Source organism: Kitasatospora sp. NPDC088742 (genome assembly GCF_055584905.1).
The window spans coordinates 160,001-271,652 of record NZ_JBVJLD010000002.1; the positions used below are offsets into that span (position 1 = coordinate 160,001).

The 111,652-nt window shown below is 73.8% G+C and carries 98 protein-coding genes (1 of these 98 only partly in view); 43 read left to right on the forward strand and 55 right to left on the reverse strand.

What is annotated here, in order from left to right:
- Positions 1-56: 56 nt before the first annotated feature.
- Positions 57-1,397, reverse strand: a complete 1,341-nt coding sequence (locus tag ACZ6ZR_RS02910; RefSeq protein ID WP_465638718.1) for a glycoside hydrolase family 18 protein — start codon at positions 1,395-1,397, stop codon at positions 57-59.
- Positions 1,398-1,628: 231 nt separating this feature from the next.
- Between ACZ6ZR_RS02910 and lnt the strand changes: the two genes are divergently transcribed.
- Complete coding sequence (lnt, locus tag ACZ6ZR_RS02915; protein ID WP_465638720.1) at positions 1,629-3,251, forward strand: apolipoprotein N-acyltransferase; 1,623 nt, start codon at positions 1,629-1,631, stop codon at positions 3,249-3,251.
- 43 nt (positions 3,252-3,294) lie between these two features.
- Here the strand turns inward: lnt and ACZ6ZR_RS02920 are convergent, their stop codons facing one another.
- Both ACZ6ZR_RS02920 and ACZ6ZR_RS02925 read right to left on the reverse strand, forming a co-directional pair.
- Complete coding sequence (locus tag ACZ6ZR_RS02920; protein ID WP_465638722.1) at positions 3,295-4,056, reverse strand: VOC family protein; 762 nt, start codon at positions 4,054-4,056, stop codon at positions 3,295-3,297.
- A gap of 9 nt (positions 4,057-4,065) precedes the next feature.
- The gene (locus tag ACZ6ZR_RS02925; RefSeq protein WP_465638723.1) at positions 4,066-4,977 is read right to left on the reverse strand and encodes an NADP-dependent oxidoreductase; all 912 of its coding nucleotides are present in this window, start codon (positions 4,975-4,977) and stop codon (positions 4,066-4,068) included.
- 202 nt (positions 4,978-5,179) lie between these two features.
- On the opposite strand from ACZ6ZR_RS02925, the gene ACZ6ZR_RS02930 reads away from it, so the two are divergent.
- Entirely contained in the window at positions 5,180-5,821 is a 642-nt protein-coding gene (locus tag ACZ6ZR_RS02930) for a GTP cyclohydrolase II (RefSeq protein WP_465638725.1), read from the forward strand.
- A gap of 7 nt (positions 5,822-5,828) precedes the next feature.
- Here the strand turns inward: ACZ6ZR_RS02930 and ACZ6ZR_RS02935 are convergent, their stop codons facing one another.
- Both ACZ6ZR_RS02935 and ACZ6ZR_RS02940 read right to left on the reverse strand, forming a co-directional pair.
- Positions 5,829-8,039 (reverse strand): transglycosylase domain-containing protein, encoded by a 2,211-nt coding sequence (locus ACZ6ZR_RS02935; protein WP_465638727.1) that lies wholly within the window; start codon positions 8,037-8,039, stop codon positions 5,829-5,831.
- Between the two features lie 122 nt (positions 8,040-8,161).
- Positions 8,162-9,364: a carboxylate--amine ligase gene (locus ACZ6ZR_RS02940; protein WP_465638729.1), complete on the reverse strand. Its 1,203-nt coding sequence runs from the start codon at positions 9,362-9,364 to the stop codon at positions 8,162-8,164.
- 188 nt (positions 9,365-9,552) lie between these two features.
- Here ACZ6ZR_RS02940 and ACZ6ZR_RS02945 point away from each other — a divergent pair, with 188 nt between their 5' ends.
- The 3 genes from ACZ6ZR_RS02945 to ACZ6ZR_RS02955 are packed head-to-tail and all read left to right on the forward strand — an operon-like array spanning position 9,553 to position 13,704.
- Complete coding sequence (locus ACZ6ZR_RS02945; RefSeq protein ID WP_465638731.1) at positions 9,553-10,752, forward strand: FAD-dependent oxidoreductase; 1,200 nt, start codon at positions 9,553-9,555, stop codon at positions 10,750-10,752.
- Positions 10,749-12,497 (forward strand): glycosyltransferase, encoded by a 1,749-nt coding sequence (locus ACZ6ZR_RS02950; protein ID WP_465638732.1) that lies wholly within the window; start codon positions 10,749-10,751, stop codon positions 12,495-12,497. The genes ACZ6ZR_RS02945 and ACZ6ZR_RS02950 overlap by 4 nt, the downstream gene beginning before the upstream one ends.
- Positions 12,498-12,528: 31 nt before the next feature.
- Complete coding sequence (locus tag ACZ6ZR_RS02955) at positions 12,529-13,704, forward strand: glycoside hydrolase family 16 protein (protein WP_465638734.1); 1,176 nt, start codon at positions 12,529-12,531, stop codon at positions 13,702-13,704.
- A gap of 37 nt (positions 13,705-13,741) precedes the next feature.
- On the opposite strand, the gene ACZ6ZR_RS02960 is transcribed toward ACZ6ZR_RS02955, so the two are convergent.
- The 7 genes from ACZ6ZR_RS02960 to ACZ6ZR_RS02990 form a co-directional block, all read right to left on the reverse strand.
- The gene (locus tag ACZ6ZR_RS02960; protein ID WP_465638736.1) at positions 13,742-14,554 is read right to left on the reverse strand and encodes a polysaccharide deacetylase family protein; all 813 of its coding nucleotides are present in this window, start codon (positions 14,552-14,554) and stop codon (positions 13,742-13,744) included.
- Positions 14,551-15,570, reverse strand: a complete 1,020-nt coding sequence (locus tag ACZ6ZR_RS02965) for a glycosyltransferase family 2 protein (RefSeq protein ID WP_465638738.1) — start codon at positions 15,568-15,570, stop codon at positions 14,551-14,553. The genes ACZ6ZR_RS02960 and ACZ6ZR_RS02965 overlap by 4 nt, the downstream gene beginning before the upstream one ends.
- 5 nt (positions 15,571-15,575) lie before the next feature.
- Complete coding sequence (locus ACZ6ZR_RS02970) at positions 15,576-16,925, reverse strand: lipopolysaccharide biosynthesis protein (protein WP_465638740.1); 1,350 nt, start codon at positions 16,923-16,925, stop codon at positions 15,576-15,578.
- A gap of 5 nt (positions 16,926-16,930) precedes the next feature.
- The gene (locus ACZ6ZR_RS02975) at positions 16,931-18,331 is read right to left on the reverse strand and encodes a glycosyltransferase family 2 protein (RefSeq protein WP_465638742.1); all 1,401 of its coding nucleotides are present in this window, start codon (positions 18,329-18,331) and stop codon (positions 16,931-16,933) included.
- Entirely contained in the window at positions 18,328-19,158 is an 831-nt protein-coding gene (locus tag ACZ6ZR_RS02980) for a glycosyltransferase family 2 protein (protein ID WP_465638744.1), read from the reverse strand. The genes ACZ6ZR_RS02975 and ACZ6ZR_RS02980 overlap by 4 nt, the downstream gene beginning before the upstream one ends.
- Before the next feature lie 300 nt (positions 19,159-19,458).
- On the reverse strand, positions 19,459-21,603 hold the full coding sequence (locus tag ACZ6ZR_RS02985) for a putative bifunctional diguanylate cyclase/phosphodiesterase (RefSeq protein WP_465638746.1): 2,145 nt from the start codon (positions 21,601-21,603) through the stop codon (positions 19,459-19,461).
- Positions 21,600-22,406: an SAM-dependent methyltransferase gene (locus ACZ6ZR_RS02990; RefSeq protein ID WP_465638748.1), complete on the reverse strand. Its 807-nt coding sequence runs from the start codon at positions 22,404-22,406 to the stop codon at positions 21,600-21,602. Before ACZ6ZR_RS02990 ends, ACZ6ZR_RS02985 begins: the two co-directional genes overlap by 4 nt.
- Before the next feature lie 172 nt (positions 22,407-22,578).
- Here ACZ6ZR_RS02990 and ACZ6ZR_RS02995 point away from each other — a divergent pair, with 172 nt between their 5' ends.
- Positions 22,579-24,399 carry a glycoside hydrolase family 15 protein gene (locus ACZ6ZR_RS02995; protein ID WP_465638750.1) on the forward strand — a complete coding sequence of 607 codons (1,821 nt, stop codon included), beginning with the start codon at positions 22,579-22,581 and terminating at the stop codon, positions 24,397-24,399.
- A 31-nt stretch (positions 24,400-24,430) separates the two neighbouring features.
- On the opposite strand, the gene ACZ6ZR_RS03000 is transcribed toward ACZ6ZR_RS02995, so the two are convergent.
- Positions 24,431-26,347, reverse strand: a complete 1,917-nt coding sequence (locus ACZ6ZR_RS03000; protein WP_465639187.1) for a glycoside hydrolase family 6 protein — start codon at positions 26,345-26,347, stop codon at positions 24,431-24,433.
- 303 nt (positions 26,348-26,650) lie between these two features.
- On the reverse strand, positions 26,651-26,926 hold the full coding sequence (locus ACZ6ZR_RS03005; RefSeq protein ID WP_465638752.1) for a hypothetical protein: 276 nt from the start codon (positions 26,924-26,926) through the stop codon (positions 26,651-26,653).
- Positions 26,927-27,565: 639 nt separating this feature from the next.
- Between ACZ6ZR_RS03005 and ACZ6ZR_RS03010 the strand changes: the two genes are divergently transcribed.
- Positions 27,566-36,442 carry a polymorphic toxin-type HINT domain-containing protein gene (locus ACZ6ZR_RS03010; RefSeq protein WP_465638754.1) on the forward strand — a complete coding sequence of 2,959 codons (8,877 nt, stop codon included), beginning with the start codon at positions 27,566-27,568 and terminating at the stop codon, positions 36,440-36,442.
- A gap of 9 nt (positions 36,443-36,451) precedes the next feature.
- A complete protein-coding gene (locus ACZ6ZR_RS03015) occupies positions 36,452-36,910 on the forward strand; it encodes a hypothetical protein (RefSeq protein WP_465638756.1) in 459 nt (152 codons plus the stop codon).
- Positions 36,911-36,969: 59 nt separating this feature from the next.
- Here the strand turns inward: ACZ6ZR_RS03015 and ACZ6ZR_RS03020 are convergent, their stop codons facing one another.
- On the reverse strand, positions 36,970-37,548 hold the full coding sequence (locus ACZ6ZR_RS03020; protein ID WP_465638758.1) for an antibiotic biosynthesis monooxygenase: 579 nt from the start codon (positions 37,546-37,548) through the stop codon (positions 36,970-36,972).
- 487 nt (positions 37,549-38,035) lie between these two features.
- On the opposite strand from ACZ6ZR_RS03020, the gene egtA reads away from it, so the two are divergent.
- The 8 genes from egtA (at position 38,036) to ACZ6ZR_RS03060 (ending at position 46,717) form a co-directional block, all read left to right on the forward strand.
- On the forward strand, positions 38,036-39,400 hold the full coding sequence (egtA, locus tag ACZ6ZR_RS03025) for an ergothioneine biosynthesis glutamate--cysteine ligase EgtA (protein ID WP_465638760.1): 1,365 nt from the start codon (positions 38,036-38,038) through the stop codon (positions 39,398-39,400).
- A complete protein-coding gene (gene egtB / locus ACZ6ZR_RS03030; RefSeq protein ID WP_465638762.1) occupies positions 39,394-40,815 on the forward strand; it encodes an ergothioneine biosynthesis protein EgtB in 1,422 nt (473 codons plus the stop codon). Before egtA ends, egtB begins: the two co-directional genes overlap by 7 nt.
- Positions 40,815-41,564 (forward strand): ergothioneine biosynthesis protein EgtC, encoded by a 750-nt coding sequence (gene egtC, locus ACZ6ZR_RS03035; protein ID WP_465638763.1) that lies wholly within the window; start codon positions 40,815-40,817, stop codon positions 41,562-41,564. Before egtB ends, egtC begins: the two co-directional genes overlap by 1 nt.
- Before the next feature lie 55 nt (positions 41,565-41,619).
- On the forward strand, positions 41,620-42,594 hold the full coding sequence (gene egtD / locus ACZ6ZR_RS03040; RefSeq protein ID WP_465638765.1) for an L-histidine N(alpha)-methyltransferase: 975 nt from the start codon (positions 41,620-41,622) through the stop codon (positions 42,592-42,594).
- Positions 42,595-42,768: 174 nt separating this feature from the next.
- Positions 42,769-43,911, forward strand: a complete 1,143-nt coding sequence (locus ACZ6ZR_RS03045) for a nitric oxide synthase oxygenase (protein WP_465638767.1) — start codon at positions 42,769-42,771, stop codon at positions 43,909-43,911.
- Between the two features lie 121 nt (positions 43,912-44,032).
- The gene (locus tag ACZ6ZR_RS03050; RefSeq protein WP_465638769.1) at positions 44,033-45,100 is read left to right on the forward strand and encodes an RNA ligase (ATP); all 1,068 of its coding nucleotides are present in this window, start codon (positions 44,033-44,035) and stop codon (positions 45,098-45,100) included.
- 91 nt (positions 45,101-45,191) lie between these two features.
- Positions 45,192-45,518 carry a DUF6191 domain-containing protein gene (locus ACZ6ZR_RS03055; RefSeq protein WP_465638770.1) on the forward strand — a complete coding sequence of 109 codons (327 nt, stop codon included), beginning with the start codon at positions 45,192-45,194 and terminating at the stop codon, positions 45,516-45,518.
- 41 nt (positions 45,519-45,559) lie between these two features.
- Positions 45,560-46,717: a phosphotransferase gene (locus tag ACZ6ZR_RS03060; RefSeq protein ID WP_465638772.1), complete on the forward strand. Its 1,158-nt coding sequence runs from the start codon at positions 45,560-45,562 to the stop codon at positions 46,715-46,717.
- A gap of 1 nt (position 46,718) precedes the next feature.
- Here the strand turns inward: ACZ6ZR_RS03060 and ACZ6ZR_RS03065 are convergent, their stop codons facing one another.
- Positions 46,719-47,369, reverse strand: coding sequence for a TetR/AcrR family transcriptional regulator (locus ACZ6ZR_RS03065; RefSeq protein ID WP_465638774.1), 651 nt, complete (start codon positions 47,367-47,369; stop codon positions 46,719-46,721).
- Positions 47,370-47,515: 146 nt separating this feature from the next.
- On the opposite strand from ACZ6ZR_RS03065, the gene ACZ6ZR_RS03070 reads away from it, so the two are divergent.
- The 4 genes from ACZ6ZR_RS03070 to ACZ6ZR_RS03085 all read left to right on the forward strand — a co-directional run bounded on the left by ACZ6ZR_RS03070 (position 47,516) and on the right by ACZ6ZR_RS03085 (position 51,501).
- Positions 47,516-48,682 (forward strand): acyl-CoA dehydrogenase family protein, encoded by a 1,167-nt coding sequence (locus ACZ6ZR_RS03070; RefSeq protein ID WP_465638776.1) that lies wholly within the window; start codon positions 47,516-47,518, stop codon positions 48,680-48,682.
- 37 nt (positions 48,683-48,719) lie between these two features.
- Positions 48,720-49,907: a thiolase family protein gene (locus ACZ6ZR_RS03075; protein ID WP_465638778.1), complete on the forward strand. Its 1,188-nt coding sequence runs from the start codon at positions 48,720-48,722 to the stop codon at positions 49,905-49,907.
- A gap of 40 nt (positions 49,908-49,947) precedes the next feature.
- Positions 49,948-50,706 (forward strand): 3-oxoacyl-ACP reductase FabG, encoded by a 759-nt coding sequence (fabG, locus tag ACZ6ZR_RS03080; protein ID WP_465638780.1) that lies wholly within the window; start codon positions 49,948-49,950, stop codon positions 50,704-50,706.
- Positions 50,707-50,862: 156 nt separating this feature from the next.
- Complete coding sequence (locus tag ACZ6ZR_RS03085) at positions 50,863-51,501, forward strand: dihydrofolate reductase family protein (RefSeq protein ID WP_465638782.1); 639 nt, start codon at positions 50,863-50,865, stop codon at positions 51,499-51,501.
- 7 nt (positions 51,502-51,508) lie between these two features.
- Here the strand turns inward: ACZ6ZR_RS03085 and ACZ6ZR_RS03090 are convergent, their stop codons facing one another.
- From ACZ6ZR_RS03090 to ACZ6ZR_RS03100, 3 genes are all read right to left on the reverse strand, one after another.
- Positions 51,509-53,107 (reverse strand): hypothetical protein, encoded by a 1,599-nt coding sequence (locus ACZ6ZR_RS03090; RefSeq protein WP_465638784.1) that lies wholly within the window; start codon positions 53,105-53,107, stop codon positions 51,509-51,511.
- Between the two features lie 207 nt (positions 53,108-53,314).
- Positions 53,315-54,106: an MBL fold metallo-hydrolase gene (locus ACZ6ZR_RS03095; RefSeq protein WP_465638785.1), complete on the reverse strand. Its 792-nt coding sequence runs from the start codon at positions 54,104-54,106 to the stop codon at positions 53,315-53,317.
- Positions 54,106-54,630 carry a GNAT family N-acetyltransferase gene (locus ACZ6ZR_RS03100; RefSeq protein ID WP_465638787.1) on the reverse strand — a complete coding sequence of 175 codons (525 nt, stop codon included), beginning with the start codon at positions 54,628-54,630 and terminating at the stop codon, positions 54,106-54,108. The genes ACZ6ZR_RS03095 and ACZ6ZR_RS03100 overlap by 1 nt, the downstream gene beginning before the upstream one ends.
- Positions 54,631-54,727: 97 nt before the next feature.
- Here ACZ6ZR_RS03100 and ACZ6ZR_RS03105 point away from each other — a divergent pair, with 97 nt between their 5' ends.
- The 3 genes from ACZ6ZR_RS03105 (at position 54,728) to ACZ6ZR_RS03115 (ending at position 56,033) form a co-directional block, all read left to right on the forward strand.
- Positions 54,728-55,216 carry a MarR family winged helix-turn-helix transcriptional regulator gene (locus ACZ6ZR_RS03105; RefSeq protein ID WP_465638788.1) on the forward strand — a complete coding sequence of 163 codons (489 nt, stop codon included), beginning with the start codon at positions 54,728-54,730 and terminating at the stop codon, positions 55,214-55,216.
- Positions 55,213-55,668, forward strand: coding sequence for a MarR family transcriptional regulator (locus tag ACZ6ZR_RS03110; RefSeq protein WP_465638790.1), 456 nt, complete (start codon positions 55,213-55,215; stop codon positions 55,666-55,668). The genes ACZ6ZR_RS03105 and ACZ6ZR_RS03110 overlap by 4 nt, the downstream gene beginning before the upstream one ends.
- A gap of 161 nt (positions 55,669-55,829) precedes the next feature.
- On the forward strand, positions 55,830-56,033 hold the full coding sequence (locus tag ACZ6ZR_RS03115) for a hypothetical protein (RefSeq protein ID WP_465638792.1): 204 nt from the start codon (positions 55,830-55,832) through the stop codon (positions 56,031-56,033).
- Between the two features lie 81 nt (positions 56,034-56,114).
- Here ACZ6ZR_RS03115 and ACZ6ZR_RS03120 read toward each other — a convergent pair whose 3' ends face one another.
- The 13 genes from ACZ6ZR_RS03120 to ACZ6ZR_RS03180 form a co-directional block, all read right to left on the reverse strand.
- Positions 56,115-60,182 carry a LysM peptidoglycan-binding domain-containing protein gene (locus ACZ6ZR_RS03120; RefSeq protein WP_465638793.1) on the reverse strand — a complete coding sequence of 1,356 codons (4,068 nt, stop codon included), beginning with the start codon at positions 60,180-60,182 and terminating at the stop codon, positions 56,115-56,117.
- 97 nt (positions 60,183-60,279) lie between these two features.
- Positions 60,280-60,726 (reverse strand): hypothetical protein, encoded by a 447-nt coding sequence (locus tag ACZ6ZR_RS03125; RefSeq protein WP_465638795.1) that lies wholly within the window; start codon positions 60,724-60,726, stop codon positions 60,280-60,282.
- A 13-nt stretch (positions 60,727-60,739) separates the two neighbouring features.
- Positions 60,740-61,207, reverse strand: a complete 468-nt coding sequence (locus ACZ6ZR_RS03130; RefSeq protein ID WP_465638797.1) for a TadE/TadG family type IV pilus assembly protein — start codon at positions 61,205-61,207, stop codon at positions 60,740-60,742.
- Positions 61,204-61,569, reverse strand: coding sequence for a TadE family protein (locus ACZ6ZR_RS03135; RefSeq protein ID WP_465638799.1), 366 nt, complete (start codon positions 61,567-61,569; stop codon positions 61,204-61,206). The genes ACZ6ZR_RS03130 and ACZ6ZR_RS03135 overlap by 4 nt, the downstream gene beginning before the upstream one ends.
- Positions 61,570-61,622: 53 nt before the next feature.
- Entirely contained in the window at positions 61,623-61,874 is a 252-nt protein-coding gene (locus tag ACZ6ZR_RS03140; RefSeq protein WP_465638801.1) for a hypothetical protein, read from the reverse strand.
- 31 nt (positions 61,875-61,905) lie between these two features.
- Positions 61,906-62,787: a type II secretion system F family protein gene (locus ACZ6ZR_RS03145; protein WP_465638803.1), complete on the reverse strand. Its 882-nt coding sequence runs from the start codon at positions 62,785-62,787 to the stop codon at positions 61,906-61,908.
- Positions 62,784-63,758 carry a type II secretion system F family protein gene (locus ACZ6ZR_RS03150; protein WP_465638805.1) on the reverse strand — a complete coding sequence of 325 codons (975 nt, stop codon included), beginning with the start codon at positions 63,756-63,758 and terminating at the stop codon, positions 62,784-62,786. The genes ACZ6ZR_RS03145 and ACZ6ZR_RS03150 overlap by 4 nt, the downstream gene beginning before the upstream one ends.
- Positions 63,758-65,326: a CpaF family protein gene (locus ACZ6ZR_RS03155; RefSeq protein WP_465638806.1), complete on the reverse strand. Its 1,569-nt coding sequence runs from the start codon at positions 65,324-65,326 to the stop codon at positions 63,758-63,760. The genes ACZ6ZR_RS03150 and ACZ6ZR_RS03155 overlap by 1 nt, the downstream gene beginning before the upstream one ends.
- The gene (locus tag ACZ6ZR_RS03160; protein ID WP_465638808.1) at positions 65,316-66,563 is read right to left on the reverse strand and encodes a hypothetical protein; all 1,248 of its coding nucleotides are present in this window, start codon (positions 66,561-66,563) and stop codon (positions 65,316-65,318) included. The genes ACZ6ZR_RS03155 and ACZ6ZR_RS03160 overlap by 11 nt, the downstream gene beginning before the upstream one ends.
- Positions 66,564-66,618: 55 nt before the next feature.
- Complete coding sequence (locus ACZ6ZR_RS03165) at positions 66,619-67,356, reverse strand: SAF domain-containing protein (RefSeq protein ID WP_465638810.1); 738 nt, start codon at positions 67,354-67,356, stop codon at positions 66,619-66,621.
- Positions 67,357-67,429: 73 nt separating this feature from the next.
- Complete coding sequence (locus ACZ6ZR_RS03170; protein WP_465638812.1) at positions 67,430-68,380, reverse strand: hypothetical protein; 951 nt, start codon at positions 68,378-68,380, stop codon at positions 67,430-67,432.
- Positions 68,374-68,802 (reverse strand): hypothetical protein, encoded by a 429-nt coding sequence (locus tag ACZ6ZR_RS03175; RefSeq protein WP_465638814.1) that lies wholly within the window; start codon positions 68,800-68,802, stop codon positions 68,374-68,376. Before ACZ6ZR_RS03175 ends, ACZ6ZR_RS03170 begins: the two co-directional genes overlap by 7 nt.
- Positions 68,803-69,112: 310 nt before the next feature.
- On the reverse strand, positions 69,113-69,955 hold the full coding sequence (locus tag ACZ6ZR_RS03180; RefSeq protein ID WP_465638816.1) for a hypothetical protein: 843 nt from the start codon (positions 69,953-69,955) through the stop codon (positions 69,113-69,115).
- Positions 69,956-70,110: 155 nt separating this feature from the next.
- Between ACZ6ZR_RS03180 and ACZ6ZR_RS03185 the strand changes: the two genes are divergently transcribed.
- From ACZ6ZR_RS03185 to ACZ6ZR_RS03195, 3 genes are all read left to right on the forward strand, one after another.
- A complete protein-coding gene (locus ACZ6ZR_RS03185) occupies positions 70,111-70,542 on the forward strand; it encodes a pyridoxamine 5'-phosphate oxidase family protein (RefSeq protein ID WP_465638818.1) in 432 nt (143 codons plus the stop codon).
- 103 nt (positions 70,543-70,645) lie between these two features.
- Positions 70,646-71,101 carry a MaoC family dehydratase gene (locus ACZ6ZR_RS03190; protein ID WP_465638819.1) on the forward strand — a complete coding sequence of 152 codons (456 nt, stop codon included), beginning with the start codon at positions 70,646-70,648 and terminating at the stop codon, positions 71,099-71,101.
- Positions 71,102-71,301: 200 nt separating this feature from the next.
- The gene (locus ACZ6ZR_RS03195) at positions 71,302-72,480 is read left to right on the forward strand and encodes an MBL fold metallo-hydrolase (RefSeq protein WP_465639189.1); all 1,179 of its coding nucleotides are present in this window, start codon (positions 71,302-71,304) and stop codon (positions 72,478-72,480) included.
- Positions 72,481-72,514: 34 nt separating this feature from the next.
- Here the strand turns inward: ACZ6ZR_RS03195 and ACZ6ZR_RS03200 are convergent, their stop codons facing one another.
- From ACZ6ZR_RS03200 to ACZ6ZR_RS03210, 3 genes are all read right to left on the reverse strand, one after another.
- Complete coding sequence (locus ACZ6ZR_RS03200; protein WP_465638821.1) at positions 72,515-73,450, reverse strand: DUF389 domain-containing protein; 936 nt, start codon at positions 73,448-73,450, stop codon at positions 72,515-72,517.
- Between the two features lie 103 nt (positions 73,451-73,553).
- Positions 73,554-73,910, reverse strand: coding sequence for a hypothetical protein (locus tag ACZ6ZR_RS03205; protein ID WP_465638822.1), 357 nt, complete (start codon positions 73,908-73,910; stop codon positions 73,554-73,556).
- A gap of 13 nt (positions 73,911-73,923) precedes the next feature.
- Complete coding sequence (locus tag ACZ6ZR_RS03210) at positions 73,924-74,445, reverse strand: TetR/AcrR family transcriptional regulator (RefSeq protein WP_465638824.1); 522 nt, start codon at positions 74,443-74,445, stop codon at positions 73,924-73,926.
- 69 nt (positions 74,446-74,514) lie between these two features.
- Here ACZ6ZR_RS03210 and ACZ6ZR_RS03215 point away from each other — a divergent pair, with 69 nt between their 5' ends.
- Positions 74,515-75,432 carry an acyl-CoA thioesterase gene (locus ACZ6ZR_RS03215; protein ID WP_465638826.1) on the forward strand — a complete coding sequence of 306 codons (918 nt, stop codon included), beginning with the start codon at positions 74,515-74,517 and terminating at the stop codon, positions 75,430-75,432.
- Between the two features lie 107 nt (positions 75,433-75,539).
- Complete coding sequence (locus ACZ6ZR_RS03220; RefSeq protein ID WP_465638828.1) at positions 75,540-76,157, forward strand: TetR/AcrR family transcriptional regulator; 618 nt, start codon at positions 75,540-75,542, stop codon at positions 76,155-76,157.
- Here ACZ6ZR_RS03220 and ACZ6ZR_RS03225 read toward each other — a convergent pair.
- Positions 76,142-77,428 (reverse strand): sulfite oxidase, encoded by a 1,287-nt coding sequence (locus tag ACZ6ZR_RS03225; RefSeq protein WP_465638830.1) that lies wholly within the window; start codon positions 77,426-77,428, stop codon positions 76,142-76,144. The genes ACZ6ZR_RS03220 and ACZ6ZR_RS03225 overlap by 16 nt on opposite strands.
- A gap of 202 nt (positions 77,429-77,630) precedes the next feature.
- Here ACZ6ZR_RS03225 and ACZ6ZR_RS03230 point away from each other — a divergent pair, with 202 nt between their 5' ends.
- From ACZ6ZR_RS03230 to ACZ6ZR_RS03240, 3 genes are all read left to right on the forward strand, one after another.
- The gene (locus tag ACZ6ZR_RS03230) at positions 77,631-79,289 is read left to right on the forward strand and encodes a BCCT family transporter (protein WP_465638832.1); all 1,659 of its coding nucleotides are present in this window, start codon (positions 77,631-77,633) and stop codon (positions 79,287-79,289) included.
- A 146-nt stretch (positions 79,290-79,435) separates the two neighbouring features.
- Entirely contained in the window at positions 79,436-79,618 is a 183-nt protein-coding gene (locus ACZ6ZR_RS03235; protein ID WP_465638834.1) for a hypothetical protein, read from the forward strand.
- A gap of 76 nt (positions 79,619-79,694) precedes the next feature.
- The gene (locus ACZ6ZR_RS03240) at positions 79,695-80,249 is read left to right on the forward strand and encodes a hypothetical protein (RefSeq protein WP_465638835.1); all 555 of its coding nucleotides are present in this window, start codon (positions 79,695-79,697) and stop codon (positions 80,247-80,249) included.
- 3 nt (positions 80,250-80,252) lie between these two features.
- Here the strand turns inward: ACZ6ZR_RS03240 and ACZ6ZR_RS03245 are convergent, their stop codons facing one another.
- Positions 80,253-81,602, reverse strand: a complete 1,350-nt coding sequence (locus ACZ6ZR_RS03245) for a DUF2398 family protein (RefSeq protein ID WP_465639191.1) — start codon at positions 81,600-81,602, stop codon at positions 80,253-80,255.
- 118 nt (positions 81,603-81,720) lie between these two features.
- Between ACZ6ZR_RS03245 and ACZ6ZR_RS03250 the strand changes: the two genes are divergently transcribed.
- Complete coding sequence (locus tag ACZ6ZR_RS03250; RefSeq protein WP_465638837.1) at positions 81,721-82,581, forward strand: sterol desaturase family protein; 861 nt, start codon at positions 81,721-81,723, stop codon at positions 82,579-82,581.
- Positions 82,578-83,273, forward strand: a complete 696-nt coding sequence (locus tag ACZ6ZR_RS03255) for a lysoplasmalogenase (RefSeq protein ID WP_465638839.1) — start codon at positions 82,578-82,580, stop codon at positions 83,271-83,273. Before ACZ6ZR_RS03250 ends, ACZ6ZR_RS03255 begins: the two co-directional genes overlap by 4 nt.
- A 52-nt stretch (positions 83,274-83,325) precedes the next feature.
- On the opposite strand, the gene ACZ6ZR_RS03260 is transcribed toward ACZ6ZR_RS03255, so the two are convergent.
- From ACZ6ZR_RS03260 to ggt, 4 genes are all read right to left on the reverse strand, one after another.
- Positions 83,326-83,625 (reverse strand): hypothetical protein, encoded by a 300-nt coding sequence (locus ACZ6ZR_RS03260; protein ID WP_465638841.1) that lies wholly within the window; start codon positions 83,623-83,625, stop codon positions 83,326-83,328.
- Between the two features lie 89 nt (positions 83,626-83,714).
- The gene (locus ACZ6ZR_RS03265; RefSeq protein WP_465638843.1) at positions 83,715-84,293 is read right to left on the reverse strand and encodes a hypothetical protein; all 579 of its coding nucleotides are present in this window, start codon (positions 84,291-84,293) and stop codon (positions 83,715-83,717) included.
- A 334-nt stretch (positions 84,294-84,627) separates the two neighbouring features.
- Positions 84,628-85,431 (reverse strand): exodeoxyribonuclease III, encoded by an 804-nt coding sequence (locus ACZ6ZR_RS03270; RefSeq protein ID WP_465638845.1) that lies wholly within the window; start codon positions 85,429-85,431, stop codon positions 84,628-84,630.
- A 243-nt stretch (positions 85,432-85,674) separates the two neighbouring features.
- Positions 85,675-87,459, reverse strand: a complete 1,785-nt coding sequence (ggt, locus tag ACZ6ZR_RS03275; protein ID WP_465638847.1) for a gamma-glutamyltransferase — start codon at positions 87,457-87,459, stop codon at positions 85,675-85,677.
- A gap of 489 nt (positions 87,460-87,948) precedes the next feature.
- Between ggt and ACZ6ZR_RS03280 the strand changes: the two genes are divergently transcribed.
- Both ACZ6ZR_RS03280 and ACZ6ZR_RS03285 read left to right on the forward strand, forming a co-directional pair.
- Positions 87,949-89,319 carry a hypothetical protein gene (locus tag ACZ6ZR_RS03280; protein WP_465638849.1) on the forward strand — a complete coding sequence of 457 codons (1,371 nt, stop codon included), beginning with the start codon at positions 87,949-87,951 and terminating at the stop codon, positions 89,317-89,319.
- Between the two features lie 51 nt (positions 89,320-89,370).
- Complete coding sequence (locus ACZ6ZR_RS03285; RefSeq protein ID WP_465638851.1) at positions 89,371-89,646, forward strand: DUF2087 domain-containing protein; 276 nt, start codon at positions 89,371-89,373, stop codon at positions 89,644-89,646.
- A gap of 7 nt (positions 89,647-89,653) precedes the next feature.
- On the opposite strand, the gene ACZ6ZR_RS03290 is transcribed toward ACZ6ZR_RS03285, so the two are convergent.
- Genes ACZ6ZR_RS03290 through ACZ6ZR_RS03305 form a run of 4 tightly spaced genes read right to left on the reverse strand, consistent with a single transcriptional unit; the run spans position 89,654 to position 93,553 of the window.
- Entirely contained in the window at positions 89,654-90,715 is a 1,062-nt protein-coding gene (locus ACZ6ZR_RS03290; protein WP_465639192.1) for an ROK family glucokinase, read from the reverse strand.
- Between the two features lie 50 nt (positions 90,716-90,765).
- The gene (locus tag ACZ6ZR_RS03295) at positions 90,766-91,539 is read right to left on the reverse strand and encodes an ATP-binding cassette domain-containing protein (protein ID WP_465638853.1); all 774 of its coding nucleotides are present in this window, start codon (positions 91,537-91,539) and stop codon (positions 90,766-90,768) included.
- Positions 91,536-92,558, reverse strand: a complete 1,023-nt coding sequence (locus ACZ6ZR_RS03300) for an ABC transporter permease (RefSeq protein ID WP_465638855.1) — start codon at positions 92,556-92,558, stop codon at positions 91,536-91,538. Before ACZ6ZR_RS03300 ends, ACZ6ZR_RS03295 begins: the two co-directional genes overlap by 4 nt.
- Entirely contained in the window at positions 92,555-93,553 is a 999-nt protein-coding gene (locus ACZ6ZR_RS03305; protein WP_465638857.1) for a sugar ABC transporter substrate-binding protein, read from the reverse strand. Before ACZ6ZR_RS03305 ends, ACZ6ZR_RS03300 begins: the two co-directional genes overlap by 4 nt.
- Before the next feature lie 260 nt (positions 93,554-93,813).
- Between ACZ6ZR_RS03305 and ACZ6ZR_RS03310 the strand changes: the two genes are divergently transcribed.
- Positions 93,814-94,932 carry an alpha/beta hydrolase gene (locus ACZ6ZR_RS03310; protein WP_465638859.1) on the forward strand — a complete coding sequence of 373 codons (1,119 nt, stop codon included), beginning with the start codon at positions 93,814-93,816 and terminating at the stop codon, positions 94,930-94,932.
- A 58-nt stretch (positions 94,933-94,990) separates the two neighbouring features.
- Here ACZ6ZR_RS03310 and ACZ6ZR_RS03315 read toward each other — a convergent pair whose 3' ends face one another.
- On the reverse strand, positions 94,991-96,583 hold the full coding sequence (locus ACZ6ZR_RS03315; RefSeq protein WP_465638861.1) for a PucR family transcriptional regulator: 1,593 nt from the start codon (positions 96,581-96,583) through the stop codon (positions 94,991-94,993).
- A 356-nt stretch (positions 96,584-96,939) separates the two neighbouring features.
- Here ACZ6ZR_RS03315 and ACZ6ZR_RS03320 point away from each other — a divergent pair, with 356 nt between their 5' ends.
- The 6 genes from ACZ6ZR_RS03320 (at position 96,940) to ACZ6ZR_RS03345 (ending at position 104,078) form a co-directional block, all read left to right on the forward strand.
- Positions 96,940-97,827, forward strand: coding sequence for an FAD binding domain-containing protein (locus ACZ6ZR_RS03320; RefSeq protein ID WP_465638862.1), 888 nt, complete (start codon positions 96,940-96,942; stop codon positions 97,825-97,827).
- On the forward strand, positions 97,824-98,309 hold the full coding sequence (locus ACZ6ZR_RS03325; protein ID WP_396294161.1) for a (2Fe-2S)-binding protein: 486 nt from the start codon (positions 97,824-97,826) through the stop codon (positions 98,307-98,309). Before ACZ6ZR_RS03320 ends, ACZ6ZR_RS03325 begins: the two co-directional genes overlap by 4 nt.
- Entirely contained in the window at positions 98,306-100,666 is a 2,361-nt protein-coding gene (gene pucD, locus ACZ6ZR_RS03330) for a xanthine dehydrogenase subunit D (RefSeq protein ID WP_465638864.1), read from the forward strand. The genes ACZ6ZR_RS03325 and pucD overlap by 4 nt, the downstream gene beginning before the upstream one ends.
- A gap of 276 nt (positions 100,667-100,942) precedes the next feature.
- On the forward strand, positions 100,943-102,424 hold the full coding sequence (locus ACZ6ZR_RS03335; protein WP_465638866.1) for an NCS2 family permease: 1,482 nt from the start codon (positions 100,943-100,945) through the stop codon (positions 102,422-102,424).
- A gap of 91 nt (positions 102,425-102,515) precedes the next feature.
- Entirely contained in the window at positions 102,516-103,691 is a 1,176-nt protein-coding gene (locus tag ACZ6ZR_RS03340) for an XdhC family protein (protein WP_465638868.1), read from the forward strand.
- A 96-nt stretch (positions 103,692-103,787) separates the two neighbouring features.
- The gene (locus tag ACZ6ZR_RS03345) at positions 103,788-104,078 is read left to right on the forward strand and encodes a hypothetical protein (RefSeq protein ID WP_465638870.1); all 291 of its coding nucleotides are present in this window, start codon (positions 103,788-103,790) and stop codon (positions 104,076-104,078) included.
- 7 nt (positions 104,079-104,085) lie between these two features.
- Here ACZ6ZR_RS03345 and ACZ6ZR_RS03350 read toward each other — a convergent pair whose 3' ends face one another.
- On the reverse strand, positions 104,086-104,919 hold the full coding sequence (locus ACZ6ZR_RS03350) for a PaaX family transcriptional regulator C-terminal domain-containing protein (RefSeq protein ID WP_465638872.1): 834 nt from the start codon (positions 104,917-104,919) through the stop codon (positions 104,086-104,088).
- Positions 104,916-105,515, reverse strand: coding sequence for a GNAT family N-acetyltransferase (locus ACZ6ZR_RS03355; protein WP_465638873.1), 600 nt, complete (start codon positions 105,513-105,515; stop codon positions 104,916-104,918). The genes ACZ6ZR_RS03350 and ACZ6ZR_RS03355 overlap by 4 nt, the downstream gene beginning before the upstream one ends.
- A gap of 92 nt (positions 105,516-105,607) precedes the next feature.
- Between ACZ6ZR_RS03355 and ACZ6ZR_RS03360 the strand changes: the two genes are divergently transcribed.
- Entirely contained in the window at positions 105,608-106,609 is a 1,002-nt protein-coding gene (locus ACZ6ZR_RS03360; protein WP_465638875.1) for an alpha/beta hydrolase family protein, read from the forward strand.
- A gap of 21 nt (positions 106,610-106,630) precedes the next feature.
- On the opposite strand, the gene ACZ6ZR_RS03365 is transcribed toward ACZ6ZR_RS03360, so the two are convergent.
- The 7 genes in view from ACZ6ZR_RS03365 to ACZ6ZR_RS03395 are tightly spaced (at most 57 nt apart) and all read right to left on the reverse strand, a layout consistent with a single transcriptional unit that may run on beyond the window.
- On the reverse strand, positions 106,631-107,770 hold the full coding sequence (locus ACZ6ZR_RS03365; protein ID WP_465638877.1) for a Fic family protein: 1,140 nt from the start codon (positions 107,768-107,770) through the stop codon (positions 106,631-106,633).
- A 23-nt stretch (positions 107,771-107,793) separates the two neighbouring features.
- Positions 107,794-108,297, reverse strand: coding sequence for a DUF1203 domain-containing protein (locus tag ACZ6ZR_RS03370; protein WP_465638879.1), 504 nt, complete (start codon positions 108,295-108,297; stop codon positions 107,794-107,796).
- A 42-nt stretch (positions 108,298-108,339) separates the two neighbouring features.
- The gene (locus ACZ6ZR_RS03375; protein WP_465638881.1) at positions 108,340-108,876 is read right to left on the reverse strand and encodes a hypothetical protein; all 537 of its coding nucleotides are present in this window, start codon (positions 108,874-108,876) and stop codon (positions 108,340-108,342) included.
- Positions 108,876-109,502, reverse strand: coding sequence for a LysE family translocator (locus ACZ6ZR_RS03380; RefSeq protein WP_465638883.1), 627 nt, complete (start codon positions 109,500-109,502; stop codon positions 108,876-108,878). Before ACZ6ZR_RS03380 ends, ACZ6ZR_RS03375 begins: the two co-directional genes overlap by 1 nt.
- Before the next feature lie 22 nt (positions 109,503-109,524).
- Positions 109,525-110,244, reverse strand: a complete 720-nt coding sequence (locus tag ACZ6ZR_RS03385; RefSeq protein WP_465638885.1) for a transporter substrate-binding domain-containing protein — start codon at positions 110,242-110,244, stop codon at positions 109,525-109,527.
- Positions 110,245-110,276: 32 nt separating this feature from the next.
- A complete protein-coding gene (locus ACZ6ZR_RS03390; protein ID WP_465638887.1) occupies positions 110,277-110,483 on the reverse strand; it encodes a cold-shock protein in 207 nt (68 codons plus the stop codon).
- Positions 110,484-110,540: 57 nt separating this feature from the next.
- Positions 110,541-111,652, reverse strand: the 3' portion of a protein-coding gene (locus ACZ6ZR_RS03395; RefSeq protein ID WP_465638889.1) for a sensor histidine kinase. 49 nt of this gene lie beyond the right edge of the window; only the last 1,112 of its 1,161 coding nucleotides appear in the window; the start codon falls outside the window, past its right edge; its stop codon occupies positions 110,541-110,543.

Consider the following 111,652-nt stretch of genomic DNA (forward strand, 5'->3'; position numbering starts at 1 on the left):
AGGGGGGACCGGCGGCCGCCGGTCCCCCCTCCTGCTGGATCGTCTCTGCTGGACCGTCAGCGACGCTTCAGGCCCTGGTCGATGGCGGAGATCAGCTCGCCGTTCGGGGTGTCCCCGTCCAGCGCCCAGACCATCGCGCCCGCCAGGCCCTCCTCGCGGACGTACGCGGCCTTGGTGCGCAGCACGGTCGGGTCGTCGTAGGTCCACAGCGTGGAGCCGTCGAACAGCCAGGCGCTGCCCTTGTCGCGGCTGCGGTAGAGCTTGTACGTGCCCGAGTCGGCGAGCTTCTTCAGCGCCTTGTAGTCCTCGGTGCCCGCGACCCAGGTGGCCGGGGCCGGCCCGGTGGCCGGCTGGCCGAGGCCGTCGCCGCCACCGGTCACGCCCGTCCAGCCCTGACCGTAGAACGGCATGCCGACCACCAGCTTGTCGGCCGGGGCGCCCCGGTCGAGCCAGGCGTTGACGGTCTGGTCCACGCTGAAGTCGCCGCGCTTGGCGAAGAGCGCGGACTGCTGGGCGGTGGTCTTCTCGCCGGAGACGTGGAAGTCGTAGCCCTGGAGGTTGACGAAGTCGAAGTCCTTGACGATCTTCCGGACCTCGAAGCCCGCGTCGATCTTCGCCGGGTTGGTCGGCGCGTAGGCGCTCAGGTCGTAGTGCTTGCGCCCCGGCTGGGTGCGGGCGTAGGCGTCCAGCTGGACGCGGAACTCGTGCACCAGCTTGGTGAAGTTCTGCTTGTCCTCGGGGCGGACGCCGTTGCCCTCGTTGCCCGCGGAGCCGGGCCACTCCCAGTCCAGGTCCACGCCGTCGAAGACCCCGGCCGCCGCACCGGCGCCGCCGCGGGCGCCGTCCACCGGCAGGTTGCCCTTGATGTAGGTGTCGATGCAGGACGCCACCAGCGCCTTGCGGCCGGCGTCGGTGAGGACCGCGTCGGAGAAGTGCGCCGAACCGCTCCAACCGCCCAGCGAGACCATGACCTTGAGGCCCGGGTTCTTCGCCTTCAGCTCGCGCAGCTGGTTGAAGTTGCCCGCCAGCTTCTGCTCGGCGGTGTCCGCCGCCCCGTCCACCGAGGTGGCCGCGTCCACCGGACGCACGTAGTCCGCCCACGGGTCGGCGCCCGGCACGTTGCCGACCAGGCACTTGCCGTCCTTGCCGATGGCGCCGAAGGCGTAGTTGATGTGGGTCAGCTTGGCCGCGGTGCCGCTGGTCTGCAGGTCCTTGACCTGGTAGTTGCGACCGTAGATGCCCCACTGGGTGAAGTAGCCGATCCGCTTGTAGGCGGGGGCGCCGTGGCCGTGGCCGCCGTGCTCCTCGTGGGCGGAGACGGCGGGAGCGATCGAGACGAGCAGGCCGAGGGCCGCGGCGGTGGCGACGGTCAGCCGGGTGATGGATCCGTGACGCATGGGCTCGTTCCTGTTGTGGGACTGGATGGAGCTTTGCTGCCGAGAAGGTATTGGTCTGAACCAGTGGCGTCAACCAGTTGTCCGGTCCGCAAAACTCTCCCGGGCGCGCCTTGACAGTTCGGGTGCATTCGCGGGCGGCGCAGCCGACCTGACACCCCGTCAGCCGACGGAGTACTGCCCCCCGGGCCGCTCCTCCCGGCCCGCCGCCCCGAACGGGGCTAGCGTTGGACCATGCAGCTGCCCGCCTCCCTCCGCCACCCCGCCCGGTACGCCGCGCTCGTCTTCGGGGGGCTGCCGGTGCTGGCGTTCCCCGCGCCCGGGCTGTCCTGGCTGGCCTGGGTGGCGCTGGTGCCCGGGCTGGAGGTGATGCGGCGGGCCGGCAGCGGACGGGAGGCGGTGGTGCGGGGCTGGTGGTTCGGGGCCGGGTTCATCCTGGTGTCGATGTACTGGCTGGTGCCGTCCGTCGGGCCCGGGCTGCTCGCGCTGGCCGTGGTGTTCGGCGTGCTGCCCGGGGCGGTCGGGTACGCGGTGTGGCGGCTGCTGACACCCCCGCTGACGGTGCGTCGGGCGCTGCTCGCCCTGCTGGTGGTCCCCTCGGTCTGGGTCTGCACCGAGTTCGTCCGCTCCTGGCACGCGCTCGGCGGCCCCTGGGCCCTGCTCGGCGCCAGCCAGTGGCAGCACCCGGCCGTGCTCGGCCTCGCCTCCGTCGGCGGCGCCTGGCTGGTGAGCGCGGCCGTCGCGGCGGCCAACGTCGGCGTGCTGATCCTGCTGACCGGCCGCCGGCCGCGGGTACGGGTGCTCGCCGCCCTCGCCGTCACCGCCACCCTGCTGGCCGGCCCCCTGCTGTTCGCCGCCCAGAGCGCGCCGCCGCCCGGCGGCACCGCCACCCTGGCCCTGGTCCAGCCCGGCCAGGTGGAGGACTCGGCCGCCCGCTTCGCGGCGAGCTCGCGGATCACCGCCGGGCTCGAGGGCCGCTCCCCCGACCTGGTGGTCTGGGGCGAGAGCAGCACCAACAGCGACCTGGACCGGGACGCGGAGGCCCGCCGCGAGGTGGCCCGGCTGTCGGCCCTGGTCGGCGCCCCGGTGCTGGTCGGCGAGGACGCCCGCAAGGGCGACGGGCTGATCTCCAAGGACGCCGTGCTGGTCACCCGCGACGGGGTCGCCGAGCGCTACCGGAAGATCCGGCTGGTGCCGTTCGGCGAGTACATCCCGCTGCGGCCGCTGTTCGGCTGGCTCACCGGCGTCAGCCGGGCGGCGGGCGAGAACCGCGCCCCCGGCTCCTCCTTCCACCTCCTGCACACCACCGACCGGCAGGGCCGCCCGCTCCCCTTCGGCGCGCTGATCTGCTTCGAGTCGGCCTTCCCCGACATGTCCCGGGTGGCCGCCGCCCAGGGGGCCCGGATGCTGGTGTTCCAGTCCTCCACCTCGACCTTCCAGGACTCCTGGGCCCCCCAGCAGCACGCCTCCCTCGGCGCCATCCGAGCCGCCGAGACCGGCCGCCCCGTGGTCCAGGCCGCCCTCACCGGCGAGTCGGTGGCCTACGACCGCCAGGGCCGCCGCCTCGCCCTCCTCGACACCGGCACCACCGGCTCCCTGACGGTCCGTCTCCCCCTGGCCGCGCCCTCCGCCACCACCTGGTACATGCGCCTCGGCGACTGGGTCCCCTACACGGCGGTCGCCATCACCCTGGTGGCGGCTGCCGCGGCGCTGCGGCCCCGGAGGGGCCGTCAGGGGCGCGGGGCTCCGCTGATCAGCGGCTCTGCCGCGGGGCGCGAAGCGGGAGATGCAGACCATGTGCCGGGTACGGAGACCCACTTGCAAGTGAGCGCCCGCACCCGGCACACGGGCCGGTGACTCCCGCCTCGCGCCCCTGAAACCCTCACGGTTGACTCCTGCGCTAAGCCTCCGCCTGGTACAGCCCGAACACCGCCCCGAGCGGGTCCTTGAGGACCGCGAGCCGCGGTCCGTCCGGCACGTCGGTCGGCGGCAGGACCGCCTCGCCGCCGAGCGCGACCCCCCGCTCCGCCGTCAGGTCGACGTCCGCCGCCGCGAAGTACGGCATCCAGTACGGCGGCAGGTCCGCGGGGAACTGCTCCCCCATGTCCAGCACCCCGCCGAAGTCGGTCCCGTCCAGGCCCCACTGGGTGTACTGCTCCCCCGGGCTGACGCCCCATCCGAACAGCCCGTGGTAGAAGCCCACCGCCCCGGCCACGTCCCGGGTGGCAAGCTCGATCCACCCCGGTGCGCCCGGCTCGGCGAACAGCGCCACCCCCGGGAAGGCCCGGCCGTGCCAGAGCCCGAACACCGCCCCGGCCGGGTCGGCCACCACGGCGAAGCGGCCGAGGTCGAGGGCCTCCATCGGCCCGGCGAGCAGCTGCCCGCCGGAGGCCCGGGCGGCCTCGGCCACCGCGTCGACGTCCTCGGCCGCGATCGAGACCGACCAGGCCGTCGGCTGCCCCTCGGCCACCAGCTGCGCGACCGCCGCCACCGGGGCGTCCCCCAGGTACATGACGGTGTAGCACATGGCCTCCGGCCGGGGGTCGGTCTCGCCCCGCCAGCCGAACAGGTCACCGTAGTAGCGCTGCGCCGCCGCCGGATCGGCGCTGCCGTGCTCGAACCAGCAGGGCGTGCCCGGGCGGGGCACCGTGATCCTCACCATGACGCCCCCTCAGCCCCGGACCTCGATGACGCACTTGCCGCGCGCGTGGCCGGACTCCACCGCCAGCATCGCCTCGGCGGCGTGGTCCAGCGCGAAGGTCTCCGAGATGTGCGGGTCCAGCGCGCCGCCGGCCACCAGCGCGGCCACCGAGGCCAGCACCTCCCCGGTGCGGCGCCGCTTCACGTACTCGCCGCCCAGCCCGGCGGCGGTGGCCGGATCGGCGGTGGAGACCAGCCGTCCGCCGTTGCGCAGGGTGCCGGAGGCGGCCATCGCGTCCTGGCCGCCGACCAGGTCGAGGACCCCGTCCACGCCCTCCGGCGCCACGGCCCTGATCCGCTCGGCCACGCCCTCGCCGTAGCGGATCTGGGTGGCGCCGAGCGAGGCCACGTACTCCCGGGCCTGGTCGCTCGCGGTGCCGAGCACGGTGATGCCGCGGCTGCGGGCGATCTGCGCGGCGGCACTGCCGACCCCGCCGCCCACGCCGAGCACCAGCAGGGTCTGACCGGGCGTCAGGCCCAGCTGGTCCACCGCGTCGTAGGCGGTGGCGGCGGCCACCGAGAGCGTGGCGGCCTGGGTGAAGGTGACGTCGTCCGGCACCTTGGCAGCCTCGCCGGCGTCCAGCAGCACGTGGTCGGCGAAGGCACCGTCCGGCGCGATGCCGAAGACCGGGTCGCCCAGCACGAAGCCCGAGACACCCTCACCGAGCACCCGCACCACCCCGGCCGCCTCCGAGCCGAGCACCCGGGGCGTCGGCCTGGTACGCCCGAACAGCCCCTCCCGCACCTTCCAGTCGGCCGGGTTGACCCCGGCCGCCCGCACCGCGATCAGCAGCTGTCCCGGGCCCGGCACCGGTACGGGCCGGTCCAGGAACTCCTGGGTCTCCGGCCCGCCGTACGCCACGAATCCGAACGCCTTCGACATCGCACTTCCTCCACTCAGAGCTCGCTCGACCCCCTCAGCTTGCAGGCCGGACCCGGGCCACGCCGGGGACTGCTGGGCCGAACGGTGCCGGAGGGACCCTTGTTGTTCAAATTGGAACTACAGGTGTACGGTCGAGCCGGACAGCATCCCCGGAGACGTCCCGCGACACCCCGCGACGCCCCGAGACACCAGGAGGACGGGCATGCCCGAGCAGCTCGACCCGGCGACCGTCCGCACCACCGTACGGATCCCGCTCACCTTCCCGGACGGCTACCGGGTCCAGGCCGAGGTCACCACCTTCCACGGCCTCGCCGACGGCGCCGAGCACCTGGCCCTGCGCCTCGGCGAACCGGACGTCCGGCCCGGCGACCGCGCGCCGCTGGTGCGGCTGCACTCCGAGTGCCTCACCGGCGACGTCTTCGGCTCGGACCGCTGCGACTGCGGCCCGCAGCTGCGCGAGGCGGTCGAGCGGATCGCCACCGACGGCGGCTACCTGCTGTACCTCCGTCAGGAGGGGCGCGGCATCGGCCTGTACAACAAGCTCGACGCCTACGCCCTCCAGGACCGCGGCCTGGACACCTACGCCGCCAACGCCGCCCTCGGCCTCCCGGAGGACGGCCGCGACTACGCGGCCGCCGCCCAGATGCTCACCGCGCTCGGCACCGCCCGGATCCGCCTGCTCAGCAACAACCCCGACAAGGCGGCCCAGCTCACCACCCACGGCATCGAGGTCGCCGCCCAGGTCCCCACCGGCGTCCACGTCTCCCCCGCCAACCTCCGCTACCTGCGCGCCAAGGTCGAGCACACCCACCACTCCATCGCCCTGACGGAGCTGGCGGGCTGACGCCCGGTCAGCGCCGGGGCGGCCCGCCCGGCGAGGGTGCGCCGGGCCGGACGGGAGCGCCGGGCGAGGCCGGGGTGCCGGGGGACGCCGGGGCGCCGGGAGAGGCGCTGCCGGAGGCGCTCGGCGAGGCGCTCGGGCCGGGCGGGCGGACCGGGTCGGGGATGTGCACGGTCTCGAACTCCCGCTCCGGGGTGCCCTTGACCGCCTCGTTCATCATCATCTTCCAGATCGGGCCCGGGCCGGTGGCGCCGTAGACCTCGTCGAACTCTTCGCCGCCGATGGTGATGTCGCGCATCGGGACGCCGCCGACCGGGCTGCCCAGCCAGACCGCGGTGGCCAGGTCCGGGGTGTAGCCGTTGAACCAGGCGGACTTCTTCTCGTCGGTGGTGCCGGTCTTGCCGGCGATCTCCCGGCCGTCCTTGAGGCCGAGGCCGGCACCGGTGCCGACGCCGTCCTTCTCGGTGACCCCGAGCAGCACGGTGTTCAGGGTGTCGGCGGTCTCCTCGGACATCACCCGCCCGCACTTGCGCTCCGGCACCGGGACGGCCTTGCCCTCGGCGTTGGTGATCTTCTCGATGGCCATCGGCGCGCAGTAGGTGCCCCGGGCGGCGAAGGTCGCGTAGACGTTGGCCATGCTCATCGGCGCGACCTCCTGGGTACCCAGGCCCATGGCCGGCACCTCGTCCAGCTGCGCCCCGCTGGCCCGGCCCTTGATGCCGAGCTTGTTGGCCATCTGCTTGACGGCGCAGAGGCCGATCTCCTGCTCCATCTGCACGAAGTAGGTGTTGACCGAGCGGGCCATCGCCTCCTTCAGCTCGTAGGGGCCGACCTCCTTCGCGCTGTCGTTGGGGACGGAACCCTCCTTCTTCCCCTTCGCCTGGTTCTTCCAGGTGCCCGCGCAGGTGGTCATGGTCGGCCACTCCAGCCGGGCCGGCGAGGGGAAGGCCTGGGTGGCCGGGAGGCCGGCCTCCAGCGCGGCGGCGGCCACGATCGGCTTGAAGGTGGAGCCGGGCTGGAAGCCGTTGCCGCCGCCCATCGCGGCGTCCACGTTGAGGTTGACCACCGTCTCGTTCTTGGACCTGTCCAGGCCGTACGGACGGGTCTGGGCCATCGCCAGGATCTTGCCGGAGCCGGGCTCCACCATGGTGGCGGCGGCCGAGACCGGGTCGGTGACCCGGACCTTGGTGGTCACCGCGTTCTGCGCGGCGGCCTGCTTCTTCGGGTCCAGGGTGGTGCGGACGTCGAGGCCGCCGAGGTCCCAGAGCCGCTTGCGGTCGGCCGCGCTGGCGCCGAACACCGGGTCCTGCTGGATCACCTGGCGGACGTAGTCGCAGAAGAAGCCCATACCGGCCTGGGCGGTGATGCAGCCGTTGCGCGGCGCCTGGTAGCGCAGGCCGACCGGGGCGGCCTTGGCCTCGGCGGCCTGAGCCGCCGTCAGGTGGCCGCGCTCCAGCATCTTGTCGATCACCACGTCGCGGCGCTTCTGGGCCGCCTGCGGGTGGAGCCTGGGGTCGTACTGGCTGGGATTCTGCACCAGCCCGGCCAGCAGCGCCGCCTCCGCGACGGTCAACTCCTTTGCGTGCTTGGAGTAGTAGCGCTGGGCGGCGGCCTCGATGCCGTAGGCCTGGTTCCCGTAGTACGTGATGTTCAGGTAGTTGGTGAGGATCTGCTCCTTGGTGAGCTCCTCCTCCAGCTTGATCGCGTACTTGAGCTCCTGGATCTTGCGCCCCAGGGTCTTGCGCTGCGCCGCCAGCACCGCCTCGCGGTCGTCCCCGGCCTGCTCCACGTGGACGTTCTTCACGTACTGCTGGGTCAGCGTGGAGGCGCCCTGCACGGCCGAGCCGCTCTCCGCGTTCTTGCTGGCCGCCCGCAGCACGCCCTTGAGGTCCACCGCGCCGTGCTCGTAGAACCGCGCGTCCTCGATGTCCACCTGCGCCTGGCGGATCACCGTCCCCATGTCCTCCGCCGTCAGCACCGTGCGGAACCGCCCGTAGACGGTGGCGATCAGGCCGCCCTGCGCGTCGTAGATGTGGCTGGCTTGGGAGAGCGGCGGGGTCTTCAGGTCGTCAGGGACCTCTTCGAAGCTCTCGGCCCCGCTCTTGGCGGTCAGGCCGAGGGCGCCGGCGGCGGGCAGGGCCATTCCGGCCAGCAGTACGCCGGCCAGGGTGGAGAAGCCTATGAACTTCAGCCCGGAGGATATGGGGCGCTTCGGTGCCATGCTGGAACACTACGTCCACAAACCCCGCACGAGGGGACCGATTTCGCCCTCCTCTGTCACAACTCTGCGACAGCCAAAGGCAGTTCGGATGCGATCTGACCGACATCCGTCAGAGATAACGGTCAAATGCGGCGGAGCCGGGCGGCCGCCGTGCCGCAGAAGCGGACCGCCTCGACCAGTGCGGGCAGCGGATCGTCGGCCGCCAGCCAGCCGCGCTCCGTCGACCGCCGGGGCAGCAGGTCGGCCGGCATCCGGCGCTCCCGCCGGGCGGCGGCCAGCGCCGAGGGCAGGTCCAGCTGGCCGACGCCGAAGGAGCGCACCAGCTGCTCACCCGACGGCAGCTGACGCCCGGTCAGCCCCAGGTGCAGGGCCCGCACCACGTCCACCCCGGCGGTGGTCTCGAACAGGCGGAACTGCGCGCCGGTACGCGGGTTGAAGTCCACCAGCCGGTACCTGCCGTCCCGCCGGTCCAGCCGCCAGTCCAGGTCGGCCACCCCCCGGTAGCCGATCCGGCGGCAGAACTCCGCCGCCAGCTTCGCCAGTTGGGGCTCCGGCAGCGAACGGGCCCGGGTGGTCACCCCCGCCCCTGGCGGCCAGGAGCGCAGCTTGCGGCCGGTGAACACCAGCGGCTCGGTGCCCTCCGGGCCGCAGTACAGATGGGTGATCCAGTCCTCGCAGTGCTCCGGCGGCAGGTACTCCTGCACCAGGACGGACGGCTCCTGACGGTCCGGCAGCAGCGCCCGCAGCTCCGCCTCCCCGCGCACCACCGTGGTGTGCCCCACCACCGGGGCGCTCAGCCGGGTGAAGGCCTCCAGGTTCTTCAGCACCAGCGGGTACCCGTGCTCGCGCCCCACCGCCAGCAGCTCCCGGTACGTCTGCGGCGTCCAGGCCCGCGGGGTGTCCACCCCGTGCTCGGCGCACAGCCGCGCCAGCCCGCCCTTGCTGGCCAGCCGCCTCGGCAGCCCGGGCTCCACCGGCGGCAGCAGGTACCAGGGGGCGAGCTCCGCGGCGTGCTCGGCCAGCAGCACCGCCGCCTCGTCGTCGGTGGCCACCGGCACCACCGGCCTCCCGATCGCGGCGCCCAGTTCGGCCAGCAGGGCGAGCAGCCGCTCCGCCGGCTCCGTCCCCTCGGTGGGCCGGACGAACGCCCGCCCCAGGTAACGCGAACGGGCCACCGGGGTCCAGCGGTCCTCCACCACCGCGTGCACCGGGACGCCCAGGCGCCCCAGCGTGCGGACCACACCGAGGCAGCCGTGGTGCTGCGGGTAGCGGCCGACCTTCACCAGCAGGGCGGGCGTGGACCGGTCCGGCTCGATCGGGGACATCCGGCTCCTCTCACACGGGCCTGCCCTCCCGGTCCGCATTCTCGCGCGGCCCGGGCCGGGCCGCTCCCGGGGGTGCCCGGCCCGGCCGGGCGGTGCAGGCTGGTCCCGGGGGTGCTCGCACTGCCGTCTGGAGGGCACCGGATGAGGACCGATCAGCCGAGCGGCACCGCCCGGCCCGGAGCGCACCGGTGAGCCGGGCGGTGCCGGTCACCGTGATCGGGGCCGGCCCGTACGGGCTGGCCACCGCCGCCCACCTGCTCGCGCTCGGGGTCCCGGTGCGGGTGCTGGGCGAGCCGATGGAGACCTGGCGGGAGCGGATGCCGGCCGGGATGTACCTCAAGTCCGCGCCGTCCGCCTCCTCGGTCGCCGACCCGGGCGGCCGCTACCGGCTGGCGGACTTCCGGGCCGCCGAGGGCCGTCCGCCCGGGGGCGAGCTCGACCCCGTGCCGGTCGAGGAGTTCGTCCGCTACGGCCTGTGGTTCCAGCGCGCCTGCGTCCCCGGCCTGGAGCGCTCCGCCGTCCGCTCGGTCGAGTCCGGGCGGGCCGGCTTCCGGATCGCGGTGGACGGCGGCGAGGAGTTCACCGCCGCCCGGGTGGTGCTGGCCACCGGGCCGGCCGCCCACCCGTACCTGCCCGCCGTGCTGGCGCCGCTGGTGGCGGCCGGGCTGGCGGGCCACTCCAGCGAGCACGGGGACCTGGCCCGGTTGGCCGGACGGCGGGTGGCGGTGCTGGGCGCCGGGCAGTCGGCGCTGGAGAGCGCGGCGCTGCTGCGGGAGTGCGGGGCCGAGCCCACCGTGCTGGCCCGCACCGACCGGGTGCTGTTCGGCGACCCGCCGGGGGCCGGGCTGCGCTCCGAACTGCCGTTGGCCCGACGCGCCGTCAAACCCGGTTCGCCGCTGGGCCCGGGCTGGTCGCTGCTCGCCTTCGCCCGGGGCCCGGCCGCCTTCCGCCACCTGCCCGACCGCACCCGGCTGCACCTGGTGCGCACCGTGCTCGGCCCGTCGGGCGCCTGGTGGCTGCGCGAGCGGGTGGAGGGCCGGGTGCCGCTGCTCACCGGCCGCGTGCTGCGCTCCGCCGAGGAGCGGGGTGGGGCCGTACGGCTGACGGTGCACCGGCCCGGGGGCGCCACCGAGACCCTGGAGGCCGACTACCTGCTGGCCGCCACCGGCTACCGGGTGGACCTGGACCGGCTGGACCTGCTCGGCCCCGGGATCCGCCGCGCCCTGCGCCTGGTCGACGGCTCGCCCCGGCTGGACGCGGACTTCCAGTCCTCCGTCCCCGGCCTGTACTTCACCGGCCTGGCGGCCGCCGCCACCTTCGGCCCGGTGCTCCGCTTCGTCTGCGGCACCGGCTTCGCGGCCCGCCGGATCGCCGGGGCGATGCGGTGAGTGCGCCCACCACCGAGGCGCTCCACCGGTGGGTGCGTCCGCCGTACCTGCTGCTGCCGCTGGCGCTGCTGGTCTGGGCGCTCTCGCTGCGCTCGGTGGACCTGGCCGGGATGGACGACCTGGGGCTGCTCCAGGTGCTGCCCGCCGGGTACTGGGTGGCGGTGGTGCTGCTGACGGCCGGCTTCTGGCTGGCGGTGCGTGACCGCGCCGTCCCCGTCCGGTGGTTGACGGGGTACCTGCTCGGGCTGATCGCGATGATCCACGCGACCCCGTCGCTGCTCTACCCGACCCTGCGCTACGCCTGGGCCTGGAAGCACATCGACGTGCTGGACGCGATGCTGCGCAGCGGCGGCCAGGTGCCGCACGCCGGGGGCTTCGACATCTACAACCAGTGGCCCGGCTTCTTCCTGCTGAACGCGCTCCACCTGCGCGTCACCGGCCTGGAGTCTGCGCTCGGCTACGCGTCCTGGGCCCCGCCGGTGGTGAACGCGCTGCTGCTCGGCCCGCTGCTGCTGCTCTACCGCTCCTTCTCCACCGACCGGGGCCTGGTCTGGGGCGGGCTCTGGGTCTACTACTGCTGCTCCTGGGTCGGCCAGGACTACTTCGCCCCGCAGGCCTTCGCCTTCCTGCTGTTCGTCACCGTGCTGGCCCTGGTGGCCCGTCAACTCCCGGGCGCCGCCCCGGGAGGGGGCGCGCACGCCTCCGGCTCGCCGCAGCGGGCCGGCCCGCCCCGGCGGCTGCTGCTGCCGGTGCTGCTGCTGGAGGCGGCCGTGGTGGTCTCGCACCAGCTCACCCCGCTGATGCTGATCTGCGTGCTGACCGCGCTCGCGCTGCCCAGGCGCAACCGGCGGGCGGTGCTGCCCGCGCTGGCCGGGGCCGTGGTGCTCACCGTGGTCTGGGACGTCACCGCCGCCCGGCCGTTCCTGTCCAGGAACCTGCCGGAGTTCCTCCAAGGGCTGACCTCCCCGGACACCAACGTGGTCTCCGGCCTGGCCGGGCTGGGCGCCGCCGCGCCGGGGCAGGTGGTGGTGGCCTGGGTGGACCGGGGGCTCTCCGCGGCCGTCATCCTGCTGGCCGCGCTGGCCGTCTGGCGCCGCCCCTGGGTGCGCCGCACCGCCCTGCCGCTGATGGCGGCGGCCCCGCTGCCGCTGCTGCTGGCCAACAGCTACGGCGGCGAGATGATCTTCCGGGTCTACCTCTTCGCGCTGCCCGCCTGCGCCTTCCTGATCACCGCCCTGCTCCGCCCGGCGGCCCGCTCCGGGGCCCGCGCGGTGGGGGCCGTGGCGGTGGTGCTGACCCTGCTGGGCGGCCTGTTCTTCGGCTACTACAGCAAGGAGAACATGAACTACTTCACCCCCGGCGAGGTCTCCGCGGTGGCCCGGATGATCGAGGTGGCCCCGCCCGGCGCGGTGATCGTCTCGGTCACCGGGAACGTGCCCGGGGTGGCGGCCCGCTACGACGTGCACCCCCGGGTCCAGCTGAACCAGGAGAGCGAGGACGTCCGCCGCCAGCTGGCCACCGACCCGCTGGCCGCACTGGCCCGGGCCACCGCCTTCGCCCCGCCGGGCACGCCCTTCTACCTGGTGCTCAACCGCGGCCAGGCCGCCGAGTGCTACCTGACCGGTGTGCTGCCCGCCGACACGGTGGCCCGGCTGGGCACCGCCGTGGACGAGGCGCCCCGCTTCACCGTGGTCGACCGCAACGACGACGCGGCGGTCTACCGCTACGTCCCCGATCCGGGCTGACCGGCGCGGGCCGTCCGAGGAGGTGTCAGAGGTGTTCCGTCGCTTCGCCGTTCCGCTGCTGCCGGCCCTGGCGGGCTGGGCCGCGCTCGCCGCCCTGGCCCTGCCGCAGGCCGTCCGACTGCCCGTCACCCTGCTGTTCCTGCTGGCCGGTCCTGGCATCGCGCTGGCCCGGCTGGTGCCGGCGCGGGCCGGCCGTACCGGGACGGTGGTGCTGGCCGGGGCGCTCGGCCTGGCGGTGGAGACCCTGGTGGCGGTGACGCTCTACCTGGGCGGCTGGTTCACCCCGGTGCGGGCGGTGCTGGTGCTGGCCCTGCTGACCACCCTGGCGGTGCTGGCCAGACCGCCGTTCGGGCGGGTCGGGCTGGCCGGGTTGCTCCTGCTGGTCAGCGCCTGCGGGGGCGGGGGCACCGGCCACGAGGTGTGGAACACCCCGGGCGCCCGGATCTCCGAGACCACCGCCGGGTCCTCGGCCGCCGTCTCCGCCCCGGCGGGCGACTGGCGGCTGGTCCTGGAGGACGACTTCAACGGCACCGGGCTGGACACCCGGCGCTGGGCCACCTGCTACGACTGGAACGACGGCGGCTGCACCAACAAGGCCAACCACGAGCTGGAGTGGTACCTGCCCTCCCAGGCCACCGTCGGCGGCGGCGCGCTGAGCCTGACCGCCCAGCGCCGCCCCACCACCGGCACGGACGGGCACGTCTACCCCTGGACCTCCGGCATGGTCACCACCGGCCGGGACTCCTGGGACGCCCCGCCCCGGCACGCCTTCACCCGGGGCTACTTCGCGGCGGCGGTCCGGATCCCGCCCGAGGGCGGCTTGTTCCCCGCCTTCTGGCTGATGCCCGCGGCCACCCGGACCACCCCGCCGGAGCTGGACGTGGCCGAGTTCGCCGGCACCACCTCCACCGCCCAGTTCACCGTGCACTGGACCGGCCCGGGCGGCCAGGACCTGCACGACTCGGCCTTCTTCGGGCCGGTCGACTTCCCGGCCGGGTACCACGTCTTCGCGCTGGCCTGGGAGGCCGACGCGCTCACCTGGTACCTGGACGGGGTGGCCCGGCACCGGGAGACCAGCCCCGAGCGGATCCCGGACCAGCCGATGGAGCTGCTGCTCAACCTGGCGGTCGGCTACCCCGCCGCCCCGCCGGACGGGGTGGACACCGCCCGGATGCAGGTCGACTGGGTACGGGTCTGGCAGCACTGAGCCGCCGCTGACCCCCCGTCACCCGTCCGGCGCAAGCTCACAGGTCCGGCGGCCCGCCGACCGGGCGGCCGACCGCGGCGCGCATCCGCCGGTAGTACCGCCAGCCCTTGGTCCGCAGGTGCTCCGGGAAGGGCGCGACCGGGGCGCCCTCGCCGTCCGACCAGCGCCGGAAGTCCTCCGCCGTGGTGTCGGCCCGCACCATCAGCCGGGCGATCCGCAGCGGGTCGTCGTTGCCGGAGCTGAAGGCGTTGCCCACCGCGCAGGCCGAGGTGAACCCGGCCAGGCCGACCTGGCGCCGCACCGAGGGGCTGGAGTAGCCGTGCGGGTAGGCGAAGGAGAGCACCTGGTGGCCGAGCACGTCCTCGAGCTCCCGGCGGCAGCCGACGATCTCGCCCGGCAGCCAGCGGGCCGGCAGGGTGTCCAGCTGCGGGTGGGTCCGGGTGTGCGCGCCGATCTCCACCCCGCAGGCGTCCAGGGTGACCACCTGACGCCAGCTCAGCATCCGGGCCGGTGGCAGCAGACTGCCGGAGGCGGGTGCGCCGGGCGGGTGGACGGCGCCGGTGGTGACGAACAGCGTCGCGGGCAGGCCCCGGTCGGTGAGCTGCTGGACCACCGTCCAGTAGAAGTCGGCGAAGCCGTCGTCGAAGGTGAGCACCGCGCAGTTCTCCGGCAGGGCCGGGCCCCCGCGCAGCGCGGAGACCAGCCGGTGCAGCGGGATGACGGTGCGTCCGCTGTCGGCGATCCGGTCCAGCTGCTCGGCGAAGGCGCGCGGCGTGACGGTCCACGGGGCGATCCAGGACGGCGGGTCCTCGGAGACGGAGTGCCACAGGTACACCGGTACGACGGTCATGGTGCACCTCCCGGCCCTGCCGGACCTCCCCCGGCCGCGACCGCCGGCACCGGGGGCACCGCCGAGGGGAGCGCCCGGCGCAGCCGCCCGGTGGTGTAGCCGGTGACCGTGACGGCCACCCCGAGGGCGAGCGCGGCCAGTTCGCGCGGGCCGCCGCCGCCCCGGCGCAGCGCCCGGGCCATCCCGCGCGGCACGGTCGAGTACAGGTAGCGGCGCTCGCTGGCCAGCGCGGGGCCGCGTCCGGTGTGCCGGGCGACGGCGGCCTTGGAGAGGCCCTCGGCGTAGCAACGCGCCCGGAAGTACGTCCAGTTGGTGCGTCCCTCGGGGACGCGGTGGCTGACCCCGGCGGTGGGTTCGTAGCGCAGCCGGGCGCCGGGGTGGCGGGCCGTCAGCCGGATGCAGAGCTCGGTCTCCTCGCAGCCCAGCGGGCGGCTGCCGACCCGGCCGAGGTCGGGGCGGAAGCCGCCGGCGGCGAGCAGTTCGGCCCGCCGGAAGGACATGTTGGCGCCGATGAAGTTCCTTACGCAGCCGCCCTGTTCGGGCATCCCGAGGTAGGAGCAGCCGACCACCCAGTCGAACTCGGGCGGGAACCAGGAGGGGCGTCCGCTCTCCCAGTGCGGGCGGACCAGGCCGCCGACGCCGAGCACCCGCTCGTCCCGGTAGCCGGCCAGCAGCCGCTCGGTCCAGTCCGGGTCGGCGGTGGCGTCGTCGTCCAGGAAGGCGACCACCTCGCCGTGGGCCAGCGCGGTGCCGGTGTTGCGCGCGCCGGACAGGCCGGGGCGCTCCTGGTTGGGCACCACCCGCACCCCCGCCAGCACCCCGGCGGCCCGGACGGCCAGCTCGGGGCAGTGGTCGACCACCAGCACCAGTTCCTCGGCGGGGTGGTGCTGGCGCTGCACGGAGCGGACGGCGGCCACCAGGTCGGGCCAGCGGGCCATGGTGTAGGAGCAGATGACCACGGTGAGGGTGGGCGGACGGCCCGTCAGGACCGTTTCGGTGAGCGGGTGGGCGGTCATCGCCCTCACCGTCCCTTCGGGAGCCAGCGGCCCAGGGTGGCCAGCAGGGGGAGTGCGAGCGCGCTCTCGGCGATCAGCCAGGCCAGGGCGACGCCGGTGATGCCGAGCGGGTGGACGAGCAGCAGGGTGAGCAGCAGCACCAGCCCGAGCAGCGCGCCCTGGAGGGCGACCACCAGGCGCATCGCGCGGCGGGCCCGGCAGACGTCCACGGCCAGGCCGAGCACCAGGTTGGGCAGGGCGGCCAGGGCCAGCAGCCGCAGCGCGGTGGTGCCGTGCTCGGCGTAGCCGGGGCCGAACAGCGAGAGCAGCCCGGGGGCGGCGGCCACCAGCACCGCCGCGCCCGCGCCGATCAGCAGCGCGGAGTGCCGCAGCACCCGGCGGGCCTGGGCGGCCAGCCGGGCGGGGGCGTGCGCGGCCTCGACGATCAGCGAGCTGCCCATGTTGAGCGCGGCCAGCTGGAGGGTGTAGGCGATCACCCAGGCCAGCGAGAAGTACGCGCTCTGCTCGGCCCCGAGCCGGCCGAGCACCAGCAGCGGCAGCACGCTGAGCGAGGCGGTGCGCAGCAGGGCGCCGAGGTAGTCGGCGGCCGCGTAGCGGACCAGGCCGGCGGGCGGGTCCGCGTCCTTCCCCGCCCGGGCGTGGGCCGGGAGGGCGCGGCCGAACAGGTAGGCGTTGGTGACCAGTACGGAGAGCAGCAGGGCCACGCTCCAGGACGCCAGGATGCCGGAGCCGGGCAGCAGCAGCACGCAAGCGCCGAGCAGCGCGGCCTTGGCGACGGCGAACAGCGCGTTCTCGCCGAGCACCCAGCCGGGGCGGCGCAGCCCGGTGAGCGCGCCGTCCTGGAGCACGAAGACGGTGTAGCCGGCGGCGGCCGCGACGAAGGCCGCGGCCGTGGCGGGGGCGCGCAGGAAGTCCAGTTCGGGGGCGAGGGCCGGGACGAGCAGCAGGAAGACGCCGGCCGCGAGCACGGTGGCCACCGAGCTGACGGCGTAGCAGCGCAGCAGCAGGCGCCGGGTGTGCCGCCCGGCGGTGGGAACGAAGCGCATCAGCACGTCGCCCAGGTTGAACTGGCCGATGCCGGAGAGCAGCGCGGCGGCGGCCAGCGCGGCGTAGCCGCGGCCCACCGCCGCCGGGCCGTACCAGGCGGTGGCGAGCAGCCAGAACAGGCCGCCGAGCCCGGCGGTGAGCAGTGAACTCGCGGTCAGGACATGGCCGTTGTGCAGCAGCGGCTCGGTGGCGAGGGCGGCCCGGAGGCGGGCCCGGAGCAGGGCCGGGTAGGAGCACTGGCAGGGCAGCGGGAGCGGGCAGCCGCACCCCGCCGTGGTACCGGCGGCGGTGGCGGTGGTGGCGGCCATGGTGTTCACCCCGCCCGCAGGCTCGGCTGCCGGGCGCCGACCGGTTCCGGTGCGCGCGCGATCCGCTCGTCGGTGATCCGGCGCCGCTCGGTCTGGTGCTGGGAGCGCAGGTAGCCGAGCGGGCCGTAGAGCATGCCGGAGAGTTCCAGCAGGGTGAGCCGGGTGGAGTGCCCGCCCTGCACGGTGGTGCGGCTCCTGGCCTGGCCGACGGCCTGGCGCAGACCGCCGGGCAGCCGGCGCAGCAGCGCGGGCAGCAGCCGGTGGTCGGCGCTGACGGCGGCGGCCAGGTACGCGCCGAGCCCGGCGCCGTAGCCGTAGAGCTGGGCGGGCAGGGCCTCGTCGGCGCGGCGGTGGTGGTGCCAGACGATGGCGTCGGGCCGGTAGTCCAGCACCAGGCCGGAGTTGACGATCCGGAAGAAGGCCAGCAGGTCGTCGCCACCGCGGGCTGGGGTGCCGGCGCCGGTGGCGGGGTCGAAGCCGCCGAGGGCGCGGAGCAGTCCGGTCCGGAAGGCCATGTTGGCCCCGGAGCCGAACTGCCCTGCGGTGAACGGGAAGAGCGGGTCGGTGCTCGGCAGGTCGAGGGCGTGCCGGCGTTCCTGGAAGCCCTTGTCGTAGCCGCCCTGGCGGTGCAGGGCGGCCTGGGCCGGGGTGGCCAGTTCGGCGGGCAGGATCAGGCCGGTGACGCAGCCGATCCTGGCGTCGCCGTCGAAGGCGTCCGTCAGGGCGGCCAGCCAGTTCCGGTCCACCAGGGTGTCGTCGTCGGTGAAGGCGGTCAACTCGCCCCGGGCGGCGGCCAGTCCGAGGTTGTGCGCCCGGGCCAGGCCCGCCACCGGCTCTCGCAGGTAGCGGACCCGGCCGGCGTACCGCTCGCGGATCAGCGTGTGGGCGTCGTCCCCGGCCGGAGCGTTGTCGACCACCAGCACCTCGTACTGCGGGCTGTCGATCCGCAGCAGGGAGTCCAGGCACTGGCGGAGCAGCTCCGGCCGCTCGTGGGTGGCGATCACCACGCTGACACGCGGCGGATGGCCCGCGGGCGTCCGGGGGCCGCCGACCCGACTTGAGGGCCCACCGGACGTCGCGGAGGTCAACTGGGTTTTCCTTGGCATGAGTTGAGCGGGGGTGGGGTCGAGTTCGCGATGAGCGGCAGCGACCAGCGACCGGTAGGTGCCGCCGGGGTCGGCGGGGTCCGCACCGGTGGCCTCGACCAGGCCGAGCGGGTGTCCGTGCAGCCGCACCAACGCCAGCACGCGGCCGTCGGGAGCGGCCGGCCCGGTGCCGCCGGGCGAGCGCAGCTCACCGGGTTCGGCCAGGTCCAGTTCGACCACGTGGACGGGGGTGTCGAGCGTGTCACGGGCGGCGGGGCAGGGGCAGGCCGCTGCGGTCCGCTGGTCGTTGCCGTTCATCATCGCTCCCTCGCTGCGGAGGCGGCCGTACCCCGGCTGCCAGGTCGTTCGGCGATCAGGGTGCGCAGCACCCGGCGGCCGTCGGAGACGGCGTGCAGGTGCGAGCGGCCACTGCGTCGGGGGAGTTCAAGGCTCGGTACCTCGGCGATCCGCAGGCCGGAGCGGAGCGCGTGCGCGACCATCTCCGCCTCGATCTCGAAACCGGCCGAGCGCAGGTCGAGTTGGTCCAGGAAGCTGCGGCGGAAGGCGCAGAAGCCGTAGCAGAGGTCGGTCAGCCGGGCCCCGTAGAGCCGGTTCACCACGGTCAGCAGCGCGAGGTTGCCGAGCGCGCGGATCCGGGTCAGGTCGAGGGAGCCGCCGCCGCCGATGCAGCGCGAGCCCTTCACGAAGTCGTAGCCGTGGTCCAGGAAGTGCAGGTAGTGCGGGATCTCGCCGGGCCACATGGACCCGTCCGCGTCCATCATCACCACGTACTCGCCGGTGGCGGCGGCGAATCCGGTGCGCAGCGCGTTCCCCTTGCCGGGGGCGCTCTGCTGGAGCGGGCGGATGGTGGGGAGGGCGCGTTCGGCGACGGCCAGGGTGGCGTCGTCGGAGGAGCCGTCGACCAGGATCACCTCGTCGACACAGCACGGGATCTGCTCGAACACCCAGGGGATGTTGCGCGCCTCGTTCTGCGCGGGGATGACCAGGCTGACGGAGTGTCGGGTCCGTGTCCCGTCGTCCACCCGGCGCCGGGGCCGCTCGGCCGGCGGCCGGTCGGTCGCCCGGCGCAGTGGCCGGACCTGGCGGTCCGGGTACGGGAGGACGTTGGGAGGCAGCGTGGTGCTCATCGTTGGACAGCCTCTCGGGAGGCAGCGGGCACGCCGGTACTCCCACGGGCGTGACCCTCTGAACGACGGGGCGGTGCCGGCCGCGCCTCGGGCGCGGGGTGTGCCCCGGTTGGAAGGGGAGAGCGGTGGAACGGGCGCGTGGGCTTCGGTAGGACTCCCCCGAGAACCCTTCGGGACGCGCGCCGACCGGTCTCCGGCGGCAGGAGCCGCCTGGGTCGGGCAACTGGCGAATGAACTGGTGCCAGGGCCTCATCGTCCGCCCGTCCGACGGACGATGTCAACCCTTATGTCCGAATTGACCTAAGGGAGTTCGGGGCTGCCGGCCGAGGTGGCCGTCTGCTCGGCGAGGCGGCGGGCGATGTCCTCCGGGCGGGCCGGGCGGCCGAAGAACCAGCCCTGGGCCCAGTCGCAGCCCATCTCGCGCAGCCGCTCGGCGTCCTTGTCGGTCTCCACGCCCTCCGCGGTGACGGTCAGGCCCAAGGTGTGGGCCAGCGAGACCAGGCCGCTGACGATCCGCCAGCCGGTGTGGGCGTCCTTGTCCGGGTCGTGCATGTCGCCGACGAAGGAGCCGGCGATCTTCAGGCAGGAGACCGGCAGGTCCCGCAGGTAGGCGAGGTTCGACCAGCCGGTGCCGAAGTCGTCCACCGCCAGCGAGACGCCCAGGTCACGCACCCCGTGCAGGGCCTTCAGGGTCTCGTCCTCCGGGCCGACCACGGTGGACTCGGTGATCTCCAGCTGGAGCTTGCCGGGCGGCAGCCCGGTCTTGCGCAGGATCCGGTCCACGTCGGTGACCAGCCCGGCACTGCGGGCCTGACGGACCGCCAGGTTGACGTTCAGCTGCGGGGCCGCCTCGCCGAACTCCCGTACCCACTCGGTGGCCTGACGGCACGCCTGCTCCATCACCCAGCGGCCGAGCGGCATGATCAGGCCGGTCTCCTCGGCCACCCCGATGAACTCGTCCGGGCCGAGCACCCCGAGCTGCGGATGTCTCCACCGCACCAGCGCCTCGACCGCGACCAACCGGCCGTCGGCCAGCGAGCAGAGCGGCTGGTAGTCGATGTAGAACTCGCCCCGGTCCAGCGCGGCCGGCATCCGCACCGAGACCGCGTAGCGGCTGACCGCCCGGGCGTTCTCCTTGGGGTCGAACAGCGTCCAGCGCCCGCGCCCGGCCTCCTTGGCGCGGTAGAGCGTCAGGTCCGCCGCGCGCACCGCCGCGCCCGGGGTGGTGGTGGCCACCCGGCGCTCCAGCACGCCGACGCTGGCGCCGACGGCCAGCGAGTGGTCGCCCACCTGAACCGGTCTGGCCAGCGCGGCCAGCACCGTCTTGGCGGCGGCCACCGCCTCCTGCTCGCCCCGGCAGTTCTCCAGCAGCACCACGAACTCGTCACCGCCCAGGCGCGCCACCAGGTGGCCGAGCGGGGTCAGCGCGGTCTCCAGCCGCTGGGCCACGGCGGCCAGCAGCTGGTCGCCGGTGTCGTGGCCCAGGCTGTCGTTGACCACCTTGAAGCCGTCCAGGTCCACGTAGCAGAGCCCGAAGCGGGCGCCCGGCTCCGGCTCCTCGAAGAGCTTCTCCAGCCGCTCGAAGAAGGCCACCCGGTTCGGCAGCCCGGTCAGCGGGTCGTGGGTCGCCTGGTGGCGCAGCCGCTCCTGGAGGCGGTACCGGTCGGTGATGTCCTCCAGCATCGCCACCTGGTACAGCGGCGCGCCCTCGTCGTCCCGGATCAGCGAGACGGTCAGGTGGGTCCAGACCACCTCGCCGTCCTGCCGGTAGTACGGCTTGTCGAACTGGAAGTACTCGGTGCGCCCGGAGATCAGGTCCTCGTACGCCTCCCAGACACCGGGGGTGTCCTCGGGGTGGACCAGCTCGTCCACCCGACGGCCCGTCATGTCGATCGGGCCGGTGCCGAAGATCTCCCCGAGCGCCTTGTTCACCGAGATGATGTTGCCGTCGGTGTCGCCGATGCCGATGCCGATCGCGGCCGACTCGAAGAGCGCGCGGAACTTGTTCTCCGACTCCCGCAGCGCCTTCTCCACCTCCAGCTTGGCGGTGTCCGCCGCCAGCCGGATCGCCTCCTGCTCGCGCAGGGTCCGCTCGCGCAGGGCGCGTGCCCAGCCGGCCGCGAAGGAGCCGCACAGCTCGGGGCCGCGCCCGTCCCGGTCCGGCACGCGCTGGAGCAGCTCCACCGCCCGGGCCAGCACCACCGGGTCGGTGAAGTGCGCGTCCACCAGCTGCGCCCCGGCCTGGGCGGCCAGCTCCGGGCGGAACGGCTCCTCGGCCTGCGCGCGGTGCAGCAGCGCGGCCGTCCGGGAGACCAGCCGCCGCAGGATGCCCGGGTGCACGGCGGCGCCGTGGCCGCTGGAGAGCAGCCGCTCCCACTCGCGGTGGAAGCGGACCGCCCGCTCGGCCTCCGCCAGCTCCTCGGTCTCGCCCGGGCCTGCGGTCACGGCTTCAACCCGACGCCCACCAGACCGGTCATCCGCTCCGGGTTCGGCCCGACGGACTCCGGGTCCTCCGGACGCCACTCGGGCAGGTAGACCAGGCCCGGCTCCAGCAGCTCGAAGCCCTCGAAGAAGGCGCCGACCGCCGCGCGGTTGCGCATCGTGATCGGGGTCGGGGTGCGCTTGTACAGGTCCTGGTGGGCCTCGGCCTGGTCCGGCCGGCCCTCCAGGGAGGCGTGGCACAGCACCAGGGCACTGCCGGAGGGCAGCGCGTCGCGCAGCTGCCGGAGCAGCCCGTACGGCTCGTCCTCGTCGGTGATGAAGTGCAGCACCGAGACCATCAGCAGCGCGACCGGCTCGCCGTCCGCCAGCAGGGCCTTCACCTCGGGGCGGGCCAGGATGCCGGCCGGGTCGCGCAGATCGGCCTCGACCACCAGGCTCTGCGGGTCGTCCTTGAGCAGCAGCCGGCTGTGCGCGACGGCGATCGGGTCGTGGTCGACGTAGACCACCTGGCTGTCGGGGCGGATCGCCTGGGCGACCTCGTGCACCGCGCCGAAGGTCGGGATGCCGGAGCCGATGTCCAGGAAGCGGGAGACGCCGCTCTCGGCCAGGAACTGGACGGCGCGGCGCAGGAAGGCGCGGTTGGCGCGCATGATCTCGGGCAGCTCGGGCCAGAGCTCCATGGCCTTGCGGGCCATCATCCGGTCGACCTCGAAGTTGTGCGAACCACCCAGGTAGTAGTCGTACATCCGGGCCGCGTTCGGCTTGTCCAGGTCCGTTCCGGCGGGCACCCAGTTCGCTTGCTGCATGACCGCACCCCTACCGGTTCTGATTCTGACGGGACAACACGAGGATCTTCCTATCATCGCTCCGCCGCCTGTCACCAGCGAAGCAGCAGAGACAGAAGTGAACAGTGGGGCGATTGGGCTCCCGCGCCGCCGCCTGGTCGGCCCCTCCGATCCGGCCCAGAATGGAAGCCTCATGGCCGGACGGATCGAGGACTACGCGCTCCTCGGAGACCTCCAGACCGCCGCCCTGGTGGGCCGGGACGGTGCGGTCGACTGGCTCTGCCTGCCCCGCTTCGACTCCCCCAGCTGCTTCGCCGGACTGCTCGGCACCGACCGGCACGGCGCCTGGCGGCTGGCCCCCGAGGGCGGCGGGCCGTGCACGGAGCGCCGGTACCTGCCGGAGACCCTGGTGCTGGAGTCGGTCTGGCGCACCCCCACCGGCGCGGTGCGGATCACCGACTTCATGCCCCAGCGCGACCGGCTGCCGCGGCTGGTGCGGCTGGTGGAGGGGCTGAGCGGGACCGTCCGGATGCGCGGGACGCTGCGGCTGCGGTTCAACCACGGACGGATCGAACCCTGGGTGCGCCGCACCGACCACCACCGGATCGCGGTGGCGGGCCCGGACGCGGCCTGGCTGCGGGTGCCGCCGGGGGTGCACACCTGGGGCGAGGACGGGGCCACCGTGTCCGAGTTCACCGTGCGGGCCGGCGAGCAGGTCCCGTTCGTGCTCACCTGGCAGCCCTCCCACCACACCACCACGCCCCGCACCGACCCGGCCGGGCTGCTCGCCTCCACCGTGCGGCGCTGGCAGGACTGGGCGGCGGGCTGCCGCTACCGGGGGCCGTACCGGGAGCAGGTGCTGCGCTCGCTGATCACCCTCAAGGCGCTCACCTACGACCCGACCGGCGGGATCGTGGCCGCGCCGACCGCCTCGCTGCCCGAGCACCCGGGCGGCGAGCGGAACTGGGACTACCGCTTCTGCTGGCTGCGCGACTCCAGCCTGACCCTGGCGGCGCTGCTGCGCGGGGGCTTCCGGGAGGAGGCGGCGGCCTGGCGCCAGTGGCTGCTGCGGGCCATCGCGGGCGACCCGGGCGACCTCCAGGCGGTGTACGGGGTGGCCGGGGAGCGGACCCTGCCGGAGACGCTGGCCGACTGGCTGCCCGGTTACCGGGGCTCGACCCCGGTCCGATTCGGCAACGCCGCCGTCCACCAGCTCCAACTCGACGTCTACGGCGAGGTGTTGGACACCCTGGAGCTCTCCTGGCAGGCGGGTGTGCCGATGGAGCGTCAGGTCTGGGGACTGCTCCGCTCACTGATGGCCTTCCTGGAGCTGCACTGGCGCGAGCCCGACGAGGGCCTATGGGAAGTCCGGGGCGGGAAACGGCAGTTCGTCCACTCCAAGATGATGGTCTGGGTGGCCGCCGACCGCGCCGTCCGGCTCGCCGAGGTCACCGGGCTGCCCGCTCCGCTGGAGCGCTGGCGGGCCCTGCGCGACGCGGTGCACGCCGAGGTCTGCGAGTACGGCTACGACCACCACCGCGGGGTCTTCGTCCAGGCCTACGGGGGGCGGGAGTTGGACGCCGCCACGCTGCTGCTCGCCAAGTACGGCTTCCTGCCGCCGACCGACCCGAGGGTGGTGCGGACGGTGGACGCGGTGCGCACCGAGCTGGACCACGGCGGCTTCGTCCGCCGCTACCGCACCACCCCGGACGGGGTGCCCGGCCCCGACGGGCTGGCCGGGCCGGAGGGCGCCTTCCTGGCCTGCTCGTTCTGGCTGGCCGACGCGTTGACCGCCACCGGGCGCCGTGAACAGGCCCGCGAGCTGTTCGAGCGGGTGCTCGCGCTGACCAACGACCTGGGCCTGCTGGCCGAGGAGTACGACCCCCGGACGGGGCACCAACTCGGCAACGCCCCACAGGCGTTCACCCATGTCGGGCTGGTGAACACCGCCTTCGCCCTGGACGGCGGCGAGGCGGCCGACCCCACCGCCGTGGGGTCGGCCGCCGTGCTGTGACGCCGTGCTGTGACGCCGGGTCAGCTGACGGTCAGCTGGCGGTGCAGCTCAGCGTCGGGGCCGCGTTGGCGCCCGAGTAGTTCGCGCCGAAGCCGAAGCCGGTGGAACCGCCCGCCCCGACCGTGCCGTTGTAGCCGGCGTTGACCACCGAGACGGAGCTGCCGCTCTGGGTCACGGTGCCGTTCCACAGGTTGCTGATCTGCTGGTTGCCGCCCCAGCTCCAGGTGACCTTCCAGCTGTTGGTGGGCGCGGTGCCGGTGTTGGTGACGGTGACGTCGGCGTTGAAGCCGGAGCCCCAGTCGTTGCTCACCTTGTAGGTCGCGGTGCACCCCGCGTTGCCACCGCCGCTGCCCGCCTGGGTGGTGACGGTCAGGGCCGCGGAGGCCGCCGACACGTTGCCGGCCGCGTCCCGGGCCTTGACGGTGTAGGCGTAGGCGGTGGAGGCCGTCAGCCCGCTGTCGGTGTACGAGGTGGTGGTGGAGGTGCCGACCTGCACACCGCCGCGGAAGATCTGGTACCCCGTCACCCCGGTGTTGTCCGTCGAGGCCGTCCAGCCGAGCGTGACGCTGCTGCTGGTGGCGGTGCCGGTCAGACCGGTGGGCGCGGTCGGGGCGGTGGTGTCACCGGGGTTGGTGGTGCCGACCGGCGGGTAGGCGTTGGCCAGCAGCTGGCGGAACTGGGCGGAGAACCACTCGCCCGCCAGCGGGGCGCCGCCGAGCGCGCCGGACATCTTGAAGTTGTTGCGCACGTTGCCGGTGTACGTCGGGTCGCACATCCGGTCGAAGCCCTTGCCCTGGTCGTTCGGGATCTCCTGGCTGTTGCCGTCCGACTCGCCCGGAGGCTTCACCCACACGTAGGAGTCGATACCCGCCTCGGGCGCGGCGGTCGGCCGCTCGCCGAGACCCGCACTGGCCTGGTTGCACCAGTTGCCCAGCTGGAAGCGGCGGTCGATCCGGCCACCGTCCACGTAGGCGTCACCGGTGGTCTTCGGGCCGGGGCCGGTCGGCCGGTCCGGGCCGCCCCAGCCGTTGCGGGAGGTGTCGATCAGCATGCCGACGTTCGCGTCGAAGCCGGCCTCGACCGCCTTCTGACGGAAGGCCTTGGCGTAGGAGAGCTCGTCGACGTACCGGTTCCAGTCCACCCACTTCGAGGTGCCCCGGATCGACTGGCCGTTCACGGTGTCGTCGATGGTGAAGTAGGGCTCCTTCAGCGCCGAGTAGTTGGCGGTGTTGACCACGAAGCCCTGCACGTTGGCGACGGTGGAGCCGGACGAGGTGGCGGCCTGGTAAAGGGTGTTGACGCTGGGGCCGAGGTTGGAGTCCCAGCCCAGCCAGCCGTGGTGGCCCGCGTCGATGTAGTTGTAGACGTTCGAGATCGCGCCGAGCTTGTTGAGCGCGTAGCCCACGCCCGTCACGTAGTTGCCGTTCGCCTTCATCACGTCACAGTTCGGGGTGGCGGTGGGGGTGCCGCCCGCGTTGGTGACGAGGTTGGGCAGGGAGTCGAGCTCGACCGTGGTGACGATCCGCAGACCCGCGTAAGCCGGGTCGGCCAGGATGGCGGCGATCGGGTCGATGTACTCGGTCTTGTAGCGGCCGATCTCGGTCGGGCCGAGCTCGCCGTTGGAGGAGAGCGCGGCGCAGTCGCGGCCGGGCAGGTCGTAGATCACGACCTGGAAGACGTACGGCTTGCCCGCGGCCTGCCGGACCGCCTCGTTGAGGTGGGCCCGCAGGCCCATCTTGGAGGAGCTGCCGTTGATCGCGGAGATGCGGTCCAGCCACAGGTAGGTGGGCTGGTTGGCCACCGCGGAACCGCCCGGCTCGGCGGCGGCGCGGGCCGACCACTCGGGGTTCACGTAGACCCCGGCACCGATGTACGGGTTGTCGACCTTGGTGGCGGCTTGCGCCGTGCCGGCCGCGCCGGCCACCGGGAGCAGGGAAGCCGCGCCCAGCGTGACGACCGCGGCGGCCGTCCGAAGGCGACGGAGGAGCTGTCCTGACACGTGCGGATCCTTTCGGGTGGGGGAGATCCGGGTGCGAGCAGCGTGCTGCCTTGCAGGTGAATGTGGGAGCGCTCCCACAATATGTCGAACCATTGGGCCGTGAGGGGTCCGGGTTCACGGCATATCAACCCACGGAGTTCCGGATGCGTCAAGGACCCGAGTCAGAGTTTGGTGGGAGCGCTCCCGGACTGATGCGAGGACAAGGGCCCGGGTCTCCCCGGGCCCTGACGGACGGTCAGCCCTGGTCGGCGGCTACTCGGCGGCGGCGCACTGGCCGAGGGCGGCCACCGACTGCTGCACGGTGCCGGGCAGGGTCGCCATGTCCGGTGCCTGGTTGGTCTTCGCGTTCTGCGCCAGCTTGCCGTAGACCTCGGCCAGCTGCTTGGCGGCGGCCTTGCCCTCGGGGTGCTTGATCTTCTCGGCGTCCTCGCCGAACTGCTTGGCGATGGCCTCCAGATCGGCGGTCGCCTTGGCCTTGTCGGCCATGTCGGCGGTGAGCTTCTGACCCGCCTCGGTGATGTGCTTCATGGTGTCCCGGCACGGGCCGCCGGCGCCGACACCGTTCCGCTCGGCGGAGCCCTGTCCGGCCGTGGTCGAATTGGCGCCCGCCGACGGCTTGGCCGCCTCGACGGCAGTGCCGGAACCGCCCGACGAACACGCTCCCGCACCGAATGCCACCGCCACGACGAATACCGCTGCGGCCAAGCCGCGGTGCGAAATCCGAGTGCCCATCTGCGTATTGCTCCCCCGTGCGTCCTGCCGTGATCCGCCTGCAGTCGACCACACTGCTGACAGGGTGTCAATGGATTCCGGGCATCGGCTGTCCCATGGTCATCAACGCTCTGAACTGGCGATAAGACCTGTTGCTGACGGGTAACACCATCCGGTAGCTTGCCGCTCGCTCCAAGATTCAACATCGGTGTCTTCGTCCGGGGGAAGGACGCCAACAGACGCGCCGGCGACCGTTCCTGACGGCCGCTCCGGTGTCGTTCCTTCGTGGGCCCACCTCCTTCGGGCGGAGCTCACGGAAGGCAGACTGTGTTCTCGCAACGCGCGAATGGAATACGGGGTGCTTCGCGTACGGTCGCCACGGCGGTCGTCCTCGCGATGGCATCCTCATTGGTCTCGACAGCGGTGGGGACGGCCTCGGCGGCCGTGCCGAGGGGGGTGAGGACGGAAGCCCCACCGGCCGGCTCGGAAGCCGAACTCGACGCCCGGATCAAGGTGATGGACGCGGCGGCGGACGACCGCCGGGCCCGCGCCATCCTGGCCCGCGCCATGCACGCGGGCGGCCCGGCGATGAAGGCCGGCGCCGGCACCATGCTGGCCTCCGAGGACCTCGGCCCGTGGCCGGGCTGGTCGCTGTACTACGGCTCGGTCACCTCGGACAACGTCGCCAATGCCAAGGGCGAGCGCTCCAGCGGCCGCACCCTCGGCGAGGGCATCGGGCAGGTCAGGCAGACCGCCCAGTCCGCGATGGCCTACGGGCAGCTGCACGTCGGCGTGCTGACCACGGACGGCAAGCTGTACGACAAGGTCCGCAACGCCAACGGCGACTGGCTGACCCCGATCCTGGTCAGCGACGACCCGCGGAACGTGGCGTTCAGCCAGGCCGCGCTGCCCAACGGCGAGCTGCACTTCACCGTCCTGTCCTCGGACGGCACCGTGCGCGACCACGTCTACAACCCGGGCGAGTACCCGGGCTGGTACATGGGCTACCAGGGCACCGACCGCACCGTGCGGTTCGACTCGCTGCCCGGCAAGGTCAAGGGCCTGGCCACGGCCGGTCTGCCCAACAACGACCTGCACCTCGAACTGCTCACCACCGACGGCAAGGTGTGGACCAACGTCCGCAAGTCCGGCGGTACCTGGAGCGGCGTCACCGCCGCCGACAGCGGGACCACGACCGCCGCCGTCTCGGCCGTGGCCACCGCCAACGGCGAAGTCCGGCTGGGTCTGCTCGGCACCGACAAGAAGGTCCGCGAGAAGGTCCGCAAGACGGACGGCACCTGGGCCGCCGCCACCACCGTGGACGCCACCGGCAACGCCGCCGCCATCGCCGCCACGGCCGTGCCGAACGCGCTGCCGCACCTGGCGGTGCTCACCACCACCGGCACCGTCAACGACTTCGCGCTCCAGGCCGCCAACACCTGGACCAAGACGGCGCTCACCGCCCCGAAGGCGACCGCGCTCTCGCTGGGCGCGCTGACCACCGGCGAACTCCAGCTGGACGTCACCGGCGCCGACGGCCTGGCCTGGCACACCGGCCGTGCGGCCAACGGCAGTTGGTCCGCCCCGGTGATGGTGGACGGGACGCAGGGCCGGGTCGCCGACGTGGCGGTCACCGGTGCTCCCAACAACGACGTCCACGTCCTCACCCTGGGCACCGACGGCCTGGTCTGGCTGCGCACCCACCGCGCGGACAGCACCTGGTGGGCCACCAACGTCACGGCCGCCACGGTGGCCGACGGCTCCAAGCTGGCCAAGGCGGTCACCGCCGCCACCGCCCCCAACGGCGACCTGCACCTGGTGACGCTGGGCACGGACAACCTCGTCCGTTCCTCCGTCCGCGGCGCCAACGGGAGTTGGTCGGCCGCCACGGTGATCGACGGCAGCGGGCAGGCCCGCGCGGTGGCCGCCACCGCCGCCGCCAACGGCGAGGTCCACGCGGCCGTGCTCCGGGCCGACGGCACGGTGCAGGACCTGACCCGCGCCACCGCCGGCAGCTGGAGCGCCGCCACCGTCGTCACCCCGCACGCCAAGGGCGTCGCGGCGGCGGCCACGCCGAACGGCGAGCTGACCGTCGGCGTGCTCACCGACGACAACAAGGTCTCCGCCACCACCCGTGGCACCAACGGCAGTTGGAGCACCCCCGCGGTCGTCCGGGACTACCCCAGCCGGCAGATCGCCGCCACCGGCGGCGCGGACAACCGGGTGCACCTGGTCGCCCTCGACACCGACGGCGCCGCCATGGACAGCGTCCGGGGCGCCGACGGCAAGTGGACCAACGACGGTGCCTCCTACGGCATGATCGACCGGAACACCACCAGCGTCCAGGCCGCCGCCCTGCCCAACGGTGACCTGCACGTCAACCAGTTCACCGCCAACCGCTCGGTCGGCGCCGGCACCCAGGACGAGTCCCGGGCCAAGGCCGACGACGACGCCCGCGGCTCGCGCGACCTGGGCCTGGAGCAGTTCGTCTCCCCGTACGCGACCGCCTCGGGGACGAAGCTGCCGCAGTACGACACCGACGTCACCAACTTCATGTCCTCCAGCGGCGTCACCGCGCGCAACGCGCTCGCGCTGCAGTACCTGCCCGCCCCGGCCCGGTCCACCGACCCGGCCGCGCTGGCCAAGGTGGACCAGGTCGTCCAGGAGCTGATCGCCGAGAACGGCGGCCAGGACACCTTCGGCATCTTCACCTTCCTCGGCACCAGCGCCAAGGAGGGATCGGCCGACGACGTCCGCCGGTTCATCCAGTACCACGGCATGCCGATGACCGCCCCGGTCAAGGGCACGCCGGAGTTCCGGATCGAGGTCGAGGCGCTCAAGGCCCGCTGGGCCGGCGGCGACGTCTCCAACCCGGTGGACTGGAAGAAGGTCCTGGTCGAGGTCGAGGAGACCGCCTGGGCCGAGTGGAAGACCGAGCTGGCCGGGCAGACCCAGCCGCGCTCGGACGTGCTCAAGGCCGAGGTCGACGCCCTGACGGCGCTTCAGAGCGGCTCCGAGGCGCTGCACCAGGCGCTCGGCTACGGCTGGTCGGCCGGCGAGATCCTCAAGTGGCAGGCCAACCCGACCAAGCGGCAGCCGAACGCGCCCCCGCGCACGGACGCCCAGGCCACCGCCGACCTCGCCACCATCAAGACCCTGGTGACCGCGCAGGCCGCCGTGGCCCGCAAGGCCGCCAACGACGCCAAGCTGGCCGCCGACAAGGTCCCGGCCGCCCTGGCCGCCGGTGACAAGATCGCCGACGACAACGGGCTGCCGCGCGGCCGCGGGATGGCCTACGCCATCCAGTCCGCCCAGGTCACCAAGGCCTCGGCGGCCGCCGCGCTGGCCACCGCCAACGCGCTGGACGTCGCAGTCCAGGCCGTGAACGGCACCGCCGCCACCAGCGCCACCCTGCTCGCCAACGCCCAGGCCCAGGCCGCGGCCGCCCGCGCGCAGTTCCAGCGCCAGTCCGCCGAGGACAGCGCCGCCCGCGCCGCCGCGCTGGCCGACACCGCCAAGGCCAAGGCCGACGCGGCCGCCGCCGCGGCGGCCAACGTGGCCACCGCCAAGGCCCAGGCCCAGCAGGCCCAGGCCGACGCCACCGCCGCGCTGGAGCGGGCGAAGACCGCCGCCGCCAACGCGGAGACGGAGCGTCAGAACGCCGCCAAGGCCAAGGCCGAGGCGGAGAAGCAGCGCGGCAACGCCAGGACCGCGCTGAACGACACGCTCGACAAGTTCAAGGCCGCCGACGACAAGCGCAAGCAGGCGCACGGCTCCAACGCCGACTCGGTGAAGCGGGCCCAGGCGGCCAAGGAGGCGGAGGCCCAGGCCGCCGCCGCCCGCCGTTCCGCCGCCGACGCGCAGCGCCGCAAGGACGTGGCCGCCGCCAACGCGCAGGCGCTGGCAGCCGCCGCGGTCGCCGCCGAGGGCACCTCCTCGGCCGCCGAGGCCAAGGCCGCCGCACAGGCCGCCGCGACCGCCGCACAGCAGGCCGGAGCCGAGGCCGACCAGGCCAACGTCAAGGCCACGGACACCACTTCGGCCTCGACCGCCGCCCGTGAGGCGGCCACCACGGCCGCCGCCGCCGCGGCCCGGGCCACCACCTGGGCGGCCGACGCCCAGGCGAACGCCCTGCTGGCGTACTCCACCGCGATGACCGCCGAGGCCGCCGCGGCCTACGCGGTCGACAACGCGGAGACCGCCGCCAAGAAGGCCACCGAGGCCGCGAGCGCGTCCGAGCAGGCCGCGCAGGAGTCCCTCAAGGCCAACACCGCCGCGGTGGCCGCCAAGAAGGACGTGGACTCGGCCGTCACGGCGGCCGGCAACGCGGCCGGTCAGGCGTACGCGGCCGGCCAGGCCGCCGCGCTGGCCCGGGCCGCCGCCGCCACGGTGACCGCCCCGGCGAACACCGCCATCGAGCTCGGCACCCCGTTCGCCACGACCGACTCCTCGGCCGGGCTCGCGGTGCTGGCCTCACAGGGTGCCAAGACCCTGGCCGAGCAGCAGACCGCCGTCTCGGACGCCAACGCCGCGTACTCCGCGAAGCTGGCCGCCGATGCCAAGGCCGCTGCCGAACGGGCCAGTGGCGACAGCAAGTTGGCGGCCGAGGCGGCAGCGAGGGCGGCGACCTCCGCCGCCGATGCCGCCAAGTACGCCGACGCCGCGCAGAAGTCGGCGGCCAACGCGGCCACCGACTCCGAGGCGGCCAAGGCAGCGGCGGCCAAGACCGCCGAGCTGGACGCGGCGGCCCGGGCCCAGGCCCAGGCGGCGGCGAAGTCGGCCCAGGACGCCCTGACCGACTCCCAGGCCGCCGACGCGGCCGCCAGTGCGGCGGAGCAGGACGCGACCGTGGCGGCGCAGGCCGCCAAGGACGCGGACGCCACCGCCAAGAACGCCCGCACCACGGCCGACCAGGCCAAGCAGAACGCCGACGCGGCCGAGAAGTCGGCCGCCACCGCGAAGGCCGACGCGGCCAAGGCCGAGGAGGCCGCCAAGGCCGCCGAGGAGCAGCTGCGCCGGGACGAGGCGGCGCTGGCCGCGCAGATCAAGGCCGCCCAGGAGGCCGCCAAGCAGCGGCACGACCTGGACGCCCGGCTGAAGGCGCTGGACACCCAGGCGAAGGTCCGGGTCGGCCGGTCCAACCTGTCCTACCTGTTCCAGGTCGGCGGCGTCGCCTCCAAGACGCTGGCTGTCTCCCGGCTCGCCGGGCCGGGCTCGGCGCAGCCGGAGCTCTTCTTCGACCAGGACGTCTGGAACGCCTGGCAGAAGGACGTCGACTCGGCGAGCGACCTGATGAACGGGATGAGCACCCGTCAGGACGAGCGCGAGGACACCGTCTGGAAGTACTTCACCTCGGACTTCGCCGACAGCGAGCCCGAGTACGACACCGCGGTGACCAAGGCGCTGAGCCCGGGCCAGGTCTACTCCCGGATCGGCGGCGGCCTCAGCTGGGGCTGGCCGGTCAACGTCCCGCAGGCCACGCCCGAGGCGAAGGCCCGGGTCGGCGAGATCATCCGGCAGAAGCAGGCCGAGGGCGGCGACCCGTACGGCCTGTGGGGTCTGATGCTGTACTCCCCGCAGATGCAGGGGTCGGCGGACGACGTCCGGCGCTTCATCGAGTACAAGGGCTTCCCCACCGTCTCCCCGGTCAAGGGCACGCCGGAGTTCCGGCGCGAGGTGGAGAGCCTGAAGACCCGCTGGTCCAGCGGTGACCCGACCAACCCCCAGGACCCGTACGTGGTGCTGGTGGAGGTCCTGGAGACCGCCTCGGCCGAGTGGGAGGCGGAGTACGCCACCCAGTCGCAGCAGCGCACCGAGATCGCCAACGCCGAGATCAAGGCGCTGACCGCGCTGCAGTCCAGCGCGGTGGCGATGCACGACGCGCTCGGCAACGCGTGGGTCGCCAAGAACCTGATGGAGGCTCAGGCCGACCCGCACAGCACGTGGAACACCACGATCAAGCACTGGCCCGAGTGGTTCAACGGCGACAACTTCTCCTCCGACGGCAAGCCGATCTCGGTGGACGCGGACCTGGCGAAGCTGAAGCAGCGGGTGGACGGCCTCTCGGCCACCGCCGACCAGAACGCGGTCAACGCCAAGTCGGCCGACACCACGGCGAGTTCGGCCTCGGCGGCGGCGCAGGCCATCGCCACCGCGAACGGCATGCCGATCGACCGCGGCCTGTCCTACGCCAAGCAGTCGGCGCAGGTCACCAAGTCCGCCGCGGCGGCCTCCCAGGCCACCGCGCTGGCCCTGAAGACCGCGGTGGCGGCGACCAACGCGACGCTGCACGACAGCGCCGCCCTGCTGGCCAACGCCAGTGCCCAGGCGCACGCCGCCCGGGCCGCCTTCCTGCGCGAGACCGCGCAGGACAGCGCCCAGAAGGCGGAGGCCGACGCGGTCGCCGCCGAGGGCAAGGCGCGGGCCGCCGCCGACGCGGCGGCGATCGTGGCCCAGGACAAGGCCAGGATCGTCCCGCTGGAGGCCAGCTCCAAGGCCGAGGCCGCCAAGGCCAAGGACGCGGCGGCCACCGCCGAGCGGGAGCGGCAGAACGCCGCCGCCGCCCGGCAGACGGCGGACGCGGAGCGGGCCAAGGCCGCGACCGCCACGGCGGACGCGCAGCGTCAGGCCGAGGCAGCGGCGGCCGAGGAGTCCCGGGCCAAGGGCGACGCCCAGACCGCCGACCAGGCGGAGGCCCGGGCCAAGCAGGCCGAGACCGACGCGGCGGGCGCCCGTACCCGGGCGGAGACCGCGCGCAAGGACATGGACAAGGCACGGGCCGTCTCCGCGGCGGCCGACGCCGACTACGCCGCCAAGCGCGGCACCGATGCGGCGGCAGCGGCCGAGGCCGCGGCCAAGGACGCCCGCACCGCGGCCAACGCCGCGGCCCGGGCGGCGGCCCAGGCCGAGATGGATGCCGACACGGCCTCCACCGCGGCGGTGAACGCCCGCGAGGCGGCCACCAACAGCACTGCGGCAGCGGGCAAGTCGAACGCTGCCGCCGGTGTGGCCCGCGCGGCGGCGAGCCGCACCAGCGCCAACGCGTCCGAGGGCCACGCCCTCGCCGCCGAGGCCATCATGCAGGCCGGCATCGCGAAGGAGAACTCCGACGCGGCCACCGCGCTGGCCAAGTCCTCCGCACAGCACGCGGCTGACGCCAAGTCAGCCGCAGCGGGCGCGAAGAAGGAGGCCGACGCGGCCGCCTCGGACAGCGCCACCGCCTCCGGCCAGGCGCACGCCGCCTCGCAGCAGGCGGAGATCGCCCGGGACACGGCGGCGGCGGTCAACGCCCCGGCGGACCAGGCGATCCAGCTGGGCATCGCCTTCGCGGCGACCAACGCCACGGCCGGTCTGTCGGTCGTGGTCGCGGACACCGCGAAGACCCTGGCGGAGCAGTCCGTCGCGGTCGCCGAGCTGCGCGCGGCCGAGGCCGAGGCGTACGCGAAGGCGGCGCAGGACGCGGCCGACCGTGCGGCCGGGGACGCCAAGTTGGCGGCCCAGGCGGCGGCCGACGCGGCCAAGTCGGCGGCCAAGGCCTCCAAGGCGGCGGCCGCGGCGCTCAAGTCGGCCAACCAGGCGGCGGCCGACTCCAAGGAGGTCCAGGCCGTCTCGCAGCGGCTGGACGAGCTCAACGCGCAGGCCCAGGCCGACTCCTGGAAGGCCGACGAGTCCGCTCGCCAGGCCGACCAGGAGGCCGCCGCAGCCCGTGCGTCGGCGGACGCCAGCGAGCTCGACGCCGCCAAGGCCCGTACCTCGGCCACCCAGGCGAGGCAGTCCGCGAACAACGCGGACCAGTACGCCACCAGCGCCGAGGCCTCGGCCGAGAACGCCAAGACCTCGGCGGCCAACGCACGTTCGGACGCCCAGCGGGCGCAGGACATCGCGGACGCCACCGAGCAGATGGAGCAGTCGCCGCCGCCGGCCAACGCCCCGGCGTTCGACAACGAGTTCCCCGGACTGCACATCGAACCCGTCGTGACGGGTGAGGGGCAGGCCACCGGCCAGTGCGGGTTCAACCCGGACAACTGGCTGCACTGCAGGCTGCCGGCCGACATCCACCTCACCGGCAAGGCGCTGGCCTTCCTGGTCACGTGCGACAACCCGAACGCGACCGCGGCCGCCTGCATCGCGACCGGCAAGTACAAGAAGGACTACATCGACTCCTACCCGGTGGACCTGACGGTCCACCAGGTGATCGACGTCGACATGGTCGAGGTGAACAAGGCCTTCTGGGGTGGCCTCGCCTACAGCCTGGTGAGCGACTTCATCGGCTGCGCCAAGCACCTGTCGGTCTTCAACACGGACTGCCAGTGGGCGGCCGCCAGTCTGCTCCTGCCCGCGGCCCTCAAGGTCGCGGTCCGGGGTGCCCTGGCGGTCCGGATGGCCATCATCCTCGGTGACATGGCGGGCCTGGAGGCGGGGGTCAACTTCCTCGGCCAGGTCGTCCGGACCGCGGCGATGGACATCCGCACGGCGAACAAGCTGCGCCTCGCGGCGCTGACCTCCTGGATCCGGAAGTTCCCGGAGAAGGCGATCGCCTGCATCCGGCCGCTGCACAGCTTCCCGGCCGGGACGGCGGTGCTGATGGCGGACGGCAGCGTCAAGCAGATCCAGAACGTCGAGGTCGGCGACGCGGTGCGCAGCGCCGCGGGCGGCGGCGCGGCCGAGTCGCACCTGGTGACCCGGACGTTCGTCACCTACCACGACGTGGAGTTCACCGAGCTGACGGTCTCCACGCCGGACGGCGCACGGCAGGTCACCAGCACGCAGAACCACCCGTACTACGACCAGAGCCGCTCGGAGTTCGTCAACGCCTCCGAGCTCAGGACCGGGGAGCGGCTGCAGTCCGAGGGCGGCGCACCGGTGACGGTGCTCGCGGTCCGCAACTACACCGACTCGATGGTCACCTACGACCTGACCGTGGCCGACCTGCACACGTACTTCGTGCTCGCCGGCGCCACCCCGGTCCTGGTGCACAACGACGAGAACCCGAACTGCGGCCTGGACCTGGCGAAGCTGCTCATCGACGACAACCACATCGTCAACGGCCACACCCCGGAGGGCATCTACGCGGATGACATCTCCAAGACGGAGTGGCTCAAGGGCACCACGCCGGAGTCCCGGGCCGAGAAGATCCGGGAGGTGATGGCCAAGGGCGACGAGGTCCTCGACACCCAGAACCGCAACGGCGAGGTGTGGGAGTTCAAGTTCGACAAGCCGATCGGGAAGACTCGGGCCAACAACCCGAAGGACGCGGAGGACCTGTACGTGCTGCGCGTCTACATCGATCCGGACACCCTGCAGGTCCGGAACGCCTTCCCGGTCAAGCGATAGGGGGACTCCGTGATCACCATGGCCTTCAGCCGGACCGGCCGGTACGCCGGGCACGGCCGGGAGCACGACCCCGCCGTGGATCTCGCCACGGTCAGGCAGGGCGATCTGCGCTGGTACTGCTTCCTCGGCGTGGCGACCCTCCGGATCGACGGTGCCGACTTCTCCCCGCCGTGGGAGTGGACGCCCGTTCTCGATCTGCTGTGGTCCCTGAAGGGCGTGGTCCTGGCACTGGAGCGGGGTGAGCGCAGCACGGTCGGCTTCACCGAGAACGCGGAGCTGATCGAGTTCACCCCGCAGCCGGACGGGGCGGTCCGGGTGACCGCCACGTACGCACCGGACGAGGCGCTCTGCCCGGCCGGCGCGCTCAAGGACGCCTGGCTGGACTTCAGGCAGACCGTCCTGACCGGCCTAGGGACGGAGTACCCGCCGCTGGCGGGCAACCCCGCGCTGGCCGATCTGGCGCTCTGAGGGAGCGGAAGGGGCCGTCGGTTCGACCGACGGCCCCTTTCGCATTCCCCGACGCTCCGTCAGGCCGGGAAGATCCAGTGCCGCAGGGCCTTGGTGACCAGCGGGATGGCGATGTAGACCATCAGGAGGCAGATCACCGGGGCCAGCAGTACGGTGCGGGCCAGCACCGGCACCGAGGTGAGGTGGGGCACCAGGAAGAGGTTGACCACCGAGGTGATCGGGGCGATGGCCAGGGTGGAGACGATCCACATCTTCCAGCGGCGCGGCCCCGGCTTGGGGCCGGCCGGGGCGGGGGACGCGGTGGCCGCGAACCAGCCGTCCACGCCGCGGAGCTCCTGGCGGCCGACCATCCGGTGGTAGCCGTCCTCGCTCCCCTTGGCGAGCAGGGCGACCCGGATCGGGGACTCCTGCCAGCTGCGGAAGGCGGCGGCGTCCTGGAAGTGCAGCAGCAGCCGCCAGGGCCCGTCCGGCTCGGTGGGCGGCAGCAGGCCGGTGCCGGTGCTGCCGGGGTGGGTGCCGGCCGCCTCCAGGATGCCGCGGGCCCAGACCTTGAACTCCTCCTCGTGTCCGGCGTCGACCTGTTCGGTGATGTACAACGTGATCTGGTCGGAGCTCTCCTGCCGCGCCGTGGTGCTCACTGCTCCGGTCCTCCCCCGGCCCCTTCGGACCGCCTCGTGCCCGCTCGCCCCCGTCGGCCGTCGGATCGGCCGCGAACCTTCCCAGCATGGACCCCCGACGCCCCGGGCGGGACCAGGAGACTGATGGTCCGTCAGCTCTCGGTCAAGTCCGCGTACGGAGTCCGCTCCCGGAGTCCTCGGGGTCCGTCTCCCCCGGGTGGGCCGGGCCGCCGCCGGGCCCGTGGTTCTCCGGCTGGCCGGATCCGCTCGGGCGCTGGCGTGTTCGTTCCGCTGTGGCCGGTAGTGCCATGGTCAAAGTGACAATGAACGACACGGGGTGTCGAATCCACGGCATGAACGGACGTTCCGTAGCAGACTGAGCAGGAGCTCCACGCCCGGGCGGCGTGGGCGCCGCGCCGTCGGCCCGCCGCCCGTGGCCCGGCCGTTCCGGCCGGAGCCCGCCCGGGCACTCGCCCGGTGCGGCACGACCCAAGGAGACGTGATCCCGGTGACCCCGCTACGCCCCGGCCTGACCGCCGTCCAGTCGGCGCCCGAGCAGCAGGCCGTCGAGAGCCCGATACCGCTCAGCGAGTCCGCCGCGCTGAGCCATCTGAGCGGCGTCTGTTTCAAGATCGGACCTCCCCGGCTGGTCGGTGTGGAGTCCGAGTGGTTCGTCCACGACACCCTCTCCCCCGCCGCTCCGGTGGCCCCCTCCAGAATCGCGGAGGCGCTCGGCGCCCTCCCGGTCCACCAGGGGCCGGACGGTCCGCTCCTCCCCTCCGGCAGCGTCCTCACCCGTGAGCCGGGCGGGCAGGTCGAGCTCAGCTCCCCGCCCGCCGCCACCCCCGAGGCCTGCGCCGAACTCCTGCTGGCCGACCAGGCCGCCCTCCGCACCACCCTCGCCGCCCACGGACTGCGGCTGACCGGCAGCGGCACCGACCCGCTGGGGCGCGAGCGCCTGATGGGCCTGGACCACCCCCGCTACCTGGCCATGGAGCACCACTTCGAACGGGCCAATCCGTGGGGCCGGGTGATGATGACCGGCACCGCCTCCGCGCAGGTCTGCGTGGACGCCGGCACCGAGGACGGGCCGCTCTCGCACCCCGCCCGCTGGCAGCTGCTCCACCTGCTCGGCCCGGTCCTGGTCGCGGCGTTCGCCAACTCCCCCCTGCTGGACGGCCGTCCGACCGGCCACCGGTCGACCCGTCAGCTGGTCTGGTCCCGGATGGACCCGACCCGCACCCTGGCCCCCGTGCTCGACGGCGACCCGCGCGAGCGCTGGGCCGAGTACGTGCTGGACGCCGAGGTGCTCTGCATCCGCCGCCCGGACGGCCTGCCGTGGACCGCCCCGCCCGGCCTCACCTTCCGCGGCTGGCTCCGCGGCGGAGGCGAGCGCCCGGCCACCCTGGCCGACCTGGAGTACCACCGCACCACGCTCTTCCCGCCGGTCCGCCCGCGCGGCCACCTGGAGCTGCGGATGATCGACGCCCAGCCCGGCGAGGGCTGGCAGGTGCCGCTCGCCCTGGTCTCCGCGCTGCTGGACGACCCGGCCGCCGCCGACGGCGCCCTCGAGGCATTGGAGCCGCTGGGCACCCCGTCCTACCGCGACCGGCACCCGCCGCGCACCGAACTCTGGCACCGCGCCGCCGCGCTGGCGGTGGCCGACCCTCAGCTGCGGCGGGCCGCGCTGGCCTGCTTCGCGCTGGCCGACCAGGCGCTGGCCCGGCGCGGCGCCCCCGCCGCCCGGCTGCGCACCGCGCTGGCCGACTTCGCCGAGCGCTACCCCGCCCGCGGCCGGTGCCCCGCCGACGACCAACTCGACGCCGTGCGCTCCGGCGCGCTCCCGCTCGCCCTGGAGGCCGCAGCATGCTGAACGAAGCCACTGACCGTGCCTCGGACCGGACGCCGGAGCGGACACTGGTGCCGACCCCGGACAACACTCCGGCCCACACCTCGGCCCCCACCCTGGACCAGGCCCGCGAGGGCGGCGCCGAGGCGCTGCGCGAGCGGATCGCCGCCGAGCTGCTCGGCGCCCGCGAGCGCACCGCCGGCCTGACCGCGCTGGAGGACCACGACCTGACGGCCCAGCACTCCCCGCTGATGTCGCCGCTGGTCTGGGACCTGGCGCACATCGGCAACCAGGAGGAGCTCTGGCTGCTGCGCAACGTCGGCGGCCGGGACCCGATGCACCCCGAGATCGACCCGCTCTACGACGCCTTCGAGCACCCCCGCGCGGAGCGGCCCAAGCTGCCGCTGCTGCCGCCCGCCGAGGCCCGCGCCTACGCCCACGCCGTCCGCGGCCGGGCGCTCGACCTGCTGGCGGCCACCCCGCTGGACGGCCCCTCCCCGCTGCTGCGGGACGGCTTCGCCTTCGGCATGATCGTCCAGCACGAGCAGCAGCACGACGAGACCATGCTGATCACCCATCAGCTCCGCCGGGGCCCGGCCGTGCTCACCGCCCCCGAGCCGCCGGACACCCGGACCGGCCCGCTCCCGGCCGAAGTCCTCATCCCCGCGGGCCCGTTCACCATGGGCACCGACACCGAGCCCTGGGCGCTGGACAACGAACGCCCGGCCCACCGGGTCGAGTTGGCCGCCTACCACCTGGACACCACGCCGGTCACCAACGGCGCCTACCAGCGGTTCATCGCCGACGGCGGCTACGACGACCCGCGCTGGTGGACCGAGGCGGGCTGGGCGCACCGGCAGCAGGCCGGGCTGACCGCCCCGCTGTTCTGGCGCCGCGAGGACGGCCAGTGGCTGCGCCGCCGCTTCGGCGTCACCGAGCCGGTGCCGGCCGACGAGCCGGTGCTGCACGTCAGTTGGTACGAGGCGGACGCCTACGCCCGCTGGGCCGGCCGGCGGCTGCCGACCGAGGCGGAGTGGGAGAAGGCGGCCCGCTTCGACCCGGCCACCGGCCGCTCCCGCCGCTACCCCTGGGGCGACCAGGACCCGACCCGGGAGCTGGCCAACCTGGGCCAGCACCACCTGCGGCCGGCCCCGGCCGGCAGCTACCCAGCGGGCCAGTCCCCTTACGGGGTACGGCAGTTGATGGGCGACGTGTGGGAGTGGACCTCCAGCGACTTCCGGCCGTACCCGGGCTTCCGGGCCTGGCCGTACGAGGAGTACTCGGAGGTCTTCTTCGGCCCGGAGCACAAGGTGCTGCGCGGTGGCTGTTTCGCGGCCGCGCCGGTGGCCAGCCGGGGCACCTTCCGGAACTGGGACTACCCGATCCGGCGGCAGATCTTCTCCGGCTTCCGCACCGCGCGGGACGCGGAGCAGGGCTGATGTGCCGCCAGCTGGCCTATCTGGGGCCGCCGGTGGCGCTCCGGGAACTGGTGGTGGACCCGCCGTCGGGGCTGTACCACCAGTCCTGGGCGCCGCGGCTCCAGCAGCACGGGACCATGAACGTGGACGGCTTCGGCATCGGCTGGTACGCCGAGGGTGACCAGGTGCCGGCCCGCTACCGGCGGCCGGGGCCGATCTGGGCCGACGAGGGCTTCGCCGACCTGGCCCGGGTGGTCAGGTCGGGGGCGGTGCTCGGCGCCGTCCGCTCGGCCACCCACGGCTGCGCGGCCGGGGAGCACGCGGCGGCGCCGTTCGCCGCCGGGCCCTGGCTGTTCGCCCACAACGGGGTGCTGCCCGGCTGGCCGGAGCAGCTCGGCGCACTGGCGGCGCTGCTGCCCCCGGCCGAGCTGCTGGCGCTCACCGCGCGCACCGACTCGGCCCTGGTCTGGGCCCTGGCGCTGAACCGGCTCCGGGCCGGGGCCGCGCCGGGCGAGGCGCTCGCGGACACCGTCCGGGAGGTGGCGAAGCACACCGAGGCCCGCCTCAACCTGCTGCTCACCGACGGCCGTTCGATCGCCGCCACCGCCTGGGGCGACGACCTGTACCACCGCTCGGGGCCCGGCTCGGTGCTGGTCGCCTCCGAGCCCGGCGACGACTCACCGGGGTGGCAGCGGGTGCCGGACCGATCCCTGCTGCTGGCCACCGCCACGGACGGCGTGACCGTCCTCCCCCTCGACCGCCTCAACTGACCCACCCACGAACCGACTTGCCGCACGTACGAACGCCGCACGAAGGAGTACAGCCGTGAAGACCCACCAGCTGACCCGCCTGCTCGCCGCCGACCATTTCAACCACGCGCTACGCCATGACGTGCGCCACGGTCTGACGGCCAGTCCGAAGACACTGCCGCCGAAGTGGTTCTACGACGCGCGCGGCAGCGAGCTGTTCGAGGACATCACCCGGCTGCCCGAGTACTACCCGACCCGGGCCGAGCGGGAGATCCTGGCCGACCGGTCCTCCGAGATCGCGCTCGTCACCGGGGCCCGCACCCTGGTCGAACTCGGTTCGGGCGCCTCGGAGAAGACCAGGCTGCTGCTGGACGCGCTGCGCGAGCTGGGCACCCTGCGGACGTACGTGCCGGTGGACGTCAGCGAGAGCGCGCTCACCGCGGCGGCCGAGTCGCTGACCGTGGACTACCCGGAGCTCACCACCCACGCGGTGGTCTCCGACTTCACCGAGCAGCTCGGCCTGCCGCCCGGCGGCGGCCCCCGGCTGGTGGTCTTCCTCGGCGGCACGCTGGGCAACTTCCTGCCGGCCGAGCGGACGGTCTTCCTGGCCCGGCTGCGGGAGGCGATGGCGCCGGGCGACGCGCTGCTGCTCGGCACCGACCTGGTGAAGGACCGCGAGGTGCTGGTCCGCGCCTACGACGACGCGGCCGGGGTGACGGCGGCCTTCAACAAGAACGTGCTGCGGGTGGTCAACCGGGAGCTCGACGCCGACTTCGACCCGAGCCTGTTCGAGCACGTGGCGCTCTGGGACGAGCAGGAGGAGTGGATCGAGATGCGGCTGCGCTCGCGGATCGCGCAGACCGTGAAGATCGGCGAGCTCGGGCTGGCGGTGGACTTCGAGCGCGGCGAGGAGCTGCGCACCGAGGTGTCGGCGAAGTTCCGCCGCGAGGGCATCACGGCCGAACTGGCGGCGGCCGGCCTGGAGCTCTCGCAGTGGTGGACCGACCGGGCCGGGCGGTTCGGGCTCTCGCTCTCGTTCCCGCAGGGCTGACGTCCCCTGGGGCGCGCGCGCACTTTAGCGGGTCATCACACCGGCCGGGCGGGATTGCCACACTCCGTCCGGCCGGTCCGGCACCTGGGCTTCCATGGCCGTGGGAGGTAGGTGTCCTTGATCTTCAGTCGGCTTCGTACCCGCAGGCCCGTCGTCGCCACGACCGTCGCCGCCATGGCCCCCGGATGTCCGTACTCCGGTGGCGCGGTGGTGGCGGAGCCCGTTCCGTCGCCACCCGCGGCGGACTCGCTCGCCGGGCGGGCGGTGGACTTCGTCCGGCAGTTCCACCGGGAGCTGCCCGGGGGCGGCGACCCGGCGCCGAGGGTCCGTCAGGTGCTCGCCGAGATCGAGCGGACCGGCACGTACGAGCACACCGCCGAGGAGCTGGCCTTCGGGGCCCGGCTGGCCTGGCGGAACGCGGCCCGCTGCATCGGGCGGCTCTACTGGCGCAGCCTGGTGGTGCGCGACCGGCGGCAGGTGGACTCCCCCGAGGAGCTGGCCGCCGAGTGCTTCGAGCACCTGCGGGCGGCCACCAACGGCGGCCGGATCCGCCCGGTGATCACCGTCTTCGCCCCGGACCGGCCGGGCCGCCCGGGGCCGCAGATCGTCAACCAGCAGCTGGTCCGCTACGCCGGGCACACCACCCGGGAGGGCGCCGTGGTCGGCGACCCGGCCGGGGCCGGGCTGGCCGCACTGGCCCGGGAGGCGGGCTGGAAGGGCGGCGAGGAGCGGTTCGAGGTGCTGCCGCTGATGGTCCGGCGCCGCCCCGGCGAGGAGCCGCACTGGTACGAGGTGCCCGAGGACGCGGTGCTGGAGGTGGAGCTGAGCCACCCCGAGCACACCTGGTTCACCGAGCTGGGGCTGCGCTGGTACGCCGTCCCGGCGATCAGCGACATGACCCTGGAGATCGGCGGCATCCACTACCCGGCGGCGCCGTTCAACGGCTGGTACATGGGGACCGAGATCGGTGCCCGCAACCTGGCCGACGCCGACCGCTACCACCAACTCCCTGAGGTGGCACGGCGCTTGGGCCTGGACACCTCCTCGGAGCGGACCCTCTGGCGGGACCGCGCGCTGGTGGAGCTGAACGTCGCGGTGCTGCACTCCTTCCAGGAGGCGGGCGTCACCATCGCCGACCACCACACCGAGTCGGAGCGCTTCCTGAAGCACATCGCCCAGGAGGAGCGGCTGGGAAGGCAGACCCCGGCGGACTGGAGCTGGATCGTCCCCCCGGTCTCCGGCGGGCTGACCCCGGTGTACCACCGCTACTACGACCCGGTGGACCCGGACCTGCGGCCGGCCTTCCTGCCCCGCTGACGGCCCGGCTGACGGCTCGGCTGACGGCCCGCTGACGCCCCGTCGGCAGAAAACCCTTCGCGCCGGGCGGGCCGCCCCCGTCAGAGTGGGCGGCGTCCACACCAACGGGGGAGGTACCGACATGTCGACATTGCGAGTGACGGTCGAACGGCTGACCGTCCTGACCCATCCGAACGCCGACGCGCTGGAGCTGGCCCAGGTCGGCCTCTACCGCGCCGTCGTGGCCAAGGGCGCGTACCGGACCGGCGAACTGGCCGTCTACATCCCGGAGCAGGCCGTGCTGCCCGCCGCCCTGATCGAGGAGCTCGGCCTGACCGGGCGGCTCGCCGGGAGCGGCCACGACCGGGTCAAGGCCGTCCGGCTGCGCGGCGAGCTCTCCCAGGGCATCGTCTGCCGCCCCGCCGCGGTCTCCGAGGCCGAGCTGGTGGCGGCCGAGGCCGAGGGGGCGGACCTGTCCGAGCTGCTGGGCATCACCAAGTGGGTGCCGCCGATCCCGGTCGGCATGAGCGGCGAGGTGGAGTCCGCCCCGGAGCTGCTGCCCTGGGTGGACATCGAGAACCTCAAGCGCTTCCCGGACGTCTTCGAGCCGGGCGAGCCGGTGGTGGTCACCGAGAAGCTGCACGGCACCTGCTGCCTGCTCACCCTGCACGCCGCCACCGGCACCGTCCAGGTCTCCTCCAAGGGCATCGGCGCCCAGGGGCTGGCGCTCAAGGAGGACGGCGCCAACCTCTACTGGCGCACCGTCAGGGCGCACGGCGTCCCCGAGGTGGCCGCCCGGCTGGCCGAGCGGCTCGGGGCCACCCGGGTCGGCGTCTTCGGTGAGGTGTTCGGCACGGGCGTGCAGGACCTCGGCTACGGCGAGTCCGGCCGCACCGAGCTTCCCGGGTACGCCGTCTTCGCCCTCTCGGCCGAGATCGACGGACAGCTGCGCTGGCTGGACCCGGCCGAACTCCTGGAGAAGGAGCTGCCGTTGGTGCCCGAGCTGTGGCGCGGGCCGTTCGACGCCGGGACGGTGCTGGAGCTGGCGGAGGGCCGGGAGACCGTCTCCGGGCGGGGGCTCCACATCCGCGAGGGCGTGGTGGTCCGGCCGGTGGTCGAGCGCTACAGCCCGGTGACCGGCGGGCGGGCGATCGCCAAGGTGGTCAGCGGCGCCTACCTGACCCGCAAGGGCGGCACCGAGTACGAGTGACCGTCCGCCGGGAACCCGCAGGCCAGGCGGGGAGTTGGTGCGGTGGGGACAGGGCGGCAAGCGCCCTGCCGGGGGCGGGGGTTGGCCGGTCATGTCGTTGTTCTTCTGGGTGTCACTTCCCGGGCTCTCGGTGGTGTTGATCGCCTTCGTCATGACGGAGACCGTGCTCCGTCGGTTCTCGGACTTCAGCTTCATGCCCGAGCGGCTGCGTCGGCGGCGAAAGGACCGCTCGTTGTCGAACGTGGCGTTCGACGTGTTCACCGCCGGCGTGAACGGGAACAAGGCGCACGAACTCGACGAGCGCGCCTCGTCGCTGATGCTGCGGGACGAGGAGAGCGACGGCGCACCGCCCCGCTCGACCGTCGACCTCCGCGCCGGCACGGCGGTCATCGTCGTCCCGAAGGAGCACGCTCCGTAAAGCACTTGCCCCGGTGACCGGCCACGGCCAGACTTCCGCGCGTGACAGAGCGCGGCGTGACGGTGTTGGTGACGTACCAGGGCGAGGTCCTCGGGCAGGCGGGGCCGTTCCCGGTGGCCCACCCCCGCTGGCAGCAGACCGGCGAGGTGGCCGAGGCCGCCGAGCGGCTGCTCGGCGTGCCGGTGCTGGTGCTGCGGCTGCTCGCGCACGGCGGCACCGGTGGGGTCGGAGGCGAAGTCGCCTACCACGTCGAGGCCTTGGCGCGTCCGGCCGCCGGGCTGGAGCCCACCGCCCTCACCGTCGGCGAGGACCCGCTGCGCGCGCGCTGGGCCACCCCGGCGGGGCTGCGGGCCGCGCTCGACTGGGCGGCCGAGCGGGCCGGGGCGACCGGGCCGGCCGTCCAGGTGAAGAGCTGGAACCTCTCCGGGCTCTACCGGCTGCCGGTCGGCGGCGGTTCGGCCTGGTTGAAGACCACTCCCCCGTTCGCGGTGGACGAGGCCCTGGTGATCCGTCATCTCGCCTCGGTGGCACCGGAGTCGGTCCCCGCGGTGCTGGCCGCCGAGCCGGGCCGGCTGCTGCTCGGGGACGCCCCGGGCGTGGACTGCTGGGGCCTGCCGGAGGACGGCATGCTGGCGGCGGTGCCCGGGCTGGTCGCGGCCCAGGCGGCCCTGGCGGGCAAGGTCGGCGACCTGCCGGACCGCACCCCGCGCACCCTGGTGCCCGCCTTCGCCGGCCTACTGCCCCGGCTCACCGGCCTCAGCTCCGAGGAGCGCGCCGCCGCCGACCTGCTGCTGGCCGAACTCCCGTCACTGATCGCCGAGTTGGCCGCCTGCGGGCTGCCCGAGACGCTGGTGCACGGTGACTTCCACCCGGGCAACTGGCGTTTCGACGGCGAGCGCACCACCCTGCTCGACTTCTCCGACAGCTACCTCGGCCACCCCGCGGTGGACGGGCTGCGCCCGCGCGACTTCCTCTCCGAGGAGCGCTGGGAGACGGTCCGCCGCCTCTGGACCGAGGCCTGGACGGCGCACGCCCCGGGCTCCGAGCCGGCCCGCGCCCTGGAGCTGGCCCGACCGCTGGTGCACCTCGGCTACGCCGTCCGCTACCAGGAGTTCCTGGACGGCATCGAGGCCACCGAGCGGGTCTACCACGCCGGCGACCCGGAGTCCGAAGTCCGGGCGGCGCTCGCCGCCCGCTGACTCAACTTCCCTCGACGGTACGGGCGTAGCGCAGCTCCAGGCCGTCGAGCAGCGCCTCCAGCCCGGTCTCGAACGCGCCCTCGTCGATCCGGCGGCGGTGCTCGGCCAGCTTGTGCGCCTCGCCGAGGTGGGGGTACTCCTCGCCGTAGAGGGCGGCGTCCTCCGGGAAGCCGCCGGCGAAGGAGCCGAGCGCCGAACCGGTGATGAAGTACCGCATCAGCGCGCCGATCCGGGTGGCCTGGCCGCGCGGCCACCCGGCCTCGACCAGACAGCCGAAGACGGCGTCGGCCAGCCGCAGCGCGTTCGGCCGCCGCCCCGGCCCCTGGGCCAGCACCGGCACCACGTTGGGGTGGGCGGCGAGCGCCGCGCGGTAGGAGCGGGCCCAGTCGCGCAGCGCCGTGCGCCAGTCGGCGGGCCCGCCGCCGGACGGGTGGAACATCGACAGGTCGACTTCGCCCATCACGCCGTCCACCACCGCGTCGAGCAGCTCGTCCTTGGTGGCGAAGTGGTTGTAGAGCGACGGGCCGCTGACCGAGAGCTCGGTGGCGAGGCGCCGGGTGGAGAGCGCGGCCAGCCCCTCGGCGTCGACCAGGGCGAGCGCGGCCGCGACGATCCGCTCGCGGCTGAGCAGAGGGGTGCGCGGGCGGGCCATGGCTGCTTCCTCCGGTCGGGTGGCGGTGGCTCCAGTCTTCCAGGCGGGGTCTTCCCACCCTTGCGGGGCCGGGCTACAGTCGATTAAAACTTGCACCGCTAGTTTTGACCACTGCCCGCCCTTGCAGCCGACCGCCGAGGACCGCCATGAACCTGGAGCTCTCCGAGGAGCAGGCCGCCGTCCGCGAGCTCGCCGCCGAGTTCACCGACCGCGAGATCGTCCCGCACGCCGCCGACTGGGACCGCGCCGAGTCGGTCGACCGGGCGGTCATCGGCAAGCTCGGCAAGGTCGGCTTCCTCGGCCTCACCATCCCCGAGGAGTACGGCGGCAGCGGCGGCGACCACCTGGCGTACTGCCTGGTGCTGGAGGAGCTCGGCCGGGGCGACTCCTCGGTGCGCGGGATCGTCTCGGTCTCGCTCGGCCTGGTCGCCAAGTCCGTCAACGGCTTCGGCACCGAGGAGCAGAAGCGGCACTGGCTGCCCCGGCTCAGCTCCGGCGAGGCGCTCGCCTGCTTCGCCCTCACCGAGCCCGGCACCGGCTCGGACGCGGCCAACCTCACCACCCGGGCGGTCCGCGACGGCGCCGACGGCTCCGACGGCGGCCACTGGCTGATCACCGGCGCCAAGACCTTCATCACCAACGGGACCTGGGCCGACGTCGCCCTGGTCTTCGCCCGCACCGGCGGGGACGGGCACCGGGGCATCACCGCCTTCCTGGTGCCCACCGACACCCCGGGCTTCGAACGCCGGGAGATCCACGGCAAGTTGGGCCTGCGCGGCCAGGCCACCGCCGAGCTCACCTTCGACGCCGTCCGGGTGCCGGACTCCGCCCGGCTCGGCCCGGAAGGCAGGGGCTTCACGGTCGCGATGTCCGCCCTGGCCAAGGGCCGGATGTCGGTGGCGGCCGGCTGCGTGGGGATCGCCCGGGCCTGCCTGGACGCCGCCGTCCGCTACGCCACCGAGCGCGAGCAGTTCGGAAAGCCCATCGCCTCCTACCAGTTGGTGCAGGAGATGCTGGCCGACATCTCGGTGGAGCTGGAGGCGGCCCGGCTGCTCACCTGGCGGGTGGCCGACCTGATCGACCGCGGCCTGCCGTTCGCCACCGAGTCCTCCACCGCCAAGCTCTTCGCCAGTGAGGCCGCCGTCAAGGCCGCCAACAACGCCCTCCAGGTGTTCGGCGGTTACGGCTTCATCGACGAGTACCCGGTCGGCAAGTACCTGCGCGACGCCCGGGTGATGACCCTCTACGAGGGCACCAGCCAGATCCAGAAGTTGCTCATCGGGCGGGCGCTCACCGGCGTCAACGCCTTCTGAAATCCCCTTCCCCCCTGAGTAGTTGAGGAGCCCCACCGTGCGTCCCGTCTACTTCGCCGCCGCCCGCCGCACCCCGATCGGGCGGCTGCGCGGCGCGCTCTCCACCGTCCGGCCGGACGACCTCTCGGCCCTGGTGCTGCGCGGACTGCTCGACGAGGTACCGCAGTTGGACCCGGCCCGGATCGACGACGTCTACTGGGGCGCCGCCAACCAGGCCGGCGAGGACAACCGCAACAACGCCCGGATGGCCGTCCTGCTGGCCGGCCTTCCCGACACCGTCCCCGGCGCCACCGTCAACCGGCTCTGCGCCTCCGGGATGGAGGCCGTCACCTCCGCCGCCCGGGCCATCGGCTCCGGGGAGGCCGAGGTGGTGCTGGCCGGCGGCTGCGAGTCGATGTCCCGCGCCCCCTTCGTGCTCCCCCGCCCGGACGAGGCCCTCCCGCACAGGATGGAGACCTTCGACACCCGGCTCGGCTGGCGGCTCACCAACCCCCGGATGCGCGAGCTGCACGGCGTCCTCTCGATGGGCGAGACCGCCGAGGAGGTGGCCGCCCGGTACGGCGTCTCCCGCGAGGACCAGGACGCCTTCGCCCTGCGCAGCCACCAGCGGGCCGCCGCCGCCCGCAAGGACGGTCTCTTCGACGCCGAGCTGCTGCCGGTGCTGCGCCCCGACGGCGTGACCGTCGCCCAGGACGAGTCGATCCGCGAGGACACCACCCTGGAGCGGCTGGCCGCCCTCAAGCCGGTCTTCCGGGCCGGTGGCACCGTCACCGCGGGCAACGCCTCCCCGATGAACGACGGCGCCTCCGGTCTGCTCCTGGTCAGCGAGGAGGCACTCGGCGACCTCGGCCTGCAGCCGCTCGGCCGCTACGTCGCCGGCGCCTCCGCCGGGGTCCACCCCGATGTGATGGGCATCGGCCCCGTCCCCGCCACCCGCAAGGTGCTCGCCCGCACCGGCTGGCAGCTGGCAGACGTCGAGGAGGCCGAGTTCAACGAGGCCTTCGCGGCCCAGGCGCTCGCCAGCGTCCGGGAGTTGGGCATCGACCCGGAGCTGGTCAACCCCACCGGCGGCGCCATCGCACTCGGCCACCCGCTGGGCAGCTCCGGCTCCCGCATCCTCACCACCCTGCTGCACCGGATGCGGCGCACCGGCGCACGGCGCGGGCTGGCCACCATGTGCGTCGGGGTCGGTCAGGGCAGCGCCGTCCTGGTCGAGCAGGTCTGAGCAAGTACCGAACTTTTTCAGGGTCTGAGGAGTCGTCATCATGAGTCGTTTCGCAGGGAAGATCGCCGTCGTCACCGGGGCGGCCCAGGGCATCGGCGCCGCCACCGCCCTCCGGCTGGCCGAGGAGGGCGCCACCGTCGCCGTCCTCGACCTCACCGCCGAGCGGGCCCAGGGCACCGTGGACGCCATCACCGCCAAGGGCGGCACCGCCCGCGCCTACGGCTGCGACGTGGCCGACTACGACGCGGTCGAGCGCGTCTTCGCCACCGTGGTCGAGGAGTTGGGAGCGCTGCACATCCTGGTCAACAACGCCGGGATCACCCGGGACAACCTCTTCTTCAAGATGCCGAAGAGCGACTGGGACGCCGTCCTGACGGTCAACCTGACCAGCGCCTACAACTGCAGCCACGTCGCCCAGACGTACATGTGCAAGCAGAAGTACGGCAAGATCGTCTCGCTCAGCTCGCGCTCCGCCCTCGGCAACCGCGGCCAGGCCAACTACGCCGCCGCCAAGGCCGGCATCCAGGGCCTGACCGCCACCCTGGCCATCGAGCTCGGCCCCTTCAACATCAACGTCAACGCCGTCGCCCCCGGCTACATCGCCACCTCCATGACCGCCGCCACCGCCGAACGGGTCGGCGCCACCGCCGAGGAGCACCAGGCCCTGGCCGCCGAACGCACCCCCCTGCGCCGCGTCGGCCTCCCGGAGGAGGTCGCCGCCGTCGTCGCCTTCCTCGCCAGCGAGGACGCCGCCTACGTCAGCGGCCAGACCCTCTACGTCAACGGCGGCGCCCGGTAGAGGCACATCGGTCATGCCGGGGGCGCGAGGAACTGCGCGAGCCGGAAGGCGGCTCACCTGCAACTGAGACGCCATCAGCCAGTTGCAGGCGCTGCCGTTCCCCGCCCCCGGAGTAGCCTCCCGGCCCTGAGCCCGCCGCAGGCCTATCGTGAGGTCATGGGCCTCATTGAGATCGAGATGTTCGCGACCCTCGACCTGGTCGGGCAGGCGCCCGGCGGGCCGGAGGAGGATCCGGTCGGGTTCCCGTTCGGTGGGTGGCAGGCGCCGCTGCTGGACGAGGCGACCGGGGCGCAGATCATGGCGGCGTACCGGGACACCGACGCGCTGCTGCTGGGGCGGCGGACGTACGACATCTTCGCCGGGTACTGGCCGCACCAGGAGAGCGGCCAGGACGACGGGATCGCCACGCTCTTCAACCGCGTCCCGAAGTACGTCGCCTCCCGCGGCACCCCGGACCTCCCCTGGGCCGGCTCCGTGCAGCTGGGCCCGGACCTGGCCGCAGCCGTCCGCGAGATCCGCGAGCGGCACGAGCACATCAAGGTGGTCGGGAGCCTGGACCTGGTCCAGAGCCTGCTGCGCGAGAAGCTGTTCGACCGGCTGGACCTCTGGGTGCACCCGATCGTCCTCGGCGTCGGGAAGAAGGTCTTCGGCGACGGCGCGGTCCCGAGCAACCTCACCCTCCTCGAACCCCCGGCCGCCGGCTCCAAGGGCACCGTGCTGCTCCGCTACGGCCTGGCCGAGGGCGTCCCGAGGACCGGCGACATGAGCGCCCCGGACCGCGGGCTCTCCGACTGAACCGGCGTCAGCCCGCTGCTGCTGCGGCGAGTTGCTTCAAGTAGCGTTCGGCGGCGCGGAGTTTGCGGCCTTCGGGGCCCGGGAGGTGGGCGCGGAGCTCGATGATCTCGGGGGCCATCCGGATCGCTTCGGCGCGGTCGGCGACGGCGCGCCAGCAGGCCTCGGCGTTGGTGGCGATCTGCTGGGTCTCGGGGTCCTCGGGGCCACGGTCGCGCAGGAGGACCAGGGCGACCTCGCGGTAGAGCTCGGCGGCCTCGGCGGGGCGGCCGGCCAGGCGGGCGATGTGGGCGCGGACCTGGCGGAGCTGGAGGCTCTCGGGGGCGTTCGGGCCGTGCAGGGCGAGGGTGGTGCGCTCCAGGTCGAGGGCCAGTTCGGCGGCGGTCTCGTGCTCGCCCGCCTCGGCGCTGCGCACGATCCGGCCGATCGCCTCCCGGTAGTCCGCCGTCGGGGCGGCAGGTGCGGGGGAGGCGGCGGGTACGGCCGGCTTGTGGAGGGAGACCAGCGGGCGGTCGGCGGCCGGCTGAGGGTCCGTCAGCGGTCCGCCCTTGCGCAGCGAGACCGGGGGGCCGACCCGGCGCGGGGTCGGCGGGACGCCCGGCTTGAGGAGGGAGACGCCCTCGCCGGGGAGGACCTTGGCGAGCAGCACGCGGGGGGCGGCGGCGGGACGGCCCTTCGGGCCGCGGGTGGGCGGCTTGGGAAGGACCGCGGCGGGGCGCGGCAGGTCCTGGTAGGTGGGGACGGCCTCGCCGATCTGGCGGGAGGTGTTGCGGAAGAACGGCCGTTCGGTGGGGTGCGAGTGCAGGATGATCGAGTCGTGCCGGACCACCGAGTGGACCTGCTCGCGCAGGAGTTCGGGCGGCAGCAGGGCCGGGCCGCCGGGGCGGCCGCGGTGCAGCACCTCGATCAGGGCGCGGGAGAAGGTGCCGATCTGCTCCGGGTCCGGGCTGACCACGGCCCAGAGCGGGATGCCGTCGGCCAGCGGGGAGATGGCGCTCTGCACCAGCGGCCAGGCGGCCTGGTCGGCGCTGAGGTCGGCGATCACCAGGGTGGGGAGCTCGCCGCGGTGCTGGAGTTCGGCGGCCAGGGCCTGCCAGGGCAGGCCGTCCTGGCGGACGGTGGCGGGCTTGGAGTCACGGAGCGTCAGGTACAGGTGCTCGCCCCGGCGGTCGGTGACCAGGTGGCCGCCGAGGTGGAGGAGGAGCGGGCCGGGGTGCAGGGCGGCGGCCCGCAGGTGGGCCAGCACGCTCTGCGGGTCGGTCGCGCCGGGGAGGTGGATGGCGTCCACGGACTCGGCGGCGAGCAGGGTCTGCGGGGAGACGGCGGCCAGCATGGCGGAGAGCACCTGGGTCTGGGAGCCGGCGCCGCGGCCCCAGGAGCGGCGGCCGGCGGTGCCGTAGCCGCCCTCGATCACCAGGATGCGGCCGCGGGCACCGTCGCCGACGGTCTGCGCGACGGGCTTCGCGTTGGCGGCAGCGGCAGCAGCCGCCGCAGCAGCGGGTCCGGTCGCCTTGACGGCCGGCATGGTGCCGGTCCAGCCGGTCGAGAAAGCCTCGGCCTGCGTGGCCGCTCCGCCCGGCCAACCGCCGCCCGCCGTCAGGTCCGCCACCGCAGGTCACCGCCCCCAACCGCCGCCCGTGTGCGACGTCACGCCGTGGTGCCCGCCACCACGTCCTCGCCACCTTACGGTGCCCACGCCCGGCTCAGCCAGGGAGGGACTCCCCGGCCGAACGGGCGCTCGACCCAACGCCCGATCGCGAGCCGTCGGCCCCCAGGACCAGGCGGCGGACGCGTCAGGGCCCGGGCGCCGGAGTGCTCACCGGACCTCGCTGAACGGCTCGGCGAAGTGGGCGGTGGCCAACAGGCCCTCGGCCGCCGCGAGTTCGGCCAGCAACCGGACCCGGGTGGCGGTGGCGGCGGGCTGGTCCTCGTCGTAGAGGTAGCCGGCGGTGGGGTCGGTGAGCTGGACGGGGTGGAGCACCACGTCGCCGGCGACCACGAGGTGGCGCTCGCCGACCGCCAGGCTCTGGTGGCCGGGGGTGTGGCCCGGGGTGGGGAGGAGGGTCAGTTCGGGGGTGAGCCGCAGGGCGCCGTCGACGGCGTCCAGGCAGCCGGCCGCCCGGAGCGGGTCGACCACGGCGTCCGTCATCGGCGAGGCGGTGGCGCGCAGCCAGTCCAACTCCCGCCGCTGGACGAGGTATCGGGCGTTCGGGAAGGCCGGGGTGGTGCCGTCGGCGGCCAGGCTGCCGCTGGCGTGGTCGCTGTGCAGGTGGGTGAGGACCACGGTGTCCACCTCCTCCGGCCGGGTGCCGGCGGCGGCCAGTTCGGCGGCCAGCCTGCCGGGGACGGGGGCCCAGCTCGCGGCCGGGGAGTCCGCACCGCCGACGCCGGTGTCGACCAGGACGGTGCGGCCGCCGGGGGTGCGCAGCAGGTAGCTGTGGAAGTGCAGGGTCCAGGGCGCGGCCCGGTCCGCCCGCCGCCAGACGGGGTGGTCCGGTCCGCCGAAGAGTTCGTCCAGCGGGCGGGCGATCTGATGGCCCATCGGGCCGACCGCGTCGCAGAGCGGGATGACCTCGACGCCGGCCCGGACCACCGCGGGGTGCGGCATCAGGGGCGCCACTCGTCGGCCAGCAGCCCGAGCACCAGCTCGTCGTGGAACCCGCCGTCCACCCAGGCGTTGCGGCGCAGCAGGCCCTCGCGGACGAAGCCGTTGCGCTCGGCGGCGGCGATCATCCCGTGGTTGTCGGCCAGCGTCTCGACCTGGAGCCGCTGGAAGCCCCGGACCCGGAAGCCGTAGTGGCACATCACCCGGACGGCCTCGGCGCCGTAGCCCTTGCCCCGGTGGGCGGGCAGCACGGCCAGCCCGAGGTGGGCGAGCCGGTTGTGCTGGTCGATGCCCCAGACGATGGCCTCGCCGAGCACCTCGCCGGTCTCCAGCCCGACCACGGTGAAGGGCGCGTGCCCCTCCGAGGACTCCCCCACCGAGAACACCGAGTTGGCGACGGGCGTCGGCTGCCACGGCCGGGTGTCCGCCTTCGACCGGGTGACCACGTCGTTGTACAGCTCCTCGTGCAGCACCTGCACGTCGGACTCGATCCGGGCCCGCAGGCCGATCCGCTCTCCACGCAACATGATCGGCGTTCTACCGTCCCGGCGGAGCGCGGGGCAACCGGATTAGCCCTCCCTAAAACAGTAGCCATGGACATAGTAGCCATATACCTTATCCATCATGAGTTCAGCAGCGCACGAGAAGGCCACCGCCGGGTTCCTGGTCTGGCGCCTGTCGATGAAGTGGCGGACGGCGGTGGACCGGGCGGTCGCACCACTGGGACTGACGCACGCCCAGTACTCGGTGATGGCCTCGCTGTACGGGATGGACCGCACGGGGCGGCAGCCGAGCCAGCGTCAACTGGCCGACCACACCGGGCTGGAGGCGCTGTACGTCTCCAAGCTGGTCCGGGCGCTGGAGGCCGCCGGGCTACTCGCCCGCACCCGCGACCCGGCCGACCCTCGGGCCATGCGGCTGTCCCTCACCGAGCCGGGGCGGGAGGTGACCGGGCGGGCGATCGGGGTCGTGCAGGAGCTGCTGGAGCAGCTGCTGGAGCCGCTCGGGGGCCGGAACAGCCCGCGCGCCCGGGAGTTCACCCGTGAGCTGACCCTGCTGCTGGACGCACCACTCGAACCGCAGACCTCGCACGTCACGAAGGAGCAGTCATGACCGAGACCCTCGCCCCCGCCGCCGACGCCCGCATGCTCGCCCTCGCCCACTACGCCGCCCGCGCCGTCCTGGAGGGCGTGCTGGAGCGGCACGGCGCCACCTTCCAGCAGAACGTCACCCTGCGGGTGGCCGTGGTGGCCGGCGGCAGCGTCACCCGGGAGCACCTCACCGCCGAGGTGACCGGCTCACTGAAGGCCACGCCCTCCGAAGTGACGGCCGTGATCGGCGAGTTGACCGATGCCGGACTGCTGGCGGCGGACCCGGCCGAGCAGGGCCTGCTGCACCTCACCCCGGCCGGGCGCGCGCTCTACGACACCGCCGCCGCCGAGTCCGGGGCGATCTCGGCCCGGGTCTGGGGCGGCATCCCCGCCGAGGACCTGGCGGCGGCCGGCCGGGTGCTCACCCTGGTCGCCGCCCGGGCGAACGCGGAGCTGGAGCGGCAGTCGTCCTGACGGCGGCTCAGCGCCCGCACGAGCCGCCCGCCCGCACGCCCGCCCGTCCCGCAGGATGCCGCACCACGGCCCACTCGGCCCAGCTGGACGTCCCGCTCGGTCCCGGCTGGCTGGCGGTCGGCGACGCCGCCACCGCCTTCGACCCGCTCTCCGCCCAGGGCGTGCTCACCGCCCTGCACACCGGCGCCTCGGCCGGCCGGGCCCTGCACGCCCACCTGGCCGGGGACCGCACCACCCTGACGACGCACCAGGAGAACACCGAGGCCCTGCGCACCGCCTACCGGCGCAACCAACGGGCCGTCTACGAGCAGGAACGCCGTTGGCCCGACCGCCCGTTCTGGCAGCGGCGGCAGACCCTGGACTGACATCCACAGGAGCATCGGGACGTCGGAACAGGGTCTGCACAGCCGCTGCCGGAACGGGCGGTCGGGCCAACGGGTGCCGGGTCAGGCGGCGGAGAGCAGGTCGCGGAGCAGGGCCACGGTGTCGGGGTCGAGGTCGCGGCCGGTGCGGCGGCTAAGGGCGTCCAGGCGGTTGACCGCGCGGACGAGCTGGTCGCGGGCGCCGGCCGAGGCGTAAGCGTAGAAGAGGTCGCGGTGCAGGAGTTCGACCTCGGGGGCGACGGCCAGGCCGCGGAAGATGGCGGCCTCGGCGGTGCGGTGGTCGCCGTACTGGAGCCTGCGGGCGGCGAGTTCGTGGGCGGTGTCCACGATCGCGGCCAGCATGTCCTGGCGCTCGGGCTCGGCCCAGCCGTAGCTGTTGCCCGAGGCCTCGGCGAACGGGGCGCCGCGGACCAGGGCGAGGGCGTGGGCCAGGGCGGCGTCGGCGGTGGAGCTGGTGCTGCGCATGCCGCGCCGGTACAGGCTGCGGAACTCGTCCCAGTCGCAGCTGACCGTCGGAGCGAGGGCGAAGCCGTCCCCGGCCTCCAGCGGCAGGAAGGCCCGGCCCTCCGCCGACTCGCCCAGCCAGGAGGCGAGTTCGGCCAGCCGGGCGGGGAGCGGGGTGGGCTGCTCGGTGGTCGGGTGCGGGTCCAGGTGGGCCGCGCCCGGGTGCAGGGCGTGGTCCAGGGCGGAGAGGTCCGCACCCGGCCGCAGGGCCAGCAGGGCGGCCAGCTCGGTCAGCATGGGCCGGCCCTCGGGGTTCACCGGGCCGGGCGCGCCGAGCAGGTCCGGCGGTCCGAGCAGCCGGATCCGGGGGGCGGTCCGGACGCTGTGCGCCTCCGGCGAGCGGAGGATGGCCAGCAGGTCGTCGCTGTCGCTGCGCAGCGACGGGGCCGGGGAGGAGGCCGGGGCCTGGGGTGCGTAGGTGGCCGGGGGCGGGGTGGGCCGGGCCGGGGCGTGCTCGGCCACCGGGGCGGCGGCCTCGTGGGTCGGCGGCGGCTCGTAGGCCGGGACGGGCGGAACCACCGTGAGCTGGGCAGGAGTTGACGGCGGCTCGAAGGCGGCGGGCGGGTTGGGGGCGGCCAGCGGGTACTCCCCGGTGAGCGGCTCGTCGGCCACCCGGGGCAGCGGTTCGGTGTCGCTCTCCGGCTCGGCTTCGGGTTCGGTCCGCTCCGGCAGGACGGCTGCGGGCGGCTGCGGCGCCGCGAACGGGTCCGGGGCGGAGAACGGGTCCGTGCGCGGGTCGGCGAGCGGAGCGGTGAAGGGGTCGGCGGCGGACGGCGGTTCCGGGGTGGAGGCAGGCACCGGCGGCACGGCCGGCACCGGGGCGACCGGGGCCACCGGGAGGGCGGGGAGCGACGGGACCGCGCTCGCCGAGGTGGCGACCGGGACGACGGCGCCGTTCTTGCGCAGCGTCAGGCCCGCCGCGTTGAGGGTGTGCCGGGGCGTGGCCGCCGGGCTGGTGCCCGCGAACGGGCTGCTGCCGGTGCCGATCAGACGGGCGATCAGGTCCGGCCCGGCCGCGTCCCCGGGGCCGCCCGGGGAGGTGGAGGCGACGGCCGCGAAGGCCGGGCCGTCCAGCGCCGGGGCGGAGGACGCGGGCCGGTCGAAGGGGTTGGAGCCGAGGAAGGCCGGCTCCGCACCCGGATCACCGAGGCCGGCGAGACCGCCCAGGCCGGGCGAGCCCGCGCCGGAGGACGCGCCCACGGCGGCCAGCACCGGCACCGGGAGCTCGGCGGGCTCCAGCTCCTCGCCGTCGAAGGTCCAGTCGGGGGCCGGGAGTTGGCTGGTGTCGGCGGAGCTGCGGAGCAGGTCGCCGACGTGGCCGTACTGCTCGGGGGCCAGCCGCTGGAGCTCCACCGTCAGGTGCAGGCCGGGGATGGTGGCCGGGCCGGTACTGGGCAGGGTCCAGCGGGCCACCGGGCCGGTGCCGCGCTCGGGCGCGCGGGTGACCACGGCCAGGCAGGTGCGCGGGGTGCCGTCCAGCAGGCGGCCGAGCTCGGCGGGCAGGTTGCCGCTCGGCGGCTGGGCCGAGAGCACGATCTCGGGCACCCAGGCTTCGTCCTCCTGGCCCCGGCTGCGGGCGTCCCGGGGGCTGCTCACCTCGGCGGCGACCAGGGTGGCGCGAGCACGCGCGGTACGCGGGCCGAGCGCGGCGAGCGCGGCCTCCAGGCTGTCGTGGCGGTGCACCCGCTCGGCGGCGGCACCGGCCAGCGGCAGGTCCTCGGCCAGGCCGACCAGGTGGAGGTTGACCCGGTCGGCGAGCGGGCTGTGGGCCAGCTCCACCGCCAGGGTGCGCAGCACGTCCCGGGCGTCGTCCGGGTGGCCGGAGAGGTGCATCAGCCGGACGGTCTCCAGGTCGGCCAGCACCACCGCGCCGTCCGGCCCGCTGCCGAGGGTGACCAGCGCCGGGTAGGGGGCGGCGTGCTTGCGGGCCTGGGAGACCGAGAGCAGCTCGTTGGAGTCCTCCGGGCACCACCAGACGTTCGGCGCGTGCGCGGCCCGGAACGGGGCGATCGGCGCGGCCGGGGCGGCCAGGTGGAGCTCGACGGTGCGGCCGGAGGTGACCCGGGCCGCGACCAGTGCGGGCAGCCGCTTGCCGCCGCGCACGGTGTTGCGGCCCATGGTGCGCAGCGCGCGGTCCAGCAGGGCCAGGCCACCGTCGTCCTGACGGGCCTTCAGCTCGGACTCGAAGGCGAGCGCGGCCGGGGCGGGCAGGGCGATCCGGTGCCGGGGGCGGCGGGTGCGCTGCTGGTCGCCGCGGCGGCGGGCCACGGTGCCGACCAGGACGGCGGCCAGCACCACGCCGACGGCGGAGGCGGCGAGCGCCACCGTGTAGTCGTCGCTGGGCGCGGTGGCCTTCGCGGCGGCCGGGTGCTGGGCAGTCGGGTGCTGGGCGGGCACGGTCGGGCCCTGGACGGGCGCGCCCTGGGAGGCCGGGGCAGACGGGGTCGGTGTGGCGGGCGTGGCAGGAGACGGGGCCTGCGGCGCGGGGGTCTGGGCGGCGGGCCCGGTCTCGGGCGCCGGGGCCGGCACGGGGACGGGGGCGGGCGCCGGGGCGGGGGCCGCCGGGGCGCCGGGGAGGGCGAGCACCATGCCCGGCACCACCACGTCCGGGTCGGTCAGCCGGGAACCGTCGGGGGCGGTCACGCCCTTGTTGGCCTCGAAGAGCTTCGGCCAGCCCTCGGCGTCGCCCAACTCCCGCTCGGCGATGGCCGAGAGGCTGTCCCCGGCCTTGACGGTGACCGAGGTGTGGCCGGAGGTCAGCGAGGCCGGGGTCTGCGCGGTCGGCGCCTGCGCGGCGGGGGCCTGGGCCGGGGTCTGGGCCTGCGGCTTGGCGTCGGCGGGCAGCTTGAGCTTCCAGCCGGGGTGGATGGCCCGGTCGGCGTCGAAGTGGCGGCCGTCCTCGTCCATCACCTGACCGTCGTTCAGCTGGGCGATCTCGGTCCAGCGCTCGCCGGAGCCGAGCTGGCTCTGGGCGATCGACCAGAGGCTGTCGGCCGGGCTGGTGTCGCGCACGGTGTAGGTGGGGTGCTGGTCGGCGGCGGGGGTCAGCGCCGGGGCCACCGGGGCGGCGGGCAGCGCCGCGTACCGGGCGGAGGCGGTCACCTGGGCCGGGGCCGCGGCGGGCCCGAGCTCCGGGACGGCCGCGAAGGCGGAGCCGGCCACCGGCAGCAGGGCGATCACCGAGCCGACCAGGCCGGCTGCCAGCCGCTGGCTCCAGCCGAAGGCGGGCAGCCGGCGGGCCACCCGGCCGCGCAGCTGGGCCGGGATCTCCAGCAGCACCGAGAGCGCGAAGCAGAGCCAGCCGATCCAGCCGACCGCGACCAGCACCCAGAGGAAGATCCGGCCGTCGTCGGGGCTGGTGAGCAGGTCGCTCAGCCCGGTGGTGCTCTGGCCGCCCATCCCGGCCACCGCCAGGGTGCCGTAGCCGAGCAGCAGTGGCACTCCGGCCAGCAGCACGGCCAGCAGCACCAGCGCGCCGAGCGCGCCGAACACCGAGCCGGCGGTCCGCCGCCGTCGCCGGGGTCGCAGCGGCACCGGCCGCCGTGCGGCCGGCACGCCCGGGCCCGGCTCGACCCGCGAGCCCGTACCGGCCCGCCGGTCCTGTCCCTTGGTCCCTCGCGCCGCCATCAGCCCGTCCCCGCTTCCCTCACACCCCGCGCCGCAGCGGCCCTGCCGCCACGGCGCCCGCCTGACCGGGCGTCAGCCCGGGCCGGAGCCCCGCCCCTCACGGGTTCTCCGCTTGCCTGACTCCGTGCACCAGCCCGGCCGTACCGAGGCCGCGCACGGTCAACTCCTCCACCCGCATCGCGCCGAGCAGGGTGGTCCGGTAGGTGGTCCGGATCTCCACCACCACGGTCCGGTCCCCCCGGAAGGTGATCTCCGCGGGTTTCAGCCCGTACGGCTCCAGGTAGGCGGTGGCCACGCCGCGCGCCTCGTCCAGGTCCTTCTTCAACACGTAGCCCCGGCCGCTCAACAGAGCGGCCTGGTCCAGCTGTTGGCCCACCGCGCGGGCGGCCTCCTGGGCCCGGGCGTCGGCGTTCTCGATCGCCCGCAGCCGGCCGCCCGCCTCCAGCACCATGCCGACCAGGATCACCATCGCCGCCGCGCAGATCGCCACGAAGAGGGCGATCGAGCCCCCGTCCGCCCGCCGACGGAGCCATCTCGGTCCCAACTCCCCTCCCCTCTCAGCCGGTTGCCCGGTAACGGTCCAGCACCGAGGTGAAGGTGCCGGTCATCGTCTTGGTGCCGGCGGGCAGCCCCGCCAGCAGGTCCGCCAGGCGGACCTTGCAGCTGACCCGCACCGTCACCGTGGTGAGCGGGCCCTCCGGCGTGGGCAGCGTGCCGTACTCGACCGGCGGGCTCTCCGCCCCCTCGCACAGCACCCCCTGCCCGGCCAGCGCCTCGGCCACCGCGTCGTGCGCGGCCTGCTGCGCCCCTTCCGGGGAACGGGCCAGGGAGGCCGCGCGCGCACCGGAACGGGCTGCTGCGTCCACTACCCCGCCGGTGGTCTGAATACGCCCGGCCGCGATGGCGATCAGCACGAAGAACACCAACGCGGGGGCCAGGATCGCCAGTTCCACCGCGAAGCTGCCACGGTCCGGGCCCGCACGACGGCAGCGGAGCGGCCCGCGCAGGGCGGGCGGGCGCCTCACGGCCGCCCGCCCTGCGGGACGAACTTCTCCCGGGGGGCGCTGACCTTGCGGGAGATCAGGAAGCGGTCGAACCCCGGCACCACGGCCAGCGGCCGGACGGTGACGGTGATCCGGTAGGTGGCCGGATCGCTCGGGTCGCTCCTGACCTCGACCCGCTCGGCGAGGTCGCCCACCCGGGTGAGGAAGTCCCCTGCCTGCCGTTCGCCCGCGTCGGAGGCGGCGCCCCGGGCCCGGCCGGTCTCGGCGCCCTCGCGGGCAGCCGTGAGCGCGACCTGGCCCGCGTACCAGTACAGGGCGGCCTGCACCACGAGGAAGACCAGGAACAGGGCCACCGGGAAGACCAGGGCGAGACTGATGGTCATCGCGCCCCGGTCCCACCGGCGGGCTCCGGTCCGGGCGGACGGCGGGCGGCGGATCACGGCGAGGGGACCACCTGGTCGGCCGGGATGCGGTTCTTGACCTTGGTGCCCAGGCTGCCGACCGCCACCACGACGGCGCCGGCGATGCCGACCAGCACCACCACGGCGAGGGCGAGCTCGATGCTGATGGCGCCGCGGTCGCCGGCCGCCCGGGCGGCGCGGAGGCGGCCCATCCGGTAGTGGAAGACGAACATGCAGAGTTGCACGGGAAGGAAGAGTGCGGTGAGGAACGAGCGCAGTACGGCCATGGTGTGGTCTCCAGGGTCTACGGTCGGAGGACTAGAGGACGTTGAGCATCTGGTACAGCGCGGGGAACGCGATCAGCACCGTCATGAGCAGGGTGAGCGCCGCTCCGGGCGCCACCATCCGCTCGCTGTCGGTGTTGGCCCGGGCCAGGTCCTCCGCGAGCAGTTCGTCTCGGAGGCTCTTCGCCCGGGCACGGAGGGTGTCGTACACGGCCGCCCCGTCGGTGCCGGACAGCCGCATGATGTCGGCGACGTCCTGAAGGGGCGTCAGGCCGAGTTCGGTGGCGAGGGCGTCGAGGCCCTCCCAGGGTGGGAGCCGGTCGGTGGTGGCGCGGTCCAGGGCGTCCCTGATCCGGCGCAGCACGGTGGAGCGGCCGACCACGGCGGCCCGCCGCAGCGCCTCGGCCGGGCCGAGGTCGGCGGCCCGCTCCAGGGCGACCAGTTCGAGGTAGGCGGCGATCCCGTTGAGGTACTCGGTGCGGGCCTCCTTGGCCTCGCCCTTGACGATGGCGTCCGGCACCAGCCAGCCCAGCAGGGCCAGCGCGGGGCCGGCCAACAGGGGAACCAACAGCGGCAGTTGGACGTCCATCAGGGCAGTGAGCAGCACCAGGTAGGCGGGGGCCATCAGGCCGATCAGGGCGAACAGCAGCTTGTGGGCCATGAAGCGGGCCGGGGTGCGGCCGATCAGGGCGAGCTGCTGGTGCGGGATGCGGGCCCCGGCCAGCCGGATCGAGCGGGCACCGATCCGGTCGGCCCAGGCGGCCCGGCCGCCGAGCTCCTGGGTCTCCACCGGGGCCCGGTGCAGACGGTCCAGGGCCTGGGTCAAGTCCGGTGGGGCCGGCCTGAGTTCGGCTGCGAGCAGGGCGATTCCGCCGAGTACGGCGGACCCGGCCAGGACGGACCAGACGGAGATCACGGGCCCTCCTTCCGGAACAGTGCGGGGACGGTGGACGCGGGGGCGGTGGCGGGCTGCGCACCGGCGGTCGCGGACGCCCCGTCCGACCCCTCCGGGGCGGGCGGCCGGACGGCGCCGGTCCTGCTCCGCCGGTCCGGCTCCAGCAGCCGGGGCAGCTGGGGCTGGGTGGCCAGCTTCTTCATCCAGGCGATCACCAGCACGAAGAGCACCAGCACCACCGCCAGCACCACCTGCCCCGCGAAGGTCCCGTAGGGGCGGACGTAACGGTCGTTCAGCAGCCCGATCAGCAGCACCCCGAGGATGATCACCAGCAGCCAGCGGATGGTGGTGCGGTGCTTGGCCCGGTCCGCCTCGATGACCCGCCGCTGGCGGACCTCCTCGCGGACCGACCCGGCCAGGTCGCCGAGGGTGCGGGCCAGCCCGGGGCCACTGTCCCCGGCGCGCAGCACCAGTGCGGCCAGCACCTTGTCGGCGGTGGCGTCGGCGATCCGGTCGCCGAAGGCCCGCAGCGCCTCCTCCGGCCGCCAGCGGGACTGCAGCCGGGCGCTCAGCTCGGCGATCTCGGCCTCCAGCGCGGGCGGCGCGGTGCGGCGGCTGGTCACGATCGCCTGGTTGAGGCCGACGCCGAGCAGCAGCACGTCGCCCAGCCGCTGGGTCCACTCGGCCAGTGCCTCCAGCTTCTCGATCCGGTGCATGTCCGCCTTGGTGGCGCCGTACAGCCAGGGCAGGCCAAAGGCGGTCAGGGCGACCAGCAGGATCACCACCGGCGGGCGGCCGGAGAGCAGCACCAGCACCGCACCGCCGACGAACGCCAGGACCTGGAACGGGAGTTGACGCCGCGTTTGGTCGGAGAGGCGGCTCGGGGCCGGCGGGGCGGCGCCCTCCTCCGGCTGGTCGGTGCCGCGCAGCCCGACCACCAGCAGCACCAGGCCGCCGACCACCAGCAGCCCGCAGAGCACGAAGAGCAGCATCAGCGACCGCCCCCGATCCGCAGGTTGAGCGGGGCGCCCCAACTGCCGTACGCGGACTGCAGCAGGCCCGCATCGAACCCGGCCCGGCGCAGGTCGTCCAGGCAGTTCGGCGGGGTCTGCGGCACGGCCCTGGGCTCCCCGAGGTCGGGGCGCGGGCCGAAGACGGTGTTCAGCGCCGGGCGGCCGCTCTCGCCGATCCCGGTCACCTCCATCACGTGCGAGACGAAGCGGTGCCGGCGGCCGCCGAGCGCGGTCTCGTCCACCATCGACACGTGCACGATGAGGTCCACCGCGTTCGCGGTCAGCCGGTAGGCCAGGGTGTCGGTCATGTGGGAGCCGTACTCCAGGCAGAGCTCGGCGATCCGGTCCACCACCATCTGCGGGCCGCGGGCGTGCAGGGTGCACATCGAGCCGCCCTCGCCGTTGGTCATCACCCGCAGCATCGGCACCACCTCGCCGGAGCGGACCTCGCCGACGATGATCCGGGAGAGCGTCATCCGCAGCGCGGCCGGGATCAGCTCACCGATCGTCAGCTCGCCGGCCACCTTGCCGTCCACCCGCTCGCCGTTGCCCTCGCGGGCCTCCATCGGCACCACCTGGCGCAGGTGGCCCAGGGTGTGCAGCCAGAGCTCGAACTCCGACTCCAGGGTGCCGACCCGCTCGTCCGGCGGGATCTCGGCCGCCATCGCGCGCAGCAGGCTGGTCTTGCCGACGCCCTGGGTGCCGGTGATCATCACGTTCTTCCGGGCCCGGATCGCCGAGGCCAGGAAGGCGGCCAGGGTGTGGTCCACGGTGCCGAGCTGGACCAGGTCGGCCAGGGTGGCCGAGGCCACCCGGTGGCGGCGGATCGCCACGTACGGACGGGGCGTCACCTCGGTCATGGCCTGCAGACGCATGCCGCCCTCCAGCCGCAGCGCCAGCATCGGGCTGGCGGTGGAGAGGGTGCGCTCGCCGCCGCCGTGCTGGCGGGCCAGGTCCTGGAGCAGCTCGATCAGCTCGGCGTCGTTGTCGGCCACCGGCGGTACCTGGCGCAGCGGTTGGTGGACCTTGGAGATCCACACGTCGTCGCAGCCGTTGATCAGGATGTTCTCGATGTCCGGGTCGTCCAGGTAGGGCTGGAGCCGCCCGGCCCGGAACAGCAGGTCGTAGACGGCCTCGGCCAGCGTCCGGTCCTGCTCCCTGGTCGGCGGGATGCCATGGGTCTGGGCGTAGGCGTCGGACCAGCGGGCCACCGCCTCGTCGATCAGCGCGCGGCCGCGCTGGCGGCGGGTGGCCCGGTCGGCCTCCGCGCCGGAGAGGTCGGCCAGCCGGGTGAGCTGCTCGTGCAGCTCGGCCGCGACCTGGCGCTTGAGCTCCCGGGCGACCTGCTGGTCGACCGCCGGGCGGACCCCGACCGGCTCGATGGCGGGCACCGAAGTGGCCTGCCCGGCACCGGAGTTGACCGGGCCGGCGGTGAACTGTCCGACCGGCGCCGCATGCGGTATCACCGGCTGGGCCGGCGTCCAGGGCAGCCCGGCCGGGTCGGCCGTGGGCTTCTGCAGCGGGTCGTGGAGCGGGCTACCGCGCACGGAGCACCTGCCCGTAGGTCGGCGGATCGGCCTCGGCCGGGGCGGGGAACGGCTCCGGCGCGGCGGGCTGCGGCACCGGCGGCGCGGGCACCACGGGGCCGGGCCGGCCGTCGGCCGCCGCCGAGGGGTGGGCCGGCGGGCGGCCCGGCTCGGCGAACGCGGCCTGGCGGTAGGCCCCCGGCGGGGGCTGCTGCTGGCGGGGGTTGAGCGGGCCGAGCGTGTAGCCCTGCTGCTCCGGCTGCTGGGGCTGCTGCGGGTAGGCGTGCTGGGGGTACGGCTGGGGCTGGGGGTACGCCTGCTGTTGCGGGTACGGCTGCTGTTGCGGGTACGCCTGCGACGGGGGTGGCTGGACGCCGTGCTGCTGGTAGGCCAAGGGGTGCGACTCCTGGTCGGGGGACGGCGTCACCGGCACCGGGTGCTGCGGCACGACGGTGTCCGGCACGGCGGCCGGGGCGAGGCGCTGCCGACGGCGTCTGACGAGCAGTTGGATCTGGTCGGCCGCCGAACGGGCGGTGCGCATCAGCTCGGAGCGGACGAACCGGCGGTCCCCGGTGTCCCCGCCGTCCGAGAGCAGCCGGGCGGTGCGCGGCGCGTGCGGGAGCACCCCGAGCACCGGCACGCCGAACTCCCGGGCGATCTCCGCCGCCGGGTACGGGCCCTCGGCCACCAGCAGCACGCCCAGCGCGTCCGGGCCGCTGCCCGACTGCGCCAGGTCCTCGCGCAGCGCGGCCAGCCGGGGCCGGGCGGCGCTCAGGCCGCGCAGCGTGCTGCGCACCGTCACCACCACCGCGTCGGCCCGCCGGGCCAGCACCGCGCCCGGTCCGTACGCGCCGGACCGGCCGAGGTCCAGCAGCACGTCGTAGCCCTGGGGTTCGAGCGCGTGCAGCGCCTCCACCAACGGCTCCCAGGTGTACGCCAGGCCGGACGCCTGGGCCGGGTCGGTCAGGCCGGGCAGCAGCAGGCGCTCCCCGGTGCCGTCCGGCGAGATGTCCACCAGCTGCTCCCAGAGGGACTGGGCGAGCAGGCCGCGGCGGTCCGCGACGGCGAGGTTGCGCAGCCCGTAGACCGCCTCCACCCGGCCCTCCAGCGCACCGGCCAGCACCGCGCCGCCGTCCGGGTCGCACTCCACCAGCAGCACCCGGCGCCCCGGGTGCAGCGGCCAGGAGAGCAGCAGGGCCAGCGCTCCGGTGGTGACGCCGGGGGCCCCGGGCCCGCCGACCAACGCGATCACGGCCACGGGACCACCTCCCCGCCGGCACGGGGTGAGCGGGTCGTCCTGGGGTGACGGTCCATCAGCCCGCGCTCCCGCTCGGGGACGGCGTCGGAGCGGCCGGGGCCGCCGCGTCGCGCGGGGCCAGGATGATCTGGAGGCGACCGCCCGCCACCCAGGCCGCCAGCTTGGGGCCGTCGGCCAGCGGCAGCGCCACGTCGACGACCTGGCTGCCGTCGGTGTCCACCTTGCCGACCGCGACCACCTTGACGGGGATGGTCTCGGGGGTGCGGACGGTCCCGTTCGCGCCGTTGTCCGGGGTGGAGACCACCAGGATCCGGGTGCCCGGGTTGAGGCGGGTGCTCGGCAGCTGGGTGCGCTTGACCGCCACGCCGACCACCGTCTGGCCGGGGTCGACCAGCGACTCGCCGGTGACGTCGGCCCTGAGCAGCAGCCCGCCGCGCCGGAGGTCACGGGAGGCCCGCAGCCCGACGGTGCGGGAGCGGTCGGCGGCGTCCAACGGCTTCAGCGCCGGGTCGGAGGCGATCCGGGCCACCACCAGGTCCTCGGGCGCGATGGCCTGCCCGGCGGGCACGTCCCGGGCCAGCGCGAGCACGGCTATCCGCTGCCCGGTGGAGTTGTAGAGCACCGCCCCGCCCAGACCACCCGCCGCCACCATGGCGACCGCCATCGCGATCACCGTCGGGCGCCGCCGTCTCGCCCGCAGGGTGCGCGGCGGCACGTGCGGGGCCACCCGGGCCGGCTCGGCCGCGGGGACGGTGGTGCCGGGGCTCGGCGTGGGGAAGGTTCGTTGCTCCACCGGGCTTCGGCCTTTCGTACGGGGGTCGGGAAACGGTCCTGGGGACCGGCGCGCGGGGGGAGGTGAGGCCGCGTCAGTTGAGCAGCTGGACCTCGGCCACCTCGACCGGCATCGGGGCGCCGGCCGGCACCCGGAAGAGGAAGTCGGGCCTGATCCGCTGTTTGGTGTCCTCGCGGATGGCCGTGATCTTCCAGACCGAGGTGGCCGAGACGAAGTACTTGCCGTCGGGCTGCGCGGCCGAGCTGTTGGCGTAGACGTACTGGCAGTCCGGTGAGGTGACCGCGCCCGAGCCGGGCGTGTACGGGGTACCCGGGCCCTTGCAGGTGATCACCTCCTTCTCCACCCCCGTGGTCCACTCGACGTGGTCCAGCTCGGCGGTGGCGGTGACGGTCAGGAAGTTCCCCCTGGCCTGCTCGCTGACCGGGCCGGTGCTGTGCTCGCTCCGCTCGTACCAGAGCCAGACCGGCACCCCGACCGCGGCCTTGCCGGCCGGCGCGGTGTGCATGGCCGGCGGGAGCAGCTGCAGCTTGGCGAAGGCCTGCCGCGCGAGGTCGGCCACGTTGTCGTAGACCGGCATCGGGATCGGCGGCTGCGGGAAGAACTGCTGCGGCCAGACCGAGAGGTTGCCGTCCTTGTCGCGGCAGACCACGTCGTAGATCTTGCCGTCGGCCGGCGTCCTCCCGCCCCAGACCGCCTCGGTGACCGCGGGCTGCGGGTTGGCGGGCTGGTAGTAGCAGCCGTTCGCCTGGCTGAACCAGCCCAGCTTCGGGTCCCAGCAGGGCCGTTCGACGCCGTTCCAGGTGCAGAGCGGCACCCCGTCGGCGCCGGTACCGCCCGAGGGGGTGCCGGGGCCGGGGCTGCTGCCGCCACCGCCGGGCTCGGTGACGACGATGCAGATGTCGCGCACCTCGCAGGGGTTGACCGTGCCGCCGGGCTCGTCGGCGACCGCCGGGCTGGACAGGGTGGTGACCAGGCCGGCCACCAGCAGGGCTCGGAGGGTGCTCCGTCGTACGCCGTTCAGCATGTTCGGCCCACCTCGCGGATGAATTCGACGATCTGCCAACGGGATTCGGTCTTGCGCAGGGTGACCTTCGCGGTGTAGCGGGTGAGGCGGTTCTTCGGCTCCGCGGTCGCCCTGGTCCTCGCGTCGGCCTGGTGCCAGTCCGTGACGTCGATGCAGTCCTCGACGGTGGCGGACGGGGGCTTGCCGTCGAGGTCCACCGCCGTCACCAGCGGCGAGTTGCGCGGCGCCCCGACCATCACCTTCTTCGCCTCGGAGAGCTCGGTGAGGGTGACCATCGTGTCGCTGAGCGCCTGTCCGCTCGAGTAGAGCCTGAGCGGCAGAACGTCCGCCTCCGGTTGTCCGAAAGCCGCCGTCCTGGTGTCCCACCACGTCCGGTATGCCGCCAACACCACGGTGGCGGTGGCCCCTTCGAGACCGGTCATCGGTTTGGCGGAGGCCCCCAAGGTGGCGGTTGCCGTGACGGACGGGGCAGTTGGGGCGGCTGAGACGTCGGTGAGCCGATCGGCGGACCCGCCCTGGCCACAGGCGGTGAGGAGCAGCAGGAGTGCCCCGCCGGCCCCAACCCTCCCTGGGCGCACCACAATTCCGTGCTGCCGCATCGCCCCACCTCGTCGCGGCCTGCCCCGTGAGGGACCGCCGCCGCAGAAGAAATCCGCCACCCCTGGTGCTGCTTCGGGTGACTGATTCTTCGCCAACCCGCCCATGCCCGGCAACACCTCGGGCGTCCTGACCTTACGCGGAAGGCGGATCCATTGGGGCACTTTCCCGCCACAGAACCGCCAACAGTTCTTCCGAAAGCGACAATCCGGCCAATGCGCCCCGGACGGCGGCCCGGTTGCGGAGCAGCAGCCTCCCCTGCTCACCCGGCGCCAACAGCCGTGCCCCGGCCACCCCGTAGGCGGTCTCCGCCCAGGCCAGCTGGGCCTCCACGGCCGGCTGGAGGTCCACCGGCGCCACCGCCGCGGGCCCGCCGGGCAGGCCGTGCTCCAGCACCCGGTCCAACGCCCAGGTGAACGAGCCCTCGCCCCCCGGCAGGACGGTGTCCCGTCCTCGCCGGGGCGGTTGGTAGCGCGCCACCCGCCCCCAGAGCGGCACCCGGGAGTGCGAGAGCAGTTCGCCCGCCCCCTCCTCACCCCGTTCGAGCGCCCCCCAGGCCTCCTTGTCGGCGACGGCGTCCACCAGCAGCAGGGTCTCCTCCTGGCTCCCGTGCACCATGGTGCTCACCACCCAGTCCCAGGCCAGCCCCCGCCGGTACGCGTTGTCCGGGGTCGACCCGCCGGTCACCAGCGCCGGCCGCCGCCCGCGCGGGTCCACCGCGAGCTGCCCCAGCAGCGCGACCACCAGCCACCGCGCCGGACGCCGGGCCGCCTCCCGCAGCGCCGTCAGCATCGTGTTCGCGTCCGCCTCCGGCGGCACCAGGGTCACCCGGCTCCCCCGGGCCCCCGCGTCGAAGCACCGCCCGGGCAGCTCCGCCGCCAACCGCCGGGCCCCGTCGGCCGCCCGCGCGGACCCGGCGTGGGCCCGCTCCGGCCCGCCGTCCGCGCCGATCACCACCAACTCGATCCCGCCGCTCACCGGCACTCCTCCCCTACGGCCACCGGCCCCGCCGCACAAGCTATCCGGCCTCCCACGCCCCGCGCGGGGTTTCGCCGGGAAATGACGCAGGTCAGGGACCATCGCAGGACCATGGGCCCTACTGACGGGCCGTCCGGAGCGGCACCATCGAGTACATGGACCGAGACGAGCGAGTGGCGACCCTGAGCGAGGCCGAGTGCCTGCGCCTGCTCGGCACCGTGCCCATCGGGCGTGTGGTGTACACCGAGCACGCCCTCCCCGCGGTCCTCCCGGTCGCCTTCGAGGTGGCCCCCGACGGCGCCCTGATCCTCGGCCTCCGGGCCGGTTCCACCGTCACCCGCGCCCTCGACGGCACCGTCGCCGCCTTCCAGGCCGACCACCTCGACCCCGCCACCCGCACCGGCTGGAGCGTCCTGGTCCACGGCCGCGCCGAGGTCGTCCGCGACGAGGCCGCCGTCCGGCACCTCCGCCGGACCGGACCGCTGCCGTGGGTCGGCGGCGGCCAGGAGCCGGTGTTCGTACGGATCGCCCCGGAGCTGGTCAGCGGCCGCCGCGTCCTCCCCGCGGGCCGGGCGGTGGCCCGCTAGCGGCGAAGGCCGCCGCCCTGCGGACCACCGTGCACCCCCTGACAAGTGACCCGCGGGTAGGCATACTCTGCCGGTGTTCCGTCCCCTTCCGTCAGGAGCAGCCGTGACGACGTACGCCTCCCTCGCCGAGTTGACCGCAGCGGTCGGCACCGAGCTGGGCACCAGCGAGTGGCACACCATCGACCAGGGCCGGGTCGACCTGTTCGCGGAGGCGACGGGGGACCACCAGTGGATCCACGTGGACCCGCTGCGCGCGAAGGACAGCGTGTTCGGGGGGACCATCGCGCACGGGTACCTGACGCTGTCGCTGATCCCGGTGCTGGCGAAGGAGTGCTACGCGGTCGAGGGCATCCGGATGGCGCTCAACTACGGCTCGGAGAAGGTCCGCTTCCCCGCCCCGGTGCCGGTCGGCACCGCCGTCCGGGCCACCGCCGAGCTGCTCTCCGCGACCGAGGTGCCGGGCGGGGTGCAGGCCCTGGTGCGGTACACGATCACCAGCGAGGGCAGCCCGAAGCCGCACTGCGTGGCGGAGACGATCACCCGCTTCTACGCCGCCTGACGCACCGTCACCCCAAGGGGCGGCGGCCGCTTACGCCGAACGGTGCGTACGACTCCGTCCCACCGGGTAGGTGCGGAGCCTGGCCGGTAATGTCCGACAAGACGGACAAAACCGCCCATGGAGGTGCCGTGCCCAGCCCCGTCGCCTGGCCGTCCCGGGTCGCCGCTCTCACCACCCGGCTCGGGACCGGCACCGCGCCCCTGCTGGACCTGCCGGGCGACGCCTGGCGCCGGATCCGCACCGAGCCGTTCGGCGCCGAGCCCACCGGTGCCCGGCTGGAGCGCATCCGCAACTCCCCCAACTTCCGGGGCGGCGCCTTCCGCAATCCGGTCCCCACCAGCCGACTGGCCAGGACCCGCAACCGGCTGGAGCTGAACCGGGGTCAGTTCGCGGCCAGCCGGCACCGCCGGGCCCCGGCCGCGGCGGTGCCGCTGCACCGGCTGCTCCCGATCGAGCTGGCCGAGCCGCCCGGCTCCGGGCTGCGCGCCACCTGGCTGGGCCACGCCACCGTCCTGGTGGAGATCGACGGCCGCCGGGTGCTGTTCGACCCGGTGTGGAGCGAGCGCTGTTCGCCGTTCGGCTGGACCGGCCCCAAGCGGCTGCACCCGATGCCGATCCCGCTGGCCGAACTCGGGCCGGTGGACGTGGTGGTGATCTCGCACGACCACTACGACCACCTCGACCTGGCGACCGTCAGGGCCCTGGCCGCGACCGGCACCACCTTCGCGGTCCCGCTCGGGATCGGCGCGCACCTGGAGCACTGGGGCATCCCGCCGTCCCGGATCGCCGAGCTGGACTGGTGGGAGTCGGCCGAGGTGGCCGGGCTGACCCTGACCGCCACCCCCGCCCGGCACTACTGCAACCGCGGCCCGCGGAACAACCCGCTGGTGCTCTGGGCCTCCTGGGTGGTGGCGGGGCCGGGGCACCGGGTCTTCCACAGCGGCGACACCGGGTACTTCCCCGGCTTCGCCGAGATCGGCGGCCGGCTCGGGCCCTTCGATCTGACGATGGTGCAGATCGGCGCCTACAGCGACCTCTGGCCCGAGGTGCACATGACCCCCGAGGAGGGGGTGCGGGCCCACCTGGACCTGGGCGGCGAGCTGCTGCTGCCGATCCACTGGGGCACCTTCAACCTGGCCCCGCACCCCTGGGAGGAGCCGGCCGAACGGACCGTCAGCGCCGCCCAGGCGCTGGGCGCCCACCTGGTGGTGCCACGCCCGGGCAAGCCCTTCGAGCCCGCCGAACCGCCGCCGGTCCGGCTCTGGTGGCGGGCGGTGGCGGCGATGCCGCGCGGGGCCGAGCTGTTCGTCCCGCAGGGCCTGGAGGCCGCCCCGGCCCGGCCCGCCCGCCGGGCGGAGGACGACGAGGTCACGGTCTGAGCCGGCGTCAACCGGCGGGTGGGGCCCGGGCGGCTCAGCCTGCCGCCCGGGCCCTGATGACCCGCCAGGCCCAGTGCTGCGCCAGCAGGGTGAGCACCCCGGCCAGCACGATGCCCAGGAGGTTGAGCAGCAGCTGGACCCCGGAGCCCGCCGCCTGCGCGTAGTCCCGGTAGCCGAAGGCCACCGCCGCGTTGGCCGCCGCGGGGACGGTGGTGACCGAGATCGCCACGCCGACCAGCATGCCCGCCTTGGCCGAGGTCAGCGAGAGCACCCCGGCCGCCCCGGCCAGCAGGGCGACCACGAAGGACATCGCGTCCGGCTTCCAGATGAAGGAGGTGTTCGGCCGCTCGGCCTCGAAGGCGGCCTGGCTGAACAGCCCCAACTGGTCCATCAGCCAGGAGAATCCGGCGGTCAGCACCATCGCCACCACGAAGCCGACCAGCAGGGCGGCCAGCGAACGGCCCGCCTCCCGGGCCCGCCGCCGCACCAGCGCGACGCAGAGCCCGGCCAGCGGGCCGAAGTCCGGACCGACCGCCATCGCGCCGACCACCAGGATCGCGCTGTCCAGCACCGCGCCGCAGGCGGCCAGCATGGTGGCCAGCGCCATGAAGGCCAGGTAGACCACGCTCAGCGTGGACTCCTCGTGGGTGATCTCGGAGACCGCCTCCCAGACCAGCGCGTCCGCGCCGTCGCCGGGGGCCAGCTCCTCGGCCTGCTCCGCCGCACTGGAGATGGCCAGCTCCAGCGCGGAGACGTCGATCGCCCCGCGCTCGGCCAGCCCCAGTGCCCGCAGACCGCCGAGCACCTCGTCGGCCGCCTCGCGGGCCACGTCGCAGAGCACCACGTCCCCGGCCGGGCGCAGCGCCGCGTCCGGGAGCAGCACCACGTGGGTGACGCCGGCCCAGGTGTCGAGCCGTTCCAGTACGGCGTCCCGCAGGTCGCGCGGGACGATCAGGCGCAGATGCAGCATGGTCCGCAACCCTAGGCGGTGGTGCCGGGGCGCCGCGCCCGCCGCGCGCCGGACCGGACGAGCCGTCAGGTCCGGCGCCGGACTCCGCGTGGTCGACGGGGCGTCAGGCCGCCCGCAGGGCCCGCTCGACCAGGGCGAGGGTCTCCCGGGGGTCGGCCACCTCGACCACCAGCCGGGCGTAGGCCTCCTCCACCAGCTCGATCACCACGGCCTTCTCCGGGTTCTTCACGTCCCAGAAGACCTTCTCGCCGTCCCGGTGGAAGGTGCCCGCCACGATCACCCCGGGGAAATGGGTGCCCGGGGCCTTGATCCCCTTGGGCTCGCGCAGCATGCCCGGGTCCACCGTCGCGCCCCGCACGTGCCGGAGCGGGATCTCGATCCGGCTCTTCAGCGCCCAGAAGCGGTCCCACCCCTCGACCTCGACGGTCAGGACGCCGTCGGCCACCGATACCACTGCCATCTCTTCGTCTCCTTCAGCTGGTCGACGTGATCCGCCGGGCGAGCCCGGCGAGTTGGGCGGGGCCTTCGCCGGAGCGGCGCAGCCGCAGGCCGAGCACGGTGGCGGCAAGCGCCGGGGCCAGCCCCGGCCCGGCCTCCGGGTGGGCGGCCAGGCCGGCCTCCAGGGCGGTCAGCCCCTCCTCCACGAGGTCCGCCACCTCGGGGTCGTGCGGGGCCCGCTCGGCGGCGGCGAGCAGCAGCAGCCCGGCGGCCGGCCCGCCGTCGAAGGCGGCCGCGGCCTGGGCGAGGGCGGCGTCCAGGCCGGGTGCGGCGGTCAGTGCGGCGGTGCCGGGGAGCACCTCCTCGTCCAGGTGGCGGCGGAGCGCGGCCAGGTAGAGGCCGCGCTTGCTGCCGAAGACCTTGTAGAGGCTGTTGCGGTGCACCCCGAGGCCGGTCACCAGGTCGTCGACCGACGTCCCCTCGAAGCCCCGGCCCGCGAACACCCGGGCGGCGGCCCGGACGGTCTCGTCCTCGTCGAACGCGCGTGGTCTTCCCATGCCGGCAACCCTAGGAGTAAAGGAACGGTCAGTCAAGAACGAACATTCCTGAAACCTGTTCCACCTCCGATGTCGTACGCTGTGCCCGTGACGGAAGCCACCAGAGCCACCAGTGCGGCGGAGACGGCCGAGCGGTTCGTCGAGCTGCTCCGGATCGACCGGCTGGACGAGAACCTGTTCCGCGGCCGCTGCCATGCCGGGGCACCGCTGCGCGCCTTCGGCGGGCAGGTCGCCGCGCAGGCGCTGACGGCCGCCGGGCGGACCATCGGCGGCGGGCGGCACGTGCACTCGCTGCACTCCTACTTCCTGCGCCCCGGCGATCCCCGGCACCCCATCGACTACCAGGTGGACCCGGTCCGGGACGGATTCTCGTACGCCACCCGCCGGGTGACGGCCGTTCAGCACGGCGAGGCGATCTTCACCCTCTCCGCCTCCTTCAAGACCCCCGAGGACGAGCCGGACCGGCACTCCGCCGCCCCCGCCGTCCCCGCCCCCGAGGAGCTGCCCGACCCCTTCCCGGCCTGGGCCGCCGCGGCGCCCGAGGACTACGAGCGGGCCGCCGTCTTCCGCACCCTGGAGCTCCGCTTCGTCCCGGCCGACTCCCCCGGCCTGCCCGGCCAACTCCCGGGCACCCCGCAGCAGTTCGTCTGGCTGCGGACCGGCGGCCGGCTGCCCGACGGGGACCCGCTGCTCCAGGTCTGCGCGCTCACCTACCTCTCCGACCTGACGCTGGCCTCCACCGCCGCGATCGACCTCCAGGCGCACCGCTTCCAGCGCGCCGAGCCGTCCCGGATCGTGCTCGCCTCGCTGGACCACGCGATGTGGTTCCACCGTCCGTTCCGGGCCGACGAGTGGCTGCTGTTCGCCCAGCGCAGCCCGTCCGCCTCGGACGGCCGGGGCCTGGCGCACGGCGAGTTCTACGACCGCGCGGGCCGGCTGGTCGCCTCCGCCGTCCAGGAGACCCTGATCCGGCACCGGGCGGTCTGACGGGCCGGGCCCCGGGGTCCGGACGCCGGGCCCGACCTGACGCAGCCCGGGACTTGACCGTTCAGGTGACGTTCGCTCGGCGGACCCCGGCCCGTATCATGGTGCGGGTGACCAAGGTTGACCTGTCACCAAGGCCGGTGGAGGCGATGTCGCCCCGTCAGCTCGCACGCCGCAAGAGCCTGATCGACGCCGCACTGACGCTGGTGAACGAGACGGGCGTGGAACGGCTCCAGATGAAACAGGTCTGCGAACGCTCCGGAGTCGCGCTCGGCACGGCCTACCGGTACTTCTCCTCCAAGGACCACCTGCTGGCCGCCGCCATCGCGGACTGGCACCGGCTGCTGCTGGACGACCTGGTCGCCGAGCAGCGCGGTTCGCGGCGCGAGGCGGCCGAGACCGACCGGGTGGTGCGCTTCGTCCGCAACGGGATGCGGGCCTACCAGCGCCAGCCCCAACTGGCCCGGCTCCGGGTGGCGGTGGCCGCCTCCACCGACCCGTTCGCCTCCGAGGCCCTCCAGTCGCTGGCCCGGGCCGACGGCGCCGCGCTGGACGCCGTCAGCCCCAGCCTGCCACCCGCCGCCGGCGAGCTGGTCCGGCACATCGTCGGGCACTCCTGGCAGGGCGAGCTGACCTCCTGGGTGACCGGCCGGACCACCCACGACGACGCCAGGCGCCGGCTGGAGGGCGTGGTCCGCCTGGTGCTGGCGCCCTACGAGGCGGCCTGACCGGCCGTCCGACCGCCCACCGGCTGACCTACCGTCACCGGGTGCGCCACCACGGCGTCGAAGAGGTAGCCCTCGCGGTTGGGCACGGCGGTGACCGGCTGGGTGTTCCCCAGCCGGTCGGTGGCGCGGGCGCGCAGCTGGTACGGACCGGGCTGCCCGGGGCGCCAGTCGAAGGACCAGCGGACCCAGCCGTCCTTGCGCGGCCGGTCCAGCAGGTGCGCCCGCCGCCAGCGCGTCCCGCCGTCGGTGGAGACCTCCACCTCGTGCACCGGCGCGCTGCCGGACCAGGAGCGGCCGGTCAGCCGGTGGGTGCGGCCCGCCTCCAGCGTGGCGCCCCACGGCAGTTCGAAGGCGCTCTTCACCACCTGACGGGTGATCGGGGCGCTGCCGCCCTCCGGGTAGGCCTCGCCGAACAGGCGGTAGAAGTCGGTGTTCCACGGCGAGTACAGCGGCGAGTCGGACACCTCCACGGTGCCCAGCCACTTGATCGAGGCGATCCCGATCCAGCCCGGCACCACCAGCCGCACCGGCGCCCCGTGGTCGGGGGTGAGCGGCTCGCCGTTCATCTCGTAGGCCACCAGCACGTCGTCCAGCGCCTTGGCCAGCGGCAGCGGCCGGCGGACCCGGCCGAGCGAGACGCCGCCGGCCACGTACTCCGGGTCCAGTCCGGAGGGCAGCACGTCCACCGCCTCGCGGCGCAGCCCGGCCCGGTGCAGCAGCTCGGCCAGCCGGACGCCGCGCCAGCTCGCCGAGCCGACGCCGCCGAGGGTCCAGGGGGTGCCCGGGACGCTGTGGCCCTGCTGGGAGAGGTAGAAGCTGCGGCCGTTGCCCGCGCACTCCACCAGCGCGTTGATCCGGGTGCTCGGCAGCCGCCGCAGCTGCGCGAGGTCGAACTCCACGTCACCGCGCCGCAGTCCACTGCCCGTCAGCCGCAGCCGCCAGCCCGCCGGGTCGATCAGCGGGGTGGAGGTGTGGTTGCGGACGAAGAACCGCTCGGTGGGGGTGTGGTATCCGGTGCCGGCCACCGAGTCCCAGCGCATCTCGGCGTTGGTGCCGCGCGGCACGAACCACTCGGCGGGCAGCGGCTTCACGATCCCGGGCACCGGCGAGGCGGCGTGCGCCGCCCCGGCGCCGATGGCGGTCAGCACCGGCCCCGCCACCCCGGCGGCGGCCAGCATCCGCAGCAGCGTCCGCCGGTCCACCCCCTCGGCCCGGGCCTCTCCCGCCAGCCACTGCTCCCGCCGCACCCGGTCGTAGGCGTACTCGTCCATGCGTCCGTTCCCCTCCCGACGAGGCGCCCACCACCCCGGGGCGCCGCAGCGGACGATCCTAGTGCCGTGCCCGGCACTAGGTGGGCGGATGACGCGCCGTCAGGGAAACCGGGGAGCTGCCCGGCGCGCCCTGCCCTCCCGTGGCACGGCCGCCGCAGATAGTACGAGATGTACGTATTGTCCGACCGCTGGAGCCCCGCTGATGAGTAGCCGACCCGACGAGCAACCGGGCGCCACCCTCCCGACCGACAAGGTGGTGTTCGGCGTCAGCGCCGTCGCCGTACTGGCGGTGGTGGCCTGGGGCGTGTTCGCGGCGGACTCGCTGGGCAGCGTCTCCAAGACCGGCCTGGACTGGGTCCTGCACAACTTCGGCTGGCTGTTCGTGGTCGCGGCCGACGTCTTCCTGGTGCTCACCGTCCTGCTCGCGTTCAGCCGCTTCGGCCGGATCAAGCTGGGGCGCGACGACGAGGAGCCCGAGTTCTCCACGCTGGCCTGGGTCGCCATGATGTTCAGCGCCGGCATGGGCATCGGCCTGATGTTCTACGGCGTGGGCGAGCCGCTCCAGCTCTACGCCGCCCCGCAGCCGGGCTCCGGGATCGAGCCGCAGAGCGCGGCCGCCGCCCAGTCCGCGCTGGAGTTCTCGCTCTTCCACTGGACCCTGCACCCCTGGGCGATCTACGCGGTCGGCGGCCTGGCCCTCGCCTACACCACCTTCCGCAAGAACCGGGGCAACCGGATCTCCGCCGCCTTCGTCCCGCTGATCGGCCGTCAGGGCGCGGACGGCTGGATGGGCAAGGGCATCGACCTGCTCGCGGTCTTCGCCACCGTCTTCGGCTCCGCCACCAGCCTGGGCCTGGGCGCGCTCCAGGTGGCCGACGGCCTCGGCTACATCACCAGCGTGCGGAACACCCAGAACGTCCAGCTGGTCATCATCGGCTCGCTGACCGCCGCCTTCGTGCTCTCCGCCTTCTCCGGCGTGCACAAGGGCGTCAAGTGGCTCTCCACCGCCAACGTGGTGCTGGCCTCGCTGATCATGCTCTTCGTCTTCGTCTTCGGCCCCTCGGTCTACGTGCTGGACGCCATCCCGTCCACCGTCGGCGGCTACCTCTCCGACCTGACCACCATGGCCACCCAGACCGGCGCCTTCACCGACGAGAGCTGGCTGGGCTCCTGGACCATCTTCTACTGGGCCTGGTGGCTCTCCTGGGCGCCCTTCGTCGGCACCTTCATCGCGCGCATCTCCCGCGGCCGGACGATCCGTCAGTTCCTGCTCGGCGTGCTGCTGGTGCCGAGCGGGGCCACCGTGCTCTGGTTCTGCGTGATGGGCGGCACCGCGATCCGGCTGGACTCCACCGGGCAGGCCGACCTGGTCGGCACCATCTCCCAGGGCGCCGAGGCCTCCCTGTTCGAGACCCTGCGCTCGCTCCCGCTCGGCGGGGTGACCAGCGTGATCGCGGTGCTGCTGGTGATGACCTTCTTCATCACCAGCGCCGACTCCGCCTCCCTGGTGCTCGGCTCGCTCTCCAGCCGGGGCTCGCTCCACCCGCGCACCTGGCTGGTGGTGGTCTGGGGCGTCCTGATGGGCGGCGTGGCCGCCGCCCTGCTGCTGGCCGGCGGGCTCAGCGCCCTGCAGAACGCCACCATCCTGGTCGCGCTGCCCTTCGTGGTGGTGATGCTGCTGCTCTGCCTGGCGCTGGTGCGGGAGCTGCGGGCCGACCCGGCGGCCGGGCCGTCCCGGCTGCACGCCGCGCACGGCCTGCGGGACGCCGTCCGGGTGGCGGTCGGCGACGCACTGGCCGACCACGGCGTGGGCCGACGCCGCAACGGCTCCTCGCCGCCCCCGCCTCACTCGTCCGAGTGAACTGGGCCGAACGCGGCTGATCGTTCGTCAGCGTCGTTCCCGACCGGTGGCATGCTGAACAGCCTCGATGACCCGTCGCCCAGCTCCCACCTGGGCTTCACCCCGGTGTCGTCACCGTTTAACACCGCCCTGGAATGCTCACTGTCATGAACGCTCAGCCCGTCCCGGCTCCCGCGGCCCCACCCGGCCCGCGCTTCCCCCTGCCCCGCCGCCACCGCCGCCTGATCGCCTGCGCCGCAGTGGCCGCGAGCATCGCCCTCGGCACCCTCGGCGTCGGCGCCACCGTGGAGACGGCCCGCCAGGGGACGACAGCGAGCGCGAGCCGCTGACCCGGCGTCAGCCACCGGCGGGGCCTGTGCTGTACTACCCGCGATCGTTCGCGAACAGCCGGGGGAGCACAAGAAGATGACCGACGACTGCCCGACGTGTGGCCGCGCCGACCGGACGGTCCCCGTCCCGCAGGCGCTCCAGGACCCGGCCGAGCCGCTGAAGCCGGCCGACCGGGCCGCGCTGGTCCCGCCGGCCCAGCCGGGCCCGGCCGTACGGGGCGGGGCCTCGACGGCGCTCTTCGTGTTCGCCGGCCTCGCCCTGCTGCCCGCGCTCGGCCTGCTCTCCGGCGGGGGCGGTTCGGACCCGGACACCGATACCGCCTACGGGCTCGGCTACGTCCTCGGCACCCTGTCCCCTTGCCTGCTGCTGCTGGTGGCCGCCGTGGTGGTCCGACTCCGGGCCAACGCCTCGGCCCGGGCCACCGACCGGGGCCTGTCGGCCCGTCAGGCCCGCTGGCACCACGTCATGCTGGTCTGGCAGCGGGCCGTGCTCTGCCGCCGCTGCCGGTCCGCCTTCCTCCCCGCCGGCAGCGTGGCCCCGGACTTCCCCGCCTCACCGCCCATCGGGCTGGCCGGCTTCCGGACCGAACTGGCCGCCACCACCGACCGGGTCTACGGCGTGCGGGTCTGAGCCTCAGCCCGCGTAGGAGCGGGAGTGGCGGCCCGGGGTGTCGGGGAGGGGCTCGACCGCCGGGGCGTAGCGGGCGGCGGGGGCCCGTAGCAGCCAGGCGCGGCCGGCCGGGGCGATCAGCTGCATGCGGTGCAGCAGGTCGAGGGCGTCGCGCCGGAAGGCGGTGAGGTCGGCGAGGTAGTCGCGGTGCCAGCCGTTGCGCAGGCCGTGTTCGTCGGTGATGTCGCCGAGGGCGCCGTCTATCAGGGCGTCGGGGACCAGCACGGCCGGGGGTGCGGACTCCTCCGGGAGCGGGCGGAGCTCCTCCACCAGGCGGCCGGCCAGCAGCAGGGCCGCCTGGGCCAGGGTGCCGGTGCCGGGCAGGGCCAGGTCGGTGAGCTCGTCGGCCGGGTCGAGCAGGGCGATGCCCTCGGCCCGGTACTCGGTGGTCAGGCCGAGGAAGTCGGCGAACAGGGCCGTCTCACCGGCCCGGTGGGCGAGCAGCCAGCGGCGCTGGCCGGGCGTCAGTTCGTCCAGCAGCACCACCGGGGTCTCGGCCAGCCGCCGCCGCACCACCACCTCGTCCGGCACCCCGGTCTCGGACGGGCCGGAGCTCAGCAGGGCCCCGGCCAGCTCGCGGTCGCCCGCGCCGGCACCCGTCAGCACCCGCCATTCGGCCAGCCGCTGACGGACCGCCGGCTCGACGGGCCCGGGCTCGCCGCCCTCGGCGACCGCCGCCAGGGCGCGGACCAGCGCCGCGTACGACTGCGGCGTCCAGGGGCCGTGCTCCGTCGGGTCGAGGGCGCGCCCCGGCAGCGGGGCCTTGTGCAGGCGGGCGTAGCCGGTGCCGACGGTGAGCGGGTAGCCGAGCAGGGTCGCGAACCGCTCCACCAGCCAGTCGGCGTGACGGTGGATCAGCGGCAGGCCGTCCCCGTGCGGGCCGCCCGCGGTGACCAGCGGGTGGGCGGCCAGCAGCCGGGCGGCGGTGCGGCGCTCGACCGCGATCTGCTCGGGGCTGCCGGGCACCGGCTTGCGGTGCCGGCCTCGGCGGCCGCTGACGGCCAGCGCGTCCCGGCCGGGGGCGATCCGGCTGCGGCGGCCACCCTCGCGGCCGCGCGGCGCGGCGGGCTGATGGACCGTCGGGCCGTGCCACCAGCTATGGCCCTCGCCCTCGCCCTCGGGCAGCACGCCGCCCAGGTGCCGGGCGCCGTAGAGGCCGAAGGCGGCGGTGAACAGCGCGTCGGCCTCGGCCTGGCCGGCCCCGGCCAGCAGCTCGGCCAGGTGGGCCTGGGCAGCGCCGGACGGCACGACGGCGGTGAGCTGCCCCGCCCCCGCCCCGCGCCCGCTCGTCGCCCCGACCTCGTACCGCTCCATGTCGCCCACCAGACTAGACGGTGCACGTCCTCCGCGTGACTGCCGCCCGCACCCCGTTACTTACGCATGGGTAACTACCTCTTCCGCAGGCCACCCACCGTCACCTATCGTCCTCGGCATGCCGAACCTGCCCAACGTCGTGCTGTGGTCGATACCCGCCTTCGTGCTGCTCACCGTCCTGGAGGTGGTCTCCTACCGGTTCCATCCCGACGAGGAGGAGCAGGGCTACACCGTCAAGGACACCGCCACCAGCCTCGGCATGGGGATCGGCAGCCTGGCCTTCGACGCGCTCTGGAAGATCCCGATCGTGGCGATCTACGCCGGCCTCTACGAACTGACGCCCCTTCGGGTGCCGGTGCTCTGGTGGACCGTCCCGCTGATGCTGCTGGCCCAGGACTTCTTCTACTACTGGTCCCACCGCGGCCACCACGTGATCCGGATCCTCTGGGCCTGCCACGTGGTGCACCACTCCAGCAAGCACTACAACCTCTCCACCGCCCTGCGCCAGCCCTGGACCTCGGCCACCACCTGGGTGTTCTACGTCCCGATGATCCTGGCCGGGGTGCACCCCGCCGCGCTGGCCTTCTGCTCCTCGGCCAACCTGGTCTACCAGTTCTGGATCCACACCGAGCGGATCGGCAAGCTGCCCCGCCCCGTCGAGTACGTCTTCAACACGCCGTCCCACCACCGGGTGCACCACGCCTCGCAGGGCGGCTACCTGGACCGCAACTTCGGCGGCATCCTGATCGTCTTCGACCGGATGTTCGGCTCCTTCGCCCCCGAGACCACCAAGCCGGTCTACGGGCTGACCAAGAACCTGAGCACCCACAACCCGCTGCGGGTGGCCACCCACGAGTACGTCTCGATCGCCCGCGACGTGGCCGCCGCGACCAACTGGCGCGACCGGGTGCGCCACCTCACCAAGGGCCCGGGCTGGCAGCCCGGCCCGACCGACCGCCCGGAGGGCACCGCCGCATGACCATCTCCACCCGCCTGCGCACCGCCCGCGGCCTGCTCTCCGCCTTCGCGGCCACCTCGGTCACCCACCTCGGCGCGATCGCCGCCGGGGCGAGCGTGCTGCAGAACGCCACCAAGCCCGCGCTGGTCCCGCTGCTGGCCGGCTACGTGGCGGCCCGCGCCGAACGGGCGCCCAGGCTGCTGCTGCCCGCACTGGCCTTCTCCACCGGCGGTGACGTGCTGCTCCAGTTCGACCAGCAGGCCGCCTTCCTGGCCGGCATGGGCTCCTTCGCGGCGGCGCACGTCTGCTACGTCACGATGTTCGTGAAGCTGGGCGCCCTGCGGGACCGGCGGCGCACGGTGATCCTGGCGCTGGCGTACGCCGCCGCCTGGGGCGTGATGATCAGTCAGCTCTGGCCCGGCCTCGGCGATCTCAAGGTCCCGGTCGCGATCTACAGCCTGCTGCTCGCCTCCACCGCCGTCACCTCGGCCGGCCTGGGCTGGCGGGCCGGGCTCGGCGGCGGGCTGTTCCTGCTCTCGGACACCCTGATCGCCACCGAACTGGCCGACTGGAAGGCCCTCCCCGGCCACGGCGTCTGGATCATGGCCACCTACGTCATCGCCCAGTTCCTGCTCGCCGACGGCACCCTGCGGGCCACCACCGCCCCGACCTCGGCCCCGCTCACCGCACCCCTGGCGGCCACCGGCCGCTGACGGTGCCTCAGCCCCGGACGGGGAGTGGCCTAGTGCCGTGCCCGGCACGGCACTAGCGCTTCTTCTTCTTGCGCGGGAGCGGCCACTCCCCCGGGGCGTAGTCGGAGCAGTGGCAGTAGGTGTAGTTCCAGTACCCCACCCAGTCGCCGTTCTCGTACCGGTCGCCGCTGCCGTCCTCGTGGTCGCAACGCCCGGTGTGCGCCCCGTGCCAGCAGTTCCGGCAGGGCGGGCGCGGCGCCTCGTACGGCGGCAGGTAGATCGGCGAGCCGGTCCGGCAGACCAGCACGATCCCGACCACACACGCCGTCAGGACGACGATCCCCACCAGACCGATGACGGTCTCCGCTGCCATGCCCCACCCCCGTGACGAGCGCTGCCGGGCTCCTACCCGGGCCCCCGGGCGCCGCACCCCGCCCGGGCGTCACCGTCCTGCAACAGCCGTCATTCCGTCGTCCTGCGACGCAGCAGCCAGAAGCCGCCCACCCCGGCGGCGACCAGCGCCCCGCCCGCCGCGAGCTGCCCGGGGCCGGTGGCGGCCGAGCCGCCGACGCCGGTGTGCACCGGACCGGTCGGGAGCTTGCCGCCGCCCTCCTCCTGGCCGTGACCGGCCAGCTTGACCTCGACCGCGCCGCTGAAGGTGTCGCCGTTCGGGCACTTGCCGTCGATGCCCCAGCCGGAGGCCTTGGCGCCCTTGACCAGGTTGCCCAGGTTGCTGCCGAGGTTGCCGAGCGCCTTGGAGGCGAACTCCTTCTCGGAGGCCAGCAGGGCCTTGCCGCTGTACTTGCCGTCCGGACCCACCGTCAGGGTGGCGCTGCCGGTGGAGAAGGCCTGCGAGTTGGCGGTGATGGTCTTCACCGAACTGGTCTCGCAGGTGACGCTGACCGTCACGCTCTGCCCCGGGGCCGCCTCGGCCGGGCTCACCCAGGCGGGCTCGACGCTCTTGGCGCTCGCGGCGGGTGCGGCCAGGACGAGCAGGGTGCTGGCGCCGATCAGCGCTGCGGCGGTACGCGGAGCGCGCATGCCGTTCCTCCGGTTCCGGGCGCAGCACACGGACTCCGTCGTCGCGTGAGGGGACAGCTACACCCTGTCACCTGCGACGCTAGGCAGCGCCGCCCCGGACGGCCACCGTTCGAAGCCGTTCGGGGGGCGCGCGGGTGCTTGGACCGACCGGCAATTGGGGGGTGGGTGAAGGAGCGGCGGTGGGGTGCGTGCATCGGCGCCGCCGAGAAGGGGGCCCCTCCCGGCCGAAGGCTGGGGGAGAGTCCATGCGGAGCATCGGCGACTGACGAGAAGGTGTCGAGGTGCGTGGCCCGGCGCCGCGACGCCGCCCCCCCAATTGCCGGTCGGTCTTAGGCTACAGGTCCAGGTCCACCACGACCGGTGCGTGGTCCGAGGTGCCCTTGCCCTTTCGCGCCTCGCGGTCCACGTAGCTGTCGGTGACGGCCTCGGCGAAGGCCTTGTTGGCGTAGGTGAGGTCGATCCGGATCCCGAGGTTCTTCGGGAAGCCGAGCGCCCGGTAGTCCCAGAAGGTGTACGGGCGGTCGTACTTGAGGGCACGCGGCATCACGTCGCTGAGGCCCGCCTCCCGCAGGGCGGCGAGGGCGGCACGCTCGGCGTCGGTGACGTGGGTCTGGCCCGCGAAGACCGACGGGTCGTAGAGGTCCTCGTCGGTGGGCGCCACGTTGAAGTCGCCCATCACCGCGAACGGCCGCTCCCCGGCGGCGTCCTCCAGGACGGCCTGGCGCAGCGCCTCGAACCACTCCAGCTTGTAGGCGTAGTGCGCGTGGCCGACCTCGCGCCCGTTCGGCACGTAGACCGACCAGACCCGGAGCGGGCCGCAGGTCGCGGCGATGGCGCGGGGCTCCGTCTCCGGGATCATCACGCCGTCCGCCAGGAAGCCCGGCTGGCCGGGGAGGTCACGGACCACGTCCTCCAGGCCGATCTTGGAGAGGATCGCCACGCCGTTCCACCGGCCGGTGCCGTAGGCGGCGGTCTCGTAGCCGAGCTCGCGGACGGCCTCGTACGGGAACGCGTCCGAGGCGCACTTCAGCTCCTGGAGGCAGAGCACGTCGGGGCTGCTGCCCTCCAGCCACTCCAGCAGCTTGGGCAGCCGGGCGGTGACGGAGTTGATGTTCCAGGTGGCGATGCGGACGGTCACGGCGGGCGGCCTTCCCGAGCAGGTACGACGGACATGTACTCCTGCAACATACCGTCACCCCCTGACACCCCAGGGGCGCGAGGAACTGCGCGGGTCGGAAGGCGACCCACCTGCAACTGACCCACCGTCAGCCAGTTGCAGGTGCTGCCGTTCCCCTGCGCGCCCACGCGGCGGAGCCGCACATCAGCAGAGCCCCGCGCCCCCGGTGTGACCAATTTCCTCAGCGCCCCAGGGGCACCGCGTTCAGCGGGAGGGGTGAACCACGGCTGCCGAGCCGCCGCCCCTTCGGGTGGGTTCCGCGGCGGCGATCCAGCGGCCGTCGGGGAGGCGTTCGACGCCGGTCGCGGCGCCGATCTCCGGGGTGGGCGCGAAGACCTGGCCGAGGGCCTCCAGGCCCGCCTTCTCGGGGGAGGCGAGGAACGCGGGTTCGGCGACCGACGCGGCCGTGTTGCGCTGGCTGGCGCGGGGTGCGGCGATGGCCTGCTCCAGCGTCATGCCCCGGTCCAGGCGGCCGAGCAGGACCTGGAGGACGGTGGTGATGATGGTGGAGCCGCCGGGGCTGCCGACCGCGACGAAGGGCTTGCCGTCCTTGAGGACGATGGTCGGCGAGATCGAGGAGCGCGGCCGCTTGGCCGGGCCGGGCAGGTTCGGGTCCGGGACGCCCGGGGTCGCGGGGGCGAAGGAGAAGTCGGTCAGCTCGTTGTTGAGCAGGAAGCCGCGGCCGGGGACGGTGAGGCCGCTGCCGCCGGTCTGCTCCAGGGTGAGGGTGTAGGAGACCACGTTGCCCCAGCGGTCGGCGACCGTCAGGTGGGTGGTGCTCGGGCCCTCGTACGTCTCGGGGACGGCCGGGCCGGCGGTGGCGCAGGCGGCGGGGTGGTACGGGTCGCCGGGGGCGAGCGGGCTGGTGAGGGCGCGCTCCGGGTTCAGCAGACAGGCCCGGGAGGCGGTGAACTCGTCGCTGAGCAGCTGACGGGTCGGCACCTTGAAGAAGGCCGGGTCGCCGACCCAGCGGCCCCGGTCGGCGAAGGCGATCCGGCTGGACTCCAGGTAGCGGTGCAGGTACTGGGTGGAACTGACCTTGCCCAGGTCGCCCTTGGCCTCCAGGATGCCGAGCGCCTCGCCGACGGTGGTGCCGCCGGAGGAGACCGGGGCCATGCCGTAGACGTCGTAGCCCCGGTACTCCTGGTGGGTGGGCTGACGCTGGATCACCCGGTAGTCGGCCAGGTCCTTGCGGTCCACCTTGCCGGCCCGGGCGTTCCAGCCGGAGGCCGGGTCGACCGGCGGGTGCTGGATGGTGTTGACGATGTCGGTCGCCAACTGGCCCTTGTAGAGCGTCTCGACGCCCTTGCGGGCGATCTCGCGGTAGGTGGAGGCCAGCTCGGGGTTGCGGAAGGTGGAGCCGACCACCGGGAGCTGCCCGCCGGGCAGGAACAGCTTGCTGGTGTCCGGGAATGCCTGGAAGCGGGTCAGGTTGAGCGCGGTCTGGTCCTGGAAGGTCTGGTCGACCGTGAAGCCGCGGTCGGCCAAGGTGGCCGCCGGCTTGAGCAGTTCACCCAGGCCGCGGCTGCCCCAGCGGTCCAGCGCCGCGTCCCAGGTGGCCGGGACGCCGGGCACGCCGACGCTCAGCCCGCTGGTGACGGCGTCGGCGAAGGCCAGCGGCTTGCCGTTCTCCAGGAAGAGCGTCTCGTCGGCCGTCCGGCCGGTGACCTCGCGGCCGTCGATGGTGGAGACCTTGCGGCTGTGGGCGTCGTAGTAGACGAAGAAGCCACCGCCGCCGATCCCCGCCGAGTACGGCTCGGTCACCCCGAGCGCGGCCGCCGTGGCCACCGCCGCGTCCACCGCGTTCCCGCCGCGCCTGAGCACCTCCAGCCCGACCGCGGTCGCGTCGGCGTCCACACTGGCCACCGCACCGCCCCAGCCGACCGCCTCGGGCACCTTGGGCGGTGGACCGGCCTGGGCCTGCGCGGGCGCTGCCACGCAGATCAGGGCGCCGGTCAGCGCGAGCGGGACGATCCGGGTCAGACGCATGGGCCCTCCACGAGGCGCTTGGTCGTCAACTCCCTTGCAACCACCGTTCTTTCACATCAGCCATGCTCACCACAATGGCACTTCTGAGTGACTACCCGCCGGTAGTCCCGCTGCGCCAGCACCGGTGCCCCGGTCAGCGCCACCGCCAGCACCGTTGCCCACCAAGGCAGTTGCCCCCAGCTCTGCACCCCCACCGCCACCGCCGGGGTCGTCGCCACCCATGTACGCCAGTTCACCCTGATCTCCTTTCACGGTTCCTGGAAAGGAGACTGACGGAGCGTCGGGTGTTGCGATAATCCCCACAGCGTTGCGGATCCCGCGCAACGGGCAACCGCGAAAGGCGGGCACGTGGACGGCGAGCTGCTCCCCCTGGACACCGATCGCCTCCCCACCGGAATGGCCTTCGAACCGATCCCCACCACGGTCGACGGGGTCTGCCGCGATCTGGCCCAGGAACTGAGAACCCTTGCTGTCCGTCTCGGCATCTCCATGAGCCGCTATGCCCACCAGGTGCACCGTGACCGCTCCACCCTCTCCCGGTGGTTCAGCGGCCTCGCGGTCCCGCCCGCTGACTTCCTCGACCGCCTGACCAGCGATGTCGAGACCGCAACGCGCCGCCCCCTCACCCCCGAGGTCCGCGACCACCTCCGCCGCCTGCACCGCTCCGCCCTCGCCGAGCGCAACCCGCGCAGCGCCGAACTCCAGTCCCTGCGCGACCGCTGGTCCGACGCCGACCAGGAGGCCCGCGACCTGCGCACCGAGGTGGACCTGCTCAAGGACATGTTGCGCACCGCGCAACACGAGGCGGCCGAACAGGCGCAGAACCTCCAGCAGCTCGAACGCGGCGCTGCGGCCGCCCGCTTGGGACACCGGGCCGAACTCGCCCGGGCCACCGAGGAGCGCGACCACCTCCGCGCCGAACGCGACCGCCTGCGCGGCCTGGTCGACCGCCTGCGCGGAGAGCTCCACGAGGCACAACACCGCCAGCTCGAGGCCGAGCAGCGCTGCGACCTGCTGGAGCATCAGCTGGAGGCGGCCGAGCGCGAGCAGGACGAGGCGGACGCCCGCGAGCCTTCCGAGGCAGACCTGCTGCGCCGCCGTATCGCCGAGATGGAGGACCAGCACGCCGTCACGGAGCGAGAGTTACAGGATCTGCGGGCACGCCTGCGCGGTGTCCCGGTGTCCGGCGATGTACTGACGGCCCTACACCTCCACCCCCGCCCTGAGGATCTCCACGACCACGCCGAGCTGCTGTCGTGGCTCACCGACGACAGGATCGTCACTCGGCCGGTGAACCTGATGAGCACGTTCGCCAGAGTCATCGCCCAGGGGACCAGCCTGGACAGCAAGGCCGTCACTGACCTCCTGGTGCGGGCCGCGACGATCCTGCCGGTCGAGAACGTGGCAGAGCTGGCCGGTCTGCTGGCCCGGACGGCCGGTCAGAACGCCAATCGCTCCACCCTGCTGGCGGCTGCGGGAGACCGCCCCGCGAAGGAGGTCATCGCACTGCTGTCCGTACTGCACGAGACCACCAGCGACCTCGAACCACTCCTGGACTCGGTCTCGCGCCGTCGGCCGGAGGTGCTCACCGAGGCACTGACCGCCCTGCACGAAGCCGGGAGGGGCGGCTCGGCGGACTTCCTCCTCAAGCGCGCCACACTCCTCCACCCCGAACAGGTCGCGGTCCTGATCGCGGCGCTGGTCCGTCGGGGCCGCTACGTCTGGGCCGAGTACCTCGCGCGGCACACCACCACCCGGCCTGCGCAGGAGCGCCAACAGGTCGCCCACCTCCTCCGAACGGTCGGTCTCGCGGAGTGGTACGACCAGCTGCACACCGGCCGGCCCGGAGCGACGGCCTGACCGCCGAAAACTCCTTGCCCGCACCACCGCCCTGACGGCAGGCTGCCCGGCATGTCCGAGAACCCCGCCCGCTCCTCCGTCGCCTCGCTCTTCACCGCCGACGGCCGCCTGCCCTCCATCCCCCGCAAGGCCGCCCGCCGCGAGCAGCTCCTCGACCACCTCGCCGCCACCCTCTTCGAGCCGGGCGCCGAGTACACCGAGAAGCAGGTCAACGAGGCCCTGCTCACCGTTCACGACGACTTCCCGGCCCTGCGCCGCTACCTGGTCGAGAGCAGCCGCCTGACCCGCACCCGCGACGGCAGCTCCTACCACCGCGCGGCGGCCTGAGGGCCCGTCAGCCGGCGGCGCGTTCGACCCGGTGGCGCTTGATGGTGCGGAAGCGCCGGGCGACCTGCCGGGCCAGGTCGGCGGCGCCGACCAGGCCGGCGTCGTTGCCGAGCGCCGCATGCGCGATCTGTGCCTCCGGGCGGAAGCCACGGCCCGTCAGGGTCCGCCGGAAGGCCTGCCGGGCCGGGGCGAGCAGGAGTTCGCCGGACTCCGAGACGCCGCCTCCGATGACGAACCGTCCGGGGTCCAGCGCCGCCGCCAGGTTGGCGATGCCGACGCCCAGCCAGGTGCCGACCTCGTACAACAGCTCCGTCGCGACCGGGTCGCCGCCCCGGGCGGCCTCGGTGATCAGGGGGCCGGTCAGGCCGGCCGCAGTGCCGCCCGCGAGGGCGAGCAGCGGCTGGACCACCGGGGACTCCTCGGCCACCAGCTCCCGGGCGTCGCGGACCAGGGCGTTGCCGGAGGAGTACTGCTCCCAGCAGCCCCGGTTGCCGCAGGGGCAGCGGTGGCCGCCGGGCACCACCTGCATGTGGCCGAACTCGCCCGCCAGGCCGTACCTGCCCCGGTCGACGTAGCCGTCGCGGACCACCGCACCACCGATGCCGGTGCCCAGGGTGAGCATCACCATGTGCTCCTCGCCCCGGCCGGCCCCGAAGCGCCACTCGGCCCAGGCGGCGGCGTTGGCGTCGTTCTCCACGACCACCGGGAAGCGGAGCCGGGCGCTGAGCGCGTCCCGCAGGGGCTCGTCGCGCCAGTTGAGGTGGGGGGCGAAGAGCACCCGGGAGCGGTCGGAGTCGACCCAGCCGGCCGCGCCGACGCCGACCGCGTGGACGTCGTGACGGTCCGCCAGCTGGAGCACCAGCTCGACGATCACGTCCTCGACCACCCGGGGGCTCTTGCTCTTGTCGGGGGTGTCGGTGCGGATCCGCTCCAGGACCTTGCCCTCGCCGTCGACCACCCCGGCGACCACCTTCGTCCCGCCGATGTCCACGCCCACCGTGGGCAGCCGCAGCACGCTGGCCGGCAGCGCCCGGCGCCGCCGCTCCGCGCGCGGGCCGATGCCGAGCAGGGTCGGCAGGACGTGGGGGCGCTGCGGGCTGCTCACGGGACGGGTCACTCCTACAGGTCGGTGCCGGTGTCGCGGCCGAGTTCGTGGCTGAGCTCGGCCAGTTCGGAGCCGCCCGCCATCTCGGTGGTGAGCTGCTCCAGGGTGATCCCGGCGCGCGGGTGGCTGCCTGCCATCCTCCCCCGTTTGAGGAGGGTGAAGTGGTCGCCCACCAGATGCGCGTGGTGCGGGTTGTGGGTGATCAGCACCACGCCCAGCCCCTCGTCCCGGGCCGCCGCCACGTACTTGAGGACCACGCCGGACTGCTTGACCCCGAGCGCCGCGGTGGGCTCGTCCAGCACCAGGGCGCGGGCCCCGAAGTGCACCGCCCGGGCGATCGCCACGCACTGGCGCTGGCCGCCCGAGAGGGTGCCGATCGGCCGGTCCACGTCGGCCAGTTCGATGCCCATCCGGGCCAGCGCCTCCCGGGTGACCTCCCGCATCCGGGGGGCGTCCAGGCGCAGCCGGGTGCCGAGTTCGGCGCCGAGGAAGAAGTTCCGCCAGACCGGCATCAGCGGGACGACGGCGAGGTCCTGGTAGACGGTGGCGATGCCGCGCTCCATGGCCTCCTTGGGCGAGGCGAGCCGCACCTCCTGACCGTCGATCAGGTAGTGGCCCTCGTCGTGCCGGTGGAGCCCGGCGATCACCTTGATCAGGGTGGACTTGCCGGCGCCGTTGTCGCCGAGGACGCAGTGCACCTGCCCCGCCTCCACGGCCAGCGAGATGCCCTCCAGGGCGCGCACGCTGCCGTAGCTCTTGCCGACCTCGTCCAGTTCCAGCAGGCTCACCGGCCGCCACGCTCCGCCCGTCGCTTGACCCAGGAGTTGAGCAGCGCGGCCAGCAGCAGCATCGCGCCGAGGAAGAACTTGAACCAGTCCGGGTTCCACTGGGCGTAGACGATGCCCTTGCTGACCATGCCGAAGATCAGCGCGCCGAGCGCCCCGCCCAGCACCGAGCCGTAGCCGCCGGTGATCAGGCAGCCGCCGATCACCGCCGCCACGATGTAGATCAGCTCGTTGCCGACGCCCTCGCCGGACTGCACGGTGTCGAAGGAGAACAGCAGGTGCTGGCCGAGCACCCAGGCGCAGAAGCCGACCCCGAGGTAGAGCGCGGTCTTGGTCCCGGCCACCGGTACGCCGACCGCGCGGGCGGCCGCCGGGTCGCCGCCGACCGCGTAGACCCAGTTCCCGTACCGGGTGCGCAGCAGCACCCAGGAGCCGGCCGCGACCAGGCCGAACCACCACCAGACGGTGGCCTTGATGCTCATCCCACCGACCGTCAGCTCGGAGGCGAACAGCCAGCGGCAGGAGGCGAAGCCCTCCATGTCGGCGATCGGCTTGGTGGTGACGGTGCCGGAGACCAGCTTGGTGACGCCCAGGTTGGCGCCGGTCAGCATCAGGAAGGTGCCGAGGGTGACGATGAAGCTGGGCAGGCCGGTGCGGGCGAGCAGCCAGCCGTTGGCCCAGCCGACCGCGAGCGCCACCGCCAGCGAGACCAGCACGCCGACCCAGGTCACGGCGGTCAGCTGATAGCTGACCATCGAGGAGCTGAGCGCGGCGGTGGTGACCAGCACCCCGGCCGAGAGGTCGAACTCGCCGCCGATCATCAGCAGCGAGACCGGCACCGCCATGATCCCGATGGTGGAGGCCGCGTACAGCACGGTGCCGATCGAGGCGGGGCGCAGGAAGCCGTCGGCGGCCAGCGCGAAGACCAGCAGCACCGCGAGCGCGGCCAGCGCCGCGCCGAGCTCGGGCCGGGCCCGGAGCCTGCGTTCCGGCGGTCCGGAGCCGAGCACCTCGCGGCTCACCGGGTGCCCCGGGCGACGTAGGTGGCGAGGGCGGCCGCGTTCTCCTTGGTGAGGATCTGAGGCCCCGTCAGCACCGGGCCGCCGCCGCCCAGCACGTCCAGGTTGTAGCGGTAGAGCCAGAGCAGGTCCACGCCCTCGTACCCCTGGAGGTAGGGCTGCTGGTCCACCGCGAAGCCGACGGTGCCGTTCTTCAGGCCGTCCACCACCTGGGTGCCGAGGTCGAAGGTGTCCAGTTCGACGCCGGGCCGGGCGTCCGTGACCGCCTGGAGGGCGGTGGCGGCCAGCGGGGCGCTGAGGGTGAGCACGGTGTCCACCGAGCGGTCGGCCTGGAGCTTGGCGGAGACGGAGGCCTTGGCGTCGGGAAGGCTGGTGCCGGTGACGTACAGGGTCTGGAACGGGCCGCCGAAGCTCTCCTTCGCCCCGCCGCAGCGCTGCTCCTGCCCGACGTTGCCCTGCTCGTGGATCACGCAGAGCACGGACTTCCGTCCGCGCTTCGCCAGTTCGGCCCCGGCGGCCCGGCCGGCCGTGGACTCGTCCTGGCCGACGTGGGTGAGGGCGCCGAACCGGGCCGAGTACTCCTGGCCGGAGTTGATGCTGATCACCGGGATGCCGGCGGCCTTGGCCTTGCCGAGCACCTCCGCCATCGCCTCGCCCTTGGCCAGCGAGACCAGCAGGCCGTCGACCCGCTGGTCGATCGCGGCCTGGACCAGCTGCACCTGGTTCTGGGTCTGCGCGTCGTTGGTGTAGCGGAAGTCGATGTTGTCCTTGGCTGCGGCCTGCTCGGCGCCCTTGCGGACGCCGTCCCAGAACGCGTCCCCGGCGCCGGCGTGGGTGACCATCGCCACTTTCCAGCGCGGGGTGTCCACCGCACCGCCGGCCGTGGCGGCCTTCGACCGGGCCTGTTCCGCCCTTCTGCCCCCGGTGCTGCTGCACCCCACCGCCGTCAGGAGCAGGGCCAGGGCCAGGGCTGCGGTACGGCGAGGGCGGTATGACACTCCGACAGTCTCCAGGAACGGACCGCCCCGGCGTGGCAACTCGCTGGGAACGGGCCGTACCCGTTCGACACGTACCGCCAAGCGGGTGGCACACTGGTCCGGGCCGTTCAGACGGTTCTCATGGAGACTGTGACGTTCCTCTCAGCTTTCACCCAGCTTCGAGGGCAACTGACCATCCGTTCGAAAACGTCTGATCCCATCGAAGCGTCCGGGGGCGAACAGGTTCTCCGTGACGGTTGGCGACCGGACAAGAGAACTCGATGCAACTGACAGGCACCCCCTTCCTCATCGTCACGATCATCCTCGTGCCGATCTCCATCGCGGTCGCGATGCTGTTCTGGGGCAAGGTCCGCGGGCCTAGAGCGGCCAAGGCGCTCACCCGGCTGGTGATGCTGCTCTTCTGCCAGGTGACGGCCGTACTGACGGTCTTCGTCATGGTCAACAACGCCAACCTCATCTACGGCAACTGGGACGACCTGCTCGGCACCGGGGACCACGTCCGCGCCGTGCCGCACGTCACGCCCGAGGACCCGACCGGCAAGGCGAGCCACTCGCCCGAGCCCAAGGTGATCCAGCAGTTCAAGAAGGTCGACGACCCCAAGGTCCCGGGTGACGTGCAGCGCACCGAGCTCAAGGGCCGGCTCTCCGGGGTCGACGGCGAGGTGCTGGTCTGGCTGCCGCCGCAGTACGACAAGCCGGAGTACAAGGACAAGAAGTTCCCGGTGGTCGAGCTGCTCCCGGGCTGGCCCGGCTCGTCCTCCACCTGGTACGGCACCCTCCGGGTCTCCGAGCAGCTCAAGCCGCTGATGGAGAACGGCACCGTGGCGCCGTTCATCCTGGTCTCCCCGCGCACCCTGCTGCTGGGCAACACCACCGACACCGGCTGCGCCGACGTGCCCGGCAAGGTCAACGCGGCCACCTGGCTGGCCCGGGACGTCCCGCAGATGGTGCTGGACAACTTCCGCGCCGACCCCTCCTCGGACCGCTGGGCCGTCGCCGGCTACTCGGCCGGCGCCCACTGCGCCACCAAGCTCGCCCTGGAGCACCCCAACCGCTACCGGGCCGGCATAAGCCTCTCCGGGTACAACGACCCGGCCAAGGAGCCCGCCTCGCTCACCGCGAAGGACCCGGCCCTGCGGGAGAAGTCCAACCCGCTGAACATCATCAAGACCGCCGCCCAGCCCCCCAAGGTCGCCCTCTACGTCAGCGGCAACAAGGGCGACGGCTTCGAGGACGCCCTGGCCCTGAAGGCCGCCGTCAAGGCGCCCACCACCGTCCAGCCCATCGAGACCTCCGGCGCCCACTCCAGCGACGTCTGGAAGCCCATGGTCCCCGACGTCTTCAAGTGGCTCACCACGGTGATCCCCGCCAACGGCTGACGGAACGTCACGCCGAAGGGCCCGCTCCCCATCCGGGGAGCGGGCCCTTTCCGGTTGCTCAGGCCAGCTCGAGGGCGAGGTAGAAGTCGACCCGGTCCTCCAGGCGGGAGAGGTCACGGCCCGTCAGTTCCTCGATCCGGCCGATCCGGTAGCGCAGGGTGTTGACGTGGACGTGGAGCTGGGCGGCGCAGCGGGTCCAGGAGCCGTCGGAGCGCAGGAAGGCCTCCAGGGTGCGGACCAGGTCGGCCTGGTGCTCGATGTCGTAGGCGATCACCTTGTCGAGCAGGCGGCTGCGGAAGGCGCGGCGGACCTCGTCGGGGACGGCGGCCAGCAGCAGCACGTGGGAGGCGAGCTCCTCGGGGCCGGCCACGCAGACCCGGCCGACCCGGGCGGCGGCGATCCGGCGGGCGTGCCGGGCCTCCTCCAGGGCGCCGCGCAGGCCGCCCGCCTCGGTGGCGGGGGCGGAGACACCGAGGGTGATCCGGCCCTCGGAGCCGAGGCCGGCCTCCAGCGGGGCGAGCAGTTCGCGCAGCGCGTCGGCAGGCACGGGGGTGGCGGGGGCCGGGAGGACCACCACGGCACCGCCGCCGGCGCCGGCCACCAGGGCTCCGTCGGTGGCGTCGGTGAGAGCTTCCTCCAGGATTGAACGCACCGCCCCGTCGGGCAGCCCCGTCCCTTCCGCGCTCAGCACCAACCAGGACCCCTCGGTCACCAGCGGCCCCACCGCGTCACCCTCGTACCGGGCGGCCATCGCGGCGGAGGCGTAGAGCGTGCGGCTGATCTCGCCCGGGTCGGCGTCCCGCTGAAGGAGCGTCAGCACCTCGTCGGCGAGCCGCCGCCGCAGCCGTCGGCCCTCGTCGCGGCGGACCCGCTCGACCGCCACCAGGCGGGCCAGGTTCTCGGCCAGCTGCTGGCGCTTGACGGTCCATTCGGTGACGTCGCCCGCGACCACCAGCACCCAGTCGGCCAGCGAGACGTCCGCCTCCGAGCTGGCCGGGGCGGGCAGCAGCGAGTACGAGCCGCCGGCCAGCCGGGCCCGGTGCGGCGCGCGGCGGCGCTGGCGCTGAGCGGCCAGGTTGGCGCGGACCAGCTGGTCGCGCTCCTCGGCGGAGAGCCGGTCGGCGGGGCCGGCCACCACCCGGCCGGTGGGGGCGAGCACCCAGCAGTCCAGGTCGAGGTCGCCGCCGAGCAGGTCGAGCACGGCGTCCAGCCCGCCGCCGCCGGCGGCCGAGACCAGCAGGCGGTGACGGTCCACCAGGGCGGCCAGGTCGGCCGCCCGGTCGGCCGAGACCTGACGGCCGATGAACTCGGTGACGGTGCCGAAGGCGATGTCGTCGGGCACCGCGAGCAGCGGCATCCGGTGCCGCCGGCAGGCCGCCACCAGGTCCTCGGGGACCGGCCCGACCTCGGCCTCGCCGGCCGCCAGGGCGACCGCGCCGCCGCCCACGATGGTGCGCACGAAGCGCTCGGAGTCCTCCGGGCCGGTGCGCCAGAGCATGCCGGTGAGCACCAGCTCCCCGCCGTGCAGGTACCGGCCGGGGTCCTGGAGGTCGGTGGTCATCACGCCGCTGACCTGCCGGTCGAGCTCGTCCTCGGCGGCGAGCAGTCGCAGCCTCGGGGCCCCGGGGGCGAGCAGGTCTCGGACACGCATCCGGCGACTCCTTCGTCTGTGCTTGGTCCGTGCCGCTGGGCACTGGGGGGACAGTGTGCCCCATGGATCCGGAGGTCGGTGTTACGTATCAACCGACGCGTGGTCACGGGGTCGTAGCTTCCGAATCACGGGCGGATTACGGTCGTAAGTGGGGCCTCGCACATCGCTGTACAGGGCAATTGTCCGCCTTAGAGGAACGTACAGGATGCCGGGCGACGGCGAGGCGAGGGCTTCATGCCATCGGTGACTGCCAGTGGGCCGGGTCACAGCGGTTCACTGGCCACACGCCGAACAACCAGTGAAATCCCCGGGCAATGTGCCCACTGTCCGGCGTGACGACTTGAGGAGAGACCCGCATGGAGTTCCTTCGGCCCGCTACCTGGGACGAGGCGCTCGCGGCGAAGGCTGAGTACCCGTCCGCAGTGCCGATCTCGGGCGGTACGGACGTCATGGTCGAGATGAACTTCGACGTGCACCGGCCATCCGCGATTCTCGACCTGAACCGCATCACCGAGCTGACCGAGTGGTCGAACGACGGTGCCGTCGTGAAGCTCGGCGCCTCGGTCCCGTACACCCGGATCATCGACGAGCTCTCCGGCCCGCTGCCGGGCCTGGCCCTCGCCTCGCACACCGTCGGGTCCCCGCAGATCCGCAACCGCGGCGGCGTCGGCGGCAACCTCGGCGGCGCCTCGCCGGCCGGTGACGCCCACCCCGCACTGCTGGCCGCCGGCAAGGACGTCTTCGTCGAGGCCGCCTCCGTCCGCGGCACCCGGATGATCCCGATCGACGAGTTCTACGTCGGGGTCAAGCGCAACAGCCTGGAGCAGGACGAGCTGATCCGCGCCGTCCACATCCCGGTGGCGGACGGCCCGCAGCAGTTCTCGAAGATCGGCACCCGGAACGCGATGGTCATCGCGGTCTGCGCGTTCGGCTTCGCGCTGCACCCGAAGAACGGCACGGTCGGTACCGGGATCGGTTCGGCTGCCCCCACGCCGCGCCGCGCCGCGGAGGCCGAGGCCTACCTGGAGGGCGTGCTCGCCGAGCGCGGCCTGTGGGAGTCCGGCGACCTGCTGGGCACCGAGGTGATCCAGCGCTTCGGCGAGCTGGTGAAGGCCGCGGCCTCGCCGATCGACGACGTGCGCGGCACCGCCGAGTACCGGCGGCACTCGCTGGCCGTGATGGCCCGCCGCACCCTCACCTGGTGTTGGAACGACTACGGCAAGCAGATCAGGAGCGCGGCATGAGGGTCACTTTCACCGCCAACGGAAAGCCCGTCGAGGCGGACGACGTCTGGGAGGGCGAGAGCCTCCTGTACGTGCTGCGCGAGCGGGTCGGCCTGCCGGGTTCGAAGAACGCCTGCGAGCAGGGCGAGTGCGGCTCCTGCACCGTCTACCTGGACGGCGTGCCGGTCTGCTCCTGCCTGGTCGCGGCCGGCCAGGTGCAGGACCGCGAGGTCCGCACGGTCGAGGGCCTGAGCGAGGAGAACGGCGAGCTGGGCCTGGTCCAGCAGGCGTTCGTGGACGCGGGCGCCGTGCAGTGCGGCTTCTGCACCCCCGGCCTGCTGGTGCAGACCGACGCGCTGCTGGAGAACGACGCCCAGCCGAGCGACAACGACATCCGCGAGGCGCTCTCCGGCAACCTCTGCCGGTGCACGGGCTACGAGAAGATCATGGACGCGGTGCGGCTGGCTTCCGCCCGCAAGTGCGCGAAGGCGGCGGGAGAATGAGCACTCGCACCATCCAGGGTCAGAAGAACCTGCAGAACATCAACCAGGCCTCCAAGGACGGCATCGGCGGCTCGCCGCTGCGTCCGGACGGCAACCTCAAGGTCAAGGGCGAGTTCGCCTACTCCTCGGACATGTGGCACGAGGACATGCTCTGGGGCATGGCGCTGCGCTCCCCGCACCCCCGGGCCAACCTGCTGAGCGTGGACATCTCCGAGGCGCTCAAGGTGCCCGGCGTGTACGCGGTGCTCACCCACGAGGACATCCCGGGCTCCAAGTTCTACGGCCTGGAGATCAAGGACCAGCCCGCGCTGGCCATCGACAAGGTGCGCTACCACGGCGAGGCGATCGCGCTGGTCGCGGCCGACCACCCCGAGACGGCCCGCCGCGCGGTGAAGAAGATCAAGGTGGAGTACGAGGTGCTCACCCCGATCGTCACCGAGGAGCAGTGCCTCGACCCGCAGACCCACGGCTACGTGCACGAGCCGCACGAGTTCAAGTCGCACGGCTACGACAACATCTGCCACGAGCAGAAGCTGGTCTCCGGCCTCGGCGTCACGGACGAGGTCCGCGCGCTGGCCGACGTGGTGGTCTCCGGCCACTACGAGGTCGGCATGCAGGACCAGGCCTTCCTCGGCCCGGAGTCCGGCCTGGCGGTGCCCGCCGAGGACGGCGGCATCGACCTCTACGTCGCCACCCAGTGGCTGCACGTGGACCGCGAGCAGATGGCCCCCGTGCTGGCCCTGCCGGAGGAGAAGGTCCGCCTCACCCTGGCCGGCGTCGGCGGCGCCTTCGGCGGCCGCGAGGACCTGTCGATGCAGATCCACGCCTCGCTGCTGGCCCTGCACACCGGCAAGCCCGTCAAGATCGTCTACGCCCGCGACGAGTCCTTCTTCGGCCACGTGCACCGCCACCCGGCCAAGATGTACTACGAGCACGGCGCCACCCGCGACGGCAAGCTGGTGTACGCCGACGCCCGCCTGGTGCTGGACGGCGGCGCGTACGCCTCCGCCTCCCCGGCCGTGGTCGGCAACGCGGCCTCGCTCGGGCACGGCCCGTACGAGATCCCGAACGTGCGGATGCACGCCATCGCGCTCTACTCCAACAACCCGTCCTGCGGCGCCATGCGCGGCTTCGGCGCGGTGCAGGCGGCCTTCGGCTACGAGTCGCAGATGGACAAGCTGGCGGCCGAGCTGGGCATGGACCCGGTCGAGCTGCGGCAGCTGAACGCGATGTCCGAGGGCTCGTTCATGCCCACCGGCCAGCAGATCGACTCGCCCGCCCCGGTGGCCGAGCTGCTCCAGCGGGTCAAGGACATGCCGCTGCCCCCGCCGATGGACTTCGAGCACCTGGACATCCGCTCGGTGCCCGGCGCGCTCTCCAACACCTCGCACGGCGAGGGCATCGTGCGCGGCATCGGGTACTCGGTCGGCATCAAGAACGTCGGCTTCTCCGAGGGCTTCGACGACTACTCCACCGCCCGGGTCCGCCTGGAGGTCATCGGCGGCGAGCCGGTCGCCATGGTGCACACCGCGATGGCCGAGGTCGGCCAGGGCGGCGTCACCGTGCACGCCCAGATCGCCCGCACCGAGCTGGGCGTCGAGCAGGTCACCATCCACCCGGCCAACACCGAGGTGGGGTCGGCCGGTTCGACCTCCGCGTCCCGTCAGACCTACATGACCGGCGGCGCCGTGAAGCTGGCCGCCGAGGCGGTCAAGCAGGCGCTGATCGAGAAGGGCCGCCGCCGCTACGGCTGGCAGCAGAAGGACATCGACCTGGTCGGCGGCAAGGTGGTCTCCGAGACCGCCGGCGTGCTGGTGTCGATGGTCGACCTGCTCGGCGACGAGGCGATCGACCTGACCCGCGAGCACCACCACCGCCCGACCGTCCCCTTCGACAAGGAGACCGGGCAGGGCTTCGGCCACGTCCAGTACACCTTCTGCGCCAACCGCGCGGTGGTCGACGTGGACGTGGAGCTCGGCCTGGTGAAGGTGGTCGAGCTGACGGCCGCTCAGGACGTCGGCAAGGCGCTCAACCCGCTCTCCGTGGTCGGCCAGATCCAGGGCGGCTGCACCCAGGCCCTCGGCCTGGCCGTGATGGAGGAGATCATCGTCAAGGACGGGAAGGTGCGCAACGCCTCCTTCACCGACTACCTGATCCCCACCATCCTCGACACCCCGCCGATCCCGGTGGACGTGCTCGAACTCCCGGACCCGAACGCCCCGTACGGGCTGCGCGGCGTCGGCGAGGCCCCCACCGTCTCCGCCACGCCGTCGATCGTCGCCGCGATCCGGGCCGCCACGGGCATCGCCCTCAACCGCATCCCGGTCCGTCCGGAGCACCTGACCGGCACGCTCTGACACCAGAACCTCCCCGGGGCGGCCCACAACGTCTTCCCGCCGCCCCGGGGCGCACCACCAGCACCACCAGTACCACCAGCAAGGCCAGTACAGAACATGACGCACCATCAGGCACCACCCACGCTGCAGCCTCTCCCACGCCGGGGTCAGCAGCAGTGCGCCCCACCCGCACCGCTTGAGTGCACCTCGTGAGTCGATATGTCCCCCTGTGCCTCCTCCAACCGGCAATCAGGTCGACTCGCCCACCCCAACCCCCTATGAACCTTGGGAGTGGACATGACCCGGATCTCCACGGAGCCCGGCACCACTGACGACAGACCCGCTTCGGACGACTCCCTCACGCCGTCCGAGGCAAGGCCGCCGAAGAACGCGCTGGACGCCTACTTCAAGATCTCCGCGCGTGGCTCCACCTTCGGCAACGAGCTCCGCGGCGGCCTCACCACCTTCATGGCGATGGCCTACATCCTGCTGCTCAACCCGATCCTGCTCGGCGGCGCCGACAAGAACGGGGTCCACCTGGACCACGCGCAGCTCACCACGGCCACCGCGCTCGCCGCGGCCGTGACCACGATCCTGCTCGGCGTGGTGGGCAACGTCCCGCTGGCCGCCGCCGCCGGCCTCTCGGTCTCCGGCGCGATATCGGCGATCGTGGTCCCCCACACCACGTGGGAACAGGCCATGGGCCTCTGTGTGATCTACGGCGTCGCCATCGTGCTGCTGGTCGTCTCCGGCCTGCGCGAGAAGATCATGAACGGCATCCCCCTGCCGATCAAGCACGCGATCACCATCGGGATCGGCCTCTTCATCGCCCTGATCGGCCTCAACAAGGCCGGCTTCGTCTTCCAGGGCAAGGGCCCGCTGCTCTCGCTCGGCCCGACCGGCGAGCTGGCCGGCTGGCCGGTGCTGATCTTCGCGATCACCCTGCTCACCATCTTCGTGCTGCTGGTCCGCAACACCCGGGGCGCGATCCTGATCGGCCTCGCGGCCGGCACCGCGATCGCCTTCGTCGTGAACGCGGCCGCCGGTCTGGACGACAAGGTCTGGGGTCTCCAGGTGCCCAAGTGGCCCGGCAGCCCGGTGGACGCCCCCGACTTCGGCCTCTTCGGCCACGTCGACCTGTTCGGCGCCTTCGGCAGCCAGGGCATGGGCGCGATCTCCGCCTCGGTCGCGGTCTTCACCCTGGTGCTGGCCGGCTTCTTCGACGCGATGGCCACCATCATCGGCGTCGGCACCGAGGCCGGACTGGCCGACAAGCAGGGCCGGATGCCCGGTCTGTCCAAGGCCCTCTTCGTGGACGGCGCGGGCGGTGCGATCGGCGGTCTGTCCGGTGCCTCCGGCCAGACGGTCTTCGTCGAGTCCGCCACCGGCGTCGGCGAGGGTGCCCGCACGGGTCTCGCCTCGGTGGTCACCGGCGGCGTCTTCACCCTGATGCTGTTCTTCACCCCGATCGCGGGCATGGTCCCGGTCCAGGTCGCCTCGGCCGCCCTGGTCGTCATCGGCTCCATGATGATGAGTCAGGCCCGCCACATCGACTGGTCCGACCGCGAGGTGGCCATCCCGGCCTTCCTCACCTGCGTGCTGATGCCCTTCACCTACAGCATCACCGCGGGCGTCGCGGCCGGTGTGATCACCTACTGCGTGATCAAGGCCGGCCGGGGCAAGTGGCGCGAGCCCGGTCCGCTGATGTGGATCCTGACCGGCGTCTTCCTGGTGTACTTCGCCCTGACTCCGATCAAGGACTGGCTGGGAGTTCACTAGTACCAGAGCCGCTGTGCGGGGGAGCACTCCTCCCTCGCACGGCGGCCGGCCCGTTCCACCCCCTCTCGTCTTCCGTAAGGAGCCCCCGAACATGCAGGACATCGCCGAGCAGCTGCTGGCCTGGCACTCCTCCGGGCGCTCCTTCGCCGTGGCCACCGTGGTCGGCGTCTCCGGCTCCGCCCCGCGCGACCCTGGCGCGGCCCTCGCGGTGGACGCGGCCGGCGAGGCGATCGGCTCGGTCTCCGGCGGCTGCGTCGAGGGCGCGGTGTACGAGCTCTGCCAGGAGGCCATCGCCTCCGGCACCCCCGTGCTGGAGCGCTTCGGCTTCAGCGACGAGGACGCCTTCGCCGTCGGCCTGACCTGCGGCGGCATCCTGGACGTCTTCGTCCAGCCGGTGGTCCCGGGCGCCGACGCCGCGCTCGACGCCGGCATCACCTACATCGCCTCCGGCACGCCGGTCGCCCTGGCCCGTGCCGTCGCCGGGCCGGCCGGCCTGATCGGCGCCACCGTCGCTGTCACCGCCGACACCCACCACGGCTCGCTCTCCCCCGCCCCCTCCACCACCGGAGCGCTCGAACGCGCGGTGGTCGCCGAGGCCCGGGCCATGCTGGAGGCGGGCCGCACCGGGCAGTTGACGCTCGGTCTGGACGGCCGCCCCTGCGACGACCAGGAGCAGGGCACCGTCACCTTCTTCGTCGAGGCGTACGTCCCGGCGCCCCGGATGCTGGTCTTCGGCGCGATCGACTTCGCGGCCGCGGTGGTGCGGATCGGCAAGTTCCTCGGCTACCGGGTCACCGTCTGCGACGCCCGCCCGGTCTTCGCCACCGCCCGCCGCTTCCCGGAGGCCGACGAGGTGGTGGTCGACTGGCCGCACCGCTACCTGGACTCCCAGCTCTCCTCGATCGACGGCCGCACCGTGCTCTGCGTGCTCACCCACGACGCCAAGTTCGACATCCCGCTGCTGGAGCGCGCGCTGCGCCTGCCGGTCGGCTACGTCGGCGCGATGGGCTCGCGCAAGACCCACCGCGACCGCAACACCCGGCTGCGCGAGGTGGGCCTGACCGACGCCGAGATCGGCCGGCTGCGCTCCCCGATCGGCCTCGACCTGGGTGCCCGCACCCCCGAGGAGACGGCCGTCTCGGTCGCCGCCGAGATCGTCGCGCACCGCCGGGGCGGCTCCTGCCTCCCGCTCTCCGCCGGCGAGGGCCCGATCCACCACGACACCACCGCGGCGACCAGCGTCGCCGCCCCCGCCAGCGCCGCCTGACCTCCCTCTCCTCACCCGTCCGGGTGCGCCCGGTGGCAGTCGGCGGGAGCCTGGAGTAGGGGGTTCCTCCACAGGAAGGGCGGCAGGACCATGCGCATGCTCATCAGGGTCAAGTTCGACACCGAGACAGCCAACCGGGGCGTCGCCGACGGCACCATGCAGAAGTCCCTCCAGAGCTTCATGAGCACCCTCAAGCCGGAGGCCGCGTACTTCTCTCCCACCGACGGCCGCCGCTGCGCCTACCTCTTCGCGGACATACCGGAGGAGGCCGCCCTGGTGCCCCTGCTGGAGCCCCTCTGGGAACTCAACGCCGAGATCAGCGTCACCCCCTGCATGAACGCCGAGGACCTCGCCACCGGTCTCGGCCGGATCTCCGACGCCGGCTGACGAACCCTCAGCCCTCCTCCACGTCCCGGTACCGGGCGAACAGCCGCAGCTCCTCGCCGCCCGCCGCGAGTCCGCGCCAGCACTCCGCCGCCAGCCGCCGGGCCTCCGTGCCCGGCCAGGGCCGCGGCAGCAGCTCGGGCGGCAGCAGCGGGTCGGGCTCCATGGCCAGCGTGAACGCGGCGGCCAGCCGGACCGCCCGGGTGAGCCGTTCGGCACCGTCTGCGGGCTCTGATCCTCGGAACTCCCCTGCCAGCGCAGCCAGTTGCCCGTACCTGGCCGCGATCTCCGGCAACGGCCAGAGCCGGGCCGCCAGTTCGGCCGGGTCGGTGGTGGCGCCGAGGCGCAGGTCGGCGCTGGTGAAGGTGGAGACCTCCTCGGCCAGCCCGAGCCTCCCCGCCTCGGCGAGCACCGTTCCGGTGATCTGGTTCGGGGTCGCGTAGAGGCCGCTCTGCACCGGCGCCGCACCCAAGTGGCGCAGCAGCTCCCGGAGTTGGTCGCGCGCCGTGCGGCGGGACTCCGGCACGGCGAAGGCGATCAGTCGCCAGTGGCCGTCCCAGGGCGCCCGGCCCCGGTCCTGCCGGTAGGCGTACCGGACGTAGCCCGCGTCCGGGGTGAGCTCGCCGCGCGCGTCCGGCAGGGCCCGGATCACCGCCTTGCGGCCGCGGCCCTCCTGGGCGAACCGCCCCTCCGCGGCCAGGCGCTTGAGGCAGAGCCGGACCTGCTGGTCCGTCATGCCGAGCAGCGGGGCGACGGCGTACAGCTCACCCGCGTCCACCGTGCCGTCCTCGCGGACCAGGGCGTGCACCAGCAGCCTGGTCGACACCGGTGGCCAGCTGCTCACCTGTCACCTCCGTCCACTCGGCGGTGCATCGTGGTGACCGCCTCGAAGCCCATCAACTCCCGCAGCCAGGGCGTCCGTTCGGTCTTGACGGCGGTGAAGCCGTGCCGCTCGTACAGCGCCCGGGCCCGCGGATTGACGTCGATCACGTCCAGCCGTACCCGGTGGCAGCCCTGTTCGGCGGCCACCGCCACGATCTCACGCAGCAGCAGGCTGCCGAGCCCGGCACCGCGGTGACGCGGGTCGACCGCGATGCCGTCCATCGCCAGCTCGCCGGGGGCGGGGCTGCGCTCCATCAACGCCAGCAGCGCGACCCGGTGCAGCCCGCGGAGCAGGCCGTAGTCCGCCAAAACGTCCCGCGCGGTGCCGCCGATCAGCCCCTTCCCGCCCAGCTGGTACCCGGCCACGCCGGCCACCTCGCCCCCGACCAGGGCCACCACGCCCCGGTCGCGCAGGACGTGCCGCGCCAGAAAGGCCCGGGCCCGCTCGGGCGGGTCGAGCGCGGCCCCGAGCTTTCGGCCAAAGGCCTCCCAGTACAGCTCCGCCACCCGCTCCTCGGCGCCCTCCGGCACCCCGCGCCGCACCTCGGCCGTCCGCATGTCCGCCTCCTCCTGAGGTCGCTTGCGCTATCAATCCTAATACGCTCATTCTGAGAACGATCGTTTCTGGAGCGATAGTTTTGAGGTGCACCATGCGTCGACTGCTTGTCCGGGCCCTGGCCGCCGTGCTGCTGACCAGCGCCGCCCTGACCGGGGTGGTGCTCTGGCAGAACAGCTACGACCTGCGGGAGCAGCACGTCACCGTCGAGCACGACGGCCGGCGGCTCTCCGGCGTCTTGGCCCTGCCGCCCGACCGCCCCGACCGCCCCGGACCGTTCGGCCTGGTGGTCATGGTCCACGGCGACGGCCCGGTGGACGCCACCCACGACGGCTTCTACCGCCCCCTCTGGGAGTCCTTCGCCCGGGCCGGCTACGCCTCGCTCTCCCTCTCCAAGCCCGGCATCGGCGGCTCCGAGGGCGACTGGCTGGCCCAGAGCATGGACGACCGCGCCGACGAGACCCTGGCCGCCGTCGCCTGGGCCCGCACCCGCCCCGAGATCGACCCCCGCCGGATCGGCCTCTGGGGCGCCAGCCAGGCCGGCTGGGTCCTCCCCAAGGCCGCCGCCCGGGACCGCTCCCTGCGCTTCGTCATCGCCGTCTCCCCCGCCGTCGACTGGCAGCAGCAGGGCCGCTACAACCTGCTCGCCGAGCTGGCCGCCGACGGCGCCGACGAGACGACCGTCCGCACCGCCCTCGACCGCCGCGAGGCCACCCTCCGCCGCCTCCGGGAGGGCGCCCCCGACGCTCCCGATGTCACCCCCGAACGCTGGCGCTTCATCAGCCGCAACTACCGCTCCGACGCCACCGAAGACCTACGCGCCATGTCCGGCACCCCCACCCTCCTCGCCCTGGCCGGCCACGACCGCAACGTCGACACCACCGACACCGAAACCACCTACCGCCGCCTGCTCCCGCCCGGGTCCCTGACGGTCCGCCACTACCCGGACGCGGCCCACTCCCTGGTCACCGACTCCGTCGAGACCTCCCCCGTCCGCCTCACCCTCACCGCCGTCCTGGCACCCCGCCAACTCTTCGCCCCGGGCTTCCTCACCGACCAACGCCACTTCCTCGACCAGCTGGAGCACACCGGCTGATCAGTGACCAGGAGAGTCCAGCTACGCCTCGTACGGATCGACCGGCTGGTAGGGCTGGCGTGCAATGCCCATCACGCGCTCCGGGAATCGCGGGCCGGCGACATAGTGGCGCGCCTTGGTCTGCCCGACCGCCTCCAGCAGTCCGGTCCTGGTGAGGAACTGCAAGTCGCGCGTGGCCTGTTGGGTGGTGATCGCCTCGGCACGCTCGTACCGGGCGCGCCGTACGCGGCCGGCCATCGCCACTTCGTGCAGGGCCGTGACCTGACGCTCGCTCACACCGAGCGGTCCGACCTCGTCCTCCAGAGCGATCCAGCAACGGTTCGACCTGTCGACACGATGCTGCACCCGCTGGGCCTGCTGGTGGTAGGCAAGCAGGTTGAACTTGATCCACGGCCGGGTGTCGCGCTCCGGCGACCACACCGGACCCCCTACGACACGCAGCACCTTGTAGTACTCCCAGGTGTTGCCGGGCTGGCCGAGCCACTCCTCGATGGACGAGAACTCGGGGGCAAGGACGCCTCCCCTCGCGATGACCAGGGTCTGCAGGGAACGGGAGAGGCGCCCGTTCCCGTCGGTCCACGGGTGGATCTTGACCAGGTTGAGATGAGCCATCGCCGCGCGGATGAGGACGTGCTCCTGGGAGTCGCCCCCGTTGAGCCAGTCGACCAGTTCACCCATCAATCCGGCAACCAGGTCGTGGTCGGGACCCTCGTAGTCGGTGGCGAGCGGATCGCCGGGAGCCGTGATCCGCACCGCCCCACGCCGCCACTGGCCGGCCAGCTTCAGCGGGTGGTGGTGCCCCTGGAGCATCCAGTGCAGAGCGTTGAGCAGCTCCTTGTTGTAGCGGAAGTCCGGAGCGTCGTGGAGCGACTGGATGTACGTCATGGCCTGGCGGTAGGCCAGCGTCTCCGCCTTGTCCTCCTCGCTGGCATCCACCTCCTTCTCGCCGTCAAGGAGGTCCGCGACGTCCTGCTCGGTGACGCGGAAACCCTCGATCGTGTTCGACGCGGCGATCGCACTCGCGGTCAGCGCCTTCCGCAGCTCCTGGGTCCACTTCGTCGGAGCCTGCTGAACGGCGTGGCGCAGCTGTTCGCGCTTCGCATCAACCTGTGCGAGCACCTCGCGGTCGGCCGCATCGAGCTTGGGAGTTTGATAGAGCATGCATCAATGATACCCACTCCCTATCATTCCGACCCGCGTCGTACCGCGTGCATGTAGCAGCCGTACTCGACGGCGCGGACGTGGAGGAGGGCGATCTCGGGGTTGGTGAGGAGGTCGGCGGCGGTGGCTTCGAGGGTGGCCGGGTCGGGGACCAGGCGGCCGCCGAGGATGGTGCCGTGGTGGGAGTAGGCGCGCAGGACGCGGGGGCCGGTGTGCATGGCGGTGGGCCAGTCCGGGGCGGTGGGGCCGTCGCACGGGGTGGCGTGGAGGAAGACGGGGCCGCGTTCGTCGTAGGGGCCCGGGTCGGTGCCGGTGGCGGTGGCCCAGGGCGCGAGCGGGCGGTAGGCGGCGAGGGCGATCCGGTCGCCGGGGCGGGCGCGGGTGAGGCAGCAGCGGAGCGGGGCGCCGCCGGTCTCGTCGGTGGAGAGGACCGGCGGGCGGCCCGCGTCGTCGCGTACGCGCAGCCGCTCGCAGGTGGCGGGGTCGATGGCGTCAACGAGCAGGGCCGTGGTCTGAAGTGTCGTCATGTCGACCAGCCTGGCCTCCCGAGGACGCGGAGACCGGCGGTTTCACGACCTCGCGTCAGCAGGGGCCGGGCGGACCGTGAGCACCTCGGCGGTGCCGGCCACCTCGGCGGTCTCGTGCATGGTGATCACCTGTCCGGCCCGGATCCCGGCCCAGGCCTCGGGGGTGAGCGGGGCGAGCCGGGCGGTGGCGCGGCCGCCGGGCGGGAGTTCGGGGAGCCCCTCGACGTACAGCCGGGCCGTACGGAGGCCCGGGCCGCCCAGGTGCCACATCGGGCGCAGCACGCCGTCGGCGGGGGCGGCCCGGTCCCGCGGCCCGAGGGTCAGGTCGACCCGGACGGCGCCGAACCGGGCCTCGTACCCGCGCAGGTCGCACCAGGCCGCGCCGCGCGGCAGCCAGGCCGCACGGGCGGCCTCCCCCAGCGCGTACCAGAGGGCCGCCGGCTGCCCGGTGCCGTCGGGGCCGGCCAGCCGGGCGAGCGCGGGCTCCCAGTCGTCGGCGGTGAGCAGCGGCCAGACCTCGTCCTCCTGAGCGGCCGTCAGCAGCCCGGCGGCGCGCAGCAGTTGGAGTGCCTCGGCCATCAGTCGGTCGCGGCGAGCCGGAGGCCGAAGGCGACGATCACGGTGCCGGTGATCCGGTCGAGCAGGCGGCGGGCGGAGGGGCGGCGCAGCCAGGTGCGCAGGGCGCGGGCGAAGGCGATCAGCACGGCGGACCAGAGCAGGCCCTCGGCGACGTGGATCGAGGTGAGCAGCACACCCATCGGCAGGTGCGGGGCCCCGGCCGGGATGAACTGGGGCAGCACGGCCACGTAGAAGACCCCGACCTTGGGGTTGAGCAGGTTGGTCAGGGCGCCGCGCCGCCAGCCGGCCCAGAAGCCGCCGGCGCCGAGGTCCGAGTCGGACTCCGGTGCGGCCGGGCCGCCGGAGCTGCGGAGCATCTGGACGCCCATCCAGACCAGGTAGGCCACGCCCGCCCAGCGCAGCGTCTCGTAGGCCAGGTGGGAGGCGGTGAGCAGGGCGCTGATGCCGAGCGAACTGAGGGTGCCCCAGATCATCGTGCCGCTGCCGATGCCGGCCACCACGCCCCAGGCGCGGGAGCGGGCGCCGAGGGCGGCGGTGCGGAGGATGAGGGCGGTGTCGAGGCCGGGGGTCAGGGTGAGCAGGCCGACCACGAGGGCAAAGGACCAGAGTGCCGTGGGTATCTCCATGTTCGGTCAGCCTAGGGGGTGGTCACCGCGCGGGGGCCACCAGTCCGTCCGACTGTCCGGAGTCGCGCAGCGCCCGGGCGACGAAGCCGCTCGCCTTCAACTCCTCGACCAGCTCGGTGAGGTACCGGACGGTCCCGGCCGAGCGCCCCTTCGTGGTCCCGACGGCCTGGCGGATCTCCATGAAGCGCCCGTCCAGCAGCCGCAGCCCGGGGCGGGCGGCCACGTACGCGGTGAGCGGCTGCCGGATCCCTGCGGCCACCTCCAGGCCCTCCGCCTCGAAGACCGCCGTGCCCTCCGCGCCGCGCACCACCACGGCCTGACGGAGCGTCCGGGTGAGGTAGAGGTCGTACGCCGAGCCCTCCTTCACCCCGATCCGTACCCCCTCCCGGTCGGCCTCGGCGACCTCGCGGATCTCCGAACCCTCCGGCACCGCGTACACGCCCTCGATGATCACGTACGGCGCGGTGAAGGCGACCTCCGCCTCCCGGGCCGGCTCGACAGCCAGGAAGCAGAGGTCGGCCCGCCCGTCCGCCATCGCCCGGTACGAGTCGCGCGCCGCGTCGAAGCAGAGCAGCTCCACCGGCACCCCCAGCCGGGCGCCGACCTCCCGGGCGATGTCCACCGTGACCCCGCCGGGGACCTCGGGCGTGCCGTGCGCGAGCACCGGGTTGCCCAGGTTGACGGAGGCGCGGAGCACCCCGGTGGGTGCGAGGTCGGCGGCGACGGCGGCAGTGTCGATCATGTGGCCGATTCTAGGGAGTCGAGGGCGAGGTCTCAGTCCGTCGGGCGGACGCGCTCGGCGACCGGGCGGAACTCCTGGACGGTGGCGTCGTACTCGACGTGCTGACCGGCCGTCAGTTCGTGGGGCTCGGGGGCCAGGATCGAGTCGTGGTAGACGGTGAGTTCGGGGCTGCCGTCGTCGGGGGTGATGTATCCGTAGCCGTGGTGCATGTTGTAGCTCTTGATGCGTCCGGTGGCCATGGTGTCCTCCAGGAACGAGGGGTTCGGCTCTCCCCAGTATCGGCGCGGGCGCGCGGGTCAGCCCAGCGGGAGGGTGGCGGTGATGCGGAAGCCGGAGTGGTACGGGGCGGCGGTGAGTTCGCCGCCGAAGACGGCGATGCGTTCGGCGATGCCGAGCAGGCCGTGGCCGGTGGAGAGGGCGTGGCGGGCGGCGGGGGTGCGGCCGGCGCCGTCGTCGGTGACCTCGACCCGGAGGGCGTCGGTCCAGCGGAGGCGGACGGTGGCGCGGGTGCCGGGGCCGGCGTGCTTGGCGATGTTGGTGACGGCCTCCTGCACCAGGCGGTAAACCGTCATGTCGACACTCTCCGCCAGCGGCACCGGGGTGCCGTCGGTGAGCAGCTCGACCTCCAGGCCGGTGCGGCGGGCCTCGGCGAGCAGCCGCTCCAGGTCGGCCAGGCCGCGCCGGTCGAGGCTCTCCTCGCCGACCAGGCCGGTGGAGCGCAGCAGCCGCAGCATCCGGCGCAGCTCCCCGATCGCCGAACGCCCCACCTCCTCGATGTGCCCGAAGGCCTCGGCGGAGGGGCCGGCCGAGGAGGCCCGCCCGGCCTCGGCCCGCATCACCATCACGGCCACCGCGTTGGCCACCACGTCGTGCAGCTCGCGGGCGACCAGGGTGCGCTCCTGCACCACGGCCCGGCGGGCCTGCTCCAGCTGCTCGCGGTCGTGCTCGGCAGCGGTCCGGTTGGCCCCCGTCCAGCGGGCCACGGCCCAGGCGGCGCTGGTCAGCCAGAGGTAGAAGACCAGGGTGGAGACCAGCGCGGCCAGCTCGAAGCCGGGCATCGACTGGTCGGTGACCACGTAGCGGATCTTCAACGCCATCGGAGCGAAGCTGAGCAGCAGCGCCCCCGCCGCGACCGGCAGCCGGCGGCGCTCGGCCACCGTGAAGAGGGCGATCAGGAAGCCCAGGTAGGGCGTGAAGTAGAAGGTGTCCTGATACAGGGTCAGCACGGCCGTGCCGGTGGCCAGTGCCCAGAGCAGCAGGAAGGCGGCGGCCGGGTGGCGCTGGCGCAGCAGCAGGCCACCGAACTCCGGCAGGGCCAGCAGCAGCACCAGCAGCCGGTCCCCGCCGGTGGCGGCCGGGGAGAACAGGCCGCCCCAGAACAGCACGTCGGCGGAGGTGGCGACCACCG

What these genes read in the sequence shown, in the direction of transcription:
- ACZ6ZR_RS02910 (WP_465638718.1), bottom strand. Translation starts at nt 1,397, where the DNA reads ATGCGTCACGGATCCATCACCCGGCTGACCGTCGCCACCGCCGCGGCC.
- lnt (WP_465638720.1), top strand. Translation starts at nt 1,629, where the DNA reads ATGCAGCTGCCCGCCTCCCTCCGCCACCCCGCCCGGTACGCCGCGCTC.
- ACZ6ZR_RS02920 (WP_465638722.1), bottom strand. Translation starts at nt 4,056, where the DNA reads ATGGTGAGGATCACGGTGCCCCGCCCGGGCACGCCCTGCTGGTTCGAG.
- ACZ6ZR_RS02925 (WP_465638723.1), bottom strand. Translation starts at nt 4,977, where the DNA reads ATGTCGAAGGCGTTCGGATTCGTGGCGTACGGCGGGCCGGAGACCCAG.
- ACZ6ZR_RS02930 (WP_465638725.1), top strand. Translation starts at nt 5,180, where the DNA reads ATGCCCGAGCAGCTCGACCCGGCGACCGTCCGCACCACCGTACGGATC.
- ACZ6ZR_RS02935 (WP_465638727.1), bottom strand. Translation starts at nt 8,039, where the DNA reads ATGGCACCGAAGCGCCCCATATCCTCCGGGCTGAAGTTCATAGGCTTC.
- ACZ6ZR_RS02940 (WP_465638729.1), bottom strand. Translation starts at nt 9,364, where the DNA reads ATGTCCCCGATCGAGCCGGACCGGTCCACGCCCGCCCTGCTGGTGAAG.
- ACZ6ZR_RS02960 (WP_465638736.1), bottom strand. Translation starts at nt 14,554, where the DNA reads ATGACCGTCGTACCGGTGTACCTGTGGCACTCCGTCTCCGAGGACCCG.
- ACZ6ZR_RS02965 (WP_465638738.1), bottom strand. Translation starts at nt 15,570, where the DNA reads ATGACCGCCCACCCGCTCACCGAAACGGTCCTGACGGGCCGTCCGCCC.
- ACZ6ZR_RS02970 (WP_465638740.1), bottom strand. Translation starts at nt 16,925, where the DNA reads ATGGCCGCCACCACCGCCACCGCCGCCGGTACCACGGCGGGGTGCGGC.
- ACZ6ZR_RS02975 (WP_465638742.1), bottom strand. Translation starts at nt 18,331, where the DNA reads ATGATGAACGGCAACGACCAGCGGACCGCAGCGGCCTGCCCCTGCCCC.
- ACZ6ZR_RS02980 (WP_465638744.1), bottom strand. Translation starts at nt 19,158, where the DNA reads ATGAGCACCACGCTGCCTCCCAACGTCCTCCCGTACCCGGACCGCCAG.
- ACZ6ZR_RS02990 (WP_465638748.1), bottom strand. Translation starts at nt 22,406, where the DNA reads ATGCAGCAAGCGAACTGGGTGCCCGCCGGAACGGACCTGGACAAGCCG.
- ACZ6ZR_RS02995 (WP_465638750.1), top strand. Translation starts at nt 22,579, where the DNA reads ATGGCCGGACGGATCGAGGACTACGCGCTCCTCGGAGACCTCCAGACC.
- ACZ6ZR_RS03005 (WP_465638752.1), bottom strand. Translation starts at nt 26,926, where the DNA reads ATGAAGCACATCACCGAGGCGGGTCAGAAGCTCACCGCCGACATGGCC.
- egtB (WP_465638762.1), top strand. Translation starts at nt 39,394, where the DNA reads ATGCTGAACGAAGCCACTGACCGTGCCTCGGACCGGACGCCGGAGCGG.
- egtC (WP_465638763.1), top strand. Translation starts at nt 40,815, where the DNA reads ATGTGCCGCCAGCTGGCCTATCTGGGGCCGCCGGTGGCGCTCCGGGAA.
- ACZ6ZR_RS03045 (WP_465638767.1), top strand. Translation starts at nt 42,769, where the DNA reads ATGGCCCCCGGATGTCCGTACTCCGGTGGCGCGGTGGTGGCGGAGCCC.
- ACZ6ZR_RS03050 (WP_465638769.1), top strand. Translation starts at nt 44,033, where the DNA reads ATGTCGACATTGCGAGTGACGGTCGAACGGCTGACCGTCCTGACCCAT.
- ACZ6ZR_RS03055 (WP_465638770.1), top strand. Translation starts at nt 45,192, where the DNA reads ATGTCGTTGTTCTTCTGGGTGTCACTTCCCGGGCTCTCGGTGGTGTTG.
- ACZ6ZR_RS03065 (WP_465638774.1), bottom strand. Translation starts at nt 47,369, where the DNA reads ATGGCCCGCCCGCGCACCCCTCTGCTCAGCCGCGAGCGGATCGTCGCG.
- ACZ6ZR_RS03070 (WP_465638776.1), top strand. Translation starts at nt 47,516, where the DNA reads ATGAACCTGGAGCTCTCCGAGGAGCAGGCCGCCGTCCGCGAGCTCGCC.
- fabG (WP_465638780.1), top strand. Translation starts at nt 49,948, where the DNA reads ATGAGTCGTTTCGCAGGGAAGATCGCCGTCGTCACCGGGGCGGCCCAG.
- ACZ6ZR_RS03085 (WP_465638782.1), top strand. Translation starts at nt 50,863, where the DNA reads ATGGGCCTCATTGAGATCGAGATGTTCGCGACCCTCGACCTGGTCGGG.
- ACZ6ZR_RS03095 (WP_465638785.1), bottom strand. Translation starts at nt 54,106, where the DNA reads ATGCCGCACCCCGCGGTGGTCCGGGCCGGCGTCGAGGTCATCCCGCTC.
- ACZ6ZR_RS03100 (WP_465638787.1), bottom strand. Translation starts at nt 54,630, where the DNA reads ATGTTGCGTGGAGAGCGGATCGGCCTGCGGGCCCGGATCGAGTCCGAC.
- ACZ6ZR_RS03105 (WP_465638788.1), top strand. Translation starts at nt 54,728, where the DNA reads ATGAGTTCAGCAGCGCACGAGAAGGCCACCGCCGGGTTCCTGGTCTGG.
- ACZ6ZR_RS03110 (WP_465638790.1), top strand. Translation starts at nt 55,213, where the DNA reads ATGACCGAGACCCTCGCCCCCGCCGCCGACGCCCGCATGCTCGCCCTC.
- ACZ6ZR_RS03120 (WP_465638793.1), bottom strand. Translation starts at nt 60,182, where the DNA reads ATGGCGGCGCGAGGGACCAAGGGACAGGACCGGCGGGCCGGTACGGGC.
- ACZ6ZR_RS03135 (WP_465638799.1), bottom strand. Translation starts at nt 61,569, where the DNA reads ATGACCATCAGTCTCGCCCTGGTCTTCCCGGTGGCCCTGTTCCTGGTC.
- ACZ6ZR_RS03140 (WP_465638801.1), bottom strand. Translation starts at nt 61,874, where the DNA reads ATGGCCGTACTGCGCTCGTTCCTCACCGCACTCTTCCTTCCCGTGCAA.
- ACZ6ZR_RS03150 (WP_465638805.1), bottom strand. Translation starts at nt 63,758, where the DNA reads ATGCTGCTCTTCGTGCTCTGCGGGCTGCTGGTGGTCGGCGGCCTGGTG.
- ACZ6ZR_RS03170 (WP_465638812.1), bottom strand. Translation starts at nt 68,380, where the DNA reads ATGCTGAACGGCGTACGACGGAGCACCCTCCGAGCCCTGCTGGTGGCC.
- ACZ6ZR_RS03175 (WP_465638814.1), bottom strand. Translation starts at nt 68,802, where the DNA reads ATGACCGGTCTCGAAGGGGCCACCGCCACCGTGGTGTTGGCGGCATAC.
- ACZ6ZR_RS03185 (WP_465638818.1), top strand. Translation starts at nt 70,111, where the DNA reads ATGGACCGAGACGAGCGAGTGGCGACCCTGAGCGAGGCCGAGTGCCTG.
- ACZ6ZR_RS03200 (WP_465638821.1), bottom strand. Translation starts at nt 73,450, where the DNA reads ATGCTGCATCTGCGCCTGATCGTCCCGCGCGACCTGCGGGACGCCGTA.
- ACZ6ZR_RS03205 (WP_465638822.1), bottom strand. Translation starts at nt 73,910, where the DNA reads ATGGCAGTGGTATCGGTGGCCGACGGCGTCCTGACCGTCGAGGTCGAG.
- ACZ6ZR_RS03210 (WP_465638824.1), bottom strand. Translation starts at nt 74,445, where the DNA reads ATGGGAAGACCACGCGCGTTCGACGAGGACGAGACCGTCCGGGCCGCC.
- ACZ6ZR_RS03215 (WP_465638826.1), top strand. Translation starts at nt 74,515, where the DNA reads ATGTCGTACGCTGTGCCCGTGACGGAAGCCACCAGAGCCACCAGTGCG.
- ACZ6ZR_RS03225 (WP_465638830.1), bottom strand. Translation starts at nt 77,428, where the DNA reads ATGGACGAGTACGCCTACGACCGGGTGCGGCGGGAGCAGTGGCTGGCG.
- ACZ6ZR_RS03230 (WP_465638832.1), top strand. Translation starts at nt 77,631, where the DNA reads ATGAGTAGCCGACCCGACGAGCAACCGGGCGCCACCCTCCCGACCGAC.
- ACZ6ZR_RS03235 (WP_465638834.1), top strand. Translation starts at nt 79,436, where the DNA reads ATGAACGCTCAGCCCGTCCCGGCTCCCGCGGCCCCACCCGGCCCGCGC.
- ACZ6ZR_RS03240 (WP_465638835.1), top strand. Translation starts at nt 79,695, where the DNA reads ATGACCGACGACTGCCCGACGTGTGGCCGCGCCGACCGGACGGTCCCC.
- ACZ6ZR_RS03245 (WP_465639191.1), bottom strand. Translation starts at nt 81,602, where the DNA reads ATGGAGCGGTACGAGGTCGGGGCGACGAGCGGGCGCGGGGCGGGGGCG.
- ACZ6ZR_RS03250 (WP_465638837.1), top strand. Translation starts at nt 81,721, where the DNA reads ATGCCGAACCTGCCCAACGTCGTGCTGTGGTCGATACCCGCCTTCGTG.
- ACZ6ZR_RS03255 (WP_465638839.1), top strand. Translation starts at nt 82,578, where the DNA reads ATGACCATCTCCACCCGCCTGCGCACCGCCCGCGGCCTGCTCTCCGCC.
- ACZ6ZR_RS03260 (WP_465638841.1), bottom strand. Translation starts at nt 83,625, where the DNA reads ATGGCAGCGGAGACCGTCATCGGTCTGGTGGGGATCGTCGTCCTGACG.
- ACZ6ZR_RS03265 (WP_465638843.1), bottom strand. Translation starts at nt 84,293, where the DNA reads ATGCGCGCTCCGCGTACCGCCGCAGCGCTGATCGGCGCCAGCACCCTG.
- ggt (WP_465638847.1), bottom strand. Translation starts at nt 87,459, where the DNA reads ATGCGTCTGACCCGGATCGTCCCGCTCGCGCTGACCGGCGCCCTGATC.
- ACZ6ZR_RS03280 (WP_465638849.1), top strand. Translation starts at nt 87,949, where the DNA reads ATGAGCCGCTATGCCCACCAGGTGCACCGTGACCGCTCCACCCTCTCC.
- ACZ6ZR_RS03285 (WP_465638851.1), top strand. Translation starts at nt 89,371, where the DNA reads ATGTCCGAGAACCCCGCCCGCTCCTCCGTCGCCTCGCTCTTCACCGCC.
- ACZ6ZR_RS03310 (WP_465638859.1), top strand. Translation starts at nt 93,814, where the DNA reads ATGCAACTGACAGGCACCCCCTTCCTCATCGTCACGATCATCCTCGTG.
- ACZ6ZR_RS03315 (WP_465638861.1), bottom strand. Translation starts at nt 96,583, where the DNA reads ATGCGTGTCCGAGACCTGCTCGCCCCCGGGGCCCCGAGGCTGCGACTG.
- ACZ6ZR_RS03320 (WP_465638862.1), top strand. Translation starts at nt 96,940, where the DNA reads ATGGAGTTCCTTCGGCCCGCTACCTGGGACGAGGCGCTCGCGGCGAAG.
- ACZ6ZR_RS03325 (WP_396294161.1), top strand. Translation starts at nt 97,824, where the DNA reads ATGAGGGTCACTTTCACCGCCAACGGAAAGCCCGTCGAGGCGGACGAC.
- pucD (WP_465638864.1), top strand. Translation starts at nt 98,306, where the DNA reads ATGAGCACTCGCACCATCCAGGGTCAGAAGAACCTGCAGAACATCAAC.
- ACZ6ZR_RS03335 (WP_465638866.1), top strand. Translation starts at nt 100,943, where the DNA reads ATGACCCGGATCTCCACGGAGCCCGGCACCACTGACGACAGACCCGCT.
- ACZ6ZR_RS03340 (WP_465638868.1), top strand. Translation starts at nt 102,516, where the DNA reads ATGCAGGACATCGCCGAGCAGCTGCTGGCCTGGCACTCCTCCGGGCGC.
- ACZ6ZR_RS03345 (WP_465638870.1), top strand. Translation starts at nt 103,788, where the DNA reads ATGCTCATCAGGGTCAAGTTCGACACCGAGACAGCCAACCGGGGCGTC.
- ACZ6ZR_RS03355 (WP_465638873.1), bottom strand. Translation starts at nt 105,515, where the DNA reads ATGCGGACGGCCGAGGTGCGGCGCGGGGTGCCGGAGGGCGCCGAGGAG.
- ACZ6ZR_RS03360 (WP_465638875.1), top strand. Translation starts at nt 105,608, where the DNA reads ATGCGTCGACTGCTTGTCCGGGCCCTGGCCGCCGTGCTGCTGACCAGC.
- ACZ6ZR_RS03365 (WP_465638877.1), bottom strand. Translation starts at nt 107,770, where the DNA reads ATGCTCTATCAAACTCCCAAGCTCGATGCGGCCGACCGCGAGGTGCTC.
- ACZ6ZR_RS03370 (WP_465638879.1), bottom strand. Translation starts at nt 108,297, where the DNA reads ATGACGACACTTCAGACCACGGCCCTGCTCGTTGACGCCATCGACCCC.
- ACZ6ZR_RS03375 (WP_465638881.1), bottom strand. Translation starts at nt 108,876, where the DNA reads ATGGCCGAGGCACTCCAACTGCTGCGCGCCGCCGGGCTGCTGACGGCC.
- ACZ6ZR_RS03380 (WP_465638883.1), bottom strand. Translation starts at nt 109,502, where the DNA reads ATGGAGATACCCACGGCACTCTGGTCCTTTGCCCTCGTGGTCGGCCTG.
- ACZ6ZR_RS03385 (WP_465638885.1), bottom strand. Translation starts at nt 110,244, where the DNA reads ATGATCGACACTGCCGCCGTCGCCGCCGACCTCGCACCCACCGGGGTG.
- ACZ6ZR_RS03390 (WP_465638887.1), bottom strand. Translation starts at nt 110,483, where the DNA reads ATGGCCACCGGACGCATCAAGAGCTACAACATGCACCACGGCTACGGA.